Consider the following 115,343-nt stretch of genomic DNA (forward strand, 5'->3'; position numbering starts at 1 on the left):
AGCGGGGAAAGATCAACCGAGAACTGGCCTTCCACTTCGCCCGGCAGGTCACCGACTACGCCACCTCGGCGGGCGCACGGGTGATCGCGGTGGAAGACCTGACCACCCTCGAGACCCGCGGGCATGGCCGGGTCAACAACAATCGGGCCGCGCAGTCCGCCCGCCGTAAAGCGACCGCCGCTCTCGCCCACACCGCCGCCGGTGTCGGTGTCACGGTGGTGTCGGTGTCGGCACGCGGATCGTCCGCGTTGTGTCCGGGCTGCGACGCACCACTGGCACGCCCCGGCGGCTATCACACCGCGTGGTGTTCGGGTTGCGGGGTCGGCGGCAACCGGGACCATATCGCGGGGGTGAACCTGGCCAAACGCGCCCTGCTCGGCAAACACAAGGTGACCCGGCGGCGGGGGCAGATGCCCGCGATCGGGGTCGCCGAGCACGCGCCGGTGCGCCGGTGCCGCGACAAAAGCGGTCCCACCCCGCGACGGTCGCGGCATCGCCGGGTCCGCCGCAGCCTGCCCACCGTGACACCGCGGGCGGGGGTGACTCCGAACAGATATGTTCCTGCACTACGAGCGTCGGTGTGGGACACGGTCGAACCCGCACCACCTCACGGTGATGCGGGTAGCCGTGACACACGTCCATCTCCCACGCCGCCACGCAAGTGGCAGACAGTATGAGATCTACGTAGACGCTGAGCGCGCAGGAGGCGTCGGTGGGGACCACCGCGCAGTTCGGGCTGTCGCAGAAGCAGGTACTCGGCCATCTGGGGTACAAGAATGTCGACATCGAAACCCTCGCCGAACTGGTGTCGCGCGGCCGCCTCGACCTGTCGCGGTCGATCAGCGAGATCGTCCCGCTCGAGGACGTCGCGAAGGGCATCGAGAAGCTCGCGAACCACGACGGAGATCCCATCCGGATCCTGGTCAAACCCTGACGCGGGACGTGGATCACCGGGACCTGTCGGTGCCCCGCTGTACCGTCGGGCCATGGGATATGAATTTCAAGTCACAGTGGACTCGGAGAACCCGCATACCCTGGCCAAATGGTGGGCTCAGGCGCTCGGCTGGGAGGTGGAGCCGAGCGATGAGGAGTTCATCCGCGGGCTCGTGCAGGCCGGCCACGCGCAGGAGTCCGACACCATCGAATTCGAGGGTGTCCTGGTCTGGCGTGAGGGCCAGGCCATCCGCGATCCGGAGCACCCCGAGCGCCCCCGCGTGCTGTTCCAGCTGGTTCCCGAACGGAAGACGGTGAAGAACCGGCTCCACCTGGACATCAGGGTCGGGGACGCCCGCTACGAGGTCGCCGAGAAGCTGGAGCAAGCCGGCGCCACCGTGCTCCACCGGGGCCGCCAGGGGCCGAGCGAGTGGGTCACGATGACCGACCCGGAGGGCAACGAATTCTGCGTCAGCTGACGCGCCGGCCACTCAGCGGTAGGAACTCGGGGTGCTGCCGGTCCAGCGCTTGAAGGCGCGACGGAACGCGCTGGGCTCGGAGAAGCCGAGCCGCGCCGACAGGTCCTCCACGGATTCGCCGCGCCGGAGCCCGGCGACGGCGGCGTCGCGGAGCACTTCCTCCCGCAGCTGATTCAGCGACGTCCCCTCCTGCCGGAGCAGGCGGCGCAGATGAGGGACACTGATCGACAGCATCTCCGCGATGTCCTCGGCCGTCGACGTACGACCTTTCATGCCGTGCTCGAGGACCCGGCGCACCTGTGCCGATGCCGTGCTGTCGTAGTCGCGCTCCGACATCAACAGCGTCGGTGACTCCCGGAGATAGTCCGCGAGCGTCTCCTCGGTCTGAATGATGGGCGCCCGCATCACGGAGTTGTCGAATTCGATTGCAGGAATATCGGAATCGAATGTCACGGGGACACCGAAGATGTGATCGTAGTTCTCGGCGAGCTGCGGCAGCGGTGCCGGATACGGCAGTTCCACCGCCAGCAGCCGGACTCTCTTGCCTACGAGCCACGCTGCGAAACGGTGGAGCAGGATCAGCAGGAAGTCCGTGACGACCCGCGTCACCTCGACGGATATCTGCACTTCCTCGGTGGACCGTTCGGCCGCCGCCGGGCGGATGTCGATGGTCATCCGGGTTCCGCCGTGGGCACCGGGGCCGATGTGCAGGGCGGGCAGTGACGGCAGGGCGCGCAGGATGTCGGCCATCCGTTCGAGCGCGGCGGACAGATCCGCGGTGTGGATCAGGGCGAGGCACACGAGCCGGAACGTGCCGCGGGGAACCGGTGCCGGGCCGAGGCCGAACAATTCGTCGCCCGTGATCTGCCAGACGGCCTGGGTGAACGCGGTGACCTGGGTCGGCGTCAACCGGGCCAGCGGATCCCCCAGCGACGCCGTCGTGATTCCCGCCGCCGACAGCGCGGGGGAGAGGTCGACGCCGCTGCGCGCCGACAGGTCGAGCGCCCGCCGCACGAAGTCGGCGGGGATGGTGCGGGCAGTCACGATCCGGGCTCCCCGAGGGTCCGTAGCCGCCGCGCGGCCTCCTCGAGCACGTGATCCTGCTTGCAGAACGCGAACCGCACCAGCGGGTTCCACGGCCGCGGATGGTCGGTGAACACGCTGACCGGCACCGCGGCCACGCCGATGCGCTCCGGCAGAGTGCGGCAGAAGTCGATGCCGTCGTGTTCGCCGATCGCGGTGATGTCGGCGCACAGGTAGTACGTGCCGCCGCCCGAATGGACCTCGAGACCGGACGCGACGAGCGCGTCGTACAGCACGTCCCGCTTGGCCTGGAGACTGTCCCGCAGTTCCTTCACCCACTGCTGCTCGTGGCTCAGCGCATGCGCCACCGCGGGCTGGAACGGTCCGCCGCCGACGAACGACATGTACTGCTTCGCGGTGCGGACCGCGTCGATCAGTTCCGCCGGACCGCACGCCCAGCCGATCTTCCACCCGGTGACGTTGAACGTCTTGGCGGCACTCGACACCGAAACGGTCCGTTCGTACATTCCCGGGAGGGTGGCCAGGGCGGTGTGCGTGCGGCCGTCGAAGACCAGGTGCTCGTACACCTCGTCGCTCAGCACCAGCAGATCGTGCTCGCAGGCCAGTTCCGCGACCGCGGCGACCTCGTCCGGGGTGAACACGGTGCCCGTCGGATTGTGCGGGGTGTTGATCACCAGCATCCGGGTCTTCGGTGTGATCGCGGCCCGCAGCGCGTCGAGGTCGACCACGAAGTCCTGGCCGGAGCGGGCGAGCGGCACGCTGCGCCGCACCGCACCCGCCAAGGCGACCGAGGCGGCGTAGGAGTCGTAGTACGGCTCGATCAGCACCACCTCCTCACCCGGTTCGACCAGACCCAGGATGGCGGCGCTGATGGCCTCGGTGGCGCCGACGGTGATCAGCACCTCCGAGTCGGGGTCGTGGTCGAGCCCGTACCGGGCCAGACGGTCGGCGGCGACCGCCTGCCGGAGCACGGGCATGCCGGGGCCGGGTGGGTACTGGTTGAGTCCGTCCGCGATCGCTTGCCGCGCGGTGTCGAGCATGGACGCGGGACCGTCGGTGTCGGGGAAACCCTGACCGAGGTTGATCGCGTCGTGACGCACGGCGAGCGCGGTCATCTCGGCAAAGATGGTGGACGCGAACGGCTGCAAGCGCTGGACGGTGCGGTTGCGCGGCGTTGCGGGCATTACTGCAGCGTAGTCGGTGTGATGGCGCCGGTTGCACAGGGCCGCGTCACGTTCTGCGGGGCTGTCTCGTCTTCTCTGTAGACGGCGCGCGAAGGGCGCCCGGTGACGATGGAGGACGCAATGCCCCGCATTCCCGCAGTGGCCCCCGCGGACGCGAGCCCGCTGGTGAAGGTCGCCTACAAATATGCTGCCCACAAGTTCGACGAGGTGCCCGAGCCGTTCGCCGTGCTCGCCCATCACCGCAAACTGTTCGTCGCCTCGGCCCGGCACGAGATGGCGGTGCAGAAGGCGTCGACCGTCCTCCCGGCGAACGTGCGGGAGATCGCCGTCTTCCGCGTGGCCTGGACGATCGGCTGCTCGTGGTGCGTGGACTTCGGCACGATGCTGCAACGCCTCGACGGCCTGGACGTGGAGCGGCTGAAGCACATCGCCGACTACGCCGACTCGCCCGCGTACAGCGAGGACGAACGCGCGGCCATCGCGTACGCCGACGCGATGACGGCGACGCCCACCACCGTCACCGACGAGCAGGTCGCGGACCTCGAGCGCCGGTTCGGCCGGGCAGGCGTCGTCGAACTGTCCTATCAGATCGGTATCGAGAACATGCGCGCCCGGATGTACTCGGCGCTGGGTATCACCGAACAGGGTTTCGGCACCGATTCGTGCCGGGTGCCGTGGGCCGACGACGCCGCCGTCACGACGGACAGTCCGGGAGCATGATCCCGGCGAACTTCTCCGGGTTGGCGATGTCGTACGCCGCGTAGACGAGACCGTCGCGGACGGTGAACCCACCCACTCGCGCAGGCGAGCTGCGGTGGGCATCGTCTCCGGTGAAACCGGCGGTGAAGTAGCCGAGCTGGCCGTTGACCAGAACCAGCTCCATGGCGGTGAACACCTCCGGCCCGTACCGCTGGACGAGGCCGAGGAAGAATCTGGCGAACTTGTCGGCGCCGCGGATGACGTTGACGGCCGTGCTCGTGGTGCCGTTGGCGTCGCCGATGACGAGGGCGTCCGGGTGCAGGGCCGCGACCACCGCGTCGAGGTCGCCGCCGGCGAGTGCCTCGAGCAGTCGCTGCACGGCGAGAGCATGCTCCTCGTCGGGAACCGCGGGTGTCGTTGTGGCAGCCGCCTTGCGGGCTCTCGACGCGAGCTGGCGCGCCGCGGGTGTCTCGATACCGAGAATCGCCGCCACCTCGTCGAACGGCACCCCGAAACCGTCGTGCAGCACGAGCGCGACCCGTTGCGCCGGGGTGAGGGTGTCGAGCACGATCAGCGCCGCGAGACGGTTGTCTTCGTCCCGGACGACCGCCTCCAAGGGGTCCGGCTCGGCGGACGGTGACAGCCCGGTGACGACCGGTTCCGGAAGCCATTGGCCGACATACTGTTCCCGCCGCACCGCAGCCGAACGCAACCGGTCGAGGCAGATCCGCCCGACTACCGTGGTCAGCCAGGCCCCGAGGTCGCGGATGGTCGCGGCGTTCGCGTCGTCGAGTCGCAGCCACGACTCCTGCACCGCGTCCTCGGCGTCGCTGACACTTCCGGTCAGCCGGTACGCTACCGAGAGCAGATGCCGCCGGTGGGACTCGAATTCGTCTACCAGCGTCGCAGTGGGCATGCCGATATCCTACGTGCGGTCCAGACATAAAATCCGTCGTGTGCGTAACCGTTGACCCTGGTGGTGGGTCCGGACGTATGGTGTGGCGACCACACCACGTCCAGGGAGTCTGCCATGTTCCAGTGTTTCGGCTGTCGTAGCTGACCTGGCTTTTCCGCACCCCTTTTCTTCTGCACGTCCTGCCAACCCCCCTCCGGCGACCGCCGGGCCGGCCGGAGTGCGTTCGCACGGCCCGCTGCTTCGTCGTTTGCGGGCATCACACACTAGGAAGACCTTCGATGATTCGTCCCCGTTTCGCGCGGACTCTGGCGGCCGCTGCCGCCCTGCTCTCCCTCACCAGTCTCGCTGTTGCCTGCTCCAAATCCGAAACCACCACGACCGCCGACGGCAAGACCGTGCTGCGCTACGAGGGCACCACGGGCCAGGTCTCGTTCCCGGAACTCGCGGCCGACCTGGGCTACTACCAGAAGGTCGAACTGAACTGGATCGGCGACACCACCAGTGGGCCGCAGAGCATTCAGAACGCCGCCACGGGCCAGACCGACTTCGGTGGGGCGTTCAACGGAGCGGTCCTGAAGCTGGCCGCGGCCGATTCTCCCATCACGTCCGTCATCGGCTACTACGGCTCCGACAAGGAGACGTTCAACGGGTACTACGTGCTCGACGGAAGCCCGATCACGTCGGCACGTGACCTGATCGGCAAGAAGGTCGGTATGAACACGCTCGGCGCGCACCACGAGTTCCTGGTCCGGGAGTGGCTGGCTCGGGAGGGGCTGACCCCGGACGAGATCAAGCAGGTCGAGCTGACCGTCGTGCCGCCGGTGAACACCGAGCAGGCGCTGCGGCAGGGGCAGATCGACGTCGGCACGCTCGGAAGCGTGTTCCGCGACAAGGCAGTCGAGCGCGGCGGCATCCGTCCGCTGTTCACCGACGAGTCCATCTTCGGTTCCTTCACCTACGGTTCGCTGATCTTCCGCGACGACTTCATCGCGAAGAACAAGGACGCCGTCGCCGACTTCGTGCAGGGCACGGCCCGCGCCATCCGCTGGACGCAGGTGACGCCCCGCGACGAGGTGATCGCGAAGTACAAGGAGATCATCACCGGGCGCGGTCGCAACGAGACCACCGATCTCGTCGGCTACTGGAAGTCGCCGGGTGTCGCAGGCCCCGGTGGCGTGCTCACCGACCAGGAGATCCAGACCTGGATCGACTGGCTCGTGCGTAACGGGGAACTCGAGGACGGCAAGCTCACGCCCGCCGACGTCTACACCAACGAGTACAACCCGTATGCCAACGGCACCTACCCCGCCGACAGCGGCCCCGACGGACAAGCGCTGGCCGCCAAGTGAATTCCACCCCAGGTCCTCACGAGAAGAAAGTGAAGTCGATGTCCCACTCCCGGTTCCGGCGAGGCGCCGTGCGCGCACTCGCGGCGACCGCAGCACTGTTCACGTTGGCCTCGGGAGTGGCGGGATGTGCCGGCTCGTCGGACACCGCCACCACCGAGGACGGGAAGACGGTCCTGCGATACCAGGGGTGGGCCGGAGACGTGGGTTTCCACGAACTCGCCGAGGACCTGGGGTACTACGACAAGGTCACACTCGAATGGGTCGGCGACACGACCAGCGGCCCGCAGGACATCCAGTCGGCGGCCACCGGTGACGTCGAATTCGGTTCGGCCTTCAACGGAGCCGTCGTCAAACTCAACGCCGCGGGGGCGCCGATCACGTCGGTGCTGAGTTCCTACGGCGCGGATGCCGGCGAGTTCACCGGATACTTCGTGCTGGACGGCAGCCCCATTCGCTCGGCGCGTGACCTGATCGGCAAGAAGGTCGGGATGAACACGCTCGGCGCGCACCACGAGTTCCTCGTCCGGGAGTGGCTGGCCCAGCAGGGCCTGTCCCCGGACGAGATCAAGCAGGTGGAACTGATCGTCGTTCCGCCGGTGAACAACGAACAGGCGCTACGCGAAGGCCAGATCGACGTGGCCGCCATCAACGGCATCTACCGTGAAACAGCCCAGGAGCGTGGCGGAATCCGGCCGCTGTTCACGGACCGGGATCTCTTCGGCGCGTTCAGCTACGGCACATACGTGGTGCGGGACGACTTCCTGGCCAAGAACGAGGACGCCGTCGCGGACTTCGTGCAGGGCACGGCCCGGGCCATCCGCTGGACCCAGGTGACCCCGCGCGAGGAGGTGGTCGCACGGCTGAAGAACATCATCGACAGGCGTGGCCGCAACGAGAGCGACGAGGCCATCGACTACTGGCGCAGCTCCGGAATTCCCATCGCCGGGGCCGTGATCCAGGAGAAGGAGCTGCAGACCTGGATCGACTGGCTCGTCCGGAACGGTGAGCTCGACGAGGGCAAGCTGACCGCGACCGACCTGTACACCAACGAATTCAACCCGTACGCCAACGGCACGTTCCCCGCCGAGAGCGGGCCCGACGGAGAAGTACTGGAAGGACAGAAATGAGCACCACCGCCTCGAATCCCGACCGGGTTCAGACGCCCAAGCTCCGCCTCGAGCACGTCACCAAGCAGTTCGACGTGCGCGGGTCGAAGGACAAGTTCACCGCGATCGAAGACATCGACATCGATCTCGCGGACGGCGAATTCCTCGTCCTCGTGGGGCCGAGCGGTTGCGGGAAGTCCACGCTGCTCGACCTGCTCGGCGGGCTCAGCACCCCCACGTCCGGCCGGATCCTGCTCGACGGGCAGCCGGTGACCGGGCCGGGTCTCGACCGCGGCATCGTCTTCCAGCAGTACGCGCTCCTGCCGTGGCGGACGGCACGGCACAACATCGAGTTCGGGCTCGAGGCCAAGGGACTGCCCAGGAAGGAACGGCGCGAACTCGCCGAGCACTACCTCGAACTCGTCGGCCTGAAGGGATTCGGCGACCGCTACCCGCACGAACTGTCGGGTGGTATGAAGCAGCGCGTCGCGATCGCCCGGAGCCTGGCGTTCGACCCCGAGGTGCTGCTGATGGACGAGCCGTTCGCCGCGCTCGACGCGCAGACCCGCGAGTCGCTGCAGGACGAACTGCTGCGCATCTGGAAGGCCACCGGCAAGACCATCCTGTTCATCACCCACGGCATCGACGAGGCCATCTACCTCGGGCAGCGGGTCGCCGTCCTGACGTCACGCCCCGGCCGGGTGAAGACGTTCGTGGACATCGACATCGACCGCAGCGGCGAGGACGTCCGGTCCAACGAGCAGTTCCGGCACTACCGACACCGCATCTGGACGCTGCTGCACGGCGAAGTGGAGCGTGCACAGGTAATCGAGAAGGAGGAAGCACATGTCTAGCGCACTCGCGACACCGGAAGTTCCCGTCGCCGCCGATCCGACCCGGACCGCGGCTCCGACGCCCGCTTCCACCCCGCCCGAGCCGGGTGCCGTCCAGCGTGCCGGCGCGGCGCTGCGTCCGCTCGCGTGGCGGATCCTGAAGCCGTCCGTCGCGATCGTCGCGTTCCTGGCGCTGTGGGAGATCGCACCCCGCGTCGGTCTCGTCGACGAAGTGTTCCTGCCCCCGTTCAGCACGGTGATCGAGGCGTTCTTCGACCTGCTCCAGAGCGGTGAGCTGTGGCAGCACGTGTCCGCCAGCCTCTCTCGCGCGCTGATCGGTTTCTTCGTGGCCGTCGTGATCGCGATCCCGCTGGGCATCGCCATCGCCTGGTACCGGCCCGTGTCGGACTTCCTGAACCCGATCCTGGAGCTGTTCCGCAACACGGCGGCGCTGGCACTGCTCCCCGTGTTCATCCTGATCCTCGGCATCGGTGAGGAGTCCAAGATCGCCCTGGTGATCTACGCGTGCACCTTCCCGATCCTGCTGAACACGATCTCCGGTGTCCGCACCGTCGACCCGCTGCTGATCAAGTCGGCGTCCTCGCTGGGACTGTCGCCGGTGCGCCTGTTCCAGAAGGTGGTGCTGCCCGCCGCCGTTCCCACCATCTTCACCGGAATCCGCATGGCCGCCGCGTCGTCGATCCTCGTGCTGATCGCCGCCGAGATGGTCGGGGCCAAGGCCGGGCTCGGCTACCTGATCACGGCCTCCCAGTTCAACTTCCAGATCCCCAACATGTACGCGGGCATCGTCGCCATCTCGGTTCTCGGCCTGACGATCAACGCCGTTCTCGTACTGATCGAACGCAGGCTGTCCCGCTGGCGGGTCTAGTCCTTACCGGAAAAGAAAACCTACATGTCACAGGATTCACAGTTCCACCTCAACGCGTTCCTCATGGGCGTGGGACATCACGAGGCGGCGTGGCGCCACCCCCGCACCGAGGCGCACCGCGTACTGGACGTCGCGCACTTCCAGGAACTCGGCCGGATCGCGGAGCGGGGCAAACTCGATTCGGTGTTCTTCGCCGACGGTCTCGCCGTCGGGCCGCGGATCAAGCACAACACGCAGGCGATCTTCGAGCCCGTCACGCTGCTGTCGGCGATCGCCGTCGCCACCGAAAACGTCGGGCTGATCGCCACGGCGTCCACGAGCTACTCCGACCCGTACACCCTGGCCCGCAAGTTCACGTCGCTCGACCACATCAGCAGCGGCCGCGCCGGGTGGAACATCGTGACCTCGGCAGGCGCTGACGAGGCGGCCAACTTCGGTGTCGACGGCATCCCCGCGCACAGCGGACGATACGAGCGCGCAGAGGAATTCGTCGACGTCACGCTGGCCCTGTGGGACAGCTGGGAGGACGGCGCGGTGGTGCTGAACCCGGAGACGGGCGTGTTCGCCGACCCCGACAAGGTCCACACCATCGACCACGACGGACCGCGGTTCCGGATCAAGGGCCCGCTCAACTCGCCGAGATCCGCTCAGGGGCGGCCGCTGCTGGTGCAGGCCGGATCGTCGGAGAGCGGCAAGGAGTTCGCGGCGCGGTACGCCGAGGCGGTGTTCACCGCGCAGCGCACCCTCGAGCAGGGGCAGGAGTTCTACCGCGATCTCAAGGCGCGGGTCATGAAGCACGGCCGCACTGCCGGCGACCTGAAAGTGCTGCCCGGCATCGTGCCGTTCATCGCCGACACCGAGGAGGAGGCGAAGGCGCTCGAGCAGTCGTTCACCGATCTGATCTCGCCCGAGTACTCGCTGCGGCAGCTGTCGACGATGCTCGGTGTCGATCTCACGAAGCATTCCCTCGACGCGCCGCTGCCGCCGCTTCCCCCGCTCGACGAGATCCAGGGCAACAAGAGCCGGTACCAGCTGGTGAAGGATCTCGCGGCGGACGGATCGCTCACCGTCCGGCAGCTGATCGGGCTGCTCGGCGGCGGACGCGGGCACCGCACGTTCGCCGGCACTCCGGAACAGGTGGCGGACGAACTGCAGACGTGGTTCGAGCAGGGCGCGGCCGACGGTTTCAACATCATGCCGCCGTACCTGCCCGGCGGACTCGACGACTTCGTCGACCGGGTCGTCCCGATCCTGCAGCAGCGGGGACTGTTCCGCACGGAGTACACGGCGACCACCCTGCGTGGTCACTACGGTCTCGCGGACGTCGACAACCGGTTCGCGGGTGCGGTCGACGAAGCGAGCGCATGAGCGGCGAGACCGGTCTGAAGCCTCTCGTCACCACCGTCTTCGTCCCAGCAGCGATCTTCGGCATCGGCCAGGGGGCCGCCGCCCCGGTCATGGCGCTGACGGCCCGCGAACTGGGTGCGTCGGTTGCCGTGTCCGGGCTGATCGTCGCGGTCGTCGGGCTCGGCGCCGTCCTCGGCGACCTGCCCGCGGGCCGGATCGTGGCGAGGTTCGGGGAGCGGCGGTCCATCATCGGCGGCAGTGCCGTCGGCGCCACCGGAGTGCTGGTCTGTCTCCTCGCGCAGTCACCCTGGATGCTCGGTGTGGGCGCACTGCTGACCGGGCTCGCGAACGCCGTGTGGGGGCTGGCCCGCCAGAGCTATCTGGCCGATGCCGTGCCGATCGGGTTGCGGGCCCGGGCGATGTCGTCGTTCGCGGCGATGTGGCGGCTCGGCTTCTTCGTGGGCCCGCTGCTTGGTGCCGCCGTGATCCTGGTGGTCGGCGCGCGGGGCGGGTTCGTGGTGCAGTTCGTCGGCGTCGTGCTGTCCGGGTGGCTGATGTCGCGGGTCCCCGACCCGCCGCGCCGCAGTGCAGCCGCCGTGGGCGGGCACGCGACGCTGCCGTCGATCCTGCGTCGCCACCGGAAACTGCTGGCCACACTCGGAGCCGGGTCGCTCATGATGGGCGCGGCCCGCGCCTCCCGGGAGGCGGTGCTCCCGCTGTGGGCCGCCCACCTCGGACTCGACGCCGCCCAGGTCAGCCTCGTCTTCGGTGTCGGTGCCGCCGTGGACCTGCTGTGCTCGTATCCGGCCGGACATTTCATGGACCGCTACGGCCGCAGGTTCATCGCGGTGCCGTCGCTGCTGGTGATCGGCGCGTCCTACCTGGCGTTGCCGTTCTCGCACGACCTGTGGTCGATCGGGATCGTCGCCGTCGTGATGGGAATCGGCAACGGACTCGGCAACGGCGTGATCATGACGCTCGGCGCCGACATTGCGCCACCGGCCACCCGCGCCGAATTCCTCGCAGGGTGGCGGCTCACCCACGACACCGGGATGTTCGCCGGACCGTTCGGGGTCGGCGCGCTCGCCGCGGTGGTCCCGCTCGGCGCCGCCGTCGCCGCGATCGGGGGAGCGGCGCTGGTCGGCGCCGGACTCCTGTTCCGGTTCATCCCGATCTATTCCCCCTGGCCACCGCCGCCCGCGGCGGAGCCGGATTCCTCACCGCTCGAAAAACAGGAAGCATAGGTACATTCGTTTCATGCGCTTCGGATTGTTCGTTCCTCAAGGTTGGCGTCTGGATCTCGTCGGAATCGATCCCGCGGATCAATGGTCGGTGATGCGCGACTTCGCGTTGCGCGCCGACCAGGGTTCCTCCTGGGATTCACTGTGGGTCTACGACCACTTCCACACCGTCCCGGCACCGACCGAGGAGGCCACGCACGAGGCGTGGACCCTCATGTCCGCGTTCGCGGCCGTCACGTCGCGGGTGCGTCTCGGCCAGATGTGTACGGCGATGAGCTACCGCAACCCCGCCTACCTCGCCAAGGTCGCCGCCACCACCGACCTCATCTCCGGCGGACGCATCGAGATGGGTATCGGAGGCGGCTGGTACGAGCACGAATGGCAGGCATACGGGTACGGATTCCCCTCCGCCGGTACGCGTCTCGGCCGCCTCGACGAGGGCGTGCAGATCATGCGCCAGGCCTGGACCAGCGGCACCGCGACCCTCGAAGGCAAGCACTACCAGGTCGACGGCGCCATCGTCCGCCCACTTCCGCTGCAGGACGGCGGCATTCCGCTGTGGATCGCCGGCGGCGGCGAGAAGGTGACGTTGAAGATCGCGGCGAAGTACGCGCAATACACCAACTTCGACGGCACACCCGACGGATTCGCACAGAAGTCCGAGATCCTGCGGAAGCACTGCGACACCGTCGGCACCGACTTCGACGCCATCACCCGCTCGGCCAACTACAACGTCGCGATCGGCACCACCGAGGCGGAGGTCGAGCAGCGGTTGCTCACCCTGAAGGACCGGCTCACCCCCCACGTCGGCGCCGACGCCGCCGAGGGTGCGCTCGGAGCATTCCGCGGAATGCCCGGCGTGGGAACGCCGGAACAGATCGTCGAGAAACTGTCGGCGCTGAAGGAACTCGGCATGTCCTACGGCATCTTCTACTTCCCCGAAGCCGCCTACGACACCTCGGGCATCGAACTCTTCGAGAAAGAGGTCCTGCCGGCGCTGCGCTGATGGCCGGCCCGTCGGCCGGACGTGCTGATGGCCGGCCCGTCGGCCGGACGTGTTGATCAGCAGACCGCCGCACCGGGCATAGAGTGGCGGGCATGCTCGTCGTCACCCTCGCCGCCGACAACGTGTGGCTGACCCCGCCGGTCGTCACCGACATCGATGCGATCAGCTCGGCGTGCGGCGACGCGTCGATCGCCGAGTGGACGACGATGCCCGCCCCGTACGCCCGCTCGGACGCCGAGCAGTTCGTCCGGCAGACGGTGCCGACCGGTTGGGCCGACCGCAGCCCCACCTGGGCGCTGCGCGAACGTGAGAACGGCCCGGTGCTGGGGATGATCGGCCTGATGGCGCGGGACATGACGGCAGCGGAGATCGGATACTGGCTGTCACCGTCCGCCCGCTCGCGGGGACTGATGACGGCGGCGGTGAACCTGGTGTGCGATTTCGCGTTTCGGACGGACGGGATGGGCCTCGAACGCATCGAATGGCGCGCGTTCGTCGGCAACCTGGACTCGGCGGCCGTCGCCCGCCGGGTGGGCTTCCGGTTCGAGGGACTCCAGCGCGCAGGACTGGTGCAGCGCGGCGTCCGGCGCGATTCGTGGGCGGCCGCCCTGCTGGCCGGCGACCCGCGACAACCGGCAGACGACTGGCCGGGCTAGCGGCCGGTCAGCGCAAACTCTCCGGAAGGTCGTGCTCGGACACCGTGACCCGCTGGTCGGGGCTGGTCCGGATCTGCTCCGACTCGGCGATCCGGCTCTGCAGGAAATCCCACTCGACCTGATCGATCGCGTCCTCCGCGCGGGACCGCACGGCCGCGTCGCGGGTGCCCCACGCGATCGGCATCGGGCTGACCATCTCCCAGGTGTCGGACATGCTGTGCGTGCTGCGGTCGTTCAGCAGTGCGACGGACGGCACCCGGTCACCCACCCGCTGCTTCTGGCCGGTGCGGATCGGAACGTTGCGGGTGACGAGCGCGTACGACGGGTGGACCGCGGACGGCTTCGCGACGTCGATCAGCGACAGCAGGGTCAGCGCGCGGGGGTGGACCTCCGAGACGACGGCGGGCACCAGCGGGCTCCTCGCGTACAGGTCCTCGATGCTGCCGACCTTCTTCGGCACCCAGAACGCCACCCACACGGACGTCAGCGCGGCGATCGCCACGACGGCCCCCAGGATGATCGACCAGGGGTGGGCGAGCAGGATCAGACCGACAGCGGCGGCCGCGAACAGCAGCGCCACCACGATCGCCGACACCTGCAGGCGTCGCATGTCGGCGAACGTCTGATTGACGGACTTCGCGTAGGGCCGGTCGACGGTGAACTCGAAATGTCGCACGGCCCCAGCTTAGAGGCCCGGCTCCGGCGGCAGGCGGTTACCCGATGGCCGGGCCCAGCAGGTCGTCGGCGTCGGTGATCCGGTACGCGTAACCCTGCTCGGCGAGGAACCGCTGCCGGTGGGCGGCGTACTCGGCGTCGAGCGTGTCCCGCGCCACCACCGAGTAGAAGTGGGCCTGGCCGCCGTCGTGCTTCGGTCGCAGCAGGCGGCCCAGCCGCTGAGCCTCCTCCTGGCGGGACCCGAACGTACCCGAAACCTGCACGGCGACAGAMGCTTCCGGAAGATCGATCGAGAAGTTCGCGACCTTGCTGACGACCAGCGTCTGGATCTCGCCCGCCCGGAAACGGTCGAACAGTTCCTCCCGCTCCTTGTTCTTGGTCGACCCCTTGATGACCGGGGCGTTCAACGCCTCACCCAGTTCGTCGAGCTGGTCGAGGTACGCGCCGATGATCAACGTCGGTGCGTCGGTGTGCCGCTCCAGGATCGACTTCACCACCGCGATCTTGGTGTGCGCCGTGGAACACAGCTTGTACCGCTCGTCCGGTTCGGCGACGGCGTAGGACATCCGTTCGGCGTCCGTCAGCGTCACCCGCACCTCGACGCAGTCGGCGGGAGCGATCCACCCCTGCGCCTCGATGTCCTTCCACGGTGCGTCGTACCGCTTCGGCCCGATCAGCGAGAACACGTCGCCCTCACGGCCGTCCTCACGCACCAGGGTGGCGGTGAGGCCGAGGCGCCGGCGGGACTGCAGGTCGGCGGTCATGCGGAACACCGGGGCAGGCAGCAGGTGCACCTCGTCGTAGATCACGAGACCCCAGTCGCGGGAATCGAAGAGTTCCAGATGCTTGTATTCGCCCTTCGTGCGCCGGGTGATCACCTGGTACGTGGCGATCGTGACGGGGCGGATCTCCTTGCGCTCGCCGGAGTACTCGCCGATCTCCTCCTCGGTGAGCGACGTGCGCGCGATCAGCTCACGCTTCCACTGCCGTCCCGCGACCGTGTTCGTCACCAGGATCAGCGTGGTGGCCTTCGCCTTGGCCATCGCCGCCGCACCGACCATCGTCTTGCCCGCACCACAGGGCAGGACGACGACGCCGGACCCGCCGGCCCAGAACGAGTCGGCGGCCATCTCCTGATAGTCGCGCAGGTGCCACTGGCCGTCCGCGGACCCGGGGGAGGTGCCGTCGAAGTCCAGATCGATGGCGTGCGCCTCGCCGTCGACGTATCCGGCGAGGTCCTCCGCCGGCCAGCCGACCTTGAGCAGCAACTGCTTGAGGCGGCCGCGCTCGCTCGGGTGCACCACCACCGTGTCGTCGTCGACGCGGGCGCCGAGCATCGGGGCGATCTTCTTGTGCCGGGTCACCTCGGTGAGGACCGCGCGGTCCAGGCTGACCAGCGTCAGACCGTGGGCCGGGTTCTTCACCAGCTGCAGGCGCCCGTACCGGGCCATCGTGTCGACGATGTCGACCAGCAGCGGCTGCGGCACCGCGTACCGGGAGAAGTTGACGAGGGCATCGACCACCTGCTCGGCATCGTGCCCGGCGGCGCGCGCGTTCCACAGCGCCAGCGGGGTGATGCGGTACGTGTGGACGTGTTCGGGCGCGCGCTCGAGTTCCGCGAACGGCGCGATCGCCTGGCGGGCGTCGTTCGCGCGTTCGTGATCGACCTCCAACAGCAGGGTCTTGTCGGATTGGACGATCAACGGTCCGTCGGTCACGGAAGCCTCCTCGAAAATGCGGTGCCGGATGTAGCCAGCCTGTCCATTGTCCTGATCCGGGCGGCGGCGCGCCACGTCGCGGCCCCCGGCAGGGCCGATACCTGCACATCCGGGGCGGTCGGGGCCTAAATTGAGGGGCAGCCGGATGGATCGACCCAGAGACGAGGCTCGCGATGACCCAGCCCCCCGACGACCCGAACCGCCCCGATCCGAGCGTCCCCGGCGAACCGCCGAACAACCCGCAGCAACCGTACCCGCAGGGTGGGCCGCAGCAGCCGTACCAGCAGGGTCAGTACCCGCAGCAGCCCTATCAGCAGGGGCAGTACGCCCAGCAGCCCGGCCAGTATCCGCCGGGCCAGTACGGGCAGCAGCCCGGCCAGTACCCACCCGGTCAGTACCCACCGCAGCCGAAGAAGTCGCGGAAAGGGTTGTTCATCACTCTCGGCGTCCTCGCCGTCGTGATCCTCGCCGCCGTCGCCGCGTTCGGTGTGTACGCGGTGAAGAGCGCCGACGAGAACGCCCTCGACGTCGGCGACTGCCTGTTCTTCGAGTCCGCGTCGACCACCGCGGCCGACACCTCGCACGAGAAGCGGGACTGCTCCGACAGCGAGGCCACGTACGAGGTGGCGCAGAAGAACGACGGCGACGTCCAGTGCGGGGAGGACTACTTCTCCTACACCCTCGTCGGCGAGGACAAGGACGTGCAGACCACGCTGTGCCTCGTCCCGAACATGATCGAGGACTCCTGCTACCTGCTCGAGGACGACGGCCGGATCGTGCCGTCCGACTGCTCCGACATGCAGACCGTCAAGGTCGTGAGACGCGCGGACGGCCAGGACGACGAAACCCTGTGCAACGAGTTCGACACCGCATTTCCCATCGCCTTCTCCGAACCCCAGCGCACGTACTGCATCGAGGTCAATCTGGGTGGCTAGCGCCCCGTGAGTACTTGTTGACCCCGGGACGTTGAGAAGTACTCACGGGGAGTTAAATTCACGGGAATCGAGTCCGTTGAACTGCACGTTCCCCTTCGCTAGCGTTCGAGGTCAGGCCACATCACTGCGCGCGGCGAAGGGGGAACGATGGCGCGAACGCAGCCCGTCACCCGGCGCGGCGCCGGACGTTCCGGCGCCAGCGCGGGCACGGTGCTGCGCACGGTCCTCGACAGCGGGCCGATCGCACGCAGCACCATCGCCCGCATCACCGGGCTCTCACCCGCGACGGTAACCACGGCCAGCGCGCAGCTCGTCGACCACGGCCTGCTGCGGGAACTGCCGGAGATCGCGGGCCCAACCGGACTGGGACGGCCACACGTGCCGGTGGACGTCGACGACAGCCGGTACGTCGTGTACGGGATCCATCTGGCCATCACGCATGTGACCACCGCGTTGCTCGACCTGCGCGGGCGGGTGCTGGCACGGTCCCGCGATCCGCATTACGGGCTGGGACCGGCCGAGATCCTGCGGAACGCCGTGACGACCCTGGAGGCGCTGGCCGTCCAGCACGGTGAGCCTTCGGTTCCGATCGGTGTCGGTTTCGCGGCGGGCGGCTGGATCGACTCCGAATCGGGTGTGGTGCGCGAGCATCCGATCCCGGGATGGAACGGGTACCCGGTCCGCGCGGATCTCGAGCACCGCACGGGTCTGGACGTCCGGATGGATTCGCACGCGCGCGCTCTCATCGACGCGGAGGTGTTGTTCGGGGAGCCGAGGGCGCGGGAGAGTGTGGTGCAACTCTTCGTCGGGAACGTGGTGGACGCCGCGTTCGCGACCGGCGGCGTGGTCCACCACGGCCCTCGCGCGGCGGCGGGCGCGGTGGCGCACGTGCCCGTCGAGAACAGTGTCGAGGAGTGCGCCTGCGGGCGCACCGGATGTGTGCAGGCCACCCTGTCGGATCTTGTGCTGGTGCGCAGGGCGATGGAGCTGGGCATCATCGAGCGGCCGATCTTCCGCGATCTCCTCGACGCGGGCCGTAACAGGCACCCGGAGGCGCTGGCACTGTTCACGGAACGCGCGCACGGCGTCGGGGTGGTGGCGGCGCGTCTGCTGGATCTGTTCAATCCGGAGGTCCTCATCGTCTGCGACCAGAGTGTGAGCGGGATTCCCGGGTGTCTGGACACGGTCCGGCGTGCGGTCGCGGAGTCGTCGGCGACGTGTGACGATCCGTCGTGGTCCGTGCTGTCCACCAGCTTTCCGGGACGGGCGCTGCCGGTGTCCGCCGGTGCCGTGATCCTCGCGGAGCTCTACCGCGCGCCGCTCACCAGCTTCGTGCGCCCACTGGCCGGAATTTCGTGACGTGTATCACAGCATCGGAGTTAATTCGGTGGGAAGCAATGTTGACGGGGATTGCGCTGGATCGCAAGGATATTGGTGTGAACACCTCTACGGCGGACAGCGTGCGTACCACCTCGTGTCGCCCCGGGTCCTGTTGTCGCCGCACGCGATGGGGTCGCGTCTGACGTTTCCGGCCTGACGCCGCGGACGCCCCGAAACACCGTTCCGTTCTTCCTTTCTCGCTCCTGCACGGCACCCGACCTTCTGCGTCCGGGGTGCCCATCGGAGACCACATCCTTCGAAGGATCAATCATGTCCAGTTCACTCGTGTCTTCCGCCGGGTACCGGCGCCTCACGCGCGCCGCCTTCGCCGGCGTCGTGGCGCTCGGGCTCGCGTCCTGCTCCTCCGGTTCCTCCGGCGGGCTCGCGCTCGATGATGCTGTGCCCGATCAGGTTCCGGAGGGAACCTCGCTCAGTGTGTCGATCAAGACCACCCGGCTGCAGCTCGAGGCGACCGACCAGATCGCCGATCTCCCGTTCACCGTGTCGGACTGGCCGGACGTCAGTGCCGGTCCCGACGTGATCCAGGCCTTCCGCGGCAACGCGGTCGACCTGGCCACCAACGCCGCGATCCCGCCGATCCAGGCGCACGCCACGGGGCTGGACGCGAAGATCGTCGCGGTCCGGGAGAAGGAACAGCCGCAGTACGTGCTGGCCACCGCCCCCGGCTCGGACGTCGCGGCACTGCCGGACCTGCGGGGCAAGAAGATCGCGTTCTCGCCCGGGCAGGCGCAGGGTGTGGTGATCCTGCGAACGCTGAAGGCGCAGGGCCTGACCACGAAAGACGTCCAGCTCGTCGAGCTGCCCAGCCCGCAGTTCCTCACCGCGCTGCAGTCGAAGCAGGTGGACGTCGCGCCGCTGTCGGAGCCGACGGTGACGAAGTACCTGAACCAGTACGGTCCGGACGGAGCGAAGGCGTTGCAGACCGACGCCGTGGACGCGCTCACCGTGCTCTGGGCGCCGGTGGAGGTCCTGCAGGATCCGGCCAAGGCTGCGGCGATCAAGGCGTTCATTCCGTTCTGGGCGCGCGGGGAGATCTGGGCGTGGGAGAACCAGGACGCGTGGATCCAGAAGTACTACGTGGAGAGCGAACAGGTGTCGGCCGAGGACGGCAAGCGCATCGTCGCCTCCGTCGGGCAGCGGCCGTCGTACCCGGTCAACTGGGACACGGCCGTCGAGTGGACGCAGGACACCGTCCAATTGCTCTCCGACGCCGGGTACTTCAGCGAGTTCGACGCCAACGAGCTGTTCGACCGCCGATTCGAAAACATCGCCGCCGACGCCGTGCCGGCCGAGTACCGAGGCGGTGTGCAGCGATGACCAGTATTCTCTCCGCGCCCGCAGCAGCACCGGCGCGCACGACCGCAGCCGGTGCCGACAGGTCCGGGTCCGGCGCCGCCGAGCGGCCGATCCGGCGACTCGGCCTGCGCAAGGGTTTCCCGTTCTCCAGGCTGGCCGGGGTGCTGCTCCTCCTCGCGGTGTGGGCGGTGGGCAGCGTGGCGGGCCTCATCGACCCGCGGAAGCTGTCCGCGCCGTGGACGGTGGTGACCACGGCCGTCGACCTGATCTCCACCGGCATCCTGCAGGAGCACATCGCCGCGTCGTTGAGTCGCGCCGCCGTCGGGTTCGCGTTCGGCGTGGTGATCGGGACGGCGCTGGCCGTCGTCGCCGGACTGACGCGTTCCGGTGACGCCCTGATCGACGGGCCGATCCAGCTCAAACGGGCCATCCCGACGCTCGGCCTGATCCCGCTGCTGATCCTCTGGCTCGGCATCGGCGAGACGTTCAAGATCGTGATCATCGCGCTCGGTGTCGTCGTCCACATGTACATCCAGACCCACAACTCGCTGACGTCGATCGACAACCGGTACGTCGAACTCGCCGAGGTCCTCGGGCTGTCCCGGGCCACGTTCATCCGTAAGGTGGTGCTGCCGGGTGCGATGCCGGGATTCTTTCTCGGACTGCGTCTCTCGGTGACCGGTGCCTGGCTCACCCTCATCGTCGTCGAGGGAATCAACGCGGTGACCGGTCTGGGGAAGATGATGTACAACGCGCAGAACTACGGCCAGTCCGACGTGATTCTGGTGGGGCTCGCCGTCTACGGCATCTTCGGTCTGCTGTCCGACGCCGTCCTCCGCTACATCGAAAGGCGGTCGCTGTCATGGCGCAAGACGCTCGCAGGCTAGAACCCGCCGCCGTGCAGGTGCGGTCCCTCGTTCGCGGATTCGGCGACAAGACCGTCCTCGACCACCTGGACCTCGACATTCCCGAAGGCCAGTTCGTGGCCCTGCTCGGCAAGAGCGGGTCCGGCAAGAGCACACTGCTGCGCGCGCTCGCGGGCCTCGACTACGACGTCGAGGGCCGCGGCGGAACGCTCACCGTGCCCGCGGAAGTGTCGGTGGCTTTCCAGGACTCACGGCTGCTGCCGTGGCTGCGGGTGCTCGACAACGTGACGCTCGGGCTGGGCCGCACCGGCACGAGCAGGGGCGCCTCCGCCCTCGCGGAGGTGGGGCTCGCCGGCCGCGAGAAGGCATGGCCCAGTGAATTGTCCGGCGGTGAACAGCAGCGGGTGGCGCTGGCGCGGGCGCTGGTCCGCGAGCCTCAGCTGTTCCTCGCGGACGAGCCGTTCGGCGCCCTCGACGCGCTGACCCGGATCAAGATGCACGCGCTGCTGCAGGAGTTGATCCGCCGCCACCGCCCGACCGTCCTGCTCGTCACCCACGACGTCGACGAGGCGATCGCGCTCGCCGACCGGGTGCTCGTCCTCGACCGCGGGCAGATCGTCGTCGACGAGATCGTCGACATTCCGAGGCCGAGAGCGCTCGGCGACAGCAAGTTCCACGAGTTTCGCAATACGCTGCTCGGCGCCCTCGGCGTCGAGGTAGCGGCACAGTGAGGAGTTACACCATGAGTTCGTCACCACAGCGCCGGCTGCATCTCAACGCATTCCTGATGGCGATCGGGCACCACGAGGCGTCCTGGCGCCTGCCCGAGAGCGACCCGAACGCCAACCTCGACATCAAGCACTACATCTCGCTGGCGCAGACTGCCGAACGCGGAAAGTTCGACTCGGTGTTCCTCGCCGACAGCCCGGTGCTGTTCAGCAATCCGGAACGCAGGCCGAGCGGCAAGCTGGAGCCGACCATCATCCTCACCGCGATCTCCGCGGCCACCGAGAAGATCGGCCTGATCGCGACCGCGTCGACCAGTTACAACGAGCCGTACAACCTGGCGCGGCGGTTCGCGTCCCTCGACTTCGTCAGCAGCGGCCGCGCCGGCTGGAACATCGTCACCACCGCCGGCGCCGACGCCGCGCAGAACTTCGGGCTCGACGACACCCCCGCACACCGCAGCCGCTACGAGCGGGCCGCGGAATTCGTCGAGGTGTCCACCAAGTTGTGGGACAGCTGGGAGGACGACGCCATCGTCGCGGACAAGGACGTCGCGATCCACGCCGACTCCGCCAAGGTCCACGTCATCGAGCATGAGGGCCGGTTCTTCAAGGTGCGGGGACCGCTCAACGTGCCGCGGTCGCCGCAGGGATACCCGCTGCTCGTGCAGGCGGGATCGTCCGAGGACGGAAAGGATTTCGCCGCCCGCTACTCGGAGGCCATCTTCACCGCCCAGCCCACCCTGGACGAAGGGAAGGCGTTCTACGCCGACGTCAAGGACCGCGTCGCGGCAGTGGGAAGGGATCCGGAGCAGGTGCTGATCCTGCCCGGCATCGTGCCGGTCATCGCGGACACCGAAGAGGAGGCCCGTGAACTCGAGGCCGAGCTGGAGCGGCTGATCTCGCCGGAATACGCCCGGAAGCAGTTGGCGCAGCGGTTCAATCTCGAACCCGAGCAACTCCCGCTCGACGAGGAACTGCCCGACGACCTGCCGTCCGAGGACGAGATCGAGGGCGCGAAGAGCCGGTACACGCTGATCGTGGACCTCGCCCGCCGGGAAAGGCTCACCGTCAGGCAACTGATCGGGCGACTCGGTGGCGGTCGCGGTCACCGCACGTTCGCGGGCACCCCACTCCAGGTGGCCGACACTATCGAGCACTGGTTCCGCAACGGCGCCGCCGACGGGTTCAACATCATGCCCGCCGTCCTGCCGTCCGGGCTGGAGAAGTTCGTCGACTCCGTGGTCCCGATCCTGCAGGAACGCGGACTGTTCCGCACCGACTACACCGAGACCACGCTGCGGGGGCACTACGGTCTGCCGCGGCCCGCGAATCAGTTTGCGGTCGAGAAGGATTCCACGCTGGTGTCTGCGCAGTGACGACGGCAACTCCGGAGAACGCCGGCTGGCTGCGGTATCTGTTCGGTTACTGTCTGCGCCAGCGCCGCAATCTCGTTCTCGCGTACGGCGCGGCGGCGGTGGCGGCCGCGGCCACCGCCACCATCCCGCTGGCCGTCCGGCACGTGATCGACAACGCCGCGGTCGACACGAATCATGCGCTGGCGCCCTGGATCGCGGTGCTCGTCGTCCTCGCGGCCATCCGCTTCGCCGCCGCCTACACGCGGCGGTACCGCTCCGGGCAGCTGTCCCTCGGCGTGCAGTACGACCTGCGGGGCGACGCCTTCCGATCCCTGCTGCGGCTGGACGGCGTCAAACAGGACGGGCTGCAGACGGGACAGGTGGTGAGCCGGTCGATCTCGGACATCACGCTGATCCAGATGCTCCTGCAGTTGCTGCCGCACATGGCGGGGAACCTGCTGATGTTCGTGATCTCGCTGGCCGTGATGGCCGTGCTGTCGCCGATCCTCACCCTCGTCGCCCTCGCCGTGCTGCCCGCGCTGTGGTTCATCTCCCTGCGCAGCCGCGTCGACCTGTTCCCCGCCAACTGGCATGCGCAGGAACAGGCGGCCGTCGTGGCGGGCGGGGTGGAAGCCGCCGTCACCGGGGTGCGCGTCGTCAAGGGATTCGGCCAGGAGCACCGCGAACTCGAAGACCTCGAGAAGCGGGCAGGTGAGCTGTTCCGGTCCCGGCTGCGCGTCGCGCGGCTGACCAGCCGGTACAACCCGGCACTGCAGGCGGTCCCGATGCTCGGGCAGGCCCTCGTGCTGGCCCTCGGTGGGTGGCTGGCTCTGCACGGCACACTGTCGCTGGGCACGTTCGTCGCCTTCACCACGTACCTGGCGGCGTTCGCTTCGCCCGTCCGTCAACTCGCCACCCTGCTGACCGTGAGCCAGCAGGGGCGCGCGAGCGTCGAACGCGTACGCGAGGTGATCGACAACGCGCCGGCCGTCACCACCGCGCCCGGCGCCGTGGACCTGCCGGACGGCCCCCTCGCGGTGGAATTCGACGACGTCGCTTTCGGCTACGACCCGTCGAACCGGCTGCTCGACGGACTGTCGCTGCGAATCGCACCCGGCGAAACCGTGGCGGTGGTCGGAGCCGCCGGATCGGGCAAATCGACTCTGGCCATGCTCGTTCCGCGGCTCTACGACGTCGATGCGGGTGCGGTCTCCGTCGGGGGGATCGACACCCGCAGGCTGTCGCTCGAATCGCTGCGCTCCGCGCTCGGCGTCGTCTTCGAAGACAGCTACCTGATGTCCGAGACCATTCGCGCGAACGTCTCGTACGGCAGGCCGGACGTCGACGAGGCAACGGTGCGTGAGGCACTGCGCGTGGTGCAGGCGGAGGAATTCGTCGACGCGCTGCCGGACGGCCTCGACACCGTCGTGGGGGAGCAGGGGGTGACGTTGTCGGGTGGTCAGCGGCAGCGCATCGCGCTCGCCCGGGCACTGGTCACCGATCCGCGGATCCTGGTGCTCGACGACGCGACCTCGGCGGTCGACGCCCGGGTCGAGGCCGCCGTCCATCACGAACTGCGCGTCGCCACCCGGGAGCGGACCACACTGATCATCGCGCACCGCCGGTCGACGCTCGCCCTGGCCGACCGCATCGCGGTGCTGGCGGACGGCCGCATCGTCGACGTGGGGACGAGCGCCGAACTCGACGAACGCTGCCCGCTGTTCCGTGCGCTGCTGTCGAGTGCGGACGACGTCGCCACCCCGGACCCGTCGCCGCCGCTGCCGGACGTCGACGGCGTCACCGCCGAACTGTGGCGCCGGGAGGACGGAGACGAGGCGTCCGGGGTGTTCGACGCCAGGGCCGCAGCGGCTTTCGCGACCGCGGCGGCCGGTGCCAGTGGACCCTCGCGCGGCGGCGCGGCAGGGGGAATCCTGTCGTCGGCACCACCCGGACCCGACGTGATTGCCCGGCTCGACGACCTGCCACCGCTCACCGGAGACCCGGACGTCGCCGCTGACGAGGCCCGGGCCGCCGACCCCGCGTTCGGGCTCGGCTCACTGCTGCGGCCCCTCCTGCTGCCACTGGTCGCGGGACTGGTGCTGGTCGGATTGGACGCCGTCGCGCAGATCGCGGTGCCGGTCCTGGTCCGTACCGGCGTGGATCGGGGAGTGCTGCAGGGCGCCCGCGACCTGCTGCTGCTCGCGGCGGCCGCGACCGTGGTCGTGGTGCTGCTCGACTGGGCGGTCAACGTCGCCCAGACCCGGGTGACCGGACGTACCGGTGAACGGCTGCTGTACACGTTGCGGGTCAAGACGTTCGCGCAACTGCAGCGGCTCGGTTTGCAGTACTACGAGCGGGAACTGGCCGGCCGGATCATGACCCGCATGACCACCGACGTCGACAGCCTGTCCAACTTCCTGCAGACGGGTCTGGCCACCGCGGTCGTCAGCGGGCTGACCATCTCCGGTGTGCTGGTGGCACTGCTGGTGATCGACGCGGAACTTGCCCTCGTGCTGGTACTCGTGGTGCCCGTCCTCGTCGCGGCCACCGTCGTGTTCCGCCGGAAGTCGGTGCCCGCCTACGCCGAGGCCCGCGACCGCGTCGGAATCGTCAACGCCTACCTGCAGGAGAACGTGACGAACATTCGTGTCACACAGGCATTTCGGCGCGAGGACTACAACGCGGCCCAGTTCGCCCGGCGGGCCTGGGACTTCCGGGGGTCGCGGCTCCGGGCCCAGCGATACATGGCGTTGTACTTCCCGTTCGTCGAATTCCTGTCCGTGGTCGCGACCGGGCTCGTGCTCGCGGCGGGGACCGCGCGGATCCATACCGGAACCCTCACCGTCGGCACACTGATCGCGTTCGTGCTGTACGTCGAACTGTTCTTCGCTCCCGTGCAACAGCTTTCGCAGGTGTTCGACGGCTACCAGCAGGCGGTCATCGGGCTGGGACGGCTGCGGGGGCTGATGCGGACGCCGACCACCACACCGCAGGCAGGCGAACCGATCGTCCTCGACCGCATCAGCGGTGGCATCGTGTTCGACGACGTCCACTTCGCGTACGAATCCGGCAAGGGTGAGGCGCTGCGAGGGGTGGAGCTTCACATCGAACCGGGCGAGACGATCGCCCTCGTCGGCCAGACCGGCGCGGGAAAGTCGACGGTGCTCAAGTTGCTCGCCCGCTTCTACGACCCCACCGCGGGGGCGGTGCGCGTCGACGGCATCGACACCCGCGCCCTGGACCTCGCGTCGTTCCGGCAGCGACTCGGCGTCGTCCCGCAGGAGCCGCACCTGTTCGGCGCCACCGTCCGCGACGCCGTCGCCTACGGGCGCCCCGACGCGACGGACGCGGAGGTCGAGGCCGCCAGCAGGGCCGTCGGCGCCCACGACATGGTGTCCGGGCTGGCCCTCGGATACCTGCAACCGATCGGGGAACACGGGCGTAACCTGTCCGCCGGACAACGCCAGTTGCTGGCACTGGCCCGCGCCGAACTGGTGGACCCCGACATCCTGCTGCTCGACGAGGCCACCGCCTCACTGGACCTGGCCACGGAGGACCGGGTGCGCCGCGCGACCGAGAACCTGTCCCGGCGGCGCACCACCGTCGTCGTGGCGCACCGGCTGAGCACCGCCGCGCGAGCCGACCGGGTGGTGGTCCTCGACGGCGGCAGGGTCGCGGAAGTCGGAACGCACGACGAGTTGCTGGACCGGGGCGGCGTCTACCGGGAACTCTGGGAGGCTTATGCGGCTTCGCCACCCGTGAGTACTTATTAACCGCGGGACGTTATGAAGTACTCACGGGGCGGAGGCCACGACCGGGGGATGCTCCGCCACGCAGAAGAGATTGCCCTCCGGGTCGGCCAGCGTCGTCCACTGCACGTGGGGGTGCTCGTCGAGGACGTCCCACCGGTGCGTTGCCCCGAGCGCCAGTAGCCGCTCGACCTCGCGTTGCCGTGAACCCCACGGAACGGTGAGGTCCAGGTGGATGGCTTGGCGCTCGGGACGGGCGCCGGTGAGCGGCTGGAAGAACATCGCGAACCCGTCCGGGTCGGCCGGTGGCAGATAGACGCTGTCACCGCCCGGGAGCGGCGTGGCACCGGTGACACCGGCCCAGAACGCGGCGAGCGCTGCGGGGTGCGCGGCCTCGAGATTGATTGCTCCGAGACTGATCTGATGTTTCTCCACGTCCGCGATACTAGGTGGTACCTGTGGGGCCCGCTCAGGCGCCGATCGACGCCTTCATCATCGGCAGCATCGCCCACAGCTGGTCCTGCCAGTAGCCCCAGCTGTGGGTTCCCGTCGCCGGGAAGTCGTAGTGCGCGGGGATTCCGAGGGTGTCGAGTCGCACCTGGAAGGCCCGGTTCTGGGCCAGCGCGATGGCCTCCAGACCCATGCCGGTGCCGACGTTGAAGACATCGATCGCGGACTGCGGCTGATCGTGCGGGCCGGGAAGGCCGGCGCCCGCCGAGATCCACATCGGAAGCCCGCGCATGAGGGGTGCCGCGACGAACGGGTCGTTCCGCAGCCAGGCGGGATCCCACGGCGGGCCCCACATGCAGTCGGCGTTGTAGCCGCCGGCGTCGAGCATCGCGATACGGATCGCCTCACGCATGCCCGGCGCCGACAGGTTCAGATACCCCGACATCGACCCGGCGAACGTGAACTGGTCGCGATGGTAGGCGGCGAGGATCAGCGACGCGTTGCCACCCATCGACAGTCCGGCGATGGCGTTGCTGGTGCGGCTGATGCCGTAGTTGTTCGCCAGGAAGTCGGGCAGGTTCTGGGTGAGAAACGACTCCCACTTGTACGTGTACGGCTGGTTGTTGGTGTTGCTGGGTGCGTACCAGTCCGTGTAGAAGCTGGACTGCCCGCCGACCGGTTCGACGACGGTGATGCCGTGATCGGACAGCCACGCTGCGTTGGTCTCGTGTTCCCAGCCGCTGACGTCGTCGGTCGCGCGGAGGCCGTCGAGGAGGTAGAGGGCCTTGTTGCTGCCGTTGTTCGCGAGCCACATGCGGATCTTGATCTGCCCGACCCCGCCGGGTGCGTCGACCCAGTGTTCGCGCAGCCGGCTGTACGGGTCCGCGGACGCCGTCCCGCCGCCGACGAGGACGAACGCGAGAGGCAGGATCACCACCGCAATCATCAGCCGGACGACGCCTCGTAACCAACCGTGTAACGGCTTCGTTGCTGTGACACTCATGGTTCTGCCTCCTGGTAAGTCGTCCCCGGCCAGGTACATACCAGCAACACGGTATTGCGCGGCCCGGAATTCCTCGGCGTTTGCGCAGAATCGTTATGCGACCTGTGAGTACTTGTTAACGTCCCGCGGTTAACAAGTACTCACGGGTCAGTCGACCCTGGCGACCGACGTGATGCGGTGCAGGGTGAACCGGCGAACCGCGCCGCTCGCCGGATCGAAGGCGTCGAGTTGGCCGCCGCCGACGCTGACGGGATCGACGATGCGGTGCGTCGCCACGCCCTGCGCGTCGACGTAACCGATCGTCACGCTGGAGCGTTCGCGCGCCGCGGCGTTGAGCAGGGCGATGGTCGCGGCGCTGCTGGCCCGCGACCCGTCGGACCGGATGCTGCCGGAACCCTTGGCCGACGCCGCCAGGTCACCGGCGCGCAGCGTCCGGACGACCGCGTCGAGCTGGGCGTCCGTCGCGACGGCCGGGAGGCGGCTCGCGGGCGCCTTGCGCCGGGTCAGGACGCGGGCGCCGCGTGGGCGCAGATCGACGAGGGCACCGGACGAGTCCTCGCCTGCCGGCGCGAACCCGGCGGCCCGCAATTCGCCCAGCACTTCCCGCAGCGGCGCCTGCGACACCGCCACCGTCGGCGCCAGCGCGCGCAGGGCCAGGGCGGCGGCCACCGGCGACGCCAGGACCTCCGCGAGCAGCGTCGGGTCCTCGCAGCGGACGAACGACGCCGCGACACCGGCCCGGAGCCGGCCGTGCCGCCGCGCGACGTCGTCGATCAGATACGACAGCGACTGCGGGACGGGCGTGCGCGACCGGGTTGCGAAGAGGCTGTGCAGTTCCGCCGCCGTCATCCCGACGTCGAGGGCGCGCCGGACGCTGTCCTCGCTGATCCGGTACATCGACGCCGCACCGGCGGACTCGATGTCCGCGACGAGGGTGATCTGCTCCAGCAGGTCGGGGGTCAGCGGTCCCGGGGCGACGACGGTGAGGTCGGCCTGGACGAGAACATGGTCGACGGGTTCGGGCAGTGACGCGTGCATCTCGGCCTCGGCGTCGCCGCCGTGGAGCAGCGCACGTCCGGGGGAGCTGAGCGCGCCGCGGGCGACGAGGCCGAGTGTCGCGGCTTCCTCGAGGGTGCGTTCCACCGCGTGGACCCGCAGCCGGGCGCCCCAGCGGGGGCGGCGCCAGGCCAGGAGGCGACTGACCTCGGCGGGGTCGGCCGAGTGCCCGCTGCCCAGTTCCGCCAGCAGCCCCAGGATCGCCTGCCGGTCCCGCGGCGCGGACGGCGCGCGCACTTCCTCGGACAGCGCGGCGACCGGTTTGTCGTTGGCGTCGCGCATGCCGATGAACCACGCCATGCGCGGCAGTTCCAGCCACGCCGCGGCCAGGGCGTGCCACCGCCGGGCGACCGGGGAGGTCAGCCAGTTGTCGACCACGGTGGTCGGGGCCCAGTAGTTCTCCCCGGTGTCGGACGTCGGCGCCGGGTCCGGGGTGCCGCTCGCGATCAGTCCCGCGGCCGACAGCAGTTCGACGAGCAGGCTCAGCCGGTTCTCGTCGATGCCGGACGTCTTGGCGATCCGTCGCAGTTCCCGGACCCCGAGACCACCCGCCCGCAGAGCCGGTGCCGGGATCTCGCCGAGCGCCTTGACGACGTCCTCGCAGTGGCGGACCAGTTCGAGAGCCTCACCCGCGGCGGCGGCGTTGATGTCGGCCGGCTTGTGTTTGCGGCCCGTCACACCGGGTGCGGCCAGCGAGGTGGGGTCGAAGACGGCCTCCCCACGCAGGACCTGCCGCACCTGGAACGGCAATTCGACGGTCTCGTCGTCGATCCACCGCAGCAGCCCGGCGGCGAGGAGCCGCTGAACGGGACGGTCGGGGGGTGTCCCGGGAGCCGCGTCCCGGGTCCGCCCGATCGAACTCGACTTCGCCAGGGTCTCGAGGATGTCCCGTTCGGCGGTCTGCAGTCCCGCCAGCGCCGCCGTGATCCCGGCCTCGTCGAGCGTCTCGACGGGTTCGGCGCTGCGTCCGACGCGCCACGGGATGGTGGCCACGACGGCGGGAACGATCCGCAGCGTCGTCTTGTCGCCCCAGACGATCCCGACGGACCGCAGGCCGTCGAGGGTGGCGTCGACGGTCTTCTTCGTCGCCCGCGACCCCACCGCCTCCTGCAGGGTGGCCCGGGGCACGGGCACCTCGTCGGCGCGCTCGAGCGCCAGGAGTTCGAGGACACCGAAGTCCAGGGACGTGAGGTTGTCGGCCGCCCGGGCGACCGAGGCCCGTTGCTCGGCGCGGCCGGCGAGGACGACGATCGTGGCCGGCGGCGGGACCGCGAGATCGGGGCGCCTGCGGAGCAGATCCGTCAGTTCTGCGTCGCTGCGCGCGGCCAGCCAGTCCGCGAGCGTCGCGGCGCCGCGGGGGGAGACTGCGGTGCCGTTGGTGCTCGCGATGGTGTCGTCGGTGTCGGTCATCGACTATCAGATTAGAGACCTGGGCTGTACGTCGCCGAATGCTCCTGTCAAAATGGCACCGTGGCTAACAATTCGAAGAAGCAGTATGTGGATCCAGGGTGGCCCGAAACCGCCGATGGAGATCACGCCGTGACCGAACTGTCGTCGACCCGTGCGGGCGGATTGTCCCCGTTCGGCGAGGACACCGAGTTCCCGTTGCCGGCGGAGTCGTTGCCGTACGCGCACCCGCACACGGTGATCAACCGCTGACCATGCGACAGAAGAGGGGCCCTGCACCGGATCGGTGCAGGGCCCCTCTTCTGTGAGTTGCGGGGATTACTGCGGGAGCAGTCCCTTGTTCGCGTCGATGAGCTGCAGGATCTGGGGATCGATCGCGATGCCCTGGGCCTTGACGGCCTCGATCGCGCTGTCGACGGCGCCGGCGTACTGCGAGGTGCCGCTGGTGCTGGGGACGCCGCCCGTGATGTCGGGGAGGGCAGGCGCCGCGGGCGCCTCGGGCACGGTGGCGGGGGCGGTGCGCTGGGTGGGTGCGCTGCTCAGGCCGAGGCTCGAGGAGCAGGACGGCCATGCGCCCCAGCCCTGGGAGTCGAGGACCTTCTCGGCGACGACGATCTGCTGTTCACGCGAGGCCTGGTTGGCGGTGGCTGCGTACTGGGTTCCACCGTGTGCGTTCCAGGTGCTCGGGGAGAACTGGAGTCCGCCCTGGAAGCCGTTTCCGGTGTTGATGCCCCAGTTTCCGCCGGACTCGCACTGCGCGAGGCGGTCCCAGTCGGAGTCGGGTGCCGCGTTCGCGGTGCCCGAGAAGGCTGCTCCGGCGACGCCCATGATGGCGCCGGTGACGGCGACCTTGGCGACGGTGCGGCCGGTGGTGGTGGGCTTGCGATGGCGTCCGCTCATAGTGGTAGAGATCCTCTCCACACGCGCCTGCGAGGTCAGCTGTCGGGTTCGGGCTGAGAGGTCGCCCGGCCTCGCCTCTCCTGGCTGGAGAGGGTCTGGCTTCACCCCAAGATCCGACTGTGCGAGGCACATTCGGACCGGTGTCCGTCTGGAAACTTGCGTTCCCTGGAGGACTTTGGGTCCCCCGTCCTCGTCCCTGGAATGCTTCGTCGGGACTCCGGTACCCGCGGGACGAGGTTTGGCGCGGCGGGCCGGACGTGGCCGATGTTTCATCGGCCGGTGACGACGGTAACGGGCCGAGGCCGCAGTGTCACCATTTGATAACGCGGAGTGTCTTCGCCTGTTGCGGGGCCTCATTGGGCGCGCCGGGACTCTTCCCAGCTAGTGGCGACGAGACGTGCGTATCGCCGTCCCGTTGCCCTTCCGTTACCGGGTCGTTATGTGAGGAAGCTCACATCACTGCGGTGCGTCGACGATGTCCTTGCCGAGGGGCATCAGCGAGATGGGAATCATCTTGATGTTCGCGACGGCGAGCGGGATCCCGATGATCGTGATCGCCATGGCGATTGCCGTCACGACGTGCCCGATCGCGAGCCACAGACCAGCGATGATGAACCAGATGACGTTGCCGATCAGCGAGGCCACACCGGCCGTCGGCTTGTCGATCACGGTCTTCCCGAACGGCCACAGCGCGTAGACGCCGACGCGGAACGACGCGATGCCGAACGGGATCGTGATGATCAGGATGAAGCACAGGATTCCGGCGACGAAGTACCCCAGCGCCAGCCACAGACCGCCGAAGACCAGCCAGATGATGTTGAGCAGAATTCTCATGATCGTCCCCTCGGTGGTTGGGAATGCCTCGGTGATCGGGTGTGTCAGCGCGAGCGTCTGCCCTGCCTCAGTGCCGCCACGATTCCGAGCAGGAATCCGATCGGGCAGGCGAGGGCGATGAGGTAGAGAACGAGACCCGGTTCGGAATCGGAGAGCACCGGCGTCAGGAAGATCGCCACGATCGCGACGAAGCCGATCGCGAAGAGAGCGAGCGCGACCCGCAGGAGTCCGTCGCCCCTCCGGGGTGTGTGAGGAGTGCTCGAAGGAGTCGATTCGTGGGCCACACCAGCAACGATAGTGCCTGGAAACCCGAATGCCGGAGGGGGTGTCTGCAAGGTAGACTGTGGGCACTGCGCGTCCCGCACCAGAGGTGGGGCGCGCTGTTTTGCATACCAAGTGCAACAAATACCAAGTGCAACCAACTGCACTCCAAGTGATGAGCGGGTGAACGCGGTGCCGACCGGCAAGGTGAAGTGGTACGACGTCGAAAAGGGCTTCGGCTTTCTGTCGCAGGAGGAGGGGGAGGACGTCTATGTGCGTTCGTCCGCTCTTCCCGAGGGCGTCGAGGGCCTCAAGGCCGGTCAGCGTGTGGAGTTCGGCATGGCCGCCGGTCGACGCGGACCCCAGGCGCTGAGCCTGAAGGTGCTCGACCCTGCGCCGTCGCTGCGTCAGAACGCCGCGCGCAAGGAGCCGTCCGCCAAGAAGCACACGCCGGACGAACTGCACGGCATGGTCGAGGACATGATCACGCTGCTCGAGGCGAAGGTCCAGCCGGACCTGCGCAAGGGCAAGTACCCCGACCGCAAGACCGCCCAGCGCATCTCCGAGGTGGTCCGCGCCGTCGCACGCGAACTCGACAGCTGATTCGTCCGACGAGAAGGGCCCCGCGCTGTGACAGCGCGGGGCCCTTCTTCGTGAGCGTGTCGTTCTAGGCGGTCTTGATCGACCAGGCGGCCCGGGCCTGCGTGAGCCCCTGCTCGTCGACGACGGCGGACGGCAGCTGGATCTCGACGCCGGCCAGTTGCAGGTCTTCCGAGGAGGGCACGGTCACGGCGCGGGTCTCACCGGCGCGGTGCGCCTGTTCCTGGACGAGGAGCTGGCCCGAAGGATCCTGGTACACGATGAGCATGCGCCACGGCGCGTCGACGATCTCCTGCGGCAACGACAGCTGCAGCGACGAGCCGGGGGGTACGTCGAGTTCGGCGATGTCGCCGGTCTCGCAGTCCTCGAGGTACAGGTTGCAGTAGCCGAGCGGGGCGACCTGCTCGGCCCGGTCGTGCGCGAAGGCCGTGATCTCGGGCAGGCGGGGCGAGGAGTTGCGGACCAGTGTGTAGACGACTCCGACGAAGGCCACCAGGACCACTATCAGGCCCACTGCAATCAGTGCCAGGATCTTCTTGGTTCGCGCCTGCATTCTCACTTACTTCACATTTCCCGTCGATCGGTCGGCCCGGTGGGTCGAGTGGTGCTCGGTCACTTCTTGTTCGGCCAGGTCGGGGCGTTTTCCTCCGAGTCCCGGCAGGAGGGTGCTGCCGCGGTACGTGAGGACGGTCTGGACGAGCCCCACGGTCATGACGGCGGAGACCACCGAGAACCCGATCCAGTATTCGGTGGGCAGCAGGACGCCCAGCGCCCCGCCCACGACCCAGCTCAGCTGTAGAACGGTCTCCGAACGTCCGAAACCGGACGCGATCGACTCCTCGGGCAGGTCGTGCTGCAGTGACGCGTCCAGCGACACCTTGGCCAGGGCGCTGGCCGCCGAGGCGACGAGCGTGGCGAGGGCGGCGGTCAGGAGATTGTCGGTGATCGCCGCGAGGACGGCGATGATCCACACGGCGCCCGTGCAGCGCAGCACGATGAGGGCCGGGCGGCCGAGCTTGATCCGGGCGCCCGCGGCGTTGCCCGCGAAGTTGCCGATACCGGCGGCCGCGCCGACCAGGCCGAGCATGGCGGCCTGCACCAGCGGCTCGTGGTCGGTCTTCGACTTCGCGACGAACGCGATGTACAGGGTGAGGAACCCGGTGAGCACGCGGATGGTGCTGTTGCCCCACAACCCGGTGATGACCGCGCGGCCCAGCGGTTGCCTGCGTTTGCCGGTCTTCGCGGTGGCCGGGGCCTCGGGCTGCAGCACGCGGGTGCGTCCGATCACCTCGGTCGGGTGCTCGTCGCCGTGGTAGGTGAGGGTCGCGGGGACCTCGCCTTCGGTGACCTCGACCCACGACGGGATCCGCATGGAGAGGTACGCGCCGAGGGCGGTGATGACGGCCGCCAGCCACAGCGCGCCGACGGAACCGGTGGCCATGGCGAGACCACCCGCGAGGGCGCCCGCGCCGATGGTTCCGCCGAGGAGCCCGAACACGGTGAGCCGGGAGTTGACGCGCACGAGGTCGATCTCCGGCGGCAGCACCCGTGGGGTGACCGCACTCTTGAGCACCGAGAACGACTTGCTGAGCACCATCATTCCGAGCGCCGCCGGATACAGCACCCAGCTGTCGAAGTTGAAGACGAGAACGATCGCCAGCATCGTCCGGAGTCCGAACGACGTGGCCAGTGCGACGCGGCGGCCGTGCTGGAGTCGGTCGAGCATCGGACCGATCAGGGGAGCGATGACGGCGAACGGGGCGATCGTGATCAGCAGGTACAGCGCGACCTTCGTCTTGTCCTCGCCCGTCGCGGCCGAGAAGAACAGCGTGTTCGCCAGCGCGACGGCGATGGCCGCGTCGGTCGCGTTGTTGGCCATCACCGCGTAGGTGAGCGCGGTGAGACCCGACTTGTCCGCACCGTCCGCCTTGGCGGCACGGTGGAACGTCGCGATGCCCTTGTTGGTGAGTTCCCGGCTGCGCATCGCCGCCACCCGGGTGACGGTGAGCTTGCGCGGCATCGGTGGCGCCTTGGGGGCGTCCGCCCGCTCCTCGTCGGATCGGGGACGCTGCCCGCCGCCGACCGGATGCAGGGGCGGCAGCGGCGTGCGCCGCCCTCCGGGGCGTGCCGCGGGCGGGTATTTGTCGTAGCCGGGATGAGCGGGGGGCCCGGGATTCTCGTCAGGAGCCCGACCGCTGTCAGGCTCGTAGGGTTCGCGCGGTCCGGTCACTCCCTAATTCTGTCCTAGTCGGGAGACCTGCGACCACAGCAACCCCGGGCAATGCTGGTCAGATCGGCCTGTCAGGGAACGAACCGCACCTCGAACATGGCCGGCCAGTACTTTCCGGTGACGAGGAACCGGTCCGTTCCCGGGATCTGGGCGATGCCGTTGAGGACGTCGACGTCCCGAGGGCCGGGCGGAAGCGCGTCGCGGACGGCGGAGGCGTCGATCTCCGCGCTGACCCGCCCGTCCGACGGATCGATGCGGACGAGGGTGTCGGTGGTCCAGACGTTCGCGTAGATCGCGCCGTCGTCGGCGCATTCGAGTTCGTTGAGCCGGGAGACGGGGTTTCCGTCCTGCACCGCCTGCACGGTGCGCCGGGGCTCGAACGTGACCGGGTCGCGGAACGTGAGGGTGGGGGAGCCGTCGCTCGTGACCAGCGCGCCGGGCATTGCGCAGATGCCCCACCCCTCGCCGTCGAACGGGACCCGCCGCTGTTCGGCGAGCGTCGCGCGATCCCGGACGACGGCGACCCCGTCCCGCCACGTCAGCTGCCAGATCGTGTCACCGCTCACCGTGATGCCCTCGCCGAACAGCGGAGACGGCAGTTCGGCGCGCACCCGGACGGTGCCGCTGTCGAGGTCGGTGGCCTGCACCCAGGATTCGCCGGGGCGGCCGGTGCCCTCGAGCAGTTCGGTGCCGTCGATCTCGAGTCCCTGGGTGAACGCATTCGGGTCGTGGTCGGCGGTGCGGACGATCTCCGCGCGAAGGTCCGCGCCGGGCGCGCCCGACGCCACGGGGCTCTGCGGGGAGCATGCGGCGACCATCCACGCCACCGCGAGCAGGGCTGGGACGAGGTGCCTCCGGCCGGTCATCGGACCAGCATGACAGCCCAGGTGGGCACGCACTTGCGGTGGTGCGGCAAACTGGTGGTGTGAGTGTTGCTTCTTCCGACGAGCGCGCAGTGGCGCGTCCCGTACTGACCGACGCCGTCGAGCTCGCCCGGACCGCAGTGGTCGAACTGCAGGAAGGGGGAGTCGGCGACTATCTGGGCGTCACGTCCGAGGACGAGTGCGCCGCGACTCACCGTTTCGTTGCGGACCTTCCTGGCTACCGGGGCTGGCAGTGGGCGGTGGTGGTGGCCGCCGATCCCGAGTCGGACCGTGCCACCGTCAGCGAACTCGCCCTCCTCCCCGGACCCGATGCGCTGGTCGCACCCGACTGGATCCCGTGGGACCAGCGGATTCGCCCCGGAGACCTGTCCGCGGGCGATCTGCTGGCACCGCCGGCCGGTGACCCCCGCCTCGTGCCCGGCTATGTCGCGACGGGTGACCCCGAGATCGACGACGCCGCCCGCGAACTGGGCCTGGGCCGCAAGCAGGTGTTGAGCCTCGAGGGTCGCCTCGACGCCGCCCAGCGCTGGCACGACGGCGACTACGGCCCCGATTCCGAGATGGCCAAGGCTGCGCCGTCGACGTGCGGGCTGTGCGGTTTCTACCTCCCGCTCGCCGGGTCCCTGCACGGGGAGTTCGGCGTGTGCGGCAACGAGATGGCCGCCGACGGGCACGTCGTCGACGTGACGTACGGGTGCGGCGCCCACTCCGACACCCTGCTGCCCACGGGCGCCGGTTCGCCGCAGTACGACGCGTACGACGACGGCGCCGTCGAGGTCGTCGAGCGGTCCGCAACCGAGACGGGGGCCGGCACCGAGTCCGAGGCTGCCGCGGTCACCGAGGCCGAGGAATCCGCATCGACCAGCTAGCCGATCCTTTCGGCACCGCCGCCCTGAGGGATTCGACGCTCCTCGCGTGGCGCACGTCGCCCACCCGCCTGCGGGAGGACGCCGCGGCCGAATCCGATCTGGCCCGCGCCGGCTACCGCGACCGGCTCCTCACCGAGCTGGCGCAGAACGCGGCCGACGCCGCGGCCCGAGCCGAAGTGCCCGGAGAGCTGTCCGTGCACCTCGACGGACGGGTCCTCAGCGTGTCCAACACGGGCACACCGCTGGACGAGCCGGGAGTGCAGGCGCTGGTCGCGCTGCGGGCGTCGAACAAGTCCGGGGCCACCGTCGGCCGTTACGGCGTCGGCTTCACGGCGGTGCTGTCGGTGAGCGACGAGGTCGAACTGCGGTCGACGTCCGGTTCGGTGCTGTTCTCCGCGGGCCGTACCAGGGCGGAACTGCGGGACCTCGACGGCGCCGACCCCGGCGCGGGTGTGCCTGCTCTCCGGCTGGCGTGGCCCACCGTGAACCGCCCGGCCGCCGGTGCGGAGTCGGAAGTCGTGCTCACGCTGCGCGAGGACGTGGACGCCGAGTCGCTGCTCGCCTACATGGCCCGCGAAGCCCCCGACCTTCTGCTCGAACTCCCGGCGCTCGTCTCGATCACCGTGGGCGACAAGCAGTTCCGCCGACGCGAACGACCACTCGATTCCGGGTTGACCGAGGTCGCGATCGGCGACGACCGCTGGTGGCAGTACGAGTCCGGGCGGGCCCGCTGGCTCGTCCCGGTCCGGGACGGCGTCGTCGCACCCGTGACCGAGGATGTCCTGCGCGCCCCCACCCGGTCGGACGAGGAACTGTCGGTACCGGCGATCCTCGTCGCCGACATCGCCATGCAACCCGACCGCAGGCGCATCCTGCCCGGCGCCGCGATCGCCGAGTTGGCCACCGGATACGCCGAGTTCGTGGCCGCGGTGCCGCCCGATCAGCGACTGTCGCTGGTCCCCGTCCCCGCGTTCGCACGCAGCGAGGTGGACTCGGCGTTGCGCGACCATCTCGTCGCCGAACTCCGCGAGCACCCCTGGCTGCCGACCGTCGACGGCAAGGACAAGGCCCCGGGCCGGGCGTCGGTGGTTCCCGGGCTGACCGAGGAACTCGCGGAACTGCTCGCCGAGATCGTCGACGGCCTGGTCGTCCCGGATCTGTCCGGCCCCCGCTGGGCGCCTGCGCTCGCCGCCGTCGACGCCCACCGCCTCGGCCTGGCCCGCCTCACCGAACTGCTCAGCGGCGTCGAACGGGCACCGTCCTGGTGGCAGCGCCTGTACGCGGCGCTCGAACCGCTGGCCGTCGACGCCCTCGCGGCGGAGGAACTGGCGTCGATCCCGGTTCCGCTGTCCGACGGCCGCACGGTGACCGGCCCGCGAACGGTGTTGCTGGGTCACGACATCGACGGAGTGCTGGGTGTCGACTGGACGAGGCTCGTCCACCCCGACGCCGCGCACCCGCTGCTGTCGAGGCTCGGCGCGAAGACGGCCACGGCCGTCGACCTGCTCTCGGATCCGGCGTTGCGCGCCGAGATCGAGGACCTCGATCCCGACGACGCGGCAGCTGCCGAGGAACTCTCGGTCGCGGTGCTCGCGCTCGCAGGCCGCGTCGACCCGGGCGTCCTGCCGTCGTGGCTCGGCCTGCTGCCCCTGCCGGACGTCGACGGGGAGTTGCGCGGTGCGGACGAATTGCTGTTGCCCGGCGCGCCACTCGCCGAGGTCCTGGTGGATGACTCGCCGTTCGCGTGCGTGGACTCCGCGTTCGCGGAGCGGGTAGGGGAGGACGCTCTCCGCGCCGTGGGTGTCGGCTGGGGCTTCACCGTGCTGCGCGCCGAACTCCCCACCGGACCCGACCACGACCTCGACGACGAGGACCGCTGGTGGGACACGCTCGACGACGACCCCGACGTGATGGGGGCGGTGCGCGACCTGGATCTGGTGGACGAGGACCGCTGGCCGCAGGCGCTGACGATGCTCGCCCGGGACCCGGCGACGCGTCCGTTGCTCGCCGACCGCGCCGGGTACACGGCCTGGTGGCTGCGTCACAACGCCGAGTCGGACGGCCAGGTGCTCGGTCTGCTCCGCGACCCCGCCGACGAGACGTTCGCCGGACTGCTCGACCCCGTCGAGCACCCGGAATCCGCCGTGTTCGCCGCCGCACTGGCCCCCGCGACGGTCGACTCTCCGGAACTCGCGCAGCTACTCCTGGACCGGCTGGCCGACCCGGATCGCGAACCGTCCCCGGCGGTGATCGCGCGGGCCCACAGCCTGCTCGCGGCGGCCGCGGCCGGGCACCTCCTCGACCTCGAGGACCTTCACCTGCCCGAACACGTGCGCGGACTGACGGGCGCCCTGGTCGACCCCGCCGACGCGCTGGTGCTGGACGAACCGTGGCTGGCCGCCGCGGTGCCGCGCGAGCGCCTGGTGGTCGGGAGCCTGGACACCGCCGAGTCCCTCGCCGATCTGCTGGACGTCCCGCTCGCCTCCACCGCGATCCGCGGCACCGTCACCGGCTCCGGACGGGAATCCACGTGGGATCGCGAACCCGCCGCAGTCCTCGCCTTCGCCGCACTCGGCCGCGACCTGCCCCGCGGGCCCGTCGTCGTCCATCCCCGGCTCACGGTGAAGCTCACGGGTGCCGTCGACGCCGAGATCGCGGTTCCGTGGTGGGTGGACGAGCAGGGCACAACCCATTGTTCCGAGTCGTGGGCCGAGGGCACGTGGGGCGCCGCCGGTGTCGTTTGACCAGAGCATCCTCGACAGCGCGGTCGAGGAGCGCACACCCTGGCTTGTGGACGTCGTCACCGTCATCACGCACAGCGGCGGAACGGTCGCCGCCTGGATCGTGTCCACCGTCCTGACAGTGGCCCTCCTGCTGCAGGACCGTCGTCGGGAAGCCGTCCTCGTCGCCGGCGCGATGCTGTCCGGTCTGGCCGTGATGACCGCGCTCAAGAATCTGTTCGAGCGGCAGCGTCCCCCACTGCCGGATCGGCTGGTGGAGATCTCGTCGTTCTCGTTCCCGTCCGGTCACGCGATGATGACCGCGATCCTCGCGAGCGTGCTCGTCGCCGTCGTGCTCCGGGACGTGCTGGTGCGGCACGTCCGGATCACGCTCGTCTTCCTGCTGGTGCTGTACCCGCTGGCGGTGGGGCTGTCGCGCGTCTACCTCGGCGCGCACTGGATGACCGACGTCCTCGCCGGGTGGGCCTTCGGCGCGCTGTGGGCGGCATTCTGGATCCTGCTGACCCGCACCCGACCCCGCCGCAGCCAGGCCTAGGACTGCATCACTCGAGCAGTCCCTGCTGCATCACTCGAGCAGTCCCTGCTGTGCCCCGCGGCTGCCGCGCCGCGCGGCCCGCCGCTGCAACGCGAACAATCCGTACCCGAGGAATCCGACGACGACACCGGCTATACACGTCGGAAGCGCATCCGACCACCGGTCGCCCGTGACGATCACCACGACCATCGCGACCGCCCACAGAGTGGTTCCCAGAATCAGCGCAGGTCGCGGGTCGGCGAGGCGCTGAGTGAGGGGTCGGCGATCTGCGGTTTCGTTCACCGAATGAACGCTACCCTCGCCGTGGTGCCCTAATCTCCAAGGGCGACGCGCGACTTCTGGCGATGGGGACTGAACAATGGGTGCTGCTCCGAAACTGCTCGACAACTACTTCAAGATCACCGAGCGTGGTTCGACGGTAGGCGCGGAGATTCGCGGCGGTGTGGTGACGTTCGTCGCGATGGCGTACATCGTGGTGCTGAACCCGCTCATCCTCGGCAGCTTCTCCCCGGACGACGCCGTCGCCAAGACGGACGTCCTCGGCAACATCCTCCCCGTGAACCAGGTGGCCGCGGTCACAGCCCTGGTGGCGGGACTGATGAGCATCGTGTTCGGGGTCGTCGCCAACTACCCCTTCGCGATCGCGGCGGGCCTCGGCATCAACAGTCTCCTCGCCGTCACCATCGCGCCGCAGGTCACCTGGCCCGAGGCGATGGGTCTCGTCGTGATCGACGGTGTCATCATCGTCGTGTTGGCGCTCACCGGTTTCCGGACGGCCGTCTTCAATGCCATTCCCGCCGAGCTGAAATCCGCCATCGCCGCCGGTATCGGCATGTTCATCGCGTTCATCGGTCTCGTCGACGCCGGGTTCGTGCGGCGCATCCCCGACGTCGCGGGCACCACCGTCCCCGTCGGCCTGGGCATCAACGGATCGATCTCGTCCTGGCCGACCGTGACGTTCGTGTTCGGTGTGCTGCTGATGGGTGTCCTGGTGGTGCGCAAGGTGCGCGGAGGACTGCTGATCGGCATCGTCGTCACCACCGTGCTGGCCGCGATCGTCGAGGCCGTCGCGGGCGTCGGACCGTCGCTGGGCGTGAACCCCTACGGCTGGAATCTCAGCGTTCCGGCCGCTCCCGATGTGCTGGCGGAACTTCCGGATCTCAGCCTCGTCGGCGACGTCAGCATCTTCGGGGCGTTCACCCGCATCGGCGTGCTCGCGGCCAGCCTGCTGGTGTTCACGCTCGTGCTCGCCAACTTCTTCGACGCCATGGGCACGATGACCGGGCTCGGCAAGGAGGCAGGCCTGACCGACGAGGACGGCAACCTTCCCAACATCGGACGGGCCCTCGTCGTCGAGGGCACCGGCGCGATCGTCGGCGGCGGGGCCTCCGCGTCGTCCAACACGGTCTTCGTGGAATCCGCTTCGGGTATCGCCGAGGGCGCCCGCACCGGACTCGCGAATGTGGTGACGGGACTGCTGTTCCTGGCCGCGATGTTCCTGACCCCGCTGTATTCGGTGGTGCCGATCGAGGCGGCCGCGCCCGCGCTGGTCGTCGTCGGCGCGATGATGATCGGCCAGGTCCGGGACATCGACTTCACGAAGTTCTCGATCGCGTTGCCCGCGTTCCTCACCATCATCGTCATGCCGTTCACGTACTCGATCGCCAACGGCATCGGYGTCGGATTCGTCTCGTGGGTCGTGCTCAATGCTGCGAGCGGTGGTATCAAGAAGATTCACCCGTTGATGTGGGTGGTGGCGCTTCTGTTCGTGGCCTACTTCGCGGTCGGTCCGATCACCGACGCAGTAACGTAAACGGCGGCCGATCGGTCCCGTATTGTCATTCCCGTGACCACGGATACGCGAGCACTCGCCAGCGACCTCTCCCTGGCTGTCGTGCGCCTCACGCGTCACCTGCGTGGGCGCCGCGTCGACGCCCAGGTATCGCTGACCCAGCTGTCGGCACTGGCCACCCTCGCCCGCGACGGCGCCATGACGCCGGGCAATCTCGCGGCCCGCGAGAAGGTGCAGCCGCCGTCGATGACCAGGGTCATCGCGTCGCTGGTCGAACTGGGACTGGTCGAGCGGGCACCGCATCCCACCGACGGACGCCAGATCATCGTCACGCTGTCGGACGCCGGTCACGCGCTGATCGCCGACGAGACGCACGCCCGCGAGGCGTGGATGAACGAGCGGCTGTCCGGGCTCGACGAGTCTCAGCTGAAGACTCTCCGCGACGCGGTCGGCATCATCACGTCCATCGTCGCCGACTCGGAGTGAACCGCCACAGCTGATCGGCAGCTGCCCAGCAGTACAACGGCATTCGGCTCCCCGGAACCTGGGTAGGTATCCGTTCCCGCGATATCGCGGAGCAAATCATCTGCCGGAGAACGCAATCGGAATCCCCGGCGGTCCGGCCACCGAGGCGCGCACAGGGGCAGGTCGAAGGCGTTCCGGTGGCGGGAGCAAGATGGAAGGGTGCCGCCCGAACCCGAGACCACCGCCCCAGACCAGCCGAAGACCGGCATGTTCGCCGCACTCCGCACCCGGAACTACCGGTTGTGGGCGTCGGGGCAGATCGTCTCCCTCGTCGGCACGTGGATGCAGCGGGTGGCGCAGGACTGGCTGGTCCTGACGTTGTCGAACGGCAACGCCCTCGCGGTCGGGATCGTGATGGCACTGCAGTTCGGCCCGACCCTGTTCCTGTCCGTGTGGGGCGGCGTCCTCGCCGACCGGTACGACAAGCGGCGCATCCTCATCGCGACACAGGTGTCGATGGCGTTGTGCGCGCTGGTGCTCGGCCTGCTCGACGTCGGCGGACTGGTCGCCCTGTGGCACGTCTATCTCATCGCGTTCCTGATGGGCTGCGCGTCCGCGATCGACGCGCCGGCGCGGCAGTCGTTCACGATCGAGATGGTCGGCAAGGACTCGCTGCCCAACGCCATCGCGCTGAACTCCATGACGTTCAACACGGCCCGCATCATCGGCCCGGCGATCTCCGGTGTGCTCATCACCCTCATCGGCACGGGCTGGGTGTTCCTGCTCAACGTGGGCACGTTCACCGGTGTGCTGATCGCACTGCTGATGATGAACGCCCGCGACCTGTTCACGGCACCCCAGGCGGAACGCGGGAAGGGGCAGGTCCGGGAGGGTTTCCGCTACGTGTGGAGTCGCGCCGACCTGCGGGTGCTGATGGTGGCGATCTTCATGGTGTCCACGTTCGGTCTGAACTTCCCGATCAGTCTCGCCGTTCTCGCCCGCAACACGTTCGATCGCGGTGCGGACGCCTACGGACTGCTGTCGACCACGCTCGCCGTGGGCACGCTGGCCGGCGCCACGATCGCCGCGAAACGCACGACCCCGCCCCGGCTGCGCACGTTCCTCGGGGCCGCCGCCGCATTCGGGGCGTTCGAGATCCTGGTCGGGGTGATGCCCACCTATGCGCTGGTGGCGATCATGCTCGTCCCGACCGGTGCGTTGACCCTGACGTTCACGACGGCGGCGATGAACATCCTGCAGATGTCCGTGCCGTCCGAGATGCGCGGCCGGGTGATGGGTATCTACATGCTCTGTTTCCTCGGCGGCACCCCGCTGGGCAGTCCCGTTCTGGGGTGGCTGGCCGACGTCCTCGACCCCCGCGCACCGCTCGTGATCGGCGGCGCGATCTCCCTGGTCAGCGGCATCGGCGCGGCTCTGTACCTGATGCGGCACCAGCGGGTGTGGATCACGGTGCGCAGACCGGACGCCGGCCGCCACCTCCCGGTGATCGAACTGCGCAACGCGCTCGAACCGCGCCCCGTCGTGGTCTGCGACGCCACCGAACAGGCCGTGGAGGCCAGCCGCGACCCGCGGTCCTGACGGCCCGGGCCGTTCAGACGCCGACCGCCGTCGCCACGGCCCGCCGGGTCAGCACTCTCGCGAGGTGGGTGCGGTACTCGGCGTCGGCGTTGCCGTCGGTGACGGGGTCGGTGCCCTCGGCGGCGTGCTCGGCCGCCGCCCGGATCGACTCCGGGTCCGCGGCCTTGCCGACGAGCGCGTCCTCGACGCCGCGAGCGCGCACCGGAACCGACCCCATGTTGGTCAGCGCCACCCGCGCCTGCCGGATCGTGCCGCCGTCCACCTGGATCGTCGCGGCCACCCCCACGATCGACCAGGCCTCCGCCACCGTGTTGAACTTCTCGTACCGCGCCTCCCAGCCGGTGTGCTTCGGGATCCGCACGTCCACGAGGATCTCGTCCGGTCGCAACGTGGTGGTGTAGTAACCCTCGAAGAAATCGGCGACCGGAATGGTCCGTCTGCCCGCGGGGCCCACCACGGTGAGGGTGGCGTCGAGGGCCAGCGCGGGTCCGCACAGGTCACCCGCCGGATCGGCATGCGCGAGAGCGCCGCCCAGCGTGCCGCGGTGCCGGATCTGCGGATCGGCGACGGTGCGGCTCGCCTCGACGAGCAGCAGCGCGTGCTCCTGGACGAGCGGGTTGCGGATCACGTCGTAGTACGTGGTCATCGCGCCGATCACGACGCTGTCCCCGTCCTCGCGCACGCCGCGCAACTCGCCGATCCGTCCCAGGTCGACGAGGGTGCTCGGCGAGGACAACCGCAGCCGCAGGACCGGCAGCAGACTCTGCCCGCCGGCGAGGATCTTGGCGTCCTCGCCGGCCTCGGCGAGCGCGGCCACCGCCTGGTCGACGGAGGTCGGGGCGACGTAATCGAAGCTCGACGGAATCATCGGGCACCTCCCTGGGCGGTGTGGACGGCACGCCAGACCCGCATCGGCGTCAAGGGCATCTCGATGTCACGCACCCCGAACTGCCGGACCGCGTCGAGGGCGGCGTTGACGACGGCCGGGGTGGACGCGATCGTCCCCGCCTCGCCGACCCCCTTGACGCCCAGCGGGTTACCGGTGGCGGGGGTCTCGGTGCGGCCCGTGGTGAACGACGGCAGATCCGCTGCCGACGGAACCGAGTACTCGGCGAACGAACCCGACAGCAGGGTGCCGGACTCGTCGTACACCGCCTCCTCGTACAGGGCTTGCGCGATGCCCTGCGCGAGCCCGCCGTGCACCTGCCCCTCCACGATCAGCGGGTTGACCACGTGCCCGATGTCGTCGACGCACACGTAGGAGCGGATGCCGACCTTCCCGGTCTCGGTGTCGACCTCCACCGCGCACAGGTGCGTGCCGTGCGGGAACGAGAAGTTCTCCGGGTCGTACGCCGCCTCGGAGTCCAGGTTCGGCTCCACACCGTCGGGTAGATCGTGCGCGGCGAACACCGCGAGCGCGACGTCGGCGATGCCGACCGCCTTCTCGGTGCCCTTCACCCGGAACCGGCCCTCGGTGAACTCGAGATCGTCCTCGGCGCATTCCATCAGGTGCGCCGCGATGGGTCTGGCCTTGGCGATCACCTTCTCGGCGGCTTTCACCACCGCGATCGCACCGACCGCCAGCGACCGGGATCCGTACGTGTCCATCCCACGCGGCGACGTCTGGGTGTCGCCGTGCAGCACCTCGACGTCCTCGAACGGAACCCCGAGTTGATCCGCGACCACCTGGCTCCACGCGGTCTCGTGGCCCTGGCCGTGGGCGGAGGAACCGGTGACCACCTCGACCTTGCCGGTGGGCAGCATCCGGATCGCCGCGTGTTCCCACCCGCCGGCCCCGTAGGCCAGCGCGCCGAGAGTGCGCGACGGCGCCAGACCGCACATCTCGGTGAACGTGGACACCCCGATGCCCAGTTGCACCGGGTCCTTCCGCTCGCGGCGCTCCGCCTGTTCGCGGCGCAGCCCGTCGTAGTCGAACAACTCCCGTGCCTGCGCGGTAGCGGCCTCGTAGTTGCCGGAGTCGTACGTCAGGCCCGCGACGGTGTCGAACGGGAACTCCTCGTGGGTGATCCAGTTCTTCGCCCGCAATTCCAGTGGGTCGAGCGACAACTCGGTCGCGAGTTCGTCCATCATCCGTTCGATCGCGAACGTCGCCTCCGGTCGCCCCGCCCCGCGGTACGCGTCGGTGGGCACCTTGTTCGTGAACACGTTGGTGCACGTGAAGTGATACGCCGGGAACTTGTAGATGCCGTTGAACATGAACGCGCCCAGGATCGGCACCCCCGAGGTCACCAGCCGCAGGTACGCGCCCATGTCGGCGAGCAGTTCCACCTTCATGCCGGTGACGGTGCCGTCGCGGCGGGCGGCCAGCGTCAGCTTCTGGATCTGGTCGCGACCGTGATGGGCCGCGAGCATCGATTCGCTGCGGGACTCGGTGTACTTGACCGGCTTGCCGAGTCGCCGCGCGACGAGCAGCGCGATGACTTCCTCGGGCGTCACCTGCAGTTTGCCGCCGAAACCGCCGCCGACGTCCGGTGCGACGACGCGCAGTTTGTGCTCCGGGATGTCGAGCGTCATCGCGAGCATGAGCCGCAGGATGTGGGGGATCTGCGTGGCCGACCACATGGTGATCTGCGCGCCGGTCGGGTCGACCACCACCGAGCGGGGCTCCATGAACGCCGGGATGAGCCGCTGCTGCCGGAACGTGCGTTCGACGAGTACCTCGGCGTCGCGGATGGCCTGCTCCACGTCGCCGCCGGTGCCGGCCTCCGCGGAATCGAACGTCCAGGTGGCGCTGACGTTCGTCCCGAGATCGGGGTGCACGAGTTCGGCGCCGTCGGCGGCCGCGGACGCGAGGTCCAGCACGACCGGCAGGTCGTCGTACTCGACGTCGATCGCCTCGAGTGCGTCGTGCGCCTCGTAGGCGCTGCGCGCCACCACGACCGCTACGGCCTCGCCTGCGAAGTTCACCCGGTCGACCGCGAGGGACGGGGCGGGCGGCGACTTCATGTCCGGGGTGATCGGCCAGGCGCACGGCAGGCTGCCCTGTTCGTCGGCGAGGTCGGCGCCGGTGAGGACGGCGACGACTCCGGGCAGGTCGCGGGCGGCGGAGGTGTCGATTCCGGTGATGCGGGCGTGCGCGAACGGGCTGCGCAGGATCGCCAGGTGCTGCATGCCGGGCAGGACGAGGTTGTCGGTCCAGCGGGTGCGGCCCGTGATCAGGTGTTCGTCTTCCTTGCGTGTGCGGGCCTTGCCGATTTCCGGTTCGGCGGTGGCGGTCATCGCACACCTCCCTGCGCGGTGTCGGTCTTCGCGTCCTTCGGTGTCTCGGCGGTGCTGCCGCCGCGCAACCGCTGCGCCGCGTCCTGGACCGCGCTGACGATGTTCTGGTATCCGGTGCAGCGGCACAGGTTGCCTTCCAACCCCAGCCGCACCGTCCGCTCGTCCGGGTCGGGTTCCTCGGCGAGCAGGTCGAGGGTCTGCATGATCATGCCGGGTGTGCAGTAGCCGCACTGCAGGGCGTGGTTGTCGCGGAACGCCTGCTGTACGGGGTGCAATTTCCCGTTGCGGGACAGGCCCTCGATGGTGAGGATGTCGCCGCCGTCGGCCTGCACGGCGAGCACCGAGCAGGACTTGACGCTGTGACCGTTCAGATGAACGGTGCACGCCCCGCAGTTCCCGGTGTCGCAGCCGATGACGGTGCCGACCTTGCCGAGCCGGTCCCGAAGATAATGGACGAGGAGTAGTCGTGGTTCCACGTCGTCCGTGTATGCCGTTCCGTCGACGGTGACGGTGATGCGCATCGCGCCTCCAAAGCCGAGAGCCTCAGGTGATACGTCCTACTCTGCGCCGACCGGGCCCGAACAACACCCGGAATCGGGGAACCGCTTCCGGATCGGTCACGTCCGGCGCGCCACCTCGAGCAGTTCCTGCAGCGTCGCGAGACTGTGGCCGGCGAGGAGCCGGTCGATATACGGCAGCGCGGCGACGATCCCGGACTGCACCGGTTCGTACCCGTCCGCGCCGGCGTGCGGATTCACCCACAGCACGGCGTGGGCAAGCCGGCGCAGCTGAGCCATCTGCTCCGCGAGCAGGGTCGGGTCGCCGCGCTCCCAGCCGTCGGAGAAGATCACCACGACGGCGCCGCGGGCCACGCCGCGGCGCCCCCAGCGGTCCAGGAATGCGCGCAGCGTCTCGCCGAGGCGGGTGCCGCCCGCCCAGTCGGGCACGGCCCGGCTCGCGGCGGCCAGTGCCACTTCCGGGTCGCGGACCCGCAGCGCCCGGGACAGCCGGGTCATCCGGGTGCCCAGCGAGAACACCTCGGTGCCCGCCGGATTGCTCCGCGCGACGACGTGACCGAACCGCAGGAGCGCGTCGGCGTACGGGCTCATCGATCCGGACACGTCGATCAGCAGTACCATCCGGCGCGGCCGGGTGGCCTTGCGGTGGTGGCTCGGCCGCACCGCTTCGCCGCCCGCCGCGAGCATGCCCCGCACCGTCCGGCGCGGATCGACGGCGCCCCGGCGGGCGGGACGCATCCGGATGGCCGGGCGGGTCGGGGGCCGCGGGCGCAGGGTGGCGATCAACTCGGCGAGGTGCGCGCGCTCGGCCGCGGTGAGGTCGGCGATGTCCCGGTGGCGCAACACCTCGGCGTCGTCGGCCGCGACCCGCAGCCGCGGCGCGTCCCCACCGGCGTCGCCGCCGTCCGTCGAAGTCAGGGCGGCGGACCTGGCCCGGCGCGGCTGCTCCCCGGACCGCGGCGTGTGCAACGGGACGGTACCGCCGAACCAGCCCTCGAACGCCGAGTCGTACCGCGGGATGTCGTCGGGACCGCGGCACAGGGTCGCGCGCCCCGCCCAGTACACCTGACTCGGATCGCTTACATCCACCTGGCGGAGGGCCCGGATGAACGCGGCGACGGCGTCCGACGCGACCGGCAGTCCCGCCGCCGCGAGGGCGTGCGAGAACCCGGCGAACCCCACCAGCGGGTCGCCGGCGTCCGGGGTCGCGGGCACGGTGCTCACCCCGCCAGGAGCCGGTCCAGTCCCGCCCGGGCCACGCGTTCGAGGTCCTCGCGGTACTTGAGGACGGCGCCGAGCGTCGCGGCTGCGGTTTCCGCGTCCAGCACGTCCCGATCGAGTTCCTGCAGTGCGCGCGCCCAGTCCAGCGACTCGGCCACCCCCGGCGGCTTGAGCAGTTCCATCTCGCGCAGGGAGTGGACGGCGTGCGCGACCTGGCCTGCGAGTTCGGCCCCGATGCCGGGGATGCGGCGGCGCAGGATCTCGACCTCCCGCGCCAGATCCGGGTGTTCGAGCCAGTGGTACAGGCAGCGGCGTTTGAGGGCGTCGTGCACCTCGCGGGTGCGGTTGGACGTGAGCACAACGAGCGGCGGTGTCGCTGCCCGCACCTCGCCGAGTTCGGGGATGGTGACGGCGTTCTCGTCGAGGACCTGCAGCAGGAACGCCTCGAACTCGTCGTCGGCGCGGTCGATCTCGTCGACGAGCAACACACACGGGGCTTCGGTGAGGGCACGCAACAGGGGGCGCGCCAGCAGGAACCGCTCGGTGTACAGGGAGCGTTCGACGGCGTCGGCCTCGAGGGATCCGTCGCTCGCCGCCTCCAGCGTCCGCAGGTGCAGCAGCTGCCGCGGGAAGTCCCAGTCGTAGAGCGCCTGCGCGGCGTCGATTCCCTCGTGGCACTGCAGCCGGATCAGCGGCAGGCTGAACGCCTCCGACAGCGCGGCCGCGAGCGACGTCTTGCCGGTGCCGGGTTCGCCCTCGCAGAACAGGGGCCGTCCCATACGTATCGCGAGGAACGCGGCCATCGCGACGCCGTCGTCGGCGAGGTACCCGGTGGCGCCCAGCGCCCGCGCCAGTTCCGCGGGCGAACCGACCGTCGGCGTGGAATCACTCACGTCCGCGAGCCTAGATCAGTGCCCACGCCCCGGTACCCGACTCGGGCAACGGTGCACGCCGTCAACCATCCGGCTCCACTCGGCCGCGGTCCTCACTCAACCGCCGGAACATCGCGGTGGCGCCGAACCTCGCGGCCACCCGCTCGGCGAGTCCCGGCGCGATCTGCGCCAGGGCGAGCAGGGGGCGGATCGGTGCTCCGCTCTCGACGACCTCGGGCAGGTCCCGCCGAATCGCCCGGATCACGGTGGCGGCGACCTTGTCGGTGCTGGTCTCGCCGGCCATCCGGCCGGCCCTGATTCCGCGTTCGGTCATCCGCTGGTACATGCCGTCGCCCGCGATGAACCCGGGGCACACGACGGAGAAGCCGACCGGTGCGCCCGCATATTCCGCGCGCAGCGACTGGGTGAGACCGATCAGGCCGGCCTTCGTCGCGGCGTACGGCGCGCAGTACGCCGGACCGATCTTCGCTGCCAGCGACGACACGAACACCACGTGACCGCGACCGCGGTCGAGCATCCCGGGAAGCGCCCGGCGAGTGAGAAGCATTGGTGCGGTGAGGTTTACGTCGACCATGGCGGTGAGCTCGGCGGGGTCGAGCCGGGTGAACGCCGAGACGTTCTCCACTCCGGCGTTGTTCACCAGGAGGTCGAGGGGGCCGACCGCCGCCTCGGCGCGCTCGATCAGCGCATCGAGCAGGTCCAGTCGATTCAGGTCTCCGGGCACGGCCTCGGCGCGCACACCGAGCGCACGCAGTTCCACCACGAGTTCCGCGAGTCGGTCCTCACGCCGGCCGGACACGGCGACGGCGACACCCTCGCGCGCCAGGGCCCGGGCGACGACGCGACCGAGACCGCCGGAGGCGCCGGTCACCAGAGCCGTGCGTCCGTGCAGGTGCTTCATTCCTTCGAGCTTTCGCGCCCCGCGGAGGGGAGTCAACGCTGTGACGCCGCGCATACGGCAATATGGACCGGTGGTTCACGTCATCGACATAACAGATCCGGCCGATACCAGGCTGGACGACTTCCGCGATCTCAACTCCTCGGACCGGCGGCCCGATCTCCCCGAGGGTAAGGGCCTGGTGATCGCGGAGGGTGTGCTGGTGGCGCAGCGACTGCTGGCGTCCCGGTTCGACCCGATCGCGCTGCTCGGCGTCGATCGGCGGCTGGAGGAACTGGCCGACGACCTCGACGGCGTGGACGTGCCGTTCTATCGGACGACGGCGGACGTCATGGCCGAGGTCGTCGGGTTCCACCTCAACCGGGGTGTGCTCGCGGCGGCGCGTCGCCCGGCACCCCTCGAACTGGCGGATGTGCTCGAGCACTCCCAGACGGTCGCGGTGCTCGAGGGTGTGAACGATCACGAGAACCTGGGCTCGATGTTCCGCAACGCCGCGGGGCTCGGCGTCGACGCCGTGGTGTTTGGCAAGGGGTGTGCCGACCCGCTGTACCGCCGGGCGGTCCGGGTGTCGATGGGGCACGTCCTCCGGGTTCCGTTCGCGCACGTGACGAAGTGGCCGCACGATCTGGAAGCGTTGCGGGAGCGGGGGTTCCAGCTGATCTCGCTGACCCCGAACCCTGAGGCGGTGACGCTGGCGGAGGCGATGACAGGGGAGAAGGTGGCGCTGCTGCTGGGCGCGGAAGGGCCGGGCCTCACCGAACACGCCATGCGCGCCACGGACATTCGTGCCCGCATCCCGATGGCACCCGGAACGGACTCACTCAATGTCGCGACGGCGGCGGCGATGGCGTTCTACGAGCGCGTCCGCACGGGCCGGTGAGAATCCTGGACCCTCATTCCCCGTATCCGCCGCCGACGGGAACACCGTGGTTCACCGGACTTCTCGTGGCAGCGTTCGCCGCGGCGGTGGTGGCCGTCGCGATCATGGCGTTCGGCTCGCAGCTCGCCCGGATCAATCCCGCGCTCGCGGTGTTCCTCGAACTCGTCGTGGTGGCCGGGGTCGCGCCGTCGGTGTGGCGACTGCGCCGGGCACCGGTGTGGCGGTGGCTGGTGTACGGCGCCGCGGCCGGAGTTCTCGCGGGCTGGTCGGCGCTGCTCGTCGGTGCCGCCTGACTCCCGCGGGCGTCAGAAGCCGAAGTAGCGGCGGAGCAGTCCGCCCTTGCGGGCGGCCGGCGGCGGAGCGGGCGTGGTAACGGGTTCGGGGGCGGGGTGTTCCACCTCGGCGGGTTGTTTTACCTCGGCGGGAGGCTCGACCGCCGGACCTTCGCCGGGCGGGTGGACGGTGAAACCGAGTACGGTGATCTTTTTCGGGTCGATCTCGGTGCCCTGGGGGGCGCCCGTGTACCGGAAGTTCAGCCATTCCCGGTTGGCACCCTCGGCGAACTGCTGCGGGTGGAACGGCAGCGACTGTGGGTCGGGCAGCACGCCCGGCGGATGTTCGAGCGGGAAGTCGCCCGCCCAGAACGGTCTCTCCCACACCAGGGGGATGCCGAGGTCCTCGTGAATGTGGACCGGCGTGGCGCTGAACGCGCGGGTGAGGTGCCCGTCCTCCCACATCGCGAACGAGCCCCACGCGATGTCGGGCTTGGATGCGATGTAGTACGTCTTCGCGGATTCGGTGGGCCGGACGCGTGTTCCGGGCAGGGTCGACGGCCGGGGAACGGCCAGATCGGGCCCGCACACGACGGTGATGCCGGGGTAGGAACCGATGTGCACGGTCCCCGCGGCGTCGAGTCGCGCGGCCTCGGCCAGCGGAACCGGGCCGGTGGGGGTGGCCGCCAGGCCGGGATAGAGGCGGGCGGTGAGTCGCCGCGCCGCAGCGAGGTCAGGCTCGGGGTGATGTCGCAGAACAGCCGCAGGGTCGGGGACGTCGACGTACCAGATCGTTGATACCTTGGCCCCCACGGTCATCCCCCTCTTCCGAAGTCTTCCTGAAAGAGTACGACCCCGACCGGGTTCCCGGCCTGCTTACCGCGCCGACGGTCAGCGTCCGCTGCTGCGGACACCGAGCAGGACGTCGTCCCAAGAGGGGAGTGCGGGTTTGCCGCGCTTGTCCTTGTTGTTCGTCTGGTGCGGGGCGATCTTGGGTGCGGCCGGCTCCTCGGGCGAAGCGGGCTCGTCCTCGGGCTCCTCGGTGACGTCGGCCTCGATGATCTCCTCGGGCTCGATCGTCGGCACCTCCACCTCGGTGGGGAACTCGGCGAGTTCGAGCTGTTCCGGTTCGTCGGACGCCACCGGCGCCAATCCGCGCAGCGGACGGCCGAAGTCGGGGTCGATCAGGTCGAAGGCGGTGTCGTCGAGGGCGACGATGGTGCCACCGTGCGCGTCCGGTTGATACCGCCAGTGCGCCGCGTTGGTGGTCCGCCCGGCCTGCCACTGCAGCTGGGCGACCCAGTGATTGTCCTCGTCGCGCCACGCGTCCCACGCGGCGTCGTCGATGTTGTGTCCCCGCGCGCGGAACGCCTGCGTGACGATCTCGGCGAGAGTGGGAACGGCGGGGCCGTTGTCGCGCACCGGGTGTCCGCCCTGCGCCATCTCGGCCGCACGGGAACGTTCGAGCAGAACGGGATACGCGAAGCGCTCCACCTTCGCCAGGGGGATACCGGCCTCGTCGGCAACCTGTTCGACGGAGGCGCCGGCACGGATGCGGGCCTGGATTTCGCGGGGCCTGAGCTGACTGTCCATTTCGATCTCAATCTGGCCGAGTCGAGCGATGTCCCCGCGGGATGCAGCGCGGAGTTTGTCATCGGCGGGAAGCCGGAATTTTTCGCCGGTACTGGCATCTGCGCACACGACGTGCGAACCATCGGGCTCGAGACCGATCACTCGAAGCTCTCGCACGTTGACCTCCTTATCGCGCCGGCTCGCGACTCTGCGCCCCGGCAACTGTAATTCATTCGTGACAGCCCGCGCGGCAGGACACGCGCGGGTAAATCCCGTTCCGGCGTCGGGTGCGCGCTACGCTTCCTCGTTTCCCGATCGATCCGTCCTGCGGGGTGCGCGCTGCCTCGTGCGGGTGACCTGGACGGGGGCGATCACGCTGGAGAACTCCGTCGGGATCGGCCTCCAGGACCGCGCCGCGGCGCGCATACTGATCGACACAGCCCGGCAACGGGGCGTCGGAACAGAAGTGGATCTGAGTCGATGAGCCAGAGCGATGTCGACGACGTGGACCTTGCCCACCTGCGGCGGGCTATCGAACTCGCCGACGAGACGGGGGACGCGGGCAACAGGCCGTTCGGTGCGGTCGCGGTCGGCGCCGACGGTCACGTGATCAGTGAGGGCGCCAACTCCGTGGCGACGTCCGCCGACGTCACCGAGCACGCGGAACTCGACGCGATCACCACCGCCTGCGGTGAAGGCCGAACGGGCGACCTGGTCGGCGCCACCATGTACGCGAGTGGTGAGCCGTGCCCGATGTGCAGTGCGGCGATGGTGTGGGCCGGGATCACGCGGGTGGTCTACGCGGCCTCGTCCGCGGACTTCTCCCGGATTCTCCCCGACGGACCGCGGTTCACGCTGGGCTGCGCCGACGTGCTCGATGCGGCGAGCGTCGAGATCCAGGTGAGCGGGCCGCATCTCGGCGACGAGGCGCTCGCGCCGTTCCACCGCTTCCTCGACACGGACTGACCCCGAGACGCCGTCAGCCCCCGGCACTTCGGTGCCGGGGGCTGACGGGTGCAGGTGCCGGGTCTCAGCCGAGCTGCGAGACGACCCAGTCGATGCTCTTCGTGAGCTGCGAGACGTCCTCGGGATCGATCGCCGGGAACATGCCGACACGCAGCTGGTTGCGGCCCAGCTTGCGGTACGGCTCGGTGTCGACGACGCCGTTGGCCCGCAGGATCTTCGCCACCTGGGCGGCGTCGATCTTGTCGTCGAAGTCGATGGTGCCGACGACCTGCGAGCGGTGCGCGGGATCGGTGACGAACGGTGTGGCGTAGTCGCTGGCCTCGGCCCACTGGTACAGGCGCGAGGACGAATCGGCGGTACGCGACGTGGCCCAGTCGAGACCGCCGTTGCCGTTCAGCCACTCGATCTGGTTGGCGAGCAGCAGCAGCGTCGCGACCGCGGGCGTGTTGTACGTCTGGTCCTTGGAGCTGTTGTCCACGGCGATGGGCAGCGACAGGAAGTCGGGGGTCCAGCGACCCGAATCCTTGATCTCCGCGACCCGCTCGAGCGCCTTCGGGCTCATCAGCGCGATCCACAGGCCGCCGTCGGCGGCGAAGCACTTCTGCGGCGCGAAGTAGTACACGTCGGCGTCGGCGACGTTCACCGGCAGACCGCCGGCGCCGGAGGTGGCGTCGATGGCGATGAGCGCGTTCTCCGAGCCCGCGGGACGCGAGACGGGGATCGCGACACCCGTGGACGTCTCGTTGTGCGCCCAGCCGATGAGGTCGACGGACGGATCGGAGACCGGTTCGGGCGCGCTGCCCGGGTCGGCGGAGACGACGATCGGGTCACCGATGAACGGGTTGTTCTTCGCGACCGACGCGAACTTGGAGCTGAACTCGCCGTTCGTGAGGTGCAGCGACTTCTCCCGGATCAGGCCGAATGCGGCCGCATCCCAGAACGCGGTGGTGCCACCGTTGCCGAGCACCACCTCGTAACCCTCGGGCAGGGAGAACAGATCGGCGAGGCCGGACCGCACGCTGGCGACGACGTCCTTCACGGGCTTCTGGCGGTGGCTGGTGCCGAACACCGAGGCGCCCACCTCGACCAGCGACTGCAGCTGTTCGGGGCGAACCTTGGACGGTCCGCAGCCGAACCGTCCGTCGGCGGGCAGGAGGTCTGCGGGGATGATCGGTGTGGAGGTCATCGCTACTTTCTGTTCCTTACTGATTCAGGCGGGGGAGACGGTCAGCTGGTGTGGGCGATCTGGTCCCAGCCCTCGACGGACTCGGGGGTGCGGGGTGCGGGCCCGGTGTAGATGGCGGCGGGGCGGACGAGTTTGCCGAGGCGTTTCTGCTCGAGGATGTGGGCGCACCAGCCGGCGGTGCGGCCGCAGGTGAACATCGCGGGCATCATGTGCGCCGGGACCTCGGCGAAGTCGAGGATGACCGCGGCCCAGAATTCGACGTTCGTCTCGATGGCCCGGTCGGGGCGGCGTTCGCGCAGTTCCGCGAGGGCGGCCTGCTCGAGGGCGGCGGCCGCCTCGTAGCGGGGTGCGTTCAGGCGCTTGGCGGTGGCGCGGAGCACCCGGGCGCGGGGGTCTTCGGCGCGGTAGACGCGGTGCCCGAAGCCCATCAGCTTTTCCTTGCGGTCGAGGATTCCCTTGACCAGGGCGCGGGCGTCGCCGGACTTCTCGGTGTCCTCGATCATCGGCAGGACGCGGGCGGGGGCGCCGCCGTGCAGCGGGCCGGACATGGCGCCGATGGCCCCGGACAGGGAGGCGGCGACGTCGGCGCCGGTGGAGGCGATGACGCGGGCGGTGAACGTGGAGGCGTTCATGCCGTGTTCGGCGGCGGAGACCCAGTAGGCGTCGATGGCGGCGACGTGGGCGGGGTCGGGGTCGCCCTTCCAGCGGACCATGAACCGTTCGGTGACGGTTTTCGCCTCGTCGATCCGTCTCTGCGGGACGGCGGGCTGGTAGATGCCGCGGGCGGATTGGGCGACGTAGGACAGGGCCATGACGGAGGCGCGGGCGAGTTGTTCGCGGGCGGTGTCGTCGTCGATGTCGAGGAGGGGCTGGTATCCCCAGATGGGGGCGAGCATCGCGAGGCCGGCCTGGACGTCGACGCGGACGTCGCCGGTGTGCACGGGCAGGGGGAAGGGTTCTGCCGGGGGCAGTCCGGGGCCGAAGCGGCCGTCGACGAGCAGGGCCCACACGTTGCCGAAGGTGACGTGCCCCTCGACGAGTTCTTCGATGTCGACGCCGCGGTAGCGCAGGGCGCCGCCGTCCTTGTCGGGTTCGGCGATGTCGCTGGTGAACGCGACCACGCCTTCCAGTCCGCTGACGAAATCGTCCGGTATTGCCGCGCTAGCTGACATAGCTCGTGGACTCTCCTCGTTCGAGTGCCCCCGGTCAGAGCGGCACTGTCTCGGCGTTCGACAATTGCGCTGGGCGTGCATGCGGGATGGGCAGGCACCCTCGTCCGCGCAATCGACTTGCCGTCCCCGGGCATCGCACGATCGCGGCTGCAATCCGAGGGGACGGGTTCGGTCCCCAAAACTTTAGCCGGTGTCACCGGAGAGTTGATCAGTGCATACCCGGGAGTAGCGTTCTCGGCTGTGTCTCCAGATGCAGAACACCCGAAACCGGTGAACAAGGACCTCGCGGCCATGCGCGTCGGTTACGCACACCAGGGCGCCGACGGAGCGTATATCGACTCCGATCTGGACGCCGACCAGCTGAGCGACGGCTGGCTTCCCCTGATGCGCGGGTGGCTCGAGGACGCTGTGGAGTCCGGGGTCCCCGAACCCAACGCGATGACCCTCGGAACCGTCGACGAGCACGGACACCCGTGCACCCGCACCGTCCTCTGCAAGGGACTGAGTGCCGACGGTGTGCTGTTCTTCACCAACTACGACTCGGACAAGGGCCGCCAGCTGGAGTCGGTGCCGTACGCGTCGGTGACGTTCACCTGGGTGCCCGTCGCCCGGCAGATCACCGTCCGCGGCCCGGTCGAGCGCGTGAGTGCCGAGGTCACGGACGAGTACTGGCACAGCAGGCCCCGCGGATCCCGGCTGGGGGCGTGGGCGTCCGAGCAGTCGCGACCGATCGGTTCACGGGCCGAACTGGACGCCGCGCTGCTGCACGCGGCGGAGCGTTTCCCCGTCGACGTCGACATCCCGGTGCGGCCGGACTGGGGCGGAATCCTGATCCGCCCCGCTGTCGTGGAGTTCTGGCAGGGCCGCGCCAACCGGATGCACAACCGCATCCGGACGTCGCTGGTCGACGGCTCGTGGACGGTGGAGCGGCTGCAGCCGTGACGACCGGGGAATAGTGAGCATGGGAAACGAGCTAAGGGAAGAATGACCGACACCGTCACCGAGAAGAGGAAGCGGCGGCTGCTCGCCGACACGGCGCCGCTGCAGAACCGGGACTACCGGCGCCTGTGGGCGGCCGGGATCGTGACGGTGATCGGCGGACAGCTCAGCGTCGTCGCCGTGCCGCAGCAGGTGTACGAGATCACCCGTAGCTCGGCGTACGTGGGACTGACCGGTGTCTTCGCGCTGGTACCGCTGGTCGTGTTCGGACTGTGGGGCGGCGCGCTCGCCGACGTCATGGACCGGCGGAAACTGCTGACGATCACCACCGTCGGACTCGGTGTTACGGCGGTGCTTTTCTGGGTGCAGGCGGCGCTCGGCCTGAACAACGTGTGGCTGGTGCTCGGACTGCTGGGTCTGCAGCAGGCATTCTTCGCGGTCAACCAGCCGACCCGCAGCGCGATCATCCCGCGGCTCATCCCGGTGGAACAGCTGCCCGCGGCCAACTCGCTCAACATGACGGTCATGCAGTTCGGCGCCATCGCCGGACCGTTGCTCGCCGGGGTCATGATTCCGGTGGTCGGGCTGTCGACGCTGTATCTCGTCGATTCGATCGCCCTCCTGGCCACCCTGTGGGCGGTACTCCGGCTGCCGGCCATCCCGCCGACGGGGGAGTCCCGGCGCGCCGGGCTGCGCGAGGTGTTCGACGGGTTCGCTTACCTCGCCACCCAGAAGGTGCTGCTCGCGTCGTTCGTCGTCGACATCATCGCGATGGTGTTCGGTATGCCGCGGGCGTTGTTCCCGCAGATCGCGCACGACACGTTCGGCGACCCGGCCTCCGGCGGTGTGGCGCTCGGCCTGCTGTTCGCGGCGATGTCCGTCGGTGCGGTGGCCGGCGGCGTGTTCTCCGGCTGGCTGCCGAGGGTCCGGCGTCAGGGCCGCGCCGTGATCGTGTGCATCGCGCTGTGGGGTCTGGCGATGGTGGGCTTCGGCGTCGTCGTGGGACTCGCCTCACCCGGCGGCAGTCCCGCCCTGTTGTGGATCGCTCTGGCGTTCCTCGCGTTCGGCGGCGCCGTCGACATGGTCTCCGCGGCGTTCCGCAGCACCATGCTCCAGCAGGTCGCCACGGACGAGATGCGCGGACGACTCCAGGGCGTCTTCATCGTCGTCGTCGCCGGGGGTCCGCGGATCGGCGACGTCCTGCACGGCGCAGCGGCCGCGGCGGTCGGAACGAGCGTCGCCGCGGCCGGTGGCGGCGTCCTCGTCGTCATCGGCGTGGTGATCGCCGCGCTCGCGTTCCCGGCGCTGATGCGGTACAAGGCCACGCGCTAGGTTCCCGTGCGCCATCACATATCTCGTGCAGATCTCGTGCACACTGAAATGCATGGGTGAATCGCAGTCGTCGAAGACGGACAGGCCTGCCGCGGCTGGATTCGAGATCCGGGGCGGCGGCTACCGGGCCGGTATCGCGGCCACCGGTGCCGGACTCCGGCTACTCGAACGGGACGGTCCGGACGGGCCGATGGCGCTCACCGAGACGTGGGACCTCGGCACCCGGCCCCCGCTGTCGGCCGGGCTGATCCTCGCGCCGTGGCCCAACCGGATCCGCGACGGCCGGTTCGCCTTCGACGGCATCGACCATCAGCTCGAGATCACGGAGCCGGGGTTCGCCAACGCGAGCCACGGATTCGTCCGTCGCCGGGACTGGCGTGTCGTCAATCACGCCGACGACCGCATCGAGTTGTCGATCGACGTCGGCCTCCACAAGGGGTGGCCGTACCCGCTGCGGCTCACCGTCGACTACGTCCTGGGCGACGACGGCCTGACCGTGACGCACACCGCCACCAACACGGGAGCCATCCCGGCGCCGTTCGGGATGGGTTTCCACTCTTACGTCCGCGCCGGCGACTTTCCCCTCGACGAGTGCACGCTGCGCCTGTCGGCAGGCACCCGGCTGCCGCTCGACGAGCGGATGCTGCCCAGCGGCGGTTCGCAGGCCGTCGCGGGCACCGACTACGACTTCACCAGCCCCCGGACGCTGGCGGGTGTGGCCCTCGACACCCCGTTCAGCGCACTGGATGTGGACGTGGACGGCAGGTCGCGGCACGAATTGCGCGCACCGGACGGCACCGGAACGGTCCTGTGGGCGGCCCGGGAGTTCGGTTGGCTGCAGGCGTTCGTCGCGGATCCCGACGCGGGCAAGTCGTACCCGGGCCGCGGCCGGGCGCTGGCCCTGGAACCGATGACGTGCCCGCCGGATGCGTTCAACTCCGGAATCGATCAATTGGTGCTCGCTCCGGGACAGCAGTGGACCGGTGTGTGGGGCATGTCGGCGCGGGGGTCGTAGCGGTTCGATTTTCGACCGCCGGGTGCCCACTTGGTGAGACGGTGTAACACCGGTCGCGGTCCGGCCGATACGTCCGGCGGGGGTTCTTCCGTCGCGGCCGACGGTCTTTGTGCCAGCCTCTGTACTTCCCTCACTGCACCGGGTGCCACGGCGTGCGTTCTTCGCCGTCCTCGGCATCGGTGCAGGTAACGAGGCCAGTCCAGTCCCGGGCAACTGGCCCTCACGGATTCCGCTCCCGCGCCGTGCGGGCAAATCGGACACTCGACCAACCCGTTCGCCGACCCTTCCCCGAGGTCGCCACGCATCCCGCGGGGAGGCCGCGTCACGGCCCCTGAGCGGACCCGCCTTCGGCAGGCAGGCCAGAGTGGGGCTAGTTTCTACCTGAATGAAGTTGTTACTCATTGGTTTGAGCTTGAGAGGGATGCTTCGTGCCTGACAATGACACAAAGCCCACGCTTACCTACCCTGGTGGTGAGCACACGATGTCCATTGCCAGGGCAACCGAGGGCAATGACGGTATCGAACTGGGCAAGCTGCTCGCCAGCACCGGGTACACCACCCTGGACCCGGGTTTCGTCAATACCGCCTCCACCAGCTCCGCGATCACCTATATCGACGGTGAGAAGGGGATCCTCCGTTACCGCGGATACCCGATCGAACAGCTGGCCGAGAAGTCGACTTTCATCGAGGTCAGCTACCTGCTGATCTACGGTGAGCTGCCCACTCCGGCGCAGCTGGAGTCGTTCACCGACCGGATCCGGCGCCACACGCTGCTGCACGAGGACCTGAAGAGGTTCTTCGACGGGTTCCCCCGGAACGCGCACCCGATGCCGGTGCTGTCCAGCGCCGTCAACGCGCTGTCCGCGTACTACCAGGACTCCCTGGACCCGGCCGACCCGGAACAGGTCGAACTGTCGACCATCCGTCTTCTCGCGAAGCTGCCGACCATCGCCGCCTACGCGTACAAGAAGTCCGTCGGGCAGCCGTTCCTGTACCCGGACAACTCCCTGAACCTCGTCGAGAACTTCCTCCGGATGACGTTCGGCTTCCCCGCGGAGCCCTACGAGATCGATCCCGAGATCGCCAAGGCACTCGACATGCTGCTGATCCTGCACGCCGACCACGAGCAGAACTGCTCCACGTCGACGGTCCGCCTGGTCGGCTCCTCCGACGCCAACCTGTTCACCTCGATTTCCGGTGGCATCAACGCACTCTGGGGCCCGCTGCACGGCGGCGCCAACCAGGCGGTGCTGGAGATGCTCGACGAGATCAAGGCCAGCGGCAGCAACGCAGGCGACTTCGTCCGCAAGGTCAAGAACAAGGAAGACGGCGTGAAGCTCATGGGCTTCGGGCACCGCGTCTACCGCAACTACGACCCGCGCGCCGCGATCGTCAAGCAGACGGCACACACCATCCTCGACAAGCTCGGCGGCGACGACGAACTGCTCGAGATCGCGATGGCTCTCGAAGAGGCGGCGCTGACCGACGACTACTTCGTCGAGCGCAAGCTGTACCCGAACGTCGACTTCTACACGGGTCTGATCTACCGCGCCATGGGCTTCCCGACGCGCATGTTCACCGTTCTGTTCGCCATGGGCCGCTTGCCCGGGTGGATTGCACACTGGCGCGAGATGCACGAAGATCCCGCTACGAAGATCGGCCGTCCGCGCCAGATCTACACCGGCTACACCGAGCGTGACTACAAGGACGTCACAGGTCGCTGATCGCGAACACCTGTGCCGAACCATAGAGCCCTCATCGAGGAGGACACATGACCAAGCCCGAGATCGAGTTCCAAGAGGGACCCGCCCCGACCGACCTGGTCGTCAAGGACGTGGTCGTCGGAGAGGGCGCCGAGGCCGTCCCCGGTGGCACCGTCGAGGTGCACTACGTCGGCGTCGAGTTCGAGTCCGGCGAGGAGTTCGACTCCTCCTGGAGCCGCGGCGAGTCCATCCAGTTCCCGCTGCGTGGCCTCATCAAGGGCTGGCAGGACGGCATCCCCGGCATGAAGGTGGGCGGACGTCGTCAGCTCACCATCCCGCCGGAGCTCGCCTACGGTCCCGCCGGCGCCGGACACCAGCTGTCCGGCAAGACGCTGGTGTTCATGATCGACCTGCTGGACGTGAAGGAATAGTCTCCACGGTCCGAAGGCCCCGCATCACCTCACGGTGAGGCGGGGCTTTCCGCTTTCCGGGTCGTGTCGGTGTGCAATTCCACGACGAGCCGTGCGCCGCCGAGCGGGCTGACCTCGAAACGTGCGCTGCCGTTGTGCAATGCGGCCTGCTGGGCGACGAGCGCGAGGCCCAGGCCCGATCCGCTCTTCGTCGCGTTGGAACCGCGGTGGAACCGTTCGAACACGGCGGTCCGCTCGGCCTCGGGCACCCCGGAACCGTTGTCGTCGACGACGACGGTGGTGATGCCGTCGGCCGCTCTCAGTGTGATCGTCACCGCGGTGGCGCCGCCGTGCCGTACCGCGTTCTTGATGGCGTTGTCCAGGGTGAGGCGCAGTCCGCCGGGCATGCCGCGGACCGTCACCGGGGCCGCGTAGACGGTCACCTGCAGGCCGGGGTTGTGACGCATCGCCTCCTCCGCGGCGAGGTCGCTGATGTCGACGAGGTCGCAATCCACGAAGTCCTTGTCGGTGGACAGCTCGCCCCGGGCGAGGCGCTCGAGGTCGGACAGCGTCGACTCCACCCGCCCCTGCGCCCGGGCGAGGTCGTGAAGGATCTCGTCCCTCTGCGGCTGAGTCAGGTCGTGGGTGGCGAGGACCTCGAGGTCGGTGCGCATAGCGGTGAGCGGCGTGCGCAGTTCGTGCGCCGACACGGCGGCGAAATCGCGGGCGGTGGCGAGTGCGGCGGTGGTCGCGGCCTGCGCCTCGGCGACGTCGCGCAGCATCGACTCGGCGGCGGACGCCAGTTCGTCGGCCTCCCGCACCCCCGAGGACGTGGGTGTCAGTTTCGGTTCGCGGCGCACGATGCGGCCGGTCAGGTCGACCAGGGGTCGCACCGCACGACCGCCGAACAGCCACCCGAGGCCGCTGGCGGCGGCGACGGCGAGGACCCCCACGAGGGCCACCTGCCGTTGCTGCTCGGACGTCACGTCCTGCGCTTCGGCGTACGGCACGGCCAGGGAGATCCGGGTGCCGAGGAGCGGCACGGTGGCGGTGTACGCCCGGTACTGCGTGTCACCGACCTCGACGGTCTGTGTGCCCGGATCGAGTTCGGGCAGCTGGGTGGGGGTGCTGACCAGCACGGTGTTGCCGTCGGCCGAACGGATCGTGATCGCGAACGCGCCCTTGTCGCCGAGCGCCCCGAGGAACAGCCCGGCGGTGGCGGCGTTGGGCACGAGGACATCCGACGCCGTCTCCAGCCGCCGGTCGAGCTGCGACAGGTTGTTCCGGTTGATCGCCAGCGACACCAGGATGCCGAGCGCGACGACGATGATCGTCGCGCCGAGCGCCGTCGCGGCGGCCACACGGGTCCGGAGGGAGAACGACCGTTTCACGACGGTTCCCGCAGCACGAACCCCACTCCGCGGACCGTGTGCAGGAGGCGCGGCTGACCACCGACCTCGAACTTGCGCCGCAGGTAGCCGACGAAGACGTCGACCACGTTGGTGTCGGCGACGAAGTCGTACCCCCACACCAGTTCGAGGAGCCGCTCGCGGCTCAGCACGATGCCGACGTTGCGGGCGAGAATCTCGAGCAGTTCGAATTCCCGCTTGGTCAGCGTCACCTCCTCGCCCGCCATGAAGACCCGGCGTGCGGACATGCGGATCTCGAGCGCACCGATCCGGATCGGCGGGGTCGCGGGCGAGTCGGTGGGCGCGGCGGTGGTCGTTCCGTGCCGGCGCAGCATCGCCCGGATCCGCGCGATCAGTTCGGCGAGGACGAACGGCTTGACCAGGTAGTCGTCGGCGCCCGACTCCAGACCGGAGATGCGGTCGTCGACGGTGTCGCGGGCGCTGAGCACACAGATCGGGATGTCGTTGCTCATCGCGCGCAGCGCGGTCACCACGCCGGTGCCGTCGATGACCGGCATGTTCATGTCGAGGACCATCGCGTCCGGGCGCTGCTCGCTGACCACCCGCAGTGCGTCGGCGCCGTCGACGGCGGTGAGGACGGTGAATCCGGACAGGCGCAGGCCGCGTTCGAGGGACGTCCGCACGTCCTCGTCGTCGTCGACCACGAGGACACTGGCTGAGTCTGTGACGGTCACCCCTGCATTGTGCCGTGGGCGCGACCACAGAGCGTGCGGATGGCAGTTGTGAGAGCGTGTCTCGTCCGTACACTCGTTGAGGATGTTTCCTTCGCTGCAGGCCTTCGAACTGACCGAAACCAACCGTGACTGGCTGATTCACCGGCCGGCCGAGATCGCGACCTACGTCGTCCTGGCGCTCGTACTGCGATTCGCGTTGCACCGGATGATCGACCGGATGACGCGTCCCCGGGAGCCCTCGGACAAACCGGCCATGCTCCGTCCCCTGCGGGAACGCGCCCCGCGCGGTGTCAAGGAAGCCATGGTCAACGAGCGTCGCGCGCAACGCGCCCGGACCATCGGGTCGGTGCTCAAATCGACGGTGTCGATCGTGGTGCTCATCTGGGTGGTGCTCCAGGTGCTCGCCGTCCTCGGCGTCAACGTCGCGCCGTTCATCGCGTCCGCCGGTGTGATCGGTGTCGCACTCGGTTTCGGTGCGCAGAACCTCGTCCGGGACTTCCTGTCGGGCATCTTCATGCTGCTCGAGGATCAGTACGGGGTCGGCGACGTCGTCGACCTCGGCGAGGCCGTGGGAACGGTCGAGACGGTGGGTCTGCGGGTCACCACGATCCGCGACGTCAACGGCACCCTCTGGTACTGCCGCAACGGTGAGATCGTGCGGGTCGGCAACATGAGTCAGGGGTACGCGGTCGCGGTGGTCGATCTGCCGATCGCGCACGCCGCCAACGTGCAACGGGCGTGCGAGGTGGCGCTGGAGGCCGTCACCGAGGCGGCCAAGGGCGACGCGATCGCGGCGGACGTGCTCGAACCCCCGGAACTGCTGGGCGTGAACTCGGTGACCGCGGAATCGGTCACGCTGCGGATCACCGCGCGAACCAAGCCCGGCAGGCAGTGGGCGGTGCAGCGGACGTTCGCCCGCGCGGCGTTGTCGGCGTTCACGCACTACGACATCGACGCCCCGTACCTGTCGGTGCTGTCTTCGGCTCGCTCCACCAACTGAGCGGCCCGCATTTCGTTACCGTGGCAGACATGGACACCGCACTCGTCTGGTTCCGCCGCGACCTCCGGCTCGGTGACCTGCCGACGCTCCACACGGTCGCCGAGTCGGGGGCGCGTGCGCTCGGCCTGTTCGTTCTCGACGACCGGTTGCTGACCACGTCGGGCGGCGCCCGCCGGGACTTCCTGTTCCGCAGCCTCGCCGCACTGGACGACCGGCTCGACGGCCGGCTGCTGGTGGTGAAAGGCGATCCCGTCGACGTGGTTCCGCGGGTGGCGAAGAAGGTCGCGGCCGGAGAAGTGCATGTCAGCGCCGACTACGGACCCTACGGTCGCGAGCGGGATGCCGCCGTCGCCGAGCACGTCGATCTGGTGGCCACCGGTTCGCCGTACGCCGTGGCGCCCGGCCGGGTGACCAAGGCGGACGGGGAATCGTACCGCGTGTTCACCCCGTACTTCCGGCAGTGGCTCGAGCACGGGTGGCGCGCGCCGATCGACACCGGGCCCGCGACGGTGGAGTGGATGGACCCGGACGACGTGAAGACGCGGCGGGTGACGATCCCCGAACCCGAATCCGACGGGTACGCCGCCGGTGAGGCGGCGGCTCTGGAACGGTGGGCGGAGTTCTGCGAGGACGACCTCGCCGGGTACGAGGACGCGCGGGATCGTCCCGGGCTCGACGCGACCAGCCGGATGTCGGTGTACCTGAAGTACGGCAACATTCATCCGCGGACGATGCTCCGCGATCTCGCCCGCCGCCGCAGCAAGAGTGCCGAGCAATACCGGCGGCAGCTCGCGTGGCGGGACTTCTACGCCGACATCCTCTTCCAGCGCCCCGACAGCGCACGGGGAAACTACGACCGCCGCTTCGACCACATCCGCTACGACAGCGGGCCCGACGCCGAGGAGGCGTACACGGCGTGGTGCGAGGGCCGGACGGGATTCCCGATCGTCGATGCCGGGATGCGTCAGCTGAAAGCCGAAGGCTGGATGCACAACCGGGTGCGGATGATCGTCGCGTCGTTCTTCGTCAAGGATCTGCACCTGCCGTGGTGGCGGGGCGCCCGCTTCTTCATGAACCAGCTCGTCGACGGCGATCTGGCGAACAACCAGCACGGCTGGCAGTGGACGGCGGGGTCGGGGACGGACGCGTCGCCGTACTTCCGGGTGTTCAACCCGACGACCCAGGGTGAGAAGTTCGACCCCGACGGCGAATACGTGCGGCGGTGGGTGCCCGAACTGCGCGGCATCTCCGGGAAGGCCGTCCACGCCCTGAAAGACGGCCGCCCCGAGGACTATCCGCCGCCGATCGTCGACCACGCCCACGAACGGCAGGAGGCCCTGGCCCGGTACGGCGAGATCAAGACCCCGTGAGTACTTGTTAACCGCGGGCGGTTAAGAAGTACTCACGGGCGCTTTGCGCAGGAGGGCCGCCGCGGCGAGGACGATGACGAGTCCGCCGTAGATGCGGGTGGTGTCGACGAGTCCGACCTGCCCGACGAGGTATCCGGCGACCAGCGCCGGAAGGCTGTTGGCGAGGTAGGCGATCACGTAGATGCTCGACAGCAGCCCTGCCCGCTCGTGCGGTTCGGCGAGCGGCATGACGGTGCGGATGGTGCCCTGGAAGCCCGCGCCGAACCCGATGCCCGCCACCGCGGTTCCCGCGAGAATCAAGGGTGCCGAGGATGTTTCGGCGCCGACCAGGGTGACGGCGACGCCGGCGACGAGGGCCGACGCTCCGACTGCGAGGATGCGCCGTGCCGCGACGTTGCGCAGCAGGAACACCGCGAGTGCGCCGGTCCCGGTGAGCGTCGCGACCATGACTGCGCCGATCAGCGACGTGTGCACGTCGAGCGCGTTGCGGGCGAGTGACGGTCCGAGCGACAGGTAGAAGCCGCCGAGTGCCCACACGGCGATCAGGCAGGGGCCCGTGGCGACGAGCATTCTCCGTGCGGTGGCCGGGACCGCGAGCGCCGGCCGCATCGACGCCAGCGCACCCTTCTGCCGGACCGCCGTCTCGGGTGCGGCCCAGATGCCGAGGATCTCGGCGACGAACAGCGCGAGGAGCACCAGGAACACGGTGCTGGTTGGCCGGGGAAGGTGCTCGCTGATGAGGCTCGATCCGATGGCGCCCAGCGCGAGACCGGCGGTGGGCGCGATGCTGTTGACGGTGGCGCCGCGTCCCGGTGTGCGTTCGAGGTCGAGGAGGGTGGAGCCGAGGGCGCTGATCGCGGCGCCGGTCGCGAATCCCTGCACCACCCGGGCGAGCAGCAGCAGTCCGATGCCTTCGGCGGTCGCGAACATGATCATCGAGACGGCCTCGAACGCGAGCGCCGTGATCAGCACGGGGCGCCGGCCGACGTAGTCCGACAGGGACCCCACGGTGAGCAGTGCGAGCAGCAGGCTCAGGGCGTAGATGCCGAAGACAAGCGTCGACTGCAGCGAGGAGAAGCCCCAGTTCGACTGGTACAGCTCGTACAGCGGTGTCGGGGCGGCGGACGCGCCGAGCAGGGTGGCGATCACGACCGCGACGAGCGTGAATGCGGCGCGGCGGCGCAGCGCGGGCCGAGAGGTCGGTGGTGCTTCGGGTGCAAGGGTCGGCATGGGCTACTCCCGGAGAACGTTAAAGCAAAAGGTTTGCGTTAACGAACGCTACGCCGCAGCCATTCTTAATGCAACATCTTTGCGTTAGCATGGGGTCATGAGTCCGGCTCCAGGTCCACGCCCCGGCGGGCGCAGCGCCCGCATCCAGCAGGCGGTGCACGCGTCCACCCGCAAGCTCCTCGACGAGCGCGACCGAGCAGACATCACGGTCCCGATGATCGCCGCCGACGCCGGGATCACTCCGTCGACCATCTACCGGCGTTGGGGTGACATCACCGAGGTGTTCGCGGACGTCGCGATCGAGCGACTGCGTCCCGATACACCTCCGCGCGAAACCGGCAGTGTGCGAGGCGACCTCGTCGCCTGGGCGCAGGAGTACCTCGAGGAGATGTCCTCGCCGGTGGGGCGGGCGGCGCTGCGCGACGTCGTGATGAGCGGCGAGACCAATCCGCTCCAGTGCGCGACGTTCTGCCGCACCCAGATCGAGACGATCGTCGGACGCGGGGAGCCGGTCGCCTCGGGTGTTCAGGGCGCGGTCGAGCACGTGATCGACCACGTGGTGGCGCCGATCATCTACCGCATCCTGTTCGACCTCGACCCACTAGAGCCGGACCGCGTCGAGGTGCTGGTGGATCAGGCACTCGACGCGGCCGTCCGGGTCTGAGCGGTCAGCCGCCCAACTGCTTCTTCAGCGCGTCGAGTACGGCGACGTCCTCGATGGTGGAGGGCACCGTGTACTCCTCGTGGTCGGCGATCTGCCGCATCGTCTTGCGCAGGATCTTGCCGGAGCGGGTCTTGGGCAGCGCCTGCACGACCGTCACGTCGCGGAACGTGGCGACGGCCCCGATCTGTTCACGCACCATTGCGACCAGTTCGGTGCGGAGTGTCTCGGGGTCGATGTCGACGCCGGCCTTGAGCACCACGTAGCCGCTGGGCCGCTGGCCCTTGAGTTCGTCGCGGATCCCGACCACCGCGCACTCGGCCACCGCGGAGTGTCCCGCGACCACGGCCTCCATGCTTCCGGTCGAAAGGCGATGTCCGGCAACGTTGATGACGTCGTCGCTGCGCCCGAGGACGAACACGTACCCGTCCTCGTCGATGTACCCGGAGTCGCCGGTGAGGTAGTAGCCCTCGAACGTGGCGAGATACGACTTCACGTACCGCTCCGGGTCCCGCCACAACCCGGCCAGGGTCCCCGGAGGCAGGGGCAGGCCGATCACGATGTTGCCCTCGGCCCCCGCCGGAACCACGTTCCCCTCGCCGTCGACGACCTGCACCCGGTACCCGGGAACCGGGACGGTGGGGGATCCGGCCTTCAGCGGCATCGGTTCGAGCCCGCGCAGGTTGGAACAGATCGCCCAGCCCGTCTCGGTCTGCCACCAGTGGTCGACGACGGGACGGCCCAGGACGCGGGTCGCCCACGCGTACGTGTCGGGGTCAAGGCGCTCGCCCGCCGCGAACAGCGTCTTCAGTGAGGAGATGTCGTACTTCTCGATCTCCTTCGCGTCCGGATCGGCCTTGCGCACCGCGCGGATCGCGGTCGGTGCCGTGAACAGGGCCGACACCCCGTGATCGGAGATCACCCGCCAGAACGCCCCCGCGTCCGGGGTCCCGACCGGCTTGCCCTCGTAGAGCACGGACGTGGCACCGGCGAGGAGCGGCCCGTAGACGATGTACGAGTGGCCGACCACCCAGCCGACGTCGGACGCGGTCCACCACACGTCACCCGGGCCGATGTCGTAGATGTTGCGCATCGACCACGTCAGCGCGACCGCGTGCCCGCCGTTGTCGCGGATCACGCCCTTCGGCTTCCCGGTGGTGCCGGACGTGTACAGGATGTACAGCGGGTCGGTCGCGGCCACCGGAACCGGCTCCGCGGGTGCGGCATCCACCACCAGTGCGTCCCAGTCGAACCACGCCGCGTCGCCGCCCTGGTAGTCGGCGGCCGAACCGGGGACCTGCTCGCGGTCCTTGACGATCACCGTGTGCGGAGGGGCGGCGGACAACTCCAGCGCCTTCGCCACCATCGGGAGGTATTCGACGGTGCGCCCCGGTTCGAGGCCGCCCGACGCCGTCACCAGGACCACCGGTCCGGCGTCGTCGATGCGGGTCGCGAGTTCCTTCGCGGCGAAACCCCCGAACACCACCGAGTGCACGGCGCCGATGCGGGCGCAGGCCAGCATCGCGATCGCCGCTTCGGGGATCATCGGCATGTAGACGATCACCCGGTCCCCGGCCACCACGCCCTGGTCCTTCAGGACGCCGGCAAACCGGGACACCTCGTCGAGAAGTTCTGCGTAGGTATAGGTGCGGGACGCGTCGGGGACCATCGCCGAGTCGTAGATCAACGCAGCCCGGTCCCCGTCGCCGTCGCGCACGTGCCGGTCCAGGGCGTTGAAGCAGGTGTTCAGCGAGGCGTCCGGGAACCACCGGTACATCGGGGCGGCCGAATCGTCGAGTGCCCGCGTCGGCGGCTGCTCCCACTCCACGGCACCGGCGGCGGCCAGCCAGAACTCCTCGGGACTGTCGGCGCTCCGGCGGTAGACCTCGGCGTAGCTCTGGCCATGGTTGTCGCTCGAAGGCGCAGTTCCCGGGGAACTCATCGATGCACGTCCTCTCGTCGTCCTGTGACCCGAAACACCCTATGCGACGTCGGGTGCGCCCGGTCAGACGCCGAGGGAACCGGCGATCATCGGCCAGGAGTTGTGCAGGTCGTCCTGCCAGTAGCCCCACGAGTGGGTGCCGGTGGGCCGGAAGTCGTACGTGGCCGGGATTCCCAGCGCGTTCAGCCTGTCGGCCAGCTGATGGGTGCACTCGTTGGTACCCGCCTCGATGATGCCGCCGATGATCACCTGATTGGCGAGGACGCCCACATCTCCGTTGATGTCCGGGCCGTTGAGGTTCTCGTGGATGCCGGGCAGCCCGGTGGCATTGCTGATGTACAAGTCGATGCCGCGCAGCTTCTCGGCGTTGACGACGGGGTCGTTGGCCACCCAGGCGGGGTCGTCGGGCGGTCCCCACATGTTCTCGACGTCTCCGCCTCGGAAGCTGACGACGAAGGTGACGTAGTCCCGGCCCGGTTTGGTGCTCGTCTGGGCGCACCCGCTGAACGCGCCGACGGCGCGATACAGCGAGGGGGCGGCCTCGGCCAGGCTCAGGACGGATGTGCCCGACATCGACAGACCCGCGATCGCATTCTCGCCGTTCGCTCCGAGTGCGGCGTCGACGATCGGGGGAAGTTCCTCGGTGAGAAAAGTGGTCCACTTGTTCACGCCGAGGACGGGATCGGGCTTCTCCCAGTCGGTGTAGTAGCTGTACGCCCCGCCGACGGGAGTGACGACGTTGACGTTCTTGTCGGCGAAGAAGCTGACCACGTCCGTCCGCGCCTGCCACGTCGCCGAATCCTCGCCGCCACCGGCACCGTTGAGCAGGTACAGGGTCGGCCGGGGAACGCTCGTGTCGGCGGGGCGGATGACCTCGAGGAGGATCACCTTCTCCATCGCCGCCGAGTAGACGAACATGTTCAGCTGGCGGTCGTTGATCTCCTCGATGTGGTCGAGGGCCGAACCGTCCGCCGAAGCCGGTTTGTCGGCAGGAAGGGCCCGCCACACGTCCGCAGACGCCGTCGCCATCTGACCGAACATGGCAGACGAGGCAATGACGGCGACCGCCAGGAGTGCCCGACAGTGTCCGATCGCGCTCATAGCCGCTCCTCGTGCTTGACTGCGGTGCCCGACAACCGTCCGCTGATACCCGGAAACATTCCCCCTTCACGGTAACCGGCAAACATTCCCCGGGGCGGCTGAACGGACACCGGACTTCACGTCGCCGTCCCCCTATCGTGGAAGCATGACGCTGCTCGCCGAAGACCTGCTGTTGCTGCTGCTCGACGACGCTTCGGGCAAGCCCGTCGTCGACGGGACGAGGTTGCCGCGCGTCCTCGCAGGCGCCGTTCTCCTGGAACTGGCCCTCGGCGACGTCGTCACGCCCGCCGAACCCGGTGAGGACGTGAAGAAGGGTCGCCTCGTGGTCCGGGACGGCGCGTGGCCGCAGGATCCGCTGCTCGCGCGGGCAGTCGATCTCATCGGTAGGTCGAAGCCGCTGAAACCGGAAGCAGCGATCGAGAAGCTCACCAAGAATCTGCGCGAAGAACTCGCCGGGCGCATCGTCGCCGCGGGATGGGTCCGCGAGGAGAAGAGCAAGGTGCTCGGCATCTTTTCCGCCACGCGGTGGCCCGAGGTCGACGGCAGCCACGAACGTGCGGTGCGGAACGAACTGAGCGCCGCGCTCCTCGACGGGGTCACGCCCACTCCGCGCACCGCCGCACTGGTCTCGCTCCTCTCCGCCGTCGACGCCGCCCCGAAGCTGTTCCCGGACGCCGACCGTCGCGCTGTGAAGAAGCGGGCGAAGGACATCGCCGAAGGCGACTGGGCAGGCAAGGCCGTGCGCGCATCCGTCGACGCCGTCAACGCCGCCATCATCGTCGCCGCCACCGTCCCCGTCATCGTGGCAGGGAGTGGCTAGGGGCGGGTTCCGTCGGGGTATTTTGGAGCGCAAGGGTTTTCGCTAGTGTAGAACACATGTGGCGCTCCTGAGGTTTGTGTAGGCGTCATTTCTACTGTTCAGGGTGGGTTGTTGGACGCAGTGTTCGGCGAGTTGCCGGTGAAATGAGGGACGCGCACGTGTTGGGTCTCTAGATTTCGGGGTTCCTACACCAACCTCAACCCGGAGGACCGCTACACGTGCGCGTCAGTACTGCATTTAACCGTCTGCTTCAAATCCCCGGTGCATCGGTGTCGGATGTGTCGATCACAGACGACTCCGTCGAGGTCACCGTCAGGCTCGCAGCACGCCGTGTGAAGTGCCCATGCGGCTACACGAGCGCCGCTGCCTACGACCACGCGCCGCGGCGCTGGCGCCATCTCGACTTCGGCCGCCACAAGGTGTGGTTGAAGTATCCGATCCGACGGATCGAGTGCCCGACCTGCGGCGTCCGGACCGAGGACATTTCCGTGGGCGCGCCCGACAGCACGGCATACACGCGACTTCGAGGACATGGTGCTGTGGTTGGTCACCCGCACCGATCGGACCTCGGTGTCGACCTTGATGCGCTGTGCATGGCGGACGGTCACCTCCATCGTCACGCGGGCAGTCGATGCGTTGATCGACTCGCGCAGGCTCGAGAATTTGTATCGAATCGGAGTCGACGAAATCTGCTACCGGCATCCGCACAAGTACCTCACCATCGTCGGCGATCACGACACCGGCAAGGTCGTCTACATCACCGAGGGCCGAGGCCGAGACTCGTTTTCGGAGTTCTTCGAGCAACAGTCGGCGAAGGAGCGCGACAAGGTGCAGGTGGTGTCGATGGACGGCTCTCCCGCCTTCCGTGCCGCCGCAGAGGATCATGTCCCGCGGGCTCGTCAGTGTATGGACCCCTTTCATGTCGTCGACGCGGCGCACGCACGCGACATCGCCGCCGACGCGGACGTCGAACCGGTGCGGGTTCCGAACTCTGAAACCCCGACCACGTACCGTCCCGGCACCGTGCTCGACACCTGGATGCGGGTGCTGGCCGGCGGATGCGAATGGCTGCACTGCGATGTGGCCGCCTGGAACACACGGACCTCGATCATCATCGGCCGTTCGACCATTCCGATCCCGCCGCCGGAGGTCCGACGGCGGCGGGGAACCTCACCGCCTACTGTCGAAATCATCACCGGCTCAAACATTCCGGTCACTGGCAGGTGAACGCCGACGGCGGGATCGAGTTGGTCGCGCCCACCGGTCACCGATACCGTCCGAGGTCCGCCGGAATCCTGGGCGCACGCGGGCGTGATCGCATCGTTGACCCCGCCACCCGCCGTCGCACCCGTGCGCAGAACGATGCCGCACGGATCCGGGCCGAGCGCCGCCGACGGCACGCGACCGACGAGCCCGCACCGTTCTGACCGGCGGTGATTGCGGGCTCACCGCCTGTGCGCCGAAAAGGGTTACCGTGGACTATAGGTGGTTAGCAAGAGTAAAGAACTGTCAATGCGATTGCTACGGTTCGGACTCGGTTCGCCACCTCGCAACTGACCATGCGCGCCGAAGGAAGAGCGCCAGCGACAGCCGGAGGAACAAATGTGCGGAATCGCCGGATGGATCTCGTTCGACCGCGATCTACGCGTCGAACAGTCCACCGTGGATGCCATTGCGGAGACGATGAACTGCCGGGGGCCGGACGATCGCGGTACGTGGGTCGTCGAACATGCGGCGCTCGGGCATCGACGGCTCGCGATCATCGATCTGCCGGGTGGGCATCAACCGATGAGCGCGGACACCCCCGGCGGGACCGTGGCGATGGTCTACTCCGGGGAGGTGTACAACTTCGGTGAACTGCGCGAGGAACTGTACGGGCGCGGTCACCGGTTCGCCACGAACTCCGACACCGAGGTGGTGCTCCACGGATATCTGGAGTGGGGAGAGGCCGTCGCGGAGCGGCTCAACGGCATGTACGCGTTCGCCGTGTGGGATTCGCGGACCGATACCCTGGTGATGATCCGCGACCGCATGGGCATCAAGCCGTTCTACTACTACGAGACCCCCGACGGTGTGCTGTTCGGTTCGGAACCCAAAGCGATCCTTGCCAATCCGATCGCCGAGCCGACCGTCACGATGGACGGGATCCGGGAGCTGTTCGCGTTCGTGAAGACGCCGGGCCACGCCGTGTGGGAGGGCATGCGTGAGGTGGAGCCCGGCACGGTGGTCACCGTCTCGCATGCGGGACTGCGGACGCACCGGTACTGGACCCTGCAGACCCGCCCACACACCGACGGCCGGGACACGTCCGTCGCGCACGTCCGCGAACTGCTCGACGACATCGTGCGCAGGCAACTGGTCGCGGACGTGCCGCGCTGCACGCTGCTGTCCGGTGGGCTCGACTCCTCGGCGATGACGGGCATCGCCGCCGGGCAACTCGCCGAGGTGGGGGAGAGGGTCCGCACGTTCGCCGTCGACTTCGTCGGGCAGACCGAACATTTCGTCGCAGACGAACTGCGGGGCACCCCGGACACTCCGTACGTGCACGACGTGGCCCGCAGGTCCGGGACCACGCACCAGGACATCGTCCTCGACTCCGACGACCTGGCGGATCCCGCGGTGCGCGCGAAGGTCATCCGGGCACGCGACATTCCGATGGGCCTCGGCGACATGGACGCGTCGCTGTATTTGCTGTTCAAGGCGATCCGTCAGCACTCCACCGTGGCGCTGTCCGGTGAGTCGGCCGACGAGGTGTTCGGCGGCTACAAGCAGTTCTTCGCCCCGAAGGCGCAACAGGCGAACACCTTCCCGTGGCTCGTGCAGTTCGCCGAGCACTTCGGCGACGAGAGCAACATCTTCACCCCGGACGTGACGGCGGGGCTGCGCATGGACGACTACGTGCAGGACTCGTACGACGCGGCGATATCCGGGATCGACCGGCTGGACGGCGAATCCGACTTCGAATGGCGGATGCGCAAGATCTGCTACCTGCATCTGACACGGTTCGTCCGGGTCCTCCTCGACCGCAAGGACCGCGCGAGCATGGCCGTCGGACTCGAGGTGCGGGTGCCGTTCTGCGATCACCGGCTCGTCGAGTACGTGTACAACACGCCGTGGTCGCTGAAGACGTTCGACGGCAAGGAGAAGTCGCTGCTGCGGGCCGCGACCAGGGATGTGCTGCCGCAGTCGGTGATCGACCGGGTGAAGTCGCCGTACCCGTCCACCCAGGACCCGAAGTACGCGGTGGCGTTGCAGCAGCACGGCAAAGATCTGCTCGGCGACCCCTCGCACCCGGTGTTCGGGCTGGTCAGCGCGGACTGGCTGTCGCGGGCGGTGTCCGTCGACACCCCGCAGATCACTCAGGTGTCGCGTCGCGGACTCGAGCGCACCCTCGACCTCGCACTGTGGATGGACATGTACAACCCGACGATCAAACTGTCTTAGCCGAGGCCGAGGTTCCGGTAGCGGGCGAGCCGGGCCGCGAAGCGTTCGCTCTCCGGAACCCCGGTCAGGGCGCGGAGTTCCCGGGAGATGGCCTCGCCGACCCGCTTGGAGAAGTCGACGGCCTCGTCGGCGGCGTCCGGATGCTCGGGAATGATGGCGTCGATGACGCCGTCCCGCAGCAGGTCGAGGGAACGGATGCCCTGGGCGGCGGCCATCTCGGGTGCGTGGGTGGTGTCGCGGTGCACGATGGCGCTGGCACCTTCGGGCGGCAGCGGGGCCAGCCACCCGTTCTGCGCCGCGAGCACACGGTCGGCGGGCAGGAACGCCAGCGCCCCGCCGCCCGTGCCCTGACCGAGCAGAACGGACACGGTCGGCGTCCTCAACGTCACGAGGTCGGAGATGCAGCGCGCGATCTCGGGAGCCAGTCCACGCTCCTCCGCCTCCTGCGACAACGCCGCACCGAGGGTGTCGATCACCAGGACGAGGGGGATCTGCAACTCCTCGGCCAACCGCATGCCGCGGCGTGCCTCGCGGAGGGCGGCGGGCCCCATCGTGTTCAGCGCCGACTGGCCGGCGCGGTCCTGGCCCAGCAGCACGCACGGCGCGCCGCGGAAACGGGCCAGCGACAACAGCACCGTCCCCTCGGTCTCGCCCTGACCGGTGCCGCTGAGGGGCACCTGTTCGGTGGCCGCGTGCCGCAGCAGGTGGCGGATGCCGGGCCGGTCGGCGCGCCGCGACAGCATCACCGACTGCCACGCGGGCACGTCGGGGATGTCGACGGCCGGCACCGGTTCGGTGGCGGCGGCCGGCGTCGGCGGATCGATCAGCACCCGCAACGCCCGGTGCACGAGCCGGCGCAGGCGGGTCGCGGGGACGACGCCGTCGATGACGCCGTTGCGGTACAGGTTCTCGGACGTCTGCACGCCTTCAGGGAACTTCTCGCCGTACAGCGCCTCGTAGACGCGGGGCCCGAGGAACCCGACGAGCGCACCGGGTTCGGCCACCGTGATGTGCCCGAGGGAACCCCAGGACGCGAACACGCCGCCCGTGGTCGGGTTCCGCAGATACACGAGATAGGGGAGATGCGCGGCCTTGTGGGTGGCGACGGCCGCCGCGATCTTCACCATCTGCACGAATGCGACGGTGCCCTCCTGCATGCGGGTGCCGCCCGACGTCGGGGAGGCGAGCAGGGGGAGACCCTCCCGGGTGGCGCGTTCGATGGCGGAGACGATCCGCTCGGCGGCGGCCACGCCGATCGAACCGGCCAGGAACGCGAACTCGCAGGCGATGACGGCGACCGGGCGACCGCGGACGGTGCCGACGCCGGTGATCACCGATTCGTCGACGCCCGACCTCTCGGCGGCCTTCTGCAGGTCTGCCTGGTACTTCTCGTTCGGCCGCGCGTCGACGGGCGTGGTGTCCCAGGAGACGAAGCTGCCTGCGTCCAGTACCAACTCGAGCACGTCGTGGGCGGAGATCTTGGCGGCCATGGACCTGAGAGTAACGGTCGGGCCCGGGCGGTAGATGTCTGCTACGACGGGTGACGGTCGCAAGCACGGGTGGAACAAGGCAAAAAACGCCGGTACGGCTGTCGCGGTGTCTAGAGTCAGGTGAGTTGACGCAGGCCGGGTACGAGAACGACGACACATTCCCCGAGTGGAGCAGTCATATGGACCTCAACACCATCACCGATGTCGTGCGGCGCCCACCCGACCGGCCGGGTGCGCAGTGGCGGGGCGGCGACGCGTGGCTGGCCGGGGGAACGTGGTTGTTCTCGGAGCCACAACCCGGCCTGAGCAGGCTCGTCGATCTGACGGCGCTCGGCTGGGATTCGCTGGTGCCGAGCGACGCGGGTCTCGAGATCGGGGCGACGTGCACGGTGCGTGAACTGTATGCCTTTGCGCCGCCGGGCGACTGGCTCGCCGGCTCTCTGTTCGCAACGAGTTGCGAGGCGTTCCTGGCGTCGTTCAAGGTCTGGAATTCGGCGACGGTGGGCGGCAACATCTGCATGTCGCTGCCCGCGGGCCCGATGATCACGATGGCCGTCGCACTCGAGGCGACGTACACCCTGTGGGCGGCCGACGGGTCCGAGCGCACCGTGGACGCCGCCGACTTCGTCACGGGCAACCACGAGAACATTCTCTCGCCGGGTGAGATCCTGCGGCGCATCGACATCCCGGCCGGCGCCCTGCGCAAGCGTCACGCGCACCGCCGCTTCACGCTGACACACCTGGGCCGGTCGACACTGTTCATGATCGGCACCCGGTCGCCCGATGCCGACGACCTGCTGCTCACGATCACGGCGGGCACCACGCGTCCGATCCGGTTCGCGTTCGACGCCGTGCCCGGCGCCGAGACGCTGCAGCAGAGCATCGACGCTTTGCCCGAGGACGTGTGGTTCGACGACCCCAACGGCACCCCCGACCATCGTCGTCACCTCGCGAAGCATTACGCCGAGGAGATCCGGACCGAACTCGCGGCAGGAGGTCGGCGATGACGTACACCGTCAACGGCAGGACGTTCGACGAGGAGCCGAATCCCGGACAGTGCCTGCGGACGTTCGTGCGTTCGCTCGGCCACCACGGCGTCAAGAAGGGTTGCGACGCAGGCGATTGCGGAGCGTGCACGGTGTGGCTCGACGGCGATCCGGTGCACAGTTGCATCACACCCGCGTTCCGGGCCGAGGGACGCGAGGTGACCACCATCGAGGGCCTCGGTTCACCGGACGACCTGCATCCGTTGCAGCGGCAGTTCCGGGACGCCCCCGGGTTCCAGTGCGGATTCTGCACCGCGGGGATGATCATGACCTCGGCGACGTTCACCGACGCGCAGAAAGCCGACCTGCCCCGCGCACTGAAGGGCAATCTGTGCCGCTGCACCGGCTACCGCGCGATCGAGGACGCGGTGAACGGTGTCGCCGCGATCGAGGTCGCCGAACCGGGCCGGGCCGTCGGCACCAGCGTCGGGGCGCCCGCGGCCACCGACGTCGTCACGGGCCGCGCCCGATTCACGATGGACACCGACATCGAGGGCCTGCTGCACATGAAGGTGCTGCATTCGCCGCACGCCCATGCCCGCATCGTCTCGATCGACACGGCGGCGGCGCTCGCCGTCCCCGGAGTGCACCGCGTGTACACGTGGGAGGACGTGCCCCGGAAGCTGTACACGACCGCGATCCACACCGATCACCTCGTCGACCCCGATGACACGTACATCCTCGACGACACGGTCCGCTTCGTCGGACAGCGTGTGGTCGCGGTGGTGGCGGACACGGTCGGCGCCGCGGAGGAGGGCTGCCGCAGAGTGGTCGTCGAGTACGACGTGCTGCCCGCGGTGTTCGACCCGGAGGAGGCGATGGCCGACGGCGCACCGCAACTGCACGGTTCGGATGATCCGTTCGTCCAGGACCCCGTGCGCAACATTCTGCTCGAGCTGCACGGTGAGGTGGGGGACATCGAGGCCGGGTTTGCCGAGGCCGACGTGATCCACGAGGGCACGTACTTCACGCCGCGTGTGCAGCATGCGCATCTCGAGACGCACGGGTCGATCGCCTGGATGGAGGACGGCCGCCTGCACGTGCGCACGAGTTCGCAGTCGCCGTCGATCGCGAAGGTCAAGCTGGCTCACCTGTTCGACCTGCGTCCCGACCAGCTGCGGGTGTTCTGCGAGCGGGTCGGTGGCGCGTTCGGCGGCAAGCAGGAGGTGATCACGGAGGATCTGGTTGCGCTCGCCACCCTCGACACGGGCCGGCCGGTCTCCCTCGAGTTCACCCGGGAAGAAGAGTTCACGACGGCGTCGCCGCGGCACCCGATGAAGCTGACGGTCAAGCTCGGCGCCCGATCCGACGGCACGCTCACGGCGTTCCAGGTGCGCAACGTGTCGAACACGGGCGCGTACGGCAACCACGGGGGCGAGACGTTGTTCGCCGCCGGGGCAGCGATCTCGACGTACCGGTGCCTCAACAAGAAGTTCGACGCGTACTCCGTCTACACGAACACCGTGCCCAGCGGGGCGCTGCGCGGGTACGGCATGACGCAGCCCGCGTTCGCGGTCGAGTCCGCCATCACCGAGTTGGCGGTCGCGCTCGGCATCGACGCCGTCGAGTTGCGGCGCCGCAACATCGTCCGCCCCGGCGACTCACTGGTGGCGATCGAGGACGGGCCCGACGACGTCGTGTTCGGGGAGGACGGGCTCGGGCAGTGCATCGACCTCGTGGACGCCGCATTGGGACGGACCGGGAACGGGCAGGTGCTGGGCGAGGATTGGCTCGTCGGCGTGGGCACCGCGTGTGGCCTTCACGAGACCGCGCCCCCGACCGAGCACATCTCCGAGGCGTGGGCGACGCTCGGCGAGGACGGCGTGTACGAACTCGCCGTCGGCACCGTCGAATTCGGTGAGGGGACGTCGACGGCGCACGTGCAGATCGCGGCCACCCAGCTCGGCACGACGCCGTCGCGGGTGCGTCTCGTGCAGTCCGACACCGACCGCACGGGTTTCGACACGGGGGCATTCGCCAGTGCGGGGCTCTTCGTCGCGGGTAACGCCGTGTCGCAGGCGTCGGAGGCGCTGCGCACCCGCATCCTGGCGTTCGCCGCCGCGCACACCGGGGTCGATGTCGCGTCCTGCTCGATGGACGACGACGGGGTGCTCTGCGACGGCACACGCGTGCCGTTGACCGAACTCCTCGACGCCGCCCGCCCCCGCGGCATCCGGTTCACGGAGGCGCGCAAGGCGTACGGGTCGCCGCGCAGCGTCGTCTCCAACGCCCACGGTTTCCGCATCGCCGTCCATCGGGTGACGGGCGAGATCCGCATCCTCGACAGCGTCCAGGCCACGGACGCCGGGGTCATCATCAACCCGGTGCAAGTGCGCGGCCAGATCGAGGGCGGCGTCGCCCAGGGCATCGGATTCGTGTTGACCGAGAACTTCCACGTCGACGACAACGGTGTGATGACCAACCCCAACCTGCGCAACTACCGCATCCCCACCTTCGCCGACGTCCCCCGGACCGAAGTGCTGCTGGTCGATTCTTCGGACTCCGTCGGGCCGATGCGTGCGAAGGGAATGGCGGAGTGCTGCATCAACCCGGTGGCGCCTGCACTGGCCAACGCGCTGGAAGACGCGACGGGCGTGCGCTTCCGCGAGTTGCCGCTCACCCCCGAGCGCATCTACAGCCGTATCGGCGAGAACCGATCGGTTCCGACGACCTGAGCCGTGAGGAGAGGGCGATGGACACCGAGAAGCCCACCGAGAAAGTCGCCGGCAACGCCGCGACGGTCATCATCGGCCAGAAGGTGCGTGCCGGTTCCGAGGAGGCCTTCGAGGCCTGGCAGCGGGACATGAACGCGGCCGCGTCCCGCTACCCCGGTTTTCTGGGCGCCGAGATCTCCGCACCCACCGCCGTGCAACCCGACTGGGTGGTGGTCTACCGCTTCGATTCCGTCGCCCACGTGCAGGCGTGGATCAACAGCGCCACCCGGCAGGAGCGGCTGGACGCGGGGCAGCCGTACTTCGACGGCCCCGCCACCCAGCAGGTCATCACCGGTGGCGGCGTGCGGGAAGCGGATCCGCTCGTGACGGTCGTCGTGACGCACCGTGTCCGCCCCGAACACGTCGACGACTTCCTCGCGTGGCAGGACCGACTGCGCCTGGAGGAGAGCAGGTTCGACGGATTCCGCGGGAGCGAACTGTTCCGCCCCGTCGAAGGTGTCCAGGACGAGTGGACCGCGCTGTACCGCTACGACAACGCGGCCGACCTCGACACGTGGCTCACCTCGGCGACACGTCAGGAGCTGCTCGCGGAGGGGGAGAAGTTCCACGACTTCGAATTGCGCACCATCGACAACTCGTTCGGCAGCTGGTTCGCGTTCGACGAGAACGGCCACGAGGCGCCGCCGCCGTCCGAGACCAAGACCTCGATCGCGGTGTGGGTCGGCCTCTATCCGACGGTCGTGATCCTCACCCTCGCGCTGTCGCCGCTGAAGATGCCGCTGTGGCTCGGCCTGCTCGTCGGAAACCTGCTGTCCAGCTTCATCATGAGCTTCGTGACGATGCCGTACTACGTGAACCGGATACTGGGGCACTGGCTGCGGCCGGCCCCGGGTGTTCCCGAAGCAAGGACGAACCGTCGAGGGCTCGCCGTCGTCGCCGGGGCTATGGTGTTCTGGGTCGTCGTCTTCTATCTGGTGACCACCCAGTTCTGGACCCTGCCCTGACACCGAGAGAAACGGGTGCCACATGTCAGCCTCGGAAATCCGAGTGAGCCGAACGATCGACGCGCCCGCGAGCGCGGTCTGGAATGTCCTCACCGACCTGGACAACGCGGAGTCGGTTCTGAGCGGGGTGGAGAAGCTCGAGCGGCTGGACTCGACGAAATACGAGGTCGGCACGCGGTGGCGTGAGACCCGGGTGCTGTTCGGCAAGTCGTCGTCCGAGGAGATGTGGGTCACGGAGATCGACCCGGAGAAGCGCACCGTGGTGAAGGCGTCGTCCCGCGGCGCCGACTACACGACGGTGTTCACCCTGACGCCTGCCGGCGACGGCACCACCCTGACTTTTCACTTCTCGGCGGAAGCAACCGGTATGGGTGCCTTTTCGCGATTCCTGATGAAGGTGTTCGGCTCCTTCGCGCTGAAGGCCACCACCAAGATGATCCGGCAGGATCTCGACGACATCGCCGACGCCGCCGAGAAGCGGGCCGGCCGAGAAGCCTGATCTACCGACCGCCCAGCGGCACGGACCCAGGCGCTGCGGGCAGCGCGGGCAGGGCGCCCAACGGGAGTGGTACCAGCGTCGTGGCCTGCGGGTCGGGGCGTCCCAGCCCGAACTTGCGCACCTCGGCCCCGCCCGGCCCGGCGCCGCTGACGAGCAGGTCGGCACCCGTGGTGGTGCTGGTCGTGGCGACCCGCACGCCGGTGCCGGGGGTGCCGCCGGCGAACGGTGCGAACGACGCGATCTGGGTGAACACGACGTCGCCGGAGTGGTGGTTCGGGCTCTCGAGATACATGCCCGGCTCACCGTCGAGGCGTGACCCGCTCGACCACACCCGGACGGTGCCGTCGCCGCCCAGCATGCCGGTGACGATGCTCTTGGCTCCGCCCTCGGCGCCGGCCACCCACCCCGTCGAGAGGGAGACACCGCCAAGGTAGTTCTCGTCGAAGGCCAGGAACTCCGACGTCGCCCTCGGTCCGCCGGTGTGGCCGGCGTGCTCGTCAGCGGTGCCGTCGGCCTGCGCAGCGGCGGTGGGTTCGAACAGGTCGTACCGGAACGTCTTCACGCGAGGCGCTTCTCCCGGCCCCGGGGCGGTGACGATGCTCGCCCGGCCCGAGGCGGTGTCGACCAGGCCCGTCGCGACGGTGACCCCGGACTGCGAACCGGGGTAGGGGGTGAAGCTCGAGAAGACCGCGGGTGCCGCGCCCTTCTCCGTGGGCAGGGTGGACGAGAACACCTTCACCTGCGATTCAGTGCCGGGGCCGGTGCCGGCGATGATGTTGTCGGCCAGCGCGTTTCCGTCGATGTCCGCGCCCGCGACGTTCACGCCCCCGCGGAAGCCGGCGTCGAACGGGGCGAACCTGGTCAGCTCGGCGGTGAACGGGCCGGAGCCGACATCGTTGCCGTCGTACGCGACGACCTCCGGTGCCACGCCCGCACCGGTCCCGGCGACGAGGTCGAGGATCATGTCGCCGTTGACGTCGGCCATCGCCACCGTCGGGGTGCCCTCGAACGACGGGAACGGGGTGACGGCGGCGATCACCCTGTCGCCGTTGCCGTCGTGGACCTGCACGGTGGCGGGGGTGCCCGGCCTTCCCGGGACCGCCACCGCGTACGTCGACACCTCGGGGATCACGTTGACGGTGGCCATCAGCCCGTTGTCCTCGTGGTTGAGGCGGTGGCAGTGGATCACGAAAGTGCCGGTGTACTCGGTGAATTTGGTGCGCAGCGTCACCGATGCGGGCACCAGCGGATTCTCGTTCGCGTCCGTGACGGGCGCGGGCACGTTGACGTTGTCCTCACCCCACGGCTGCACCCCGGTCCGGGTGCCCGCGATCGGATCGACGATTTCCATCACCTGGAAGTCGTTGACGTGGATGTGCATCGGATGCTCGTCGTTGTTGAGGTTCGTGATCGACCATTCCTCGACCGAATTGAGGCGCGGCTGGATCAACGGGATGTTCGGGAACGTGTTGTCGTCGAACTCGTACGTGAACGCCTTCGGGTCGCTATTGCTGGCCTTCTCGTTGCCGAACCCGCCCGACACCGTGAGCGTGCGCTTCACGTCGGGTGTCATCACCGACGTGTCCACGAACGACGTATAGGCGTCGAGGTTCTGGCCGGGCTCGAACGGTGTGGTCCGGCCTTCGCCGCTGTCGGGGGTGACGTGCACGAGAGTCTGGGTGGGGAAGGTGAAGAAGCCGTCGGCATAGCTGATGACCGACGGGTCGACGGTCACCGTGCCCAGTTCGGCCGGCGGGTTGCCGGTGCCGTTGTTCGTGTAGAGCACGCCGGGATTGGTGACGGGTTTCGCGCCGTCCAGCGGCGGCATGTCGAGCACCAGATCGCCGGTGTCCGGCATCGTCACGGCGATCGCGTACCGCGACCCCGGCGGAATGACGAGCCGGGTTCCGTCACCGCCGACCGGCCGCTGCACCTGGGTGAAGGGGTTGCCGTCCTGGCCGACGATCGAGAACTGGGGATGCTCGCCCGTCGCGGTCTCGGTGAGCCGCAGCGGCATGTACGCGAAGTCGCTGATGTTGGCCAGCACCCAGATCTCCGTCTGGCCCGGCTTCAGCTTCAACTCCGGCTGGAACTGCCCGTTGATCGTGTACTGCACGTCGCGCTCGTTGTCGGGTAGCGAGGGATCGGCGGGCACGTTCGTCGAATCACTGCGGAAACTCTGCAGATTGCCCGGCACGAACTGGTTCTGACCGCGGTGATTCGCCGGGGACAGCGGACCGGCATACCAGTTGGTGACGTACTGGGCCCCCTCCGTCGTGTCGGCGAAGTTCACCGGGGCGAGGCTCGGCTCGTACGTGCCGTCGGCCAGCTGGGATCCCTCCGGGGGCTTCAGCGTGCTCACGAACTGAGGCCAGTTCGGGTCGTTCAGCTGGTGGCCGTTGCCTTTACGGTCGAAGACGAAGTTGTACTGCAGCGCCATGTCGCGGATGGGAACGTCGTTCTGCGTCACCAGGGGAAGGTTGCCGTCGGGCCTGCCGATCTCCAGCAGTCCCGCGAGCCCCGCGTACGTCTGCTGCGCGGTCATCGTGTGACGGTGGCTGTGGTACCAGTACATGCCGTTCGGCATGTCCTTCGGCACCGCGTAGTCGTAGACGTTGCCCATCCCGGCGGGGATGTCGAGCAGCACGTTGTCGGCGTTGCCGTCCGGGCTCACGTGCAACCCGTGGGTGTGCAGGTTCAGCGGCGCGGACTCGAGGGCCGGCGGATAGATCGGGACCTCCCCGCCCGCCGGCGTGAACGCGGGGTCGTAGAAGTCCTCGATCGTCAGGTTCCGGAGATCGTTGTCGTAGTGGATGATCAGGCGCTCACCCGGATCGACGCGCAACGTCGGTGCCGGGTAGACGTCGTCGCCCGTGGTCGAGCCGTTCGAACTGGTGCCCTGCAGAACCTCGTACCCGAAGACCAGGAAGTTGGACACCGGTTCCGAGACGGTGTCGAGGTCGACCGTGCCCTGATGGGCCGACAGCCGGACCTCGAGCACCCCGTTCTCGCTCGACAGCTTGACCGGCTCCGTGTAGGCGACCGGGGTGCCGTCGGGGCCGGCGTTGCCACCGCCCGCAGTGGTCGGCTCGTCGGACGTGCATGCCGTCAGCATCAACGTCACGCACGCGACCACGGCGACGGCGATGGCGACGATCGGCTTCCGGCGACGGACGACCATGGTGTTCCCCGTTCCACGACGGCAGCTGAGCAGCATCGATCGACGATTCGAAGACTACCCGGGGAACTTGGGCGGGCACCGGGAATTCACGACCTCCCCAGCGCCTCCCTCCACGACACGACCTTGCCGATCCGCAGGATCGAGCGCTGGTAGATCTTCGCGGCCAGCACGCTGAGCGCGGCGGTCACCGCGAGCATCAGGGCGATGGTGACGACGACCTGGACCGGGGACGCCACGCCGGCGGCGATGCGCAGCGGCATCAGGATCGCCGAGAACGGCGGAATCCAGCTGAGGACGTTGCTCAGGGTGCCGTCCGGGTTGCTCACCGAGGAGAACGCGCTGAAGAACATGATGACGATCAGCACCATCAGCGGTGACGCGGTGGCGTTGACATCCTCCTGCCGCGACACCATCGAACCGGCCGCGGCATAGAGGACGGCGAAGAACGCGAATCCGAGCACGAACCAGCCGAGTGTTCCGGCCAGCACCCCGAGCGCGGTCCCGGTCACGGTGAGCACGCCCGTCGCGAGTCCGGCCGCGACCCCGGCCACACCGTAGGCGGTCAGCTGGACGAGTCCGACCGCGCCGATGCCGATCACCTTGCCCCACAGCAGTTGCAGTGGTCGGAGCGTCGACAGGAGCAGTTCGACGACGCGGCTCGACTTCTCCTCGACCACACCCATCGCCACGTACATGCCGAACATCATGATCTGCATGTACAGCAGGACGACCACGGCGACGGAGAGGGCTACGCGCTGGCCCTTCTCCGGGTCGGGCGGGTCGAGAGCGTCGACGGTGACGACCGCCCCGCCGGTCGCGGCGGCGAGTTCCGCGGGGTCCACACCCTGCGCGGCGAGGGCGCCGGCCTGGGCCTGCTGCATCACGGCCGCGTCGATCACGGTGCGAAGCCCGGAGCTCAGCTCGGATTCGGTGACGGCCGTGACCGATCCGCCGGTGCCGGGAATCAGCGCGACGTCGAGGTCACCGCTGCCCACCTGGTCCCGTGCGGCCTGTTCGTCGGCCGCCGGGACGACGTCGACCGGGGTGCCRGTCGCGTCACCGGTGGCGACGAGAACGGGCGCGAGCGACTGGTCGCCGACGAGTCCGACGGTGGCCCGGTCTTCGTCGCCGCCCGAGAACAGCGAATACGCGACGATGCCGCCCACGATGGCCAGCAGGATGATCACGTTGCTGATGACGAAGCTCTTCTTCGCCACCTGGGTGAGGAATTCGCGGCGGGCGACGAGGCCGATCGCGCGGGCGGGACTCACGGGGGCGCTCATGCGGTGACCACCTCTCGGAACAGATCGGTCAGAGTGGGCCTGTGCAGCGAGAACTCGTGCACCGGACCGGTTTTCAGGGCGGTGTGCAGGACCAGCTGATCGTCCACGTGGTCGTCGAGCGACAGCAGGGTCCGGCCGTCGAGGTGACTGATCGTGGTGACCCCGTCGAGATGATGGGCCCACCCGACCGGCGCCTCCGGCGCGTGGACTTCGAGTCGGGCGTTGCCGCCGCCGCGCAGTTCGTCGACGGTGCCGACGGCACGCATCCGGCCGAGCTGGGTGACCGTGAGTCCGATCGAGCGGGCACTGTTGCGCTGCTGGATCTCCCACTCGTCGAGAGCGTCGCGCGGCGCGTCCCCCTGCCGTCCGGACACGATCTGGAGCATCGTCCACAGCGGGAAGAACAACAGGCACGCGGGCAGCCAGAGCAGCGGACCGACCGTCATGTCGACATGACACACGATCCCGACGGCGGTCATGAACACAAACGTCACCGCGAGGGCGACCACCAGGATTCGCCTGCGGCTGCGCGTCCGCCACTGCGGCAGCCAGGTGCGGTAACGGCTTTCGTTCTGGAGGAATCTGCGCGTCCGGAACCCCTGGTACCTCTCGATCAGATTGGTCTCAGGCATGGGAACTCTCCCCGCTTCCTGTCGTGGACGGCGGTCGGTCGGTGCGGTACAGCTCGGTGGACAGGGGCCCGAACTCGGTGCGGGAGAAGATGGCCTCCACCGGCAGTTCGAACACCCATGAGATACGGAACGCCAGGTCGAGGCTGGGGTAGTGGTCGCCCCGTTCGAGTGCGCCGACGGTCTGGGGGTTGACGTCGATGAGTCCCGCCAGCTGAGCCCGGCTCATCCCGCGTTCGGCGCGCAGGACGCCGATGCGGTTGTAGATGGGCAGGGAGTCCCCGCGCCGTACTGGGCTCATGCAACAAAGTGTTGTGAAAACCCAACAGTTTGTCAACCGTGGGCAACAGGCCCGGGCGCCGAAATGACAGGTTGACCCTGGGGAATTGAGTGGCAGAGTAGAGGCGATTCGCGCAGGACGGCAGGAAAGGACAGGATTACAGACGTGACGTACACCATCGCGGAGCCCTGTGTCGACGTTCTGGACAAGGCATGCATCGAAGAATGTCCCGTCGACTGCATCTACGAAGGCGGTCGGATGCTCTACATCCACCCCGACGAATGCGTCGACTGCGGTGCCTGTGAGCCCGTCTGCCCCGTCGAGGCGATCTTCTACGAGGACGACGTCCCGGACCAGTGGGTCGAGTACACCAAGGCGAACGCCGACTTCTTCGACGACCTGGGATCGCCCGGTGGCGCCGCGAAGCTCGGGAAGGTCGACTACGACCCGCCGTTCGTCAAGGCGCTGCCGCCCATGGCCGAGGGCGACTGACTACTCCTCGGACAGCCGGCCGCCGTCCATCCGCCAGCGGCGGGTGCTGCGCGTCGAATCCAGCATCCGCCGGTCGTGGGTGACGAGCAGCAGCGTGCCGTCGAAGTTCTCCATCGCCTGCTCGAGCTGTTCGATCGCCGGGAGGTCCAGGTGGTTGGTGGGCTCGTCGAGCACCAGCAGGTTCACACCCCGCGCCTGCAGCAGGGCGAGGGCGGCGCGGGTGCGTTCGCCGGGCGACAGCGACGCCGCGGGCCGCAGCACGTGGTGTCCCTTGAGGCCGAACTTCGCGAGCAGCGTCCGCACGTCGGCATCCGGCCAGTCCGGGACCTGCGCCGCGAACGCGTCGGACACCTTCTCGGCGCCCTCGAACAGGCCGCGGGCCTGATCGATCTCGCCGATCGCCACACCCGAACCGAGTGAGGCGGTGCCCGCGTCCAGGGCGACCTTGCCGAGCAGCACCTTCAGCAGGGTCGTCTTCCCGGAGCCGTTGGCGCCGGTGACGATGATCCGGTCACCCCAGTCCACCTGAGTGGTGACCGGGCCGAACGTGAACTCGCGGTCCCCGCCCCACGCGACGGTGGCGCCGTTCGCCGTCGCCACGACCGAACCGCTGCGCGGGGCGGCGGCGATCTCCATCCGCAGTTCCCACTCCTTGCGCGGCTCCTCGACCACCTCGAGCCGCTCGATCCGGCGTTGCGTCTGCCGGGCCTTCGCGGCCTGCTTCTCGGTGGACTCGGTGCGCAGCCCCTTGCCGATCTTGTCGTTGTCCTTCGCCTTGCGGCGCGCGTTCCGGACTCCGTGCTCCATCCAGTTCCGCTGCATCTGCGCGCGGTCCTCGAGATCCGAACGGGTTCCGGCGTACTCCTCGTACGCCTCCCGGGCATGCCTGCGTGCGATCTCCCGTTCGGCGAGATACGAGTCGTAGCTGCCGTCGTAGACCGCGATCTGCTGCTGCGCGAGGTCGAGTTCCACGATGCCGGTCACGGTGCGCGCCAGGAATTCTCGATCATGACTCACCACCACCATGGCTGCCCGGCTCTCGGCGACGAAACGCTCGAGCTGTTCGAGCCCCACGAGGTCGAGGTCGTTGGTCGGCTCGTCGAGCAGCAGCACGTCGTACCGGGACAGCAGCAGCGACGCCAACCCGGCGCGCGCGGCCTGCCCGCCGGACAGTGACGTCATGTGTGCGTCGAGCGGCACGCCCAGCCCGAGTTCGCTCACGACCTTCTCCGCGCGCTCGGCGAGGTCGGCGCCGCCCAGTGCCAGCCAGCGTTCGAGGGCGGGGGAGTAGAGATCCTCGTCCGACTCGCCGAGCGTTTCGGCGGCCGCGTTCATGGTGTGCTCGGCCTCGGTGACGCCGGTCCTGCGGCCCAGGAAGTCGAGCACGGTCTCGCCGGCGATCCGGTCGGGTTCCTGGGCGAGGTAGCCGACGGCGGCGTCGGGCGGGCTCAGCACGATGCTGCCCTCGACGTCCGCCGAGCCGACCCCCGCGAGCGTGGTCAGCAGCGTCGACTTGCCCGCCCCGTTCGCCCCGACGAGTCCGGTCACGTCGCCCGGGGCGACGGTCAGGTCGAGGCCGGCGAAGAGGGTGCGCTCACCGCGCGAAGCCGACAGTCCGCTGATGCGCAGTGTTGCAGTCACCTGGAGATTATCCCCCCGCCCGTGAGTACTTAATTAACCGCGGGCGGTTAACAAGTACTCACGGGCGCGTCAGCGCTTGACGAGGCGGAACCAGCGCGGGTCGGCCTTCTTGAGTGGTCCCGGCATGCCGGTCGTGTCGGCGTCGACGTCCGACACGAGTTTCCACTTCTCGAACGTGCGCTCCACGTCGGAGCGGGACACACCCCGCGGCAGCGGGCCGCGATGTCCCGGCCCGAACGCGAACATCAACAGCGTGGCGTGCGGTTCGGTCACCGTCGTGACGTTCTCGGCGTACGCGACCCGGGCGTGGTCGCTGAGCCCGTGGTAGCACCCCACGTCCAGGATCAGGTGGTACCCGCGACCGACGGCGTGCTCGAGGTCGGTGGCGTCCGCGTGCATGAACCGCACGTCGACGCCCGCCTTCCGTGCCTTGGACCGCGCCTTGTCGAGGGCCAGCTGGACGGTGTCGATCCCCGTCACCTGCCACCCCCGCCGGGCCATTTCGATGGCGTGGTCACCGGTGCCGCATCCGATGTCGAGGACCTCGCCCGGTGGTGCGTCGAAGGGATCGATCAACGTCTCGATCTGGTTCCCGAAGACCCGGCCCGCCTTCACCCAGGGCGTGATCTTGAACCGATAGGCCAATGTGTATCCGAGGCCCATGTCCGCCCCTTTCACCGGGCGCGTCACCACCTGAACGCCGATGCCGTCGGATTACCCGGTGATACCGAAACGACACGCGAAAGTCCACATTCTGAGACGCCGGGAACATCCGGTCCGGGTGCCCGGTTGGACAGTCCCATGGGTTTCAACAATGCACAGAGTCCTGTACCTACGGTCACGCTCAACGACGGGAACAGCATTCCTGCGCTCGGCTTCGGCGTGTGGCAGGTGCCCGACGACGAGAGTTACGCCGCGGTCACCGAGGCACTGAAGGCCGGGTACCGCAGCATCGACACCGCCAAGATCTACGAGAACGAGACCGGAGTGGGCCGCGCGCTCGCGGACTCCGGCATCGCCCGTGACGAGTTGTTCGTCACCACCAAGCTGTGGAACGACGACCAGGGTTACGACTCCACGCTCCGCGCGTTCGACGACAGCCTGAACCGGCTCGGCCTCGACTACGTCGACCTGTACCTCATCCACTGGCCGGTGCCGTCCGCGGACCGCTACGTCGACACATTCAGGGCCTTCCAGAAGATCAAGGCCGACGGGCGTGCGCGGTCGATCGGTGTCTCCAACTTCACCCCGCAGACCCTCGACCGTCTGATCGCCGAGACCGGCGAGGTGCCCGCGGTCAACCAGGTGGAGCTGCATCCGCGGTTCAACCAGGCCGACCTGCGTGCCTTCCACACCGGTAAGGGCATCGCGACCGAGGCGTGGAGCCCGCTGGGGCAGGGCACCGTCCTCGAGGACGAGTCCATCGCGAAGATCGCTGCCGCGCACGGTAAGACGACCGCGCAGGTGATCATCCGCTGGCACCTGCAGATCGGCAACGTCGTCATCCCCAAGTCGGTGACGCCGGAGCGCATCGCCGCCAACTTCGACGTCTTCGACTTCGAGTTGACCCCCGACGAGATCAACACGATCGGTTCGCTGACCCGGACCGACGGCCGCATCGGGCCCGACCCGGACGCGTTCGGCGCGTAGCACCCGTGCGCCTTTCTGGTAGCTGGAGCAACCAGAAAGGCGCACGAGCGCGAAGCGCCTAGAGCTGGAAGTCCGCGAAGTCGAAGCCCGGGGTGACGACGCAACTGACGAGGGTCGGTTGGTCGCCCTCGGGTTTCGCGCGCTGCCAGTGCCGCGGCGGGACGAGCAGTTGCGGTTGCTGACCCGCCGCGACGTCCGCGCCGAGGATCAGCGCGTCGGGGGCGGCGGGTTCGCTTCCGTCGCCGCCGAGTTCGAGCCGCAGGGGGCTGCCCCGGTGGTACATCCAGATCTCGGCGCTGCGCACGCTGTGCCATGCCGACTGTTGTCCGGGCATGAGCAGGAACAGGATCGCGGTGCCCGCCGACCGCGGCCCCGGATAGTCGTCCGGCAGGCTCGCCTCCGGGATGGTGACGTCGCTGCGCCACGTCTCGCGGTACCAGCCGCCTTCGGGGTGCGGGGCGAGGTCGAGGGTTCGGGCCCACTCCGGTAATTCCGTCATGGCCGTCATTGTGCCGCCCGGCGCAGCGTCCGGGGGTGGGGTTGTACCACCCCTGAGGTGTCTTATCTCGAGGGCCGGGAGCAGCGAGAGTCGTAGGTGTTCACAAAGCGGGGGCACGACATCCCGTACACCATCGACGACAGGAGACAACATGCTCGGAATCATGCTCGGATTGGGCGGAGCCGCAATCGGACTCGGAATCGGCGTCATGGCCCTCGGGGTCGGCCTGCTCCTCAGTGACGCGACGATCAAGCACGATGTCGGCGAACTCCCCGACTGACTCCGTGTGGGTCGACACCAATCGGGGGCGGGTGCGGGCGCGAACAGCGGCCCGTACCCGCCACCCGTTGGCGTGGTTTCACTCCGTTCTGACCCGCAAGCGCGGGGTTGCCGTCCAGGCGCCGCCTGCCAGTGCGAGCGAGGTGCTCGACCGCCTCGCCGAGATGCCGGTCAGCGTCTGGACCTACGGTTTCGATCACGAGTCGGTGCGGCACCTGGGCCCGATGTCGCAGGATTTCGCCACCGCGTTCGGGCTCGGTTCCAACGACCGTCGCATCGCCATGGTGGACGCGAACGGGGTGTGCATGGCGAGCATCCAGGCCCTGTACCGGCGGGTCATCGCGCTCGAAGCGGAAGTGGAGCGCCTGCGGGCGTAGCCGCCCCGCCCCCGTCCCCGCCGGCTGCCGCCGCGCGGCGTCCGCCCGGCCGCCACCAGTTGGCGTCGCCCAGCAGGTACATCGTGGCGGGCACCAGCACCATCCGCACGATCGTCGCGTCGATGAGGACCGCGGTCGCGAGGCCGACGCCCATCATCTTCACGGTGACGTCGCCGTCGAGCGCGAACCCGGCGAACACCGCGACCATGATCGCCGCCGCGCTCGTGATGACCCGGCCCGTCGACGCCAGTCCCTCGACGACGCTGCGGTGCGAGTCGCCCGTGGCGAGCCAGCGTTCACGGACCCGGGAGAGCAGGAACACCTCGTAGTCCATCGACAGTCCGAACAGGATGGTGAACATGAGGATCGGCACCCAACTCGACACCGGAAGCGCATGGGGAAGGCCGAGCAGCTGTGCACCCCAACCCCATTGGAACACCATCACCATGACGCCATAGGCCGCGGCCACCGACAGGAGGTTCATGGCGGCCGCCTTCACCGCGACGACCGGCGCGCGGAACACGAACGTGAGCAGCACCACCGACAGCGCGACGACGAACGCGATCACCAGCCACAGCCGTTCGGCGAGGCGGGCCGAGATGTCGGCGAACACGGCGGTGAGTCCGGTGACGTGGACGCCGTCGGCGGCGTCGGACCGGATCCTATCGAGCAGTTCGGTGCTGCGGGGATCGCTGGGTCCGGTGGTCGGCTGCACCGAGACGAGTGCGGCCGTCGAATCGGCGTTCATCAGGACGGGCGTCACGGACGCCACCCCGGGTTCGGCCGCGAGGTCACGCACGATCGACGGAAGCTCGGCTGCCGGAACCTTGTTCAGGTCGACCGCCACCATCAGCGGCCCGTTGGCGCCGGGCCCGAACTCGGAGTCGATCAGGTCGTAGGCCTGACGGATCGTGTTGGCGGCCGGTGCGCTGCCCGCGTCCTGCGGCCACGTCCGCATGCCCAGTACCGGCGCGGCCAGGAGCAGCAGCACGCCGAGCGCCGTCAGCGCCCACAGCCACGGGCGGCGGCTCACCCGGATCGCCCACCGTTCGGTCAGCGGCGACGTCGTGCGACGTTCGGCCCGGGCACGGGACCGTGTGCCGAGCACCCGCGTGCCCGCCAGCCCGCACAGTGCGGGCACCAGCGTGACGGAGGTGAGCATGACGATGCCGACCATCGCGAACGTGGCGTAGCCGAACGACGCGTACATCGGCAGCCCGGACAGCCGCAACCCGAACAGGGAGACGAGGACCGTGGTCCCGGCGAAGATCACCGATGTCCCGGCCGTGGAGTTGGCGGCCGCGACGGCGTCTCGGACCGGCATCCCGGACCGCAGGCCCTCGGTGTACCGGGTGACGAGCAGCAGCGCGTAGTCGATTCCGACGCCGATGCCGACCATCGTCGCGATGGTCGGTGCGATGGTGCTGATGCCGGTGAATCCGGCCATGATCGTGATGAGGCCGGACCCGATGCCCACCCCGACGAGCGCGACGGCCAGGGGCAGTCCCGCGGCCACCACGGAACCGAACGCGAACACCAGGATGATCAGCGCCAGGATCATGCCCACCGCCTCGGCGGTGCCCGACGGCTTGGAGATGTTCTCGGGCACCTGCCCGCCCAGTTCCACCTCCAGTCCCTGCGCCCGGGTGCCGGCGACCGCGGCCTCGAGTGCGTCGACGCCCTCGCTGCCCTGGAAGTCCGTGACCGGGATGCGGTAGTTGAGGCTGATCACCGCCGTGTCGGAATCCTGGGACAGGCGGGGCAGCGACACGGCACTCACCCCGTTCACGTCCGCCAGCCTGCTGCCGAGATCGGTGAGGACCTCGGGGGCGAGCGGGCCCGTGTCGGAGTGCACGACCACCCGGGCGTCCGCCCCCGACATCTCCGGGAACCGTTCGCTCAGCAGATTCGTCCCCTCCTGCGACGGCAGACCGGGCACGTTGTAGTCGTCGTGGTTGGTACCGCCGAACGCGGACGCGGCGGCGAACACCAGGACGAGCAGCGTCAGCCACGCGGCGATCACCCGCCAGGGACGGGTCGCGGCGGCCGCGCCGACGCGGGCGAGCAGGGAACTCATGGGGAAGCCTCCAGGAAAGCCGGATGGTTCGGTCACCTCCGACTGTGCGCCCGGCCGCTAGTGACCCACTTGGAACTCGCTTGGCTGGGTGGTCACCCGGGTGCGGGCGGCGTCGATCCAGGCCGGGCAGCCGCAGCGTTCGGCCAGTGCGAGCGCCGCGGCGTAGTGCGTGCGTGCCGCCCCGGTCCTGCCGAGGAGCATCTCGAGGTCGCCGAGGATGGTATCGACGGGCCCGACCGCGAACGCCGCCGTGTCGCCGCCCCCGATCTGGCCGCTGTAGGGGCTCAGTTCCGCGTGCACCGCCGCCGCCTCGTCCCGCTCGCCAAGCCCGGCGACGACGATGCCGCGCAGCGACATCATGAGGGAATGGAAGAAGTCGCGGCGGACGGGGCGGAGGTGGCGCCTGACCTGACGCGCCTGCTCCGGTTTGCCGTTGCCGAGAAGGGCAAGGGCGTGCAGATCGGCGAGCACGTCCGTCGCTGCACTGTCGACCGTCGCGATCACGGCCTCGAATTCGCCGGCCCGGCCCTCGGTGAGCCGCAGCGTGAACACCGCGAGGGCGAAGACGCTGTCCGCGTCGAGTCCGGCCCGGACCATCAACTCGTGGCCCCGCTCGTAGTGGCGTTCCGCCGCGGCCAGGTCGCCGGTGAGGTGCGCGACCATCCCGCGGTTCATCTGGCGGGTCGCCTGCGCCTGCTGGAACCGGTACCGGTCCGCCAGTGCCGACTGCAGGCCCATGTGATGTTCGATCGCCGGGATGTCACCGTTGCCGGACGCGATCTCGGCCAGCAGGTGATGGCCGAGCATGGTGAACACCGGTAGCTGCGTCCGGTCGCCGATCCGGAGCAGTTCGTCGCCGATGACCTGGTCGCCGAGTGTGCTGGTCGGCGAGCCGGTGCCGGCGTGGACGGCGCAGAGCACCAGCCCGAGCAGCACCGGATCGTCCAGGTCGCGGGCGAGGACCTCGGCCTCCCGGACCGCGGACCCGGTGCGCTCGTGATCCTCCGCCCCGATCTCGTGGACCAGCGTGACCAGCAGCCGGCACCGCACCGCCGGCTCCGGTTCCTCGTCCCGCAGCAGCGCCTCGATCAGGTCCACGACGGCCGTGTCCACTTCGCCGTAGCGCCGGTTGATCCACGGCGTCGGGGTGTCGACGAACGCGAGCACCCGGATCGCCAGATCGGTGCGGCCCGCGTCCCGGGCGAGCTCGAGGGCCCGCTTCCGCGAACGGGCCCCGTCCAGTCCGATGCCGGCGGCGAGTTGGGTGCGGCTGAGCTCGGTGAGGATGTCGACGCGCTCGTCCACGGACGCGGCGGCGTCCGGCGGCAACCGGTCGGCCGCGCGGAGGGCGTCGTTCAGGAAGCCGATCTCCGCGTCGTGGGCGTAGCGGTCGGCCGCCTGCGCCGCGGCCGCGACATTGTGGTCGAGGGCCTGCCGTGCGGTCGCGGCGGACAGCGCCTCGGTGAAATGGTGCGCGAGCGCCGCGACGTCGTGCGGTCGCAACTCCTCGAGTGCGGACCCGACCCGGGCGTGCCAGCGGCTCCTGCGCAGGCGGGTGAGGTCGGAGTAGAGCGTGTCGCGGACGAGGGCGTGTGTGAAGCGGACGGTCCCGGCGCGCGGCTCGCCGAGCAGTCCGGCGATCACGCCCGATTCGAGTGCGTCGAACACGGCGTCCTCGCCGACTTCGGCGGCCCGGGTGAGGACGTCGACGTCGGATTCGCGGCCCACCACCGCGGCCAGTCGCAGGACGGACACGGTCAGTTCGGGGAGGCGGGCGATCCGCCTGCGGAGTACGTCCCGGACCCCCTCGGGCACCTCCGACGTGGCCACCAGTTCGCCTTCGCTGTCCAGGAGCCGGGCGCTTTCCTGCAGGTAGAACGGGTTTCCGCCGGTCCGGTCGGCGAGCGCGCGGAGGATATCGGGGTCGGGGTCGCGGCCCGACACGTGCCGGATCAGCTCCGCCGACTCCTCGGGTCCGAGTCCGCCGAGGCGGATGCGCGTGGGTTGCAGCGACGCGAGGTCGGCGAAGCAGTTCTCCAGGTTCGCGTCGATCTCGTCCGGGCGGAACGCGAGGATCAGCAGGATCGGCGACCGCTGCTGGGCGAGCCGCACGAGGATCGACAGGGTGTCCTCGTCGGCGCGGTGGACATCGTCGAGGACGACGGCGAGCGGGCCGTGATCGCGGACGGTCCCGAGGTAGTCGGCGACGGCACGGTGCAGCAGGAACCGTCCGCTCGGGTCGTCCGGCCGCGCCGCGTGCGAACGGTCGTCGGCGAGCAGGGGCGCCAGCGCGTCCGCCTCGGCACCGGGGTCGACCGTCTCGTGCAGTGCCCGCAGGATTTCCACCCACGCCCAGGCGGGCGGGGCGCCGTCCACCTCGGGGCAGCGGCCCACCGCCACCTGCCACCCGGTGGCGTGCAGGGTGCGACGGAACCGGCGCAGCAGGGACGACTTCCCCGATCCGGCGTCGCCGCCGAGGAGGACCACGGGGGTACCGGGATCGCTCATCAGGTCGGTCAGGGTCGCCAATTCCGCGGCGCGGCCGAGGAACCACGGGGCCGGGGCGGTGTCGAGGGGCACCGCGGCGGGTGCCGGTGCGGACGGGACGGTGCCCGTGAGGATCCGGCGTTCGAGTTCCGTCAGACCGGGACCGGGGTCGAGGCCGAGTTCGCTCACCAGCCTGCCGCGGGCCTCCCGCAACGCGGCCAGGGCGTCGGCCTGACGCCCGCTGCGGTGCAACGCCAGGGCGAGCAACCGCCACCCCTCTTCCCGGAGCGGATGGTCCCGGGTGAGGGACTGCGCGTCGAGTACCGCGCCCGCGGCGTCGCCGGACGCGACGGCGGCGGCCACCACCCGTTCGCGCGCCACCACCCGCAGTTCCTCGAGCCGGGCGATCTCGGCGAGCGCCCAGTGCTCACCGGCTACCTCGGCGAACGCCGGCCCCCGCCACAGGCCCAGCGCCCGCTCCAGGTCGGCCCGCCCGGTGCCCGCGGCGGAGCGGACCAGGCTCTCGAACTCCCACGCGTCGACCGCGGACGAGGGCAGGGTGAGCGCATAACCGGGGGCTCGGCTCACCAGGACGGTCGAGTCCGCCCGCGGCGCGCGGCGCGGCTCCAGCGCCCGCCGCAGATTGGAAATGTATGCCTGAAGTGCACCGACGGCCCGCGCCGGGGGAGCGCCGTGCCAGAGGTCGTCGACGAGCCGATCCACCGGAACCACCTCGCCGCGCGCGACGAGCAGCAGGGCGAGCACGGCCCGCTGGCGGGGGCCGCCGAGGTCGACTGCCCCCGATTCGTCCTCCGCCTCGAGCGTCCCGAGTACTCGAATCCGCACCATCGTGCCAAGCGTAAGCACTAGTGGCTTCCAAGTGCTCTCCAAGACGCCGAACCGACCCTTGATCGCATGACAACTCCGACTGCTCACACGACCCGCCCCGACACCCGCGAGATGGTGGTGGTCCACAACTGCTTCCGCCGCCAGTTCGCCGCGCTGCCCGCGCTCGTCCGCCGGGTTCCCGCCGGCGACGCCGCCCGGGCCGGGGAGGTGGTGGCGTTCTTCGAGGAACTCGCCACCGCCCTCCACCACCATCATTCGAGTGAGGACGACCTGCTGTGGCCGAGACTGCTCGACCGCGCGCCCACCGACGCGGCGCTGGTACTGCGGATGGAGGAGCAGCACGAACGCATCTCCGAACTGCTGTCGCTGGCGCAGTCGCAGGGCGCCGCGTTCACGGTGGATGCGGTGGACGGCGAACCGCTGGCGAAGACGCTGACCGCGCTGTCCGCGGCGCTGGGCGAGCACCTGGACGAGGAGGAGCGGCACATCCTCCCGTTGGCGGAGCAGTTCATGACGCTCGCCGAGTGGCAGGAGATGGGTGACCGCGGCCGCGCGTCGATCCCCAAGGACCGGCTGCTGGTGTTCCTCGGTTTCATCCTTCAGGGGGCGACACCCGAGGAGCGTCGAATGTTCCTGTCGGAGATGCCTTTCGCGGCCAGGATGGCATGGTCGATCCTGGGGCGGCGGGCGTTCCGCAAGGACTACCGGCGCATCTACCGCACCGAACCGGCGGCCTTCTGACGCCGGATCACCCTGCGCCGCAACCGGCCCCGGCTGGTCCGTTCCCAGAAGCTCGGCGGTGTGCGTTCGGGATCCATCAGTTCGTTCTCGGCCAGCGGGCTGTCCTCGTCCTCGACCGTGTCCGGCTCGAACTTCTCCAGGGTCCGGCCGCCGCCGCGCAGCGCCTCGACCGTGCCCAGGAGCGACGACGTCTCGGTCAGCGTGTCCTCGAACAGCCCGGCCGGGACACCGAGGTGCTCGCAGACGAGCTGACGGCGAATGCCGAGGATGGTCGCCCGCAGTTCGTCACCGTTCGCCGTGTCCGCGGTGACCTCGACCGCGAGATCGCATTCGGAGTCGAATCCCATCGACCGGTTGTTGAGGTTCGACGAACCCACCCGCAGGAGACGGTCGTCCATCACCAGCACCTTGGCGTGGACGTAGATCGGTTCACCGCCCGCCGTGACGGGGTAGTAGACGCCGAGCCGGTTCCCGGTGTCGGCCCGCCAGAGCAGGTGCAGCAAGCGGCGGCGGGCGCCGTCCATCGCCTTCTGTTCGAGCCAGCCGTCGGCGTTGCGCGGCAGCACCAGCACGATCTCCGGCCCGTCCGGTTCGCGGAGTCGCGCGGCGATCGCCTCGGCGAGGGTGCGCGACGCCAGGTACTGACTCTCGATGTACAGCGACCGCTCGGCGCCGGCGATCGCCGCCAGATACAGGGCCTCGATCTCCCGGACCTCGTCCCGGTCGTCCAGCTCCGGCAGCGTGCGTGCGACGCCCACGTCGACGCCGCGCATCGTCGGCTCCAGCCCCTCCGGCCACGGCGTCCGTCCCACGATCTCGTCGACCGCCGCCAGATCCTGCCCCGTGGCCGCCTTCCACCGGGTGCGGGCCAGTTCGCCGATGGCCTTCGCCGCGTCCCCGTCGACGGCGGTCGTCGCGTCGTGCCACGGCCCGTACCGCTTGCCGTTCGGCTGCGTCCGGTAATGGTTGCGGTCCCGATGTTCGGGGGTGTCCCACCGGTCGACGGTCATGTCGATGCCGCCGCAGAACGCGAGCGCGTCGTCGATGACGACGATCTTCTGGTGGTGCGCCGAACCGATCGGGTGGGCGGCGTCGAGTTCGAAGTGCAGGCGGCGGTCCGTCACCCAGTTGACCACGAAGATCGGGGTCATCCCGCGTCCGATCGCGGTGAAGGCCCCGATATTCCATTTGAGCAGGTAGATGTCGAGATCCGGACGTTCGCGCGTCAGCCAGGCCAGGAACCGGCCGAGTTGATTGGGCCCGTCGAGCGTCTTCTCGTCCGGTTCGAACTCGATCCTCGTGTCGAAGTCCCAGCCGATGAGGATGATCCGCCTGCGCGCCTGCAGCATCGCGGACTTGGCGTGGCGGAAGTAGTCCGCCGCGTCGACGATGCACGCGAGACGATCGGCGCGGGCAACCTGCCAGCAAGTGTCGCCGGGAGTCAGGATCGGGCTGTCGTCACTCATGTCTCTTCTGCTCTCCCGGTCTCGTGCGTCCCGCTTCCCCGCGAGTGGACGATTCACAGTACTGTGCCGCCCCCGCGCAGCTACCGTTGAGAGGTGCGGAGATGGTGGCGCATCGTGGCGTTGCTCGCACTGGTCAGCGTGCTGTGGGCACCAACTGTCGGTGCGGATCCCCTGCGGGCCGGATCGAGCCCCGGCACCGTCGTCGCCTCGTCCGAGTTGCCTGCCGAACTCTGGCTCCGCGGAACCGGAAGTGCGTACCGGATGACGTACCTGACCACCGACCGTCACGGCATCACCCCCTGCACCGGGATGGTGTTCGTGCCGCCCGGGACGCCGCCCGCCGGGGGATGGCCCGTCATCGCGTGGGCACACGGAACCGTGGGGGACTCCGACGCCGACGCACCCTCGGTGACGGGCGTCGACCCGCAATCCTCGGAGTACGTGAGCAGCTGGCTGCAACTCGGCTACGCCGTGGCCGCCACCGACTACGTGGGCCTGGGCACTCCCGGGGTGCCGCCCTACCTCGACGGGAAGGTCGCAGGCCGCAGCGTGATCGACGCCGTGCGCGCCGCGCGGGAGGTCGACGCCGACCTCTCCGCCACGTGGATGGCCGTCGGACTGTCCCAGGGCGGTCAGGCCGCGGTGTTCGCCGCACACGCAGCCACGTCGTACGCGCCGGAACTCGACTACCGCGGGGCCGTCGCGAACGGGGTGCCGTCGAACATCGAGACGGTGTCGAACTGGAGCGGCCCGTCGTTTCCGCCGCAGGGCCTCGCCGGTCTCACCGTGTACATGTCGTACCTGATCGCCGGGGTCCGGGACGCGTACCCGGAACTGGACGTCGACAGCTATCTGACCCCGGTCGGGAAGCAGTTCGTGGACGCGGCCCCCGAGGTGCCGTTCCGGCAGTTCGCGGCCATGACCGGGAACGTGTCGGTGGCGCAGATGCTGTCGCGGGCGCTCGACGTGCCCGCGCTACAGGACGCGTTGCGCGAATACCTCGAGGTCCCGGTCACGGGGTACGACCGTCCGCTGCTGCTCGTGCAGGGGGTCACCGACGCGTCGGTGCCGCTGCCGCTGACGGAGAAACTTGTCTCCGAGATGCGCACGGCCGGGACGACTCTCGACTACCGGGTGTACTCGGGTGGTCACTTCGGCAGCATGTACCAGGCGGGACCCGACCAGGCCTCGTTCGTCGCCTCGCTGATCAGGTAGGGGCGGGCAACCCGAGGTGCCGGGTGAGTTCGCGGGCCGCGGCCTGCCCGGCCCGGTTCGCGCCGATCGTGGACGACGACGGTCCGTAGCCCACCAGATGGATCCGCGGATCCGACGCCACCTGGGTGGCCAGGCGTCCGGTCATCGTGATGCCGCCTCCCGGACCGCGCAGCCGCAGCGGTGCGAGGTGATCGAGTGAACTGCGGAAACCGGTGCACCACAGGATCACATCGACCTTTTCCTCGTGGCCGTCGGCCCAGCGGACACCGTCCTCGGTGATCTCGCTGAACATCGGCTGCCGCGCCAGCACCCCGCGTTCGCGGGCGGCACGGATCGCGGGCGTCACGGGCAGCCCCGTCACCGACACCACCGAGCCCGGCGGCAGCCCGCGGCGAACCCGGTCCTCGACCAGAGCGACTGCGGCGCGGCCGATCTCGGGCGTGAACGGCTCGTCCCGGAACTCCGGCGGGCGGCGCGTCACCCACGTCGTGGTGGTGACCCGGGAGATCTCGTCCAGCAACTGCACCGCCGAGATGCCGCCGCCGACGACGAGGACATGCTGCCCCGCGAAGTCCTGCGCCGAGGAGTAGTCCCTGGTGTGCACCTGGCGGCCGGTGAACGACTCCGCGCCGGGGTAGCGGGGAATGAAGGGGCGCTCCCACGTTCCCGTCGCGTTGATCAGACCGCGGGCCGACACCACGCCGCTGTCGGTCTCGATCCGCAGACGCTCGCCGCGGGCGCACACCACCCGGGTGTGCACAGGACGGTGCACCGGTAACTCGAACTGCTTCTCGTACGTCGCGAAGTAGTGGGGAACCGCGCTCGACGCGTGCACCAGCGCGGCCTCGGGGTCGTGCGGGTCCACGCCGACCGTCTCGGCGAAGCCGAGCCCGGGCAGGTCGTGAACACCGTTGACGGTGCTCAGCGTCAGGGACGGCCACCGGAACTGCCACGCGCCGCCGGGCCCCGGGGCGTGATCGAGCACGACGAAACCGGACTCCGGTTCCACTCCGAACCTGCGCAGATAGTAGGCGGCGGACAGCCCCGCCTGCCCCGCGCCGATCACGGCGACGTCCACTTCACTGTTCATGTCGGTCCTCACCTCCATCCTCACAACTACCGGAGAGGCTCGTGTGTTCCGGTCGATTCGACTGTGGTTGGGTGACGGATGTCCAGTCGGGTGGGCGGGGAGAAAATTGTCAGTGGACAGCAATCACGAAGAAAGCGAGTGGACATGATCGGGACGAGTCGTGACGGCGACGTCTTCACCCTCGAACTGCAACGACCCGACCGTCGCAATGCGTTGAACACCGAGATCTGCGAACTGCTGCGCGAGGAGACGGAGAAGTCCGTCACCGACGGCGCGCGGGTGATCGTCCTCACAGGGCAGGGCAGCGCGTTCTGCGCGGGCGCCGACCTGTCGGGCGACGTGTACGCCGACGGGTTCACCGACACCCTGCTCGAGATGCTGCACACCATCGACTCGGTGCCCGTCCCCGTCATCGCCGCGATCAACGGTCCCGCGATCGGCGCGGGCAGCCAGCTGGCGCTCGCCGCGGACCTGCGGGTGGTCGCACCCGAGGCGCGCTTCGCCATCCCCGCCGCCAAGCTCGGGATCTCCGTGGACCGGTGGACCGTGCACCGGCTGGCCGCCCTGATCGGCGGCGGACCGGCACGAACGATCCTGCTCGGCGCGGAAGAGGTCGGGGCCGACGAGGCGCTGGCGCACGGCCTCGCCAACAAGCGCGGCGACCTCGCCGTCGCGCAGCAGTGGGCGCACTCGATCGCACGCCTGGCGCCGCTGTCGCTGCAACACCTCAAGATGGTGCTCAACGACGACGGCACCCAGAGTCCGCCGCCGCCTGAGCAGCTCGCGGCGTTGCATGCGGCGTGGAAGAGCTACGACGCGCAGGAGGCGCGGGCCGCCCGCGCCGAGAAGCGTCCCCCGGTGTTCCGCGGTCAGTAGCCGTCGGCCGCACCTTTCCCGCACGCGTGGTTACAGTTGTCGGGGTGAAAGCGAAGAACGCCGTGACGACTGTTCTGGCCACCGCCGCCCTCGGGTGGCTGACACGCGCCGCGTGGGGCCTTCCGTCTCAGATGGGCGCGTCGCGTGCCAAGGTGCGCCCGTACGCCGCGACGTCGCCGCGGTACCGCGACCGTCAGTTCCACAACACCGATCCGAGCAGCATGATGCTGCCCGGTTCGGAGACCGGGATTCTCAAGGCGCTGATCACGCGGGGCAAGGCGGGACGCCCGCGCAGGCCGATCCCGCTCGCGACGCCCCTCGCGCCCGTCGAGGCGGCCGACGTCGCCGTCACCTGGTACGGCCATTCGAGTGTGCTCGTCGAGGTCGACGGCTACCGGGTGCTGGCCGACCCGGTGTGGAGCAATCGGGTGTCGCCGTCCGCGCTTCTCGGTCCGTCCCGCATGCACCCGACCCCGGTGCCGCTGGCCGACCTGCCCGTCCTCGACGCCATCGTCATCTCGCACGACCACTACGACCACCTCGACATGGCCACCGTGCAGCAACTCGCCGCCACCCAGAAGGCGCCGTTCGTCGTTCCGGTCGGGCTCGGTGCGCACCTGCGTCAGTGGCGGGTGCCGGAGGAGAGGATCGTGGAACTCGACTGGGACGAGTCGACGACACTCGGTGAACTCACGCTCACGTGCACCGAGGCCCGGCACTTCTCCGGCCGGGGCCTGGTGCGCAACACCACCCAGTGGGCGTCGTGGGTGCTCGCAGGCCCGAGCCGGAAAGTGTTCTTCGGCGGCGACAGCGGATACACGACGCGGTTCGCCGACCTGGGCCGCCGGTACGGACCGTTCGATCTCACGCTGCTGCCCGTCGGCGCCTACGACACCAGGTGGGCGGACATCCACATGAACCCCGAGGAGGCGGTGCAGACGCACGCCGACCTCAACGCCGGCGACGCGACCCGTGGACTGCTGGTGCCGGTGCACTGGGCCACGTTCAACCTCGCGTTCCACACCTGGTCCGAGCCGATCGTCCGGCTGCTCGCGGCCGCGCAGGAGGCGGGCACCCCGGTGGCCGTGCCGATGCCCGGGCAGCGCGTCGACGCACTGAAGCCGGCCGCCCAGACCCCGTGGTGGACCGCACTCGGCTGAGTCCGGCGCGCATCCCCTCGGAGCCGAGCGTCGTTGCGTAGCCTTTGACCATGGCATACGACGAAACCGGCACCGACAGCGTTGCAGTCGTCGCGGTGGAGGGGCTGACGGCCGCCCAGGTTGCGGAGCGGGTGGCGGCCGGCAAGACCAACGACGTCCCGGATCGGGCCAGCCGGTCGGTGCGCGACATCGTGCGCGCCAACGTGTTCACCCGGATCAACGCGATCCTCGGGGTACTGCTGATCATCGTGCTGGCCACCGGTTCGATCATCGACGGCATGTTCGGCCTGCTGATCATCGCCAACAGCGGGATCGGCATCATCCAGGAAGTGCGGGCCAAACGGACCCTCGACAAGCTGGCGATCGTCAGCCAGACCAAACCGGTGGTGCGCCGCGACGGCGTCGCCGTCGCGATGGCACCGCGGGAGGTCGTGCTCGACGACATCATCGAACTCGGCGCCGGCGACCAGATCGTCGTCGACGGGGTCGTGGTGGAGGCGGCGTCCCTCGACATCGACGAGTCCCTCCTCACCGGTGAGGCCGACCCCGTTCACAAGGACATCGGTCAGCAGGTGCTGTCGGGGAGTTTCGTCGCGTCGGGCAGCGGCTGTTACCGGGCCACGAAGGTCGGAAGCGACGCGTACGCCGCCAAACTCGCGGACGAGGCCAGCAAGTTCACGCTCGTGCACTCGGAGTTGCGCAGCGGCATCGACAAGATCTTGAAGTTCATCACGTACCTGATGATTCCGGCGGGTCTGCTGATCATCTACAACCAGTTGTTCTCGAGCGGCGAGTCGATCCGGCCGGCGCTGAGCGGGATGGTGGCCGCGCTGGTCCCTATGGTGCCCGAGGGGCTGGTGCTGATGACGTCGATCGCGTTCGCGGTCGGGGTGGTCCGGCTCGGTCAGCGGCAGTGCCTCGTGCAGGAGTTGCCCGCCATCGAAGGCCTCGCCCGCGTCGACGTGGTGTGCGCCGACAAGACCGGCACTCTCACCGAGAACGGCATGCGGCTGTCCGAACTGCGCTGCGCCGACCCGTCCGACGCCGAACCGTCCCGCGCGGCGCTCGCCGCGATGGCGGCGTCCGACCCGCGGCCGAACGCCAGTGTCCTCGCCATCGCGGAAGCCTTCCCCGACGCCCCCGGCTGGGGCGACGCCACCGCGGAGGCCCCGTTCTCCTCGGCCAAGAAGTGGAGCGGCCAGTCGTACGGTGCCCACGGCAACTGGGTCCTGGGCGCACCGGATGTGCTGCTCGACCCCGGCAGCGACATGGCCCGGCAGGCCGAGGAAGTCGGCTCCTCGGGACTGCGGGTGCTCCTGCTCGGCAGTTGCGACGTCCCGGTGGACCACCCCGCGGCGCCGGGTGCGATCACGCCGCGCGCGCTGGTGATCCTGGAACAGCGCGTGCGTCCCGACGCTCGCGGCACCCTCGAGTACTTCGCGAGCCAGAACGTCACCGTGAAGGTCATCTCCGGTGACAACGCCGTGTCGGTCGGCGCCGTGGCCGGGTCGCTCGGACTGCCCGGCGGCGACCGTCCCGTCGACGCCCGCGAACTGCCCGCCGACCGCGACGCCCTCGCCGAGACCCTGGAAACGGCGACGACGTTCGGCCGGGTGCGCCCAGACCAGAAGCGGGAGATGGTGGGGGCGCTGCAGTCTCGCGGTCACACCGTCGCGATGACGGGCGACGGCGTCAACGACGTGCTGGCCCTCAAAGATGCCGACATCGGGGTGTCGATGGGCTCGGGCAGCCCCGCCACCCGCGCGGTCGCGCAGATCGTGTTGCTGGACAACAAGTTCGCCACCCTGCCGTACGTGGTGGGCGAGGGTCGCCGGGTGATCGGCAACATCGAACGCGTCTCGAACCTGTTCCTCACCAAGACCGTGTACTCGGTGTTGCTGGCGTTCCTCATCGGACTCACCGGTGTGCTGTCGCAGATCTTCCATTTCGAGCCGGTGCCGTATCCGTTCCTGCCGCGGCACGTCACGATCGCCGCCTGGTTCACCATCGGCATTCCCGCGTTCATCCTGTCGCTGGCCCCGAACAACGAGCGGGCGCGCTCCGGGTTCGTGCCGCGTGTGATGCGTCTCGCCGTGCCGTCCGGTGTGATCATCGGTGTCACGACGTTCATTTCGTACCTTCTCGTGTACGCGGGCCCGGATCAGACGGAGACGCAGAAGATTCAGGCAGGCACGTCGGCGCTCATCACCCTCATCATGATCGCCCTGTGGGTGCTGGCCGTCGTCGCCCGGCCGTACGTGTGGTGGAAGCTGGTGCTGATCTTCGGATCCGTAGCGGGATACCTCATCCTGTTCGCGTTGCCGTTCACGCGGGAGTTCTTCAAACTCGATCCGACCAACGTCGCCGCCACCACCTCCGCTCTCGTGTGCGGGCTCGTGGGAGTGGTTCTCGTCGAAATCGGATGGTGGGTCACGGGCCGGCTGCACGGTGAGCACCGCCGCCTCTTCGCGGCCCCGGAAGATCTTCCGGGCGTGCACTGACCGGAGTACCGCTCGCGACGATCCGAACGGTTGGCGTCGCCGAGTCAATGCTGTGAGACTGGGTGCACGGCGGGTGATCGAACTCGCGCGGACACTGCGTGCGCATGCACAAGGAGGAAGAACGATGAGTTTCGTCGACACACTGAAGGGCCTGCTGGGCAAGGGGAAGGAAGCCGCTTCGCAGAACGCGGACAAGGTTCACGGCGCCATCGACAAGGCCGCCGACGTCGCGGACAGCAAGACCGGGGGCAAGTACAGCGACAAGATCGACAAGGCCGCCGACGCGGCGAAGAAGGCTGTTCCCCCGAAGGAGTGAACCCTTCCCAGACACACCCGTGCGGGCCCCGGTTCTCGGACCGGGGCCCGCACGGGTCTTCGGAGATGACCCGCGCATCGTGGGCGGGCGCGGCAGAATCGGTGTCGTGAACGGCGTCCTCGTGCTCCTCGTCATCATCGCGGCCATCGCCGTGACGAGTTTCGCGAAGCGCCGCGATCTGCAGGCGCCGCTGGTGCTCGTGACCATCGGGTCGGTGGCGTCGTTCATCCCCGGGATGCCGCGGCTCGAACTGGACCCGGACGCCATCCTCGGGGTGGTGCTGCCGCCGCTGCTGTATTCCGCGGCGCTGAAGTTTTCGGTGGCCACGTTCCGGCGCCACCTTGCACCGATTCTCCGGCTGGGGATCTTCACCGTTCTCGTGACCGCCGTCGGGGTGGCCTTCTTCGCCAACTGGCTGGTCCCCGAATTCACGCTCGGCGCGGCGCTGGTCCTCGGCGCCGTCGTCGCGCCGACGGACGCGGTCAGTGCCGTCGCGGTCGGCCGCAGGCTCGGCCTGCCGAACCGGGTAATTGCGATCCTCACCGGCGAGGGGCTCGTCAACGACGCGACCGCGCTGACCCTGTTCACCGTCGCCGTCTCCGCCGTCGTCGGGGCGACGATCCCGGTCCCTCCCGTGGTGTTCTTCGGCTACGAGGTGGTCGGCGGGGTGCTCATCGGACTGGTACTCGCGAAGATCGTCGAGTGGGTGCGTCACCGCATGTACGACTCACCGCTGGAAACGGTGCTGGGGCTGATGCTCCCGTTCGTCGCGTATCTCGTCGCCGAGGAGGTACACGCGTCCGGTGTGCTGTCGGTGGTCGCCGCGGGGTTCCTGATGGGGCACAAGGCCACCGACGCCTCCGTGGCCACCCGAATCCAGGAGCGGTCGCTGTGGGAGAGCGTCGACCTCCTGCTCGAGATGTTCGTGTTCGCCTACATGGGACTGCAACTGAAGTTCGTCATCGACGACGTCCGCGACCAGGGCCTACCGGTGCACCACGTCTTCTTCTACGGCTTCGCGGTCCTCGCCGTGGTCATGGCGATCCGGCCGGCGTGGATCCTGCTGCACTGGCTCCGCCGCCGGCTCGGGCTGGCGATCACAGCGCCGGGCGGCTCGGTGGAACTGGGGTGGCGGGAGAGCGTCGTCGTGTCCTGGGCGGGAATGCGCGGGGTGGTCACGCTCGCCGCCGCGTCCGGTGTGCCCGTGGTGATCGCGAGCGGGCAGCCGTTCCCGGGACGCGAGGTGATCCAGGCGATCGCGTTCGTCGTGGCCGTCGGCACACTGCTGATCCAGGGCGCCACCATGCCGCTGCTGATCCGGACCCTCGATCTTGCGGATCCCGACGAACGCAGGCGTGAGGAGGAACAGGTGACGCTGGCCCGCGCGATCTCACGTGACGCGGGCGAACGGGCGCTCGTCGAATTCGCCGCGAACCCGCCCGCGGGAGTCGACCGCGCGTCGGTCACCGACATCCTCGACCGGGTGCGGCGGTCGATGCGGGCCCGTCTGCAGGCCGAGGAGGCGGAGGACGCCGCCGAGAAGCAGCGGGCAGGCGCACTGTTCGACCACTACCGCCGCGCCGCCCTGCGCGCGCAGCGGGAGGCGCTCATCGCCGCCCGCGATGCGGGCACACTCGACGACGAAGTGATGCGTAGCGTGTTGGAAGGCCTCGATGTGGAGGAGGCCGCAGCCGAGGAGCGGGTGCGGAGACGTCGCGAATGAGGTGCGAGGTGGGTGTGCGTCCGGTGCGAACCGCCGTCGTCGCGCTGGCCGGTGCCCTGGCGCTGACTGTTCCCCTGACGCTGACCGCCTGCGCCACGGACGCGGCCTCCCCGGCCCCGCCCCCCACGACGTCGGTGGCCGCACCCGCTTCTCCGTCCGTTTCCCCGGCGCCGACGGGCGACCAGCGGGGCGCGCTGATCAGCCGGCAGCCGGTGCCCGACATCGATCCGGCGATCACCGCACTCGGTGCCACGGCCACCCGCGTCGTCTACCGGTCGACGTCCGGCGTCGACGGCGGCGGCGCGGAGGTGGTGGGCACGGTCTTCACTCCCGGCGGCCCCGCACCGGACGGTGGCAGGCCCGTCGTGACGGTCGGGCACGGCACCACGGGCGTCACCGACGAATGCGCCCCCTCGTCCTCGCCGACGCTGCTGGGCACCACGAACCTCGTCCGCCCGCTGCTGCAGCGCGGCTACGTCGTGACCGTCACCGACTATCAAGGTCTCGGCACCGACGGCCCGCACCCCTACCTCGAACCGGACACCGCCGCCTACGACCTGATCGACGCGGTCCGGGCGGCGCGCAACGTGGTGCCGGACGCGTCGGCGCGCTGGGCGGCGCTCGGAGTGTCGCAGGGCGGGCAGGCGTCGTGGTCGGCGGCCGAGCACGCCGGCGACTACGGCGACGGCCTCGAATTCGTCGGCGCGGCGAACCTGTCACCCGCTGCCGACCTGTCGGGGATCGTCGCCGACGGGACCGTCGAACCACTGTCGTTGCCGCAGAAGATGTTCCTGCCGTACCTCCTCGAGGGACTGAAAGTGATCCACCCGGAGCTGAACCCGGACGACTACATGCGCGGCACCCTCGCCGCCAGCCCCGACGTCACGCTGTCGTGCGTCGCCGCGAAACTCCAGGAGAAGTGGACGGTGGCGACCCAGCTCACCCCGGCCGACACGGGCCCGCGGACGGCGGCCGACGCCGAGCGCATGCGCGGGTGGCTGCAGGACATCGCGCTGCCGAAGACCGGTGCGGGCGGCCCGATGCTCGTCGTGGTGGGGGATCGGGACAACCTCATTCTGCCGCAATGGACTTCGCAGGCCGTCGACAACGCGTGCACGCTCGGCGACGTCGTCGAGTTCGACACCCGGCCCGGGGAGGGCCACGCGGACGGGCGATCCGTCCCCGGGGCGGTGCAGTGGATCGCCGACCGCTTCGCCGGCGTGCCCGCACCGGACACGTGCGCCGAGGGAGGAACACCGTGACCGCCCGACTGGACGCCGGCGAATGACGGGATCCGTCGTCGCCGTGGTGGCGTTGCTCGTCCTCGTTCCTCTCGTCACGTTCACCGCCGTGTGGCTGCGCGCCCGGCGCGAGTTGACGACACCCACCGAGCGGGCCGTCCACACGACCCTGCATACCGCGTCGCTGGCGGCGCGCCCGTTGCGGCGGGGGCTCGACGAGACGTCGGCGGACGAGGCCGCCCCGCATCTGCGTCAGCTGACCGGGGCGCAGGCGCTGGGTGTCTTCGACGCCGCCGGTGACCTGCTCGCGTGGAGCGGACCGCACGAGGCCATGACCGAACAACTACGCGACGCGGCGGCCCGCGCCGTCGACGGGGAACGCCGGGTGCTCGTCGCCTACGGCGGCCTCGTCCGGGGCACCGGCGACAATGCGGTGCGGGCGCTGATCGCCCAGCCGCTGCTCATCGAGGCCACCGGGGTGGTCGGCGTGCTCGGCATCGTCACCACCGAAGACCCCGGACCGGGCATGCTCGGCGCCGTCACCGAGGTCGCCCGGTACGCGTGCAGCCAGATCGAACTCGCCGACCTCGACGCGTCCCGCGCCCGCCTCGACCGCGCCGAGGTGCGGGCGCTCCGCGCGCAGATCAGCCCCCATTTCATCTACAACGCGTTGAACACGGTGGCGTCGTTCGTCCGCACCGACCCCGACCGCGCCCGGGAACTGATCCTCGAATTCGCCGACTTCACCCGGTACTCGTTCCGGTCGGCGGGCGAGTTCACGCTGCTGGCCGACGAACTGCGCAACATCGACCGGTACCTCACCCTCGAGCGCGCCCGGTTCGGCGACGCCCTCGCCGTGAAACTGCAGGTGGCACCCGAGGTGCTGAACGTGGTGCTGCCGTTCCTCGCCCTGCAACCGCTGGTCGAGAACGCGGTGCGGCACGGCATCGCCGCCAAACCGGACGGCGGCACCGTCAGCATCGTCGCCGCCGACGAGGGCACCGACTGCGTGATCAGCGTCGAGGACGACGGCGTCGGCATGGACCCGGAACTGCTGCGGTCGGGGTCGCTGGACGCGGTGGCCGAGTCGTCCGGGGTCAAGGAGGCGGCGCACGTCGGGCTCGCCAACGTCGACGACCGCCTGCGCGCCGCGTTCGGCAACGACTACGGACTGGTGGTGGAGACCGCGCCCGGCGCGGGCACCAAGGTGAGCATGCGCGTCCCGAAGTTCCGGCGGGGGATCTCGACGTGAGCGGGAAGCGTCCGTGCGACGATTGCTGTCGTTGTGAACCACACTGACGACAGGTCTCCGGACGCACCCCTCACCGTGCTGGCCGTCGACGACGAGAAACCCGCCCTCGACGAGCTGGCGTTCCTGCTGCGCGCCCAGGACGCCGTCGGCGACATCCGGACCGCGGGCGACGCCACCACGGCGTTGCGAATCCTCCGGGACGGCGACATCGACGCCGTCTTCCTCGACATCAACATGCCCGGACTCGACGGTCTCGAGCTGGCCGGGATCCTCGCGAACTTCGCGTCGCCGCCGCAGGTGGTGTTCGTGACCGCCCACGACGACCGGGCCGTCGCCGCCTTCGACCTCGGCGCCGTGGACTACCTCCTCAAACCGTTGCGCGAGGAGCGGCTGGCGGAGTCCGTGCGCCGCATCGTCGAGGGGCGTCGCAGGCGCATCGACGCCGGGCCTCCCGCTCCCACCGACGAGGTGATCCCCGTCGAACTCGGCGGCATCACCACCCTCGTGCACCGGTCCTCCGTCGAATGGGTCGAAGCGGACGGCGACTACGCGCGCCTGCACACCGCGGACGGCTCCCACCTCGTCCGCATCCCCATCTCGGCGCTGGAGACACGGTGGACGGACGCCGGGTTCCTGCGGGTGCACCGCTCGTACCTCGTCGCGCTGCCGCGGGTCACGGGGATCCGGACCGTCGGCACGGGTCTGGTCGTGTGCCTCCGCGCCCACGGCGACCACCCGCCCGTCGAACTGCCGGTCAGCCGCAGGCACACCCGGATGCTCAAGGACCGGCTGGTCCGGGCGCCGAAACAGACGTGGACCGCGCGATGAGCTCGCCCGAGCGGGTGCGGGTCGTCCTCGCCCAGCATCGCGGCGCGCGCATCGTCCGCACCCGCGTCGAGGTGCAGGAACAGACGGCGGTCGGGGACGCGATGATCCGCGGGCTCGTCCGCACCCAGCTCGTGCTCGCGATCCGGCTGGCGCTCCTCGCGGCGTGCCTGCTGTGCGCGGTGCCGCTCGTGATGTTCCTGTTCCCGGCGTTGTCGAACGTGTCGGTGCTGGGAATCCGGCTGCCGTGGGTGGTGCTCGGCGCGCTCGTGTACCCGGTGCTGCTCACCACCGGCTGGATCTACGTGCGGCAGGCCGAGCGCAACGAGCAGGAATTCACCGACCTGGTGGACGACTGAGCGTCCCGTGCCCACCGACCAACCCATTCCCTGGCTGACCCTGGCAGGTCTCGCGGCCGCCGCGGTCGCGACGGTGGCCATCGGCATCTACGGAGTGCGGTTGGCGCGCACCACCTCCGACTTCCTCGTCGCGTCCCGCAGCGTCGGACCGCGGTGGAACGCCGCCGCCATATCCGGCGAGTACCTGTCCGCCGCATCCTTTCTCGGCGTCGCAGGCCTGATCGCGAAATACGGCGCGGACGCCCTCTGGTACCCGATCGGATTCACCGCCGGCTACCTCGGGCTGCTGCTGTTCGTCGCCGCACCGCTGCGACGGTCCGGCGCCTACACGGTGCCCGACTTCGCCGAGTTCCGGCTCGGGTCGCGCCGGCTCCGCACCCTGTCGATGCTCGTCGTCGCCGCCGTCTGCGCCCTGTACCTCGTCCCGCAACTCCAGGGCGCAGGACTGACGCTGAACATCCTGCTCGGCGTGCCCAGCTGGGTCGGGGCCGTCGTCGTCGGGGTCATCGTCATCGCCAACGTCGTCGGCGGCGGCATGCGGTCCATCACGTTCGTCCAGGCCTTCCAGTACTGGCTGAAACTCACCGCGGTCGCGATCCCGGCGCTGGTGCTGTCGGTGTACTTCTTCGCCGACCACCACGAACTGGGCGCCGCCGCACCGCCCACCGTCAGCGAACAGACCACCGTCGACATCACCACCGACGTCGTCGTGCAGGTGTCCGAACCGGTGACCGTCGGCGGGTCGGGGACGATCGACGGCGTCGCGGCGACCGGCGACATCCGGCTCGAACCGGGCGAACACCACCTCGGCGAGGGCACCACGATGACCCTCGAAGCCGGGGCACCCGTTCCCGTGGTCGCGGGCGCACCCGCCGACAACTCCGACTGGATCGCCCCCGGCTGGGGATTCGGCGGCGACCACCCCATGTACCAGGTGTACTCGCTGATCCTCGCCACCTTCCTCGGCACCCTCGGGCTGCCGCACGTGCTGGTCCGGTTCTACACCAACCCCGACGGGCGGGCCGCCCGGCTGACGTCGCTGGCCGTGGTCGGGTTGCTCGGCGTCTTCTACCTGTTCCCGACACTGCTCGGGGTGTTCGCGCGGCTGTACGTGCCGCAACTGCTCATCACCGGCACGTCCGACGCCGCGGTCCTGCTGCTGCCCGGCTCCGTCTTCTCCGGGTGGGCCGGGCAACTCCTCGCCGCGCTGGTCGCGTCCGGTGCGATCGCCGCGTTCCTGTCCACGTCGTCCGGCCTGCTCGTCAGCATCGCCGGGGTACTGAGCACCGACGTCCTGCGCGGCCGGATCCGGGACTTCCGGATCGCCGCCGTCCTCGCCGGGGCGGTGCCGCTGGCGCTGTCGCTGGCGGTGACGTCGCTGGACCTGTCGCGCACCGTGGGGCTGGTGTTCGCGGTCGCGGCGTCGACCCTCTGCCCGCTGCTCGTCCTCGGCATCTGGTGGCGTGGACTCACCGCCGTCGGGGCCGGTGCCGGGATGGTGACGGGCGGGCTCGTCGCCGGGTGCGCGGCCGGAGTGTCGGTTTTCGGCGGTCTCACCGTCGACGCCTGGAACGGCTGGCCCGCCGCGATGGTCGCCTACCCGGCGGCGGTCAGCGTCCCGCTGGCCTTCGTCACGATGGTGCTGGTCAGCAAGGTGACGAAGCGTCAGATACCCGTCGACCTCAGTCGGATCTTCACCCGCATGCACGCCCCCGAGCGGCTCGATGTGGGCTCCGACCGCGAGAGGGAGCTCCGCTCCCCGTGAGCCTTTTTGGTAGCTCCCGCAACCAGAAAGGCGCACGGGCGGCGGAGCCGCTTGTCGCGGCCGGGTGACCGCTCGCCGCACAGTCCGGCAGCTCGCCGTGTGACAGCCGCCACAGCCTGTTTCTGTGACTCACCTCTCACTAACGTCGGCACCCAGTTCACTTCACACGACCAAGGAGTCTGCAGTGACCACAGCCGATCTCAGTGAGGGCGCACCGCAGAAGCGGCGCACCCCTGATGCGCAAGCCTTCGTAGACATGCAGGCGAGCCCGGAGTTCCAGGAGTTGCGACACCGTCTGCGCAGTTTCGTCTTCCCGATGACGGCATTCTTCCTCGCCTGGTACGCGGCCTACGTCCTGCTGGCCACGTACGCCCCCGAGTTCATGGCCACCAAGGTGATCGGCAACGTCAACCTCGGCATCATCCTCGGTCTCGGCCAGTTCGTGACCACGTTCG

General features: G+C 69.2%; 102 protein-coding genes, 3 pseudogenes and 1 riboswitch (1 of these 106 running past the window's edge). Of the genes and pseudogenes, 62 read left to right on the plus strand and 43 right to left on the minus strand.

The features are described from left to right. From AC1DWT_RS04780 to AC1DWT_RS04790, 3 genes and pseudogenes are all read left to right on the plus strand, one after another. Positions 1-688 (plus strand): annotated as a pseudogene (locus AC1DWT_RS04780) (zinc ribbon domain-containing protein); the annotation flags it as partial. A gap of 3 nt (positions 689-691) precedes the next feature. Beyond that, positions 692-934 (plus strand): annotated as a pseudogene (locus tag AC1DWT_RS04785) (zinc-binding dehydrogenase); the annotation flags it as partial. Positions 935-986: 52 nt separating this feature from the next. Next, positions 987-1,412: a VOC family protein gene (locus tag AC1DWT_RS04790; protein WP_072944880.1), complete on the plus strand. Its 426-nt coding sequence runs from the start codon at positions 987-989 to the stop codon at positions 1,410-1,412. Between the two features lie 12 nt (positions 1,413-1,424). Here the strand turns inward: AC1DWT_RS04790 and AC1DWT_RS04795 are convergent, their stop codons facing one another. Continuing rightward, positions 1,425-2,456, minus strand: a complete 1,032-nt coding sequence (locus tag AC1DWT_RS04795) for an AraC family transcriptional regulator (protein ID WP_378690913.1) — start codon at positions 2,454-2,456, stop codon at positions 1,425-1,427. Next, positions 2,453-3,640 carry a pyridoxal phosphate-dependent aminotransferase gene (locus AC1DWT_RS04800; protein ID WP_095863362.1) on the minus strand — a complete coding sequence of 396 codons (1,188 nt, stop codon included), beginning with the start codon at positions 3,638-3,640 and terminating at the stop codon, positions 2,453-2,455. Before AC1DWT_RS04800 ends, AC1DWT_RS04795 begins: the two co-directional genes overlap by 4 nt. A 120-nt stretch (positions 3,641-3,760) precedes the next feature. Between AC1DWT_RS04800 and AC1DWT_RS04805 the strand changes: the two genes are divergently transcribed. After that, on the plus strand, positions 3,761-4,360 hold the full coding sequence (locus tag AC1DWT_RS04805; RefSeq protein ID WP_477919892.1) for a carboxymuconolactone decarboxylase family protein: 600 nt from the start codon (positions 3,761-3,763) through the stop codon (positions 4,358-4,360). On the opposite strand, the gene AC1DWT_RS04810 is transcribed toward AC1DWT_RS04805, so the two are convergent. Next, complete coding sequence (locus tag AC1DWT_RS04810; protein ID WP_477919894.1) at positions 4,335-5,255, minus strand: sigma-70 family RNA polymerase sigma factor; 921 nt, start codon at positions 5,253-5,255, stop codon at positions 4,335-4,337. The two genes, AC1DWT_RS04805 and AC1DWT_RS04810, sit on opposite strands and share 26 nt — an antisense overlap. A gap of 278 nt (positions 5,256-5,533) precedes the next feature. On the opposite strand from AC1DWT_RS04810, the gene AC1DWT_RS04815 reads away from it, so the two are divergent. From AC1DWT_RS04815 to AC1DWT_RS04850, 8 genes are all read left to right on the plus strand, one after another. Continuing rightward, positions 5,534-6,604, plus strand: a complete 1,071-nt coding sequence (locus AC1DWT_RS04815) for an ABC transporter substrate-binding protein (RefSeq protein ID WP_072944870.1) — start codon at positions 5,534-5,536, stop codon at positions 6,602-6,604. A gap of 38 nt (positions 6,605-6,642) precedes the next feature. Next, positions 6,643-7,731 carry an ABC transporter substrate-binding protein gene (locus tag AC1DWT_RS04820; protein WP_206014820.1) on the plus strand — a complete coding sequence of 363 codons (1,089 nt, stop codon included), beginning with the start codon at positions 6,643-6,645 and terminating at the stop codon, positions 7,729-7,731. Continuing rightward, the gene (locus AC1DWT_RS04825) at positions 7,728-8,564 is read left to right on the plus strand and encodes an ABC transporter ATP-binding protein (protein WP_072944868.1); all 837 of its coding nucleotides are present in this window, start codon (positions 7,728-7,730) and stop codon (positions 8,562-8,564) included. Before AC1DWT_RS04820 ends, AC1DWT_RS04825 begins: the two co-directional genes overlap by 4 nt. Then, positions 8,557-9,432: an ABC transporter permease gene (locus AC1DWT_RS04830; protein WP_072944866.1), complete on the plus strand. Its 876-nt coding sequence runs from the start codon at positions 8,557-8,559 to the stop codon at positions 9,430-9,432. Before AC1DWT_RS04825 ends, AC1DWT_RS04830 begins: the two co-directional genes overlap by 8 nt. A 24-nt stretch (positions 9,433-9,456) precedes the next feature. Continuing rightward, positions 9,457-10,800 (plus strand): LLM class flavin-dependent oxidoreductase, encoded by a 1,344-nt coding sequence (locus AC1DWT_RS04835; protein WP_477919897.1) that lies wholly within the window; start codon positions 9,457-9,459, stop codon positions 10,798-10,800. Then, entirely contained in the window at positions 10,797-12,023 is a 1,227-nt protein-coding gene (locus tag AC1DWT_RS04840) for an MFS transporter (protein ID WP_477919898.1), read from the plus strand. The genes AC1DWT_RS04835 and AC1DWT_RS04840 overlap by 4 nt, the downstream gene beginning before the upstream one ends. A gap of 13 nt (positions 12,024-12,036) precedes the next feature. Next, the gene (locus AC1DWT_RS04845; protein WP_072944860.1) at positions 12,037-13,026 is read left to right on the plus strand and encodes an LLM class F420-dependent oxidoreductase; all 990 of its coding nucleotides are present in this window, start codon (positions 12,037-12,039) and stop codon (positions 13,024-13,026) included. Positions 13,027-13,118: 92 nt separating this feature from the next. Continuing rightward, positions 13,119-13,682, plus strand: a complete 564-nt coding sequence (locus tag AC1DWT_RS04850) for a GNAT family N-acetyltransferase (RefSeq protein WP_477919899.1) — start codon at positions 13,119-13,121, stop codon at positions 13,680-13,682. Positions 13,683-13,689: 7 nt separating this feature from the next. Here AC1DWT_RS04850 and AC1DWT_RS04855 read toward each other — a convergent pair whose 3' ends face one another. Together AC1DWT_RS04855 and AC1DWT_RS04860 are read right to left on the minus strand one after the other, a co-directional pair. After that, complete coding sequence (locus AC1DWT_RS04855) at positions 13,690-14,358, minus strand: DUF3239 domain-containing protein (protein ID WP_477919900.1); 669 nt, start codon at positions 14,356-14,358, stop codon at positions 13,690-13,692. Positions 14,359-14,395: 37 nt separating this feature from the next. Continuing rightward, entirely contained in the window at positions 14,396-16,075 is a 1,680-nt protein-coding gene (locus tag AC1DWT_RS04860; RefSeq protein ID WP_005244182.1) for a DNA repair helicase XPB, read from the minus strand. Positions 16,076-16,248: 173 nt separating this feature from the next. Here AC1DWT_RS04860 and AC1DWT_RS04865 point away from each other — a divergent pair, with 173 nt between their 5' ends. From AC1DWT_RS04865 to AC1DWT_RS04895, 7 genes are all read left to right on the plus strand, one after another. Continuing rightward, positions 16,249-17,010 (plus strand): LppU/SCO3897 family protein, encoded by a 762-nt coding sequence (locus tag AC1DWT_RS04865; RefSeq protein ID WP_072944856.1) that lies wholly within the window; start codon positions 16,249-16,251, stop codon positions 17,008-17,010. Between the two features lie 147 nt (positions 17,011-17,157). Next, positions 17,158-18,369 carry an ROK family transcriptional regulator gene (locus AC1DWT_RS04870; protein ID WP_206014824.1) on the plus strand — a complete coding sequence of 404 codons (1,212 nt, stop codon included), beginning with the start codon at positions 17,158-17,160 and terminating at the stop codon, positions 18,367-18,369. A 291-nt stretch (positions 18,370-18,660) separates the two neighbouring features. Continuing rightward, positions 18,661-19,728 (plus strand): PhnD/SsuA/transferrin family substrate-binding protein, encoded by a 1,068-nt coding sequence (locus AC1DWT_RS04875; RefSeq protein ID WP_477919901.1) that lies wholly within the window; start codon positions 18,661-18,663, stop codon positions 19,726-19,728. Then, positions 19,725-20,594 (plus strand): ABC transporter permease, encoded by an 870-nt coding sequence (locus AC1DWT_RS04880; protein ID WP_072944850.1) that lies wholly within the window; start codon positions 19,725-19,727, stop codon positions 20,592-20,594. The genes AC1DWT_RS04875 and AC1DWT_RS04880 overlap by 4 nt, the downstream gene beginning before the upstream one ends. After that, a complete protein-coding gene (locus AC1DWT_RS04885) occupies positions 20,570-21,304 on the plus strand; it encodes an ABC transporter ATP-binding protein (RefSeq protein ID WP_072944848.1) in 735 nt (244 codons plus the stop codon). Before AC1DWT_RS04880 ends, AC1DWT_RS04885 begins: the two co-directional genes overlap by 25 nt. A gap of 11 nt (positions 21,305-21,315) precedes the next feature. Next, positions 21,316-22,677 (plus strand): LLM class flavin-dependent oxidoreductase, encoded by a 1,362-nt coding sequence (locus AC1DWT_RS04890; protein WP_477919903.1) that lies wholly within the window; start codon positions 21,316-21,318, stop codon positions 22,675-22,677. Beyond that, a complete protein-coding gene (locus AC1DWT_RS04895) occupies positions 22,674-26,429 on the plus strand; it encodes an ABC transporter ATP-binding protein (protein WP_477919905.1) in 3,756 nt (1,251 codons plus the stop codon). Before AC1DWT_RS04890 ends, AC1DWT_RS04895 begins: the two co-directional genes overlap by 4 nt. A 21-nt stretch (positions 26,430-26,450) precedes the next feature. On the opposite strand, the gene AC1DWT_RS04900 is transcribed toward AC1DWT_RS04895, so the two are convergent. The 3 genes from AC1DWT_RS04900 to AC1DWT_RS04910 form a co-directional block, all read right to left on the minus strand. Continuing rightward, complete coding sequence (locus AC1DWT_RS04900; RefSeq protein WP_072944843.1) at positions 26,451-26,840, minus strand: VOC family protein; 390 nt, start codon at positions 26,838-26,840, stop codon at positions 26,451-26,453. A gap of 34 nt (positions 26,841-26,874) precedes the next feature. Next, complete coding sequence (locus tag AC1DWT_RS04905; protein WP_179377645.1) at positions 26,875-27,858, minus strand: alpha/beta hydrolase; 984 nt, start codon at positions 27,856-27,858, stop codon at positions 26,875-26,877. 147 nt (positions 27,859-28,005) lie between these two features. Continuing rightward, the gene (locus tag AC1DWT_RS04910; RefSeq protein ID WP_206014828.1) at positions 28,006-30,324 is read right to left on the minus strand and encodes a helicase-associated domain-containing protein; all 2,319 of its coding nucleotides are present in this window, start codon (positions 30,322-30,324) and stop codon (positions 28,006-28,008) included. A gap of 60 nt (positions 30,325-30,384) precedes the next feature. Between AC1DWT_RS04910 and AC1DWT_RS04915 the strand changes: the two genes are divergently transcribed. Next, complete coding sequence (locus tag AC1DWT_RS04915; RefSeq protein ID WP_015888783.1) at positions 30,385-30,573, plus strand: hypothetical protein; 189 nt, start codon at positions 30,385-30,387, stop codon at positions 30,571-30,573. 66 nt (positions 30,574-30,639) lie between these two features. On the opposite strand, the gene AC1DWT_RS04920 is transcribed toward AC1DWT_RS04915, so the two are convergent. From AC1DWT_RS04920 to AC1DWT_RS04930, 3 genes are all read right to left on the minus strand, one after another. Beyond that, positions 30,640-31,221: a transglycosylase family protein gene (locus tag AC1DWT_RS04920; RefSeq protein ID WP_072944838.1), complete on the minus strand. Its 582-nt coding sequence runs from the start codon at positions 31,219-31,221 to the stop codon at positions 30,640-30,642. Positions 31,222-31,229: 8 nt separating this feature from the next. Further along, positions 31,230-31,443: riboswitch (cyclic di-AMP (ydaO/yuaA leader) on the minus strand. Positions 31,444-31,677: 234 nt separating this feature from the next. Further along, a complete protein-coding gene (locus AC1DWT_RS04925) occupies positions 31,678-32,055 on the minus strand; it encodes a YccF domain-containing protein (protein ID WP_072944836.1) in 378 nt (125 codons plus the stop codon). Positions 32,056-32,099: 44 nt separating this feature from the next. Then, entirely contained in the window at positions 32,100-32,339 is a 240-nt protein-coding gene (locus AC1DWT_RS04930) for a hypothetical protein (protein WP_072944834.1), read from the minus strand. 169 nt (positions 32,340-32,508) lie between these two features. Between AC1DWT_RS04930 and AC1DWT_RS04935 the strand changes: the two genes are divergently transcribed. After that, a complete protein-coding gene (locus AC1DWT_RS04935) occupies positions 32,509-32,919 on the plus strand; it encodes a cold-shock protein (protein WP_005255275.1) in 411 nt (136 codons plus the stop codon). A 64-nt stretch (positions 32,920-32,983) separates the two neighbouring features. On the opposite strand, the gene AC1DWT_RS04940 is transcribed toward AC1DWT_RS04935, so the two are convergent. The 3 genes from AC1DWT_RS04940 to AC1DWT_RS04950 form a co-directional block, all read right to left on the minus strand. Next, positions 32,984-33,469 (minus strand): DUF2771 domain-containing protein, encoded by a 486-nt coding sequence (locus AC1DWT_RS04940; RefSeq protein ID WP_095863373.1) that lies wholly within the window; start codon positions 33,467-33,469, stop codon positions 32,984-32,986. 6 nt (positions 33,470-33,475) lie between these two features. Further along, a complete protein-coding gene (locus tag AC1DWT_RS04945) occupies positions 33,476-35,146 on the minus strand; it encodes an MFS transporter (RefSeq protein ID WP_477919909.1) in 1,671 nt (556 codons plus the stop codon). Positions 35,147-35,217: 71 nt separating this feature from the next. Continuing rightward, positions 35,218-36,012, minus strand: a complete 795-nt coding sequence (locus AC1DWT_RS04950; RefSeq protein ID WP_072944829.1) for a glutaminyl-peptide cyclotransferase — start codon at positions 36,010-36,012, stop codon at positions 35,218-35,220. 38 nt (positions 36,013-36,050) lie between these two features. Between AC1DWT_RS04950 and AC1DWT_RS04955 the strand changes: the two genes are divergently transcribed. Then, positions 36,051-36,899 carry a DUF3027 domain-containing protein gene (locus tag AC1DWT_RS04955; protein WP_206014831.1) on the plus strand — a complete coding sequence of 283 codons (849 nt, stop codon included), beginning with the start codon at positions 36,051-36,053 and terminating at the stop codon, positions 36,897-36,899. Here AC1DWT_RS04955 and AC1DWT_RS04960 read toward each other — a convergent pair. Beyond that, entirely contained in the window at positions 36,896-37,099 is a 204-nt protein-coding gene (locus AC1DWT_RS04960; RefSeq protein ID WP_072944825.1) for a hypothetical protein, read from the minus strand. The two genes, AC1DWT_RS04955 and AC1DWT_RS04960, sit on opposite strands and share 4 nt — an antisense overlap. Between AC1DWT_RS04960 and AC1DWT_RS04965 the strand changes: the two genes are divergently transcribed. Together AC1DWT_RS04965 and AC1DWT_RS04970 are read left to right on the plus strand one after the other, a co-directional pair. Then, a complete protein-coding gene (locus AC1DWT_RS04965; protein WP_477919912.1) occupies positions 37,076-39,643 on the plus strand; it encodes an ATP-binding protein in 2,568 nt (855 codons plus the stop codon). The two genes, AC1DWT_RS04960 and AC1DWT_RS04965, sit on opposite strands and share 24 nt — an antisense overlap. Further along, positions 39,633-40,175: a phosphatase PAP2 family protein gene (locus tag AC1DWT_RS04970; RefSeq protein WP_072944822.1), complete on the plus strand. Its 543-nt coding sequence runs from the start codon at positions 39,633-39,635 to the stop codon at positions 40,173-40,175. The genes AC1DWT_RS04965 and AC1DWT_RS04970 overlap by 11 nt, the downstream gene beginning before the upstream one ends. Before the next feature lie 30 nt (positions 40,176-40,205). Here AC1DWT_RS04970 and AC1DWT_RS04975 read toward each other — a convergent pair whose 3' ends face one another. Further along, a complete protein-coding gene (locus tag AC1DWT_RS04975) occupies positions 40,206-40,457 on the minus strand; it encodes a DUF2530 domain-containing protein (RefSeq protein ID WP_072944820.1) in 252 nt (83 codons plus the stop codon). A 76-nt stretch (positions 40,458-40,533) separates the two neighbouring features. On the opposite strand from AC1DWT_RS04975, the gene AC1DWT_RS04980 reads away from it, so the two are divergent. From AC1DWT_RS04980 to AC1DWT_RS04990, 3 genes are all read left to right on the plus strand, one after another. Continuing rightward, complete coding sequence (locus AC1DWT_RS04980) at positions 40,534-41,988, plus strand: NCS2 family permease (RefSeq protein WP_095863375.1); 1,455 nt, start codon at positions 40,534-40,536, stop codon at positions 41,986-41,988. A 33-nt stretch (positions 41,989-42,021) separates the two neighbouring features. Next, complete coding sequence (locus AC1DWT_RS04985) at positions 42,022-42,453, plus strand: Rv0880 family HTH-type transcriptional regulator (protein ID WP_072944816.1); 432 nt, start codon at positions 42,022-42,024, stop codon at positions 42,451-42,453. A gap of 246 nt (positions 42,454-42,699) precedes the next feature. Then, entirely contained in the window at positions 42,700-44,031 is a 1,332-nt protein-coding gene (locus AC1DWT_RS04990) for an MFS transporter (RefSeq protein WP_477919973.1), read from the plus strand. A gap of 13 nt (positions 44,032-44,044) precedes the next feature. Here the strand turns inward: AC1DWT_RS04990 and AC1DWT_RS04995 are convergent, their stop codons facing one another. From AC1DWT_RS04995 to AC1DWT_RS05020, 6 genes are all read right to left on the minus strand, one after another. Then, entirely contained in the window at positions 44,045-44,899 is an 855-nt protein-coding gene (locus AC1DWT_RS04995) for an FAD binding domain-containing protein (RefSeq protein WP_072944814.1), read from the minus strand. Then, on the minus strand, positions 44,896-47,271 hold the full coding sequence (locus AC1DWT_RS05000) for a xanthine dehydrogenase family protein molybdopterin-binding subunit (RefSeq protein ID WP_477919915.1): 2,376 nt from the start codon (positions 47,269-47,271) through the stop codon (positions 44,896-44,898). Before AC1DWT_RS05000 ends, AC1DWT_RS04995 begins: the two co-directional genes overlap by 4 nt. Beyond that, entirely contained in the window at positions 47,268-47,792 is a 525-nt protein-coding gene (locus AC1DWT_RS05005) for a (2Fe-2S)-binding protein (RefSeq protein WP_072944810.1), read from the minus strand. The genes AC1DWT_RS05000 and AC1DWT_RS05005 overlap by 4 nt, the downstream gene beginning before the upstream one ends. A gap of 96 nt (positions 47,793-47,888) precedes the next feature. Then, positions 47,889-49,004, minus strand: a complete 1,116-nt coding sequence (locus AC1DWT_RS05010; RefSeq protein ID WP_095863627.1) for a vWA domain-containing protein — start codon at positions 49,002-49,004, stop codon at positions 47,889-47,891. Between the two features lie 5 nt (positions 49,005-49,009). After that, positions 49,010-49,903, minus strand: coding sequence for an AAA family ATPase (locus AC1DWT_RS05015; protein WP_387490578.1), 894 nt, complete (start codon positions 49,901-49,903; stop codon positions 49,010-49,012). Positions 49,904-49,964: 61 nt separating this feature from the next. Continuing rightward, positions 49,965-50,804: an SDR family NAD(P)-dependent oxidoreductase gene (locus tag AC1DWT_RS05020; protein WP_477919917.1), complete on the minus strand. Its 840-nt coding sequence runs from the start codon at positions 50,802-50,804 to the stop codon at positions 49,965-49,967. A 70-nt stretch (positions 50,805-50,874) separates the two neighbouring features. On the opposite strand from AC1DWT_RS05020, the gene AC1DWT_RS05025 reads away from it, so the two are divergent. Together AC1DWT_RS05025 and AC1DWT_RS05030 are read left to right on the plus strand one after the other, a co-directional pair. Continuing rightward, entirely contained in the window at positions 50,875-51,681 is an 807-nt protein-coding gene (locus tag AC1DWT_RS05025; protein ID WP_072944806.1) for a TrmH family RNA methyltransferase, read from the plus strand. A gap of 2 nt (positions 51,682-51,683) precedes the next feature. Beyond that, positions 51,684-51,974, plus strand: a complete 291-nt coding sequence (locus AC1DWT_RS05030) for a DUF2537 domain-containing protein (protein ID WP_095863628.1) — start codon at positions 51,684-51,686, stop codon at positions 51,972-51,974. A 12-nt stretch (positions 51,975-51,986) separates the two neighbouring features. On the opposite strand, the gene AC1DWT_RS05035 is transcribed toward AC1DWT_RS05030, so the two are convergent. Then, the gene (locus AC1DWT_RS05035) at positions 51,987-52,772 is read right to left on the minus strand and encodes a DUF6928 family protein (protein ID WP_477919919.1); all 786 of its coding nucleotides are present in this window, start codon (positions 52,770-52,772) and stop codon (positions 51,987-51,989) included. 72 nt (positions 52,773-52,844) lie between these two features. Further along, positions 52,845-53,702, minus strand: a complete 858-nt coding sequence (gene sepH, locus AC1DWT_RS05040) for a septation protein SepH (RefSeq protein ID WP_072944804.1) — start codon at positions 53,700-53,702, stop codon at positions 52,845-52,847. A 303-nt stretch (positions 53,703-54,005) separates the two neighbouring features. On the opposite strand from sepH, the gene AC1DWT_RS05045 reads away from it, so the two are divergent. Continuing rightward, on the plus strand, positions 54,006-54,491 hold the full coding sequence (locus AC1DWT_RS05045) for a nucleoside deaminase (protein WP_015888807.1): 486 nt from the start codon (positions 54,006-54,008) through the stop codon (positions 54,489-54,491). Positions 54,492-54,555: 64 nt separating this feature from the next. Here AC1DWT_RS05045 and serC read toward each other — a convergent pair whose 3' ends face one another. Both serC and AC1DWT_RS05055 read right to left on the minus strand, forming a co-directional pair. Beyond that, complete coding sequence (gene serC / locus AC1DWT_RS05050; protein ID WP_477919921.1) at positions 54,556-55,677, minus strand: phosphoserine transaminase; 1,122 nt, start codon at positions 55,675-55,677, stop codon at positions 54,556-54,558. Positions 55,678-55,718: 41 nt separating this feature from the next. Further along, positions 55,719-56,849 carry a citrate synthase 2 gene (locus tag AC1DWT_RS05055; protein ID WP_477919922.1) on the minus strand — a complete coding sequence of 377 codons (1,131 nt, stop codon included), beginning with the start codon at positions 56,847-56,849 and terminating at the stop codon, positions 55,719-55,721. A 270-nt stretch (positions 56,850-57,119) separates the two neighbouring features. Between AC1DWT_RS05055 and pdxH the strand changes: the two genes are divergently transcribed. The 5 genes from pdxH (at position 57,120) to AC1DWT_RS05080 (ending at position 62,269) form a co-directional block, all read left to right on the plus strand. Next, positions 57,120-57,791, plus strand: coding sequence for a pyridoxamine 5'-phosphate oxidase (pdxH, locus tag AC1DWT_RS05060; protein WP_083395616.1), 672 nt, complete (start codon positions 57,120-57,122; stop codon positions 57,789-57,791). A gap of 42 nt (positions 57,792-57,833) precedes the next feature. Continuing rightward, positions 57,834-59,120, plus strand: a complete 1,287-nt coding sequence (locus AC1DWT_RS05065; protein WP_477919924.1) for an MFS transporter — start codon at positions 57,834-57,836, stop codon at positions 59,118-59,120. A gap of 52 nt (positions 59,121-59,172) precedes the next feature. Next, entirely contained in the window at positions 59,173-60,135 is a 963-nt protein-coding gene (locus AC1DWT_RS05070; protein WP_477919926.1) for an aldose 1-epimerase family protein, read from the plus strand. A 428-nt stretch (positions 60,136-60,563) separates the two neighbouring features. Continuing rightward, positions 60,564-61,859, plus strand: a complete 1,296-nt coding sequence (locus tag AC1DWT_RS05075) for a citrate synthase (RefSeq protein WP_072944795.1) — start codon at positions 60,564-60,566, stop codon at positions 61,857-61,859. Positions 61,860-61,906: 47 nt separating this feature from the next. Beyond that, positions 61,907-62,269 (plus strand): FKBP-type peptidyl-prolyl cis-trans isomerase, encoded by a 363-nt coding sequence (locus AC1DWT_RS05080; RefSeq protein WP_072944793.1) that lies wholly within the window; start codon positions 61,907-61,909, stop codon positions 62,267-62,269. Between the two features lie 29 nt (positions 62,270-62,298). Here the strand turns inward: AC1DWT_RS05080 and AC1DWT_RS05085 are convergent, their stop codons facing one another. After that, entirely contained in the window at positions 62,299-63,639 is a 1,341-nt protein-coding gene (locus tag AC1DWT_RS05085; protein WP_095863381.1) for a sensor histidine kinase, read from the minus strand. Continuing rightward, the gene (locus AC1DWT_RS05090) at positions 63,636-64,352 is read right to left on the minus strand and encodes a response regulator transcription factor (protein ID WP_095863382.1); all 717 of its coding nucleotides are present in this window, start codon (positions 64,350-64,352) and stop codon (positions 63,636-63,638) included. The genes AC1DWT_RS05085 and AC1DWT_RS05090 overlap by 4 nt, the downstream gene beginning before the upstream one ends. 82 nt (positions 64,353-64,434) lie before the next feature. Here AC1DWT_RS05090 and AC1DWT_RS05095 point away from each other — a divergent pair, with 82 nt between their 5' ends. Continuing rightward, the gene (locus tag AC1DWT_RS05095) at positions 64,435-65,352 is read left to right on the plus strand and encodes a mechanosensitive ion channel family protein (RefSeq protein WP_072944788.1); all 918 of its coding nucleotides are present in this window, start codon (positions 64,435-64,437) and stop codon (positions 65,350-65,352) included. Positions 65,353-65,381: 29 nt separating this feature from the next. Beyond that, positions 65,382-66,722 (plus strand): cryptochrome/photolyase family protein, encoded by a 1,341-nt coding sequence (locus AC1DWT_RS05100; protein WP_095863383.1) that lies wholly within the window; start codon positions 65,382-65,384, stop codon positions 66,720-66,722. Positions 66,723-66,743: 21 nt separating this feature from the next. Here the strand turns inward: AC1DWT_RS05100 and AC1DWT_RS05105 are convergent, their stop codons facing one another. Further along, a complete protein-coding gene (locus AC1DWT_RS05105; RefSeq protein WP_072944784.1) occupies positions 66,744-67,952 on the minus strand; it encodes an MFS transporter in 1,209 nt (402 codons plus the stop codon). A 97-nt stretch (positions 67,953-68,049) separates the two neighbouring features. On the opposite strand from AC1DWT_RS05105, the gene AC1DWT_RS05110 reads away from it, so the two are divergent. Beyond that, the gene (locus AC1DWT_RS05110; RefSeq protein ID WP_072944782.1) at positions 68,050-68,616 is read left to right on the plus strand and encodes a TetR/AcrR family transcriptional regulator; all 567 of its coding nucleotides are present in this window, start codon (positions 68,050-68,052) and stop codon (positions 68,614-68,616) included. Positions 68,617-68,620: 4 nt separating this feature from the next. On the opposite strand, the gene AC1DWT_RS05115 is transcribed toward AC1DWT_RS05110, so the two are convergent. Beyond that, positions 68,621-70,555: a propionyl-CoA synthetase gene (locus tag AC1DWT_RS05115; RefSeq protein ID WP_477919930.1), complete on the minus strand. Its 1,935-nt coding sequence runs from the start codon at positions 70,553-70,555 to the stop codon at positions 68,621-68,623. Between the two features lie 63 nt (positions 70,556-70,618). Continuing rightward, a complete protein-coding gene (locus AC1DWT_RS05120; RefSeq protein WP_072944778.1) occupies positions 70,619-71,656 on the minus strand; it encodes an alpha/beta hydrolase in 1,038 nt (345 codons plus the stop codon). A 145-nt stretch (positions 71,657-71,801) separates the two neighbouring features. Between AC1DWT_RS05120 and AC1DWT_RS05125 the strand changes: the two genes are divergently transcribed. The 3 genes and pseudogenes from AC1DWT_RS05125 (at position 71,802) to asnB (ending at position 75,920) form a co-directional block, all read left to right on the plus strand. Next, the gene (locus AC1DWT_RS05125) at positions 71,802-72,476 is read left to right on the plus strand and encodes a GOLPH3/VPS74 family protein (RefSeq protein WP_477919933.1); all 675 of its coding nucleotides are present in this window, start codon (positions 71,802-71,804) and stop codon (positions 72,474-72,476) included. 218 nt (positions 72,477-72,694) lie between these two features. Beyond that, a pseudogene (locus AC1DWT_RS05130) lies at positions 72,695-73,903 on the plus strand (ISL3 family transposase). Positions 73,904-74,078: 175 nt separating this feature from the next. Further along, positions 74,079-75,920, plus strand: a complete 1,842-nt coding sequence (gene asnB / locus AC1DWT_RS05135) for an asparagine synthase (glutamine-hydrolyzing) (protein WP_477919935.1) — start codon at positions 74,079-74,081, stop codon at positions 75,918-75,920. Here the strand turns inward: asnB and AC1DWT_RS05140 are convergent. Next, positions 75,917-77,410 carry a carboxyl transferase domain-containing protein gene (locus AC1DWT_RS05140; protein ID WP_477919936.1) on the minus strand — a complete coding sequence of 498 codons (1,494 nt, stop codon included), beginning with the start codon at positions 77,408-77,410 and terminating at the stop codon, positions 75,917-75,919. The genes asnB and AC1DWT_RS05140 overlap by 4 nt on opposite strands. A 179-nt stretch (positions 77,411-77,589) precedes the next feature. Between AC1DWT_RS05140 and AC1DWT_RS05145 the strand changes: the two genes are divergently transcribed. From AC1DWT_RS05145 to AC1DWT_RS05160, 4 genes are read left to right on the plus strand one after another with little or no spacing between them, the layout of a single operon-like run. After that, on the plus strand, positions 77,590-78,417 hold the full coding sequence (locus AC1DWT_RS05145; RefSeq protein WP_477919937.1) for an FAD binding domain-containing protein: 828 nt from the start codon (positions 77,590-77,592) through the stop codon (positions 78,415-78,417). Then, positions 78,414-81,131 carry a molybdopterin-dependent oxidoreductase gene (locus AC1DWT_RS05150; protein WP_072944769.1) on the plus strand — a complete coding sequence of 906 codons (2,718 nt, stop codon included), beginning with the start codon at positions 78,414-78,416 and terminating at the stop codon, positions 81,129-81,131. Before AC1DWT_RS05145 ends, AC1DWT_RS05150 begins: the two co-directional genes overlap by 4 nt. 17 nt (positions 81,132-81,148) lie before the next feature. After that, a complete protein-coding gene (locus AC1DWT_RS05155; protein WP_206014841.1) occupies positions 81,149-82,135 on the plus strand; it encodes an antibiotic biosynthesis monooxygenase in 987 nt (328 codons plus the stop codon). A gap of 22 nt (positions 82,136-82,157) precedes the next feature. Next, positions 82,158-82,634 (plus strand): SRPBCC family protein, encoded by a 477-nt coding sequence (locus tag AC1DWT_RS05160; protein WP_206014842.1) that lies wholly within the window; start codon positions 82,158-82,160, stop codon positions 82,632-82,634. A gap of 1 nt (position 82,635) precedes the next feature. Here the strand turns inward: AC1DWT_RS05160 and AC1DWT_RS05165 are convergent, their stop codons facing one another. From AC1DWT_RS05165 to AC1DWT_RS05180, 4 genes are all read right to left on the minus strand, one after another. Beyond that, positions 82,636-85,815: a multicopper oxidase family protein gene (locus AC1DWT_RS05165; protein ID WP_477919976.1), complete on the minus strand. Its 3,180-nt coding sequence runs from the start codon at positions 85,813-85,815 to the stop codon at positions 82,636-82,638. 86 nt (positions 85,816-85,901) lie between these two features. Beyond that, entirely contained in the window at positions 85,902-87,098 is a 1,197-nt protein-coding gene (locus AC1DWT_RS05170; RefSeq protein WP_477919939.1) for an ABC transporter permease, read from the minus strand. Continuing rightward, a complete protein-coding gene (locus AC1DWT_RS05175) occupies positions 87,095-87,730 on the minus strand; it encodes an ATP-binding protein DrrA1-3 family domain-containing protein (RefSeq protein ID WP_477919940.1) in 636 nt (211 codons plus the stop codon). The genes AC1DWT_RS05170 and AC1DWT_RS05175 overlap by 4 nt, the downstream gene beginning before the upstream one ends. Continuing rightward, on the minus strand, positions 87,723-88,028 hold the full coding sequence (locus tag AC1DWT_RS05180; RefSeq protein WP_072944757.1) for a helix-turn-helix transcriptional regulator: 306 nt from the start codon (positions 88,026-88,028) through the stop codon (positions 87,723-87,725). The genes AC1DWT_RS05175 and AC1DWT_RS05180 overlap by 8 nt, the downstream gene beginning before the upstream one ends. A gap of 144 nt (positions 88,029-88,172) precedes the next feature. On the opposite strand from AC1DWT_RS05180, the gene fdxA reads away from it, so the two are divergent. After that, positions 88,173-88,499 carry a ferredoxin gene (gene fdxA, locus AC1DWT_RS05185; protein WP_005244047.1) on the plus strand — a complete coding sequence of 109 codons (327 nt, stop codon included), beginning with the start codon at positions 88,173-88,175 and terminating at the stop codon, positions 88,497-88,499. Here fdxA and AC1DWT_RS05190 read toward each other — a convergent pair whose 3' ends face one another. Next, the gene (locus AC1DWT_RS05190; protein ID WP_477919943.1) at positions 88,500-90,140 is read right to left on the minus strand and encodes an ABC-F family ATP-binding cassette domain-containing protein; all 1,641 of its coding nucleotides are present in this window, start codon (positions 90,138-90,140) and stop codon (positions 88,500-88,502) included. Positions 90,141-90,209: 69 nt separating this feature from the next. Continuing rightward, positions 90,210-90,803: a class I SAM-dependent methyltransferase gene (locus AC1DWT_RS05195; protein WP_072944753.1), complete on the minus strand. Its 594-nt coding sequence runs from the start codon at positions 90,801-90,803 to the stop codon at positions 90,210-90,212. Positions 90,804-90,941: 138 nt separating this feature from the next. Between AC1DWT_RS05195 and AC1DWT_RS05200 the strand changes: the two genes are divergently transcribed. Continuing rightward, a complete protein-coding gene (locus AC1DWT_RS05200; RefSeq protein ID WP_072944751.1) occupies positions 90,942-91,790 on the plus strand; it encodes an aldo/keto reductase in 849 nt (282 codons plus the stop codon). Positions 91,791-91,848: 58 nt separating this feature from the next. Here the strand turns inward: AC1DWT_RS05200 and AC1DWT_RS05205 are convergent, their stop codons facing one another. Further along, positions 91,849-92,289 carry a cupin domain-containing protein gene (locus tag AC1DWT_RS05205; RefSeq protein ID WP_477919944.1) on the minus strand — a complete coding sequence of 147 codons (441 nt, stop codon included), beginning with the start codon at positions 92,287-92,289 and terminating at the stop codon, positions 91,849-91,851. 151 nt (positions 92,290-92,440) lie between these two features. Between AC1DWT_RS05205 and AC1DWT_RS05210 the strand changes: the two genes are divergently transcribed. Continuing rightward, positions 92,441-92,569: a hypothetical protein gene (locus tag AC1DWT_RS05210; RefSeq protein WP_009478066.1), complete on the plus strand. Its 129-nt coding sequence runs from the start codon at positions 92,441-92,443 to the stop codon at positions 92,567-92,569. Between the two features lie 4 nt (positions 92,570-92,573). Beyond that, the gene (locus AC1DWT_RS05215; protein ID WP_477919977.1) at positions 92,574-92,945 is read left to right on the plus strand and encodes a tail fiber domain-containing protein; all 372 of its coding nucleotides are present in this window, start codon (positions 92,574-92,576) and stop codon (positions 92,943-92,945) included. On the opposite strand, the gene AC1DWT_RS05220 is transcribed toward AC1DWT_RS05215, so the two are convergent. Beyond that, positions 92,905-95,022, minus strand: a complete 2,118-nt coding sequence (locus tag AC1DWT_RS05220; RefSeq protein WP_477919946.1) for an MMPL family transporter — start codon at positions 95,020-95,022, stop codon at positions 92,905-92,907. The two genes, AC1DWT_RS05215 and AC1DWT_RS05220, sit on opposite strands and share 41 nt — an antisense overlap. 57 nt (positions 95,023-95,079) lie before the next feature. Then, positions 95,080-98,358 carry a BTAD domain-containing putative transcriptional regulator gene (locus tag AC1DWT_RS05225; RefSeq protein WP_477919948.1) on the minus strand — a complete coding sequence of 1,093 codons (3,279 nt, stop codon included), beginning with the start codon at positions 98,356-98,358 and terminating at the stop codon, positions 95,080-95,082. Positions 98,359-98,424: 66 nt separating this feature from the next. On the opposite strand from AC1DWT_RS05225, the gene AC1DWT_RS05230 reads away from it, so the two are divergent. Next, a complete protein-coding gene (locus AC1DWT_RS05230) occupies positions 98,425-99,099 on the plus strand; it encodes a hemerythrin domain-containing protein (RefSeq protein WP_072944743.1) in 675 nt (224 codons plus the stop codon). On the opposite strand, the gene AC1DWT_RS05235 is transcribed toward AC1DWT_RS05230, so the two are convergent. Next, the gene (locus AC1DWT_RS05235; protein WP_387490620.1) at positions 99,072-100,565 is read right to left on the minus strand and encodes a phospholipase D-like domain-containing protein; all 1,494 of its coding nucleotides are present in this window, start codon (positions 100,563-100,565) and stop codon (positions 99,072-99,074) included. The two genes, AC1DWT_RS05230 and AC1DWT_RS05235, sit on opposite strands and share 28 nt — an antisense overlap. Positions 100,566-100,679: 114 nt before the next feature. Here AC1DWT_RS05235 and AC1DWT_RS05240 point away from each other — a divergent pair, with 114 nt between their 5' ends. Further along, positions 100,680-101,780 carry a lipase family protein gene (locus AC1DWT_RS05240; protein ID WP_477919950.1) on the plus strand — a complete coding sequence of 367 codons (1,101 nt, stop codon included), beginning with the start codon at positions 100,680-100,682 and terminating at the stop codon, positions 101,778-101,780. Here the strand turns inward: AC1DWT_RS05240 and AC1DWT_RS05245 are convergent. Beyond that, positions 101,773-102,870, minus strand: a complete 1,098-nt coding sequence (locus AC1DWT_RS05245) for an NAD(P)-binding domain-containing protein (protein WP_072944894.1) — start codon at positions 102,868-102,870, stop codon at positions 101,773-101,775. The two genes, AC1DWT_RS05240 and AC1DWT_RS05245, sit on opposite strands and share 8 nt — an antisense overlap. Positions 102,871-103,014: 144 nt before the next feature. On the opposite strand from AC1DWT_RS05245, the gene AC1DWT_RS05250 reads away from it, so the two are divergent. From AC1DWT_RS05250 to AC1DWT_RS05300, 11 genes are all read left to right on the plus strand, one after another. Beyond that, positions 103,015-103,746 (plus strand): enoyl-CoA hydratase, encoded by a 732-nt coding sequence (locus AC1DWT_RS05250; RefSeq protein ID WP_005244016.1) that lies wholly within the window; start codon positions 103,015-103,017, stop codon positions 103,744-103,746. 44 nt (positions 103,747-103,790) lie between these two features. Further along, entirely contained in the window at positions 103,791-104,906 is a 1,116-nt protein-coding gene (locus AC1DWT_RS05255; RefSeq protein ID WP_241031478.1) for an MBL fold metallo-hydrolase, read from the plus strand. A 50-nt stretch (positions 104,907-104,956) separates the two neighbouring features. Next, on the plus strand, positions 104,957-107,407 hold the full coding sequence (locus tag AC1DWT_RS05260) for an HAD-IC family P-type ATPase (protein ID WP_072944737.1): 2,451 nt from the start codon (positions 104,957-104,959) through the stop codon (positions 107,405-107,407). A 124-nt stretch (positions 107,408-107,531) separates the two neighbouring features. Then, positions 107,532-107,723: an antitoxin gene (locus tag AC1DWT_RS05265; protein WP_015888853.1), complete on the plus strand. Its 192-nt coding sequence runs from the start codon at positions 107,532-107,534 to the stop codon at positions 107,721-107,723. A 106-nt stretch (positions 107,724-107,829) separates the two neighbouring features. Beyond that, a complete protein-coding gene (locus tag AC1DWT_RS05270; protein WP_072944891.1) occupies positions 107,830-109,446 on the plus strand; it encodes a Na+/H+ antiporter in 1,617 nt (538 codons plus the stop codon). Then, positions 109,443-110,708, plus strand: coding sequence for a lipase family protein (locus AC1DWT_RS05275; protein WP_477919953.1), 1,266 nt, complete (start codon positions 109,443-109,445; stop codon positions 110,706-110,708). The genes AC1DWT_RS05270 and AC1DWT_RS05275 overlap by 4 nt, the downstream gene beginning before the upstream one ends. Before the next feature lie 22 nt (positions 110,709-110,730). After that, positions 110,731-111,939: a sensor histidine kinase gene (locus AC1DWT_RS05280; protein ID WP_095863401.1), complete on the plus strand. Its 1,209-nt coding sequence runs from the start codon at positions 110,731-110,733 to the stop codon at positions 111,937-111,939. A gap of 33 nt (positions 111,940-111,972) precedes the next feature. Continuing rightward, positions 111,973-112,767, plus strand: coding sequence for a LytR/AlgR family response regulator transcription factor (locus tag AC1DWT_RS05285; RefSeq protein ID WP_477919955.1), 795 nt, complete (start codon positions 111,973-111,975; stop codon positions 112,765-112,767). Further along, positions 112,764-113,123 carry a hypothetical protein gene (locus tag AC1DWT_RS05290; protein ID WP_477919957.1) on the plus strand — a complete coding sequence of 120 codons (360 nt, stop codon included), beginning with the start codon at positions 112,764-112,766 and terminating at the stop codon, positions 113,121-113,123. The genes AC1DWT_RS05285 and AC1DWT_RS05290 overlap by 4 nt, the downstream gene beginning before the upstream one ends. Before the next feature lie 7 nt (positions 113,124-113,130). Then, positions 113,131-114,888, plus strand: a complete 1,758-nt coding sequence (locus tag AC1DWT_RS05295; RefSeq protein ID WP_072944729.1) for a sodium/solute symporter — start codon at positions 113,131-113,133, stop codon at positions 114,886-114,888. A 184-nt stretch (positions 114,889-115,072) separates the two neighbouring features. Beyond that, positions 115,073-115,343 carry the 5' portion of a DUF485 domain-containing protein gene (locus AC1DWT_RS05300; protein ID WP_072944727.1) on the plus strand. Its footprint extends 92 nt past the window's final position, so the window shows 271 of its 363 coding nt (coding positions 1-271); the start codon lies at positions 115,073-115,075; its stop codon lies beyond the right edge, outside the window.

It is taken from the genome of Rhodococcus sp. P4_B6, assembly GCF_056402215.1.

Coding starts and splice junctions, on each gene's coding strand:
- AC1DWT_RS05045 (WP_015888807.1), top strand. CDS start 54,006: ATGAGCCAGAGCGATGTCGACGACGTGGACCTTGCCCACCTGCGGCGG.
- AC1DWT_RS05160 (WP_206014842.1), top strand. CDS start 82,158: ATGTCAGCCTCGGAAATCCGAGTGAGCCGAACGATCGACGCGCCCGCG.
- AC1DWT_RS05265 (WP_015888853.1), top strand. CDS start 107,532: ATGAGTTTCGTCGACACACTGAAGGGCCTGCTGGGCAAGGGGAAGGAA.
- AC1DWT_RS05055 (WP_477919922.1), bottom strand. CDS start 56,849: ATGTCAGCTAGCGCGGCAATACCGGACGATTTCGTCAGCGGACTGGAA.
- AC1DWT_RS05195 (WP_072944753.1), bottom strand. CDS start 90,803: ATGGGCCTCGGATACACATTGGCCTATCGGTTCAAGATCACGCCCTGG.
- AC1DWT_RS05105 (WP_072944784.1), bottom strand. CDS start 67,952: ATGCCGACCCTTGCACCCGAAGCACCACCGACCTCTCGGCCCGCGCTG.
- AC1DWT_RS05230 (WP_072944743.1), top strand. CDS start 98,425: ATGACAACTCCGACTGCTCACACGACCCGCCCCGACACCCGCGAGATG.
- AC1DWT_RS04870 (WP_206014824.1), top strand. CDS start 17,158: ATGGCGCGAACGCAGCCCGTCACCCGGCGCGGCGCCGGACGTTCCGGC.
- AC1DWT_RS05180 (WP_072944757.1), bottom strand. CDS start 88,028: ATGAGCCCAGTACGGCGCGGGGACTCCCTGCCCATCTACAACCGCATC.
- AC1DWT_RS05000 (WP_477919915.1), bottom strand. CDS start 47,271: ATGACCGCCACCGCCGAACCGGAAATCGGCAAGGCCCGCACACGCAAG.
- AC1DWT_RS05100 (WP_095863383.1), top strand. CDS start 65,382: ATGGACACCGCACTCGTCTGGTTCCGCCGCGACCTCCGGCTCGGTGAC.
- AC1DWT_RS05235 (WP_387490620.1), bottom strand. CDS start 100,565: ATGAGTGACGACAGCCCGATCCTGACTCCCGGCGACACTTGCTGGCAG.
- AC1DWT_RS04820 (WP_206014820.1), top strand. CDS start 6,643: ATGTCCCACTCCCGGTTCCGGCGAGGCGCCGTGCGCGCACTCGCGGCG.
- AC1DWT_RS04920 (WP_072944838.1), bottom strand. CDS start 31,221: ATGAGCGGACGCCATCGCAAGCCCACCACCACCGGCCGCACCGTCGCC.
- AC1DWT_RS05115 (WP_477919930.1), bottom strand. CDS start 70,555: ATGAGTTCCCCGGGAACTGCGCCTTCGAGCGACAACCATGGCCAGAGC.
- AC1DWT_RS05220 (WP_477919946.1), bottom strand. CDS start 95,022: ATGAGTTCCCTGCTCGCCCGCGTCGGCGCGGCCGCCGCGACCCGTCCC.
- AC1DWT_RS05165 (WP_477919976.1), bottom strand. CDS start 85,815: ATGGTCGTCCGTCGCCGGAAGCCGATCGTCGCCATCGCCGTCGCCGTG.
- AC1DWT_RS05145 (WP_477919937.1), top strand. CDS start 77,590: ATGGACCTCAACACCATCACCGATGTCGTGCGGCGCCCACCCGACCGG.
- AC1DWT_RS05035 (WP_477919919.1), bottom strand. CDS start 52,772: ATGACCGTGGGGGCCAAGGTATCAACGATCTGGTACGTCGACGTCCCC.
- AC1DWT_RS04810 (WP_477919894.1), bottom strand. CDS start 5,255: ATGCCCACTGCGACGCTGGTAGACGAATTCGAGTCCCACCGGCGGCAT.
- AC1DWT_RS04815 (WP_072944870.1), top strand. CDS start 5,534: ATGATTCGTCCCCGTTTCGCGCGGACTCTGGCGGCCGCTGCCGCCCTG.
- AC1DWT_RS04950 (WP_072944829.1), bottom strand. CDS start 36,012: ATGACCGGCCGGAGGCACCTCGTCCCAGCCCTGCTCGCGGTGGCGTGG.
- AC1DWT_RS05275 (WP_477919953.1), top strand. CDS start 109,443: ATGAGGTGCGAGGTGGGTGTGCGTCCGGTGCGAACCGCCGTCGTCGCG.
- AC1DWT_RS04845 (WP_072944860.1), top strand. CDS start 12,037: ATGCGCTTCGGATTGTTCGTTCCTCAAGGTTGGCGTCTGGATCTCGTC.
- AC1DWT_RS04995 (WP_072944814.1), bottom strand. CDS start 44,899: ATGATTCCGTCGAGCTTCGATTACGTCGCCCCGACCTCCGTCGACCAG.
- AC1DWT_RS05080 (WP_072944793.1), top strand. CDS start 61,907: ATGACCAAGCCCGAGATCGAGTTCCAAGAGGGACCCGCCCCGACCGAC.
- AC1DWT_RS04840 (WP_477919898.1), top strand. CDS start 10,797: ATGAGCGGCGAGACCGGTCTGAAGCCTCTCGTCACCACCGTCTTCGTC.
- AC1DWT_RS04905 (WP_179377645.1), bottom strand. CDS start 27,858: ATGAGTGTCACAGCAACGAAGCCGTTACACGGTTGGTTACGAGGCGTC.
- AC1DWT_RS05200 (WP_072944751.1), top strand. CDS start 90,942: ATGGGTTTCAACAATGCACAGAGTCCTGTACCTACGGTCACGCTCAAC.
- AC1DWT_RS04875 (WP_477919901.1), top strand. CDS start 18,661: ATGTCCAGTTCACTCGTGTCTTCCGCCGGGTACCGGCGCCTCACGCGC.
- AC1DWT_RS04825 (WP_072944868.1), top strand. CDS start 7,728: ATGAGCACCACCGCCTCGAATCCCGACCGGGTTCAGACGCCCAAGCTC.
- AC1DWT_RS05280 (WP_095863401.1), top strand. CDS start 110,731: ATGACGGGATCCGTCGTCGCCGTGGTGGCGTTGCTCGTCCTCGTTCCT.
- AC1DWT_RS04940 (WP_095863373.1), bottom strand. CDS start 33,469: ATGCAGGCGCGAACCAAGAAGATCCTGGCACTGATTGCAGTGGGCCTG.
- AC1DWT_RS05290 (WP_477919957.1), top strand. CDS start 112,764: ATGAGCTCGCCCGAGCGGGTGCGGGTCGTCCTCGCCCAGCATCGCGGC.
- AC1DWT_RS05110 (WP_072944782.1), top strand. CDS start 68,050: ATGAGTCCGGCTCCAGGTCCACGCCCCGGCGGGCGCAGCGCCCGCATC.
- AC1DWT_RS05205 (WP_477919944.1), bottom strand. CDS start 92,289: ATGACGGAATTACCGGAGTGGGCCCGAACCCTCGACCTCGCCCCGCAC.
- AC1DWT_RS05065 (WP_477919924.1), top strand. CDS start 57,834: ATGACCGACACCGTCACCGAGAAGAGGAAGCGGCGGCTGCTCGCCGAC.
- AC1DWT_RS04805 (WP_477919892.1), top strand. CDS start 3,761: ATGCCCCGCATTCCCGCAGTGGCCCCCGCGGACGCGAGCCCGCTGGTG.
- AC1DWT_RS04865 (WP_072944856.1), top strand. CDS start 16,249: ATGACCCAGCCCCCCGACGACCCGAACCGCCCCGATCCGAGCGTCCCC.
- AC1DWT_RS05175 (WP_477919940.1), bottom strand. CDS start 87,730: ATGCCTGAGACCAATCTGATCGAGAGGTACCAGGGGTTCCGGACGCGC.
- AC1DWT_RS05120 (WP_072944778.1), bottom strand. CDS start 71,656: ATGAGCGCGATCGGACACTGTCGGGCACTCCTGGCGGTCGCCGTCATT.
- AC1DWT_RS04990 (WP_477919973.1), top strand. CDS start 42,700: ATGTTCGCCGCACTCCGCACCCGGAACTACCGGTTGTGGGCGTCGGGG.
- AC1DWT_RS04885 (WP_072944848.1), top strand. CDS start 20,570: ATGGCGCAAGACGCTCGCAGGCTAGAACCCGCCGCCGTGCAGGTGCGG.
- asnB (WP_477919935.1), top strand. CDS start 74,079: ATGTGCGGAATCGCCGGATGGATCTCGTTCGACCGCGATCTACGCGTC.
- AC1DWT_RS04880 (WP_072944850.1), top strand. CDS start 19,725: ATGACCAGTATTCTCTCCGCGCCCGCAGCAGCACCGGCGCGCACGACC.
- AC1DWT_RS05245 (WP_072944894.1), bottom strand. CDS start 102,870: ATGAACAGTGAAGTGGACGTCGCCGTGATCGGCGCGGGGCAGGCGGGG.
- AC1DWT_RS05150 (WP_072944769.1), top strand. CDS start 78,414: ATGACGTACACCGTCAACGGCAGGACGTTCGACGAGGAGCCGAATCCC.
- AC1DWT_RS05125 (WP_477919933.1), top strand. CDS start 71,802: ATGACGCTGCTCGCCGAAGACCTGCTGTTGCTGCTGCTCGACGACGCT.
- AC1DWT_RS04890 (WP_477919903.1), top strand. CDS start 21,316: ATGAGTTCGTCACCACAGCGCCGGCTGCATCTCAACGCATTCCTGATG.
- AC1DWT_RS04910 (WP_206014828.1), bottom strand. CDS start 30,324: ATGACCGACACCGACGACACCATCGCGAGCACCAACGGCACCGCAGTC.
- AC1DWT_RS05020 (WP_477919917.1), bottom strand. CDS start 50,804: ATGAAGCACCTGCACGGACGCACGGCTCTGGTGACCGGCGCCTCCGGC.
- AC1DWT_RS04790 (WP_072944880.1), top strand. CDS start 987: ATGGGATATGAATTTCAAGTCACAGTGGACTCGGAGAACCCGCATACC.
- AC1DWT_RS05140 (WP_477919936.1), bottom strand. CDS start 77,410: ATGGCCGCCAAGATCTCCGCCCACGACGTGCTCGAGTTGGTACTGGAC.
- AC1DWT_RS05155 (WP_206014841.1), top strand. CDS start 81,149: ATGGACACCGAGAAGCCCACCGAGAAAGTCGCCGGCAACGCCGCGACG.
- AC1DWT_RS04835 (WP_477919897.1), top strand. CDS start 9,457: ATGTCACAGGATTCACAGTTCCACCTCAACGCGTTCCTCATGGGCGTG.
- AC1DWT_RS05005 (WP_072944810.1), bottom strand. CDS start 47,792: ATGCGCATCACCGTCACCGTCGACGGAACGGCATACACGGACGACGTG.
- AC1DWT_RS04830 (WP_072944866.1), top strand. CDS start 8,557: ATGTCTAGCGCACTCGCGACACCGGAAGTTCCCGTCGCCGCCGATCCG.
- AC1DWT_RS05250 (WP_005244016.1), top strand. CDS start 103,015: ATGATCGGGACGAGTCGTGACGGCGACGTCTTCACCCTCGAACTGCAA.
- AC1DWT_RS05260 (WP_072944737.1), top strand. CDS start 104,957: ATGGCATACGACGAAACCGGCACCGACAGCGTTGCAGTCGTCGCGGTG.
- AC1DWT_RS05210 (WP_009478066.1), top strand. CDS start 92,441: ATGCTCGGAATCATGCTCGGATTGGGCGGAGCCGCAATCGGACTCGGA.
- AC1DWT_RS05095 (WP_072944788.1), top strand. CDS start 64,435: ATGTTTCCTTCGCTGCAGGCCTTCGAACTGACCGAAACCAACCGTGAC.
- AC1DWT_RS04925 (WP_072944836.1), bottom strand. CDS start 32,055: ATGAGAATTCTGCTCAACATCATCTGGCTGGTCTTCGGCGGTCTGTGG.
- AC1DWT_RS05225 (WP_477919948.1), bottom strand. CDS start 98,358: ATGGTGCGGATTCGAGTACTCGGGACGCTCGAGGCGGAGGACGAATCG.
- AC1DWT_RS04850 (WP_477919899.1), top strand. CDS start 13,119: ATGCTCGTCGTCACCCTCGCCGCCGACAACGTGTGGCTGACCCCGCCG.
- AC1DWT_RS05070 (WP_477919926.1), top strand. CDS start 59,173: ATGGGTGAATCGCAGTCGTCGAAGACGGACAGGCCTGCCGCGGCTGGA.
- AC1DWT_RS04800 (WP_095863362.1), bottom strand. CDS start 3,640: ATGCCCGCAACGCCGCGCAACCGCACCGTCCAGCGCTTGCAGCCGTTC.
- serC (WP_477919921.1), bottom strand. CDS start 55,677: ATGACCTCCACACCGATCATCCCCGCAGACCTCCTGCCCGCCGACGGA.